A 115,343-nucleotide genomic window follows, 5' to 3' on the forward strand; every position below is an offset into this window, starting at 1 on the left:
TGCTCGCATTCGGCCAGCTGTTCGGCTTTTTCGGCGTGTTGCTCGCGTTGCCGGTCAGCGCGATCCTGTCGGTAGCGATCCGCGAGTTGCGGCAAAGCTATCTGACGAGCACGCTTTACAACAATTGACCGCTTACTGACGTATTAAGGCCCGAGGTCCGGGCCACTGCGGCCTTAGCCTCATTTTCGGCATTAACCTACTGTGCTTCGTCAACTGACGCTCGATCTCGGCACCCCGCCGCCATCGACATTCGACAATTTCTTCGCCGGCGCGAACGCGGAACTGGTCACGCGGCTGCGTGAGCTCGACAACGCGCTCGCCGCCGGGCCGGTCGCCGATCGCACCTTCTACATCTGGGGCGAGTCCGGCAGCGGCCGCACGCATCTGTTGCAGGCGCTCGTGCACGAAGCGCCGCCGGGGCATGCGCGCTTCGCCGGTCCGCAGGGCAGCCTCGCCGCGTTCAGCTTCGACCCGCGCGTCGCGCTATACGCGATCGACGATTGCGACGCGCTGTCGGCCGCGCAGCAGATCGCCGTGTTCAACCTGTTCAACGAAGTGCGCGCGCATCCCACCAGCGCGCTGGTCGCCGCGGGCAACGCGCCGCCGATCGGCATGACGGTGCGCGAGGATTTGCGCACCCGCCTCGGCTGGGGCCTCGTGTTCCATCTCGCGCCGCTGCCGGACGAAGGCAAGGCGGCGGTGCTGAAGCTCGCGGCGCGCGAGCGCGGCATCATGCTCGCCGACGACGTGCCCGCCTACCTGCTCACGCACTTTCGCCGCGACATGCCGAGCCTGATGGCGCTGCTCGACGCGCTCGACCGCTTCTCGCTCGAGCAGAAACGCGCGGTCACGCTGCCGCTGTTGCGCACCATGCTGGCGTCGCCCGACGCCGACGAACGGCGCGCCGCGCCCGGCTCATCGGGCTCACAGGCTGGTTCACAAGCGGGCTCCCCGCCGGTTCGCACGCCGCTTCACCCGCTTCAAGTAAAATAGGCCCCCATGACTAACCTCGCACTCTTCGATCTCGACCACACGCTCATTCCCACCGACAGCGACCACGAATGGGGCCGCTTCATGGTGAAACAAGGCATGGTCGACGCCGAAAATTTCGCCCGCGAAAACGACCGCTTTTTCGCCGACTACAAAGCCGGCAAGCTCGACATTCACGCCTATCTGATCGCCATGCTCACGCCGCTCGCGAAGTACACGCGCGCGCAACTCGCCGAGCTTCACGCGCAGTACATGCACGAAGTCATCACGCCGGCGATCTTCCCGGTCGCGCTGGAGCTGGTGAAGCAGCACCGCGAAGCCGGCGACCTCTGCTGCGTGGTCACCGCCACCAACGAATTCATCACGCGCCCGATCGCGCAAGCCTTTGGCGTCGATGCGCTGATCGCCTGCGAAGTGGAAACCGTCGACGGCGATCCGCACGGCGCCTACACCGGCCGCCCGACCGGCACGCCGAGCTACAAGGAAGGCAAGATCGTCCGCACCGAAGCGTGGCTCGCCTCGCTCGGCAAGACCTGGGCCGACTTCGAGCACAGCTATTTCTATAGCGATTCGCACAACGACATTCCGCTGCTCGAAAAAGTCACCGATCCCATCGCGACCAATCCGGACGACACATTGCGCGCCCATGCGCAAGCCAAAGGCTGGCGCATCCTCGAACTCTTTCAACCCTCGTGATCAAAAAACTTATCCGCAAGCTATTCGGCCAGGACGCGGCGCCCGCTGACGACACGCTGCCCGCCGAAGCCGAAGCAGACGTAACCGGCCGCGCACCCGCGCGCGCGAAGTCCGCCGCGGCGGGCGCCAGCAAGGCGCGCCGCAAACCCGCCGGCGCCGGCGCGGCCGCCAGGACCGTGCGCGACCCGGACGTGCCGGTCATCATCCCGCACGACGTGCACGGCATCGATCCCACCTTGATCTCGAGGAACGCGATTCGCGTGACCGAAGGTCTGCAGCAGGCAGGCCACCGTGCGTTTATCGTCGGCGGTGCGGTGCGTGACCTGCTGCTCGGCGTCAAACCGAAAGACTTCGACGTCGCTACCGACGCCACCCCTGAACAGGTGCAGAAGCTGTTCCGCCGCGCGCGCATCATCGGCCGGCGGTTTCAGATCGTGCACGTGCAGTTCGGCCAGGAAATCATCGAAACCTCGACGTTCCGTGCGCTGGTCGATCCGCCCGCGGCGGACGCGGCGGACGCGGCGCCGCCGCGGCGCCTCAAGCGCGACGAGCTCGACCGCCGCACCCACGCGGTGGACGCGAGCGGCCGCGTGCTGCGCGACAACGTGTGGGGCGAGCAGCACGAGGACGCCACGCGCCGCGACTTCACGATCAACGCGATGTACTACGATCCGGCCACGGAAACCGTGCTGGACTATCACAACGGCATGGCCGACATGCGCGCGCGTCTGCTGCGCATGATCGGCGACCCGGCCACGCGGTATCGCGAAGATCCGGTGCGCATGCTGCGGGTGGTGCGTTTCGCCGCGAAGCTCGAGTTCGAAATCGAAGACAGCACGCGCGCGCCGATCGGCAAGATGGCCGATCTGATCAACAACGTGCCCGCCGCGCGTCTGTTCGACGAGATGCTCAAGCTGATGCTGTCGGGTCACGCGCTCGCCTGCCTGAAGCGCTTGCGCCAGGAAGGCCTGCATCACGGCCTGCTGCCGCTGCTCGACGTGGTGCTGGAGCAGCCGATCGGCGAAAAATTCATCACACTGGCGCTGACCAACACGGATAAGCGCGTGCTCGCCGGCAAACCGGTGTCGCCGGGCTTCCTGTTCGCCACGCTGCTGTGGCACGACGTGCAACAGCGCTGGCAGAAATTTGAAGCGGACGGCGAATATCCGGTACCCGCCCTGCATCGCGCGATGGACGAAGTCCTCGACATGCAAACAGGGAAACTCGCGATCCACAAGCGCTTCTCGTCGGATATGCGCGAAATCTGGGGCCTGCAGTTGCGTCTCGAAAAACGCTCGGGAAGAAGTGCGCTGAAGCTGCTGGAACACCAAAGATTTAGAGCGGGGTATGATTTCCTCCTGTTGCGCTGCGAATCGGGCGAACTCGATGAGTCGGCCGGTGCGTGGTGGACGGAGTTCATTGAAGGAGACGTCGCCGCGCGCGAGGCATTGCTCACGCAAGGCGGGAAGGACCGGAGTCCCAGAAAACGACGGCGGCGCAGCAGTGGCGCCAGAAACCGCAAACCGGGCGACGGAATGGAGGGCGGCACGCCAGCCGAACGCACAGACAACGACGCGGGCCACGACGGCTCGCACGACGACTGACACAGCGTTCGCTGGAGCCGTCGAACGATAGTTGCAGAAAGGTATGCCATGACGGTTGCTTATCTTGGCCTCGGCGCGAATCTCGGGGACGCGCGCCAGACCCTGAAAGACGCAGTGGTGTGTCTCGCACAGCAGCACACCATCTCCGTGCTCGCCAAGTCGAGCCTGTATCGCACTGCCCCGATCGACGCGGGCGGTGACGATTATTTCAACTGCGTCGTGAAGGTCGATACGACGCTCCCCGTGCGGCATCTGCTGGCGCTGTGCCACAAGATCGAGCATCAGTTCGGTCGCGAGCGGCCGTTTCGCAACGCACCGCGCACGCTCGACCTGGACATCCTGCTGTACGGCGATCAATCGATCGACGAGGCCGATCTGATCGTGCCGCATCCGCGTCTGGTCGAACGCGCCTTTGCCCTGGTGCCGCTGGTCGAAATCGATGCGGCGCTGGTCATCCCGCAACACGGCCGCGCTGATGCGCTGCTCGGCGCAGTGAGGGATCAACGCATCGAGAAGGTGAAGGGCTCCTGTCAGTGTCCAATGCTTAATGCATTAACCGCCGACGGCGGCGCTGCCGCCAAAGGCCGCTGCGAATGAGTTCGCCGCCACTCACGGTCACCGCGCCGCACTTGCGGCCTCCGTTCGGGTATCTCGCGATCGAAGGGCCGATCGGCGTCGGCAAGACTTCGCTCGCACGGCGGCTCGCGCAGCGCTGGTCGATGCACGAATTATTCGAGCGGCCGCAGGCCAATCCCTTTCTCGAACGTTTTTATCGCGACACCGCGCGTTACGCGTTGCCCGCGCAACTGCACTTCGCGTTGCAGCGCGCGCAGCAGGCGCAGGAAGTGAACGTGTTGCATGGCTCGGGCACGCCGCTGATCGCCGATTTCATGACGCAGAAGAACGACATCTTCGCGCGTCTAACCTTGCAGGAAGACGAGTGGCAGTTGTATCGCGCGCTCGCCGCGCGGCTTGACGTCAGCGCGCCCGCGCCGGATTTCGTGGTCTATCTGCAGGCCAGTCCCGAGGTGCTGTTCGCGCGCATCCAGAAGCGCGCCGTGCCGATGGAGCTGCAGATTTCCGACGCGTATCTGCGCGCCCTGTGCGACGCGTACAACGACTTCTTCTATCACTACGACGGCACGCCCGTGCTGACGATCAACGCCGAACACCTGAATCCGCTCGATTCCGACGCGGACCTTGCGCTACTCGCCGAACGCATCGAAACCATGCGCGGCCGCAAGGAATTCTTTGTCAAAGGCACGTCGCTCTGAGCGGCGCGGCCACCTCTTTTCCAATGGATTGACCCATGACCTATTTGCAGGAAGCGAGCCGGAACGCGATCACCGTGCCGAAACTGCAGGCAATGCGCGACGCCGGCGAGAGAATCGCAATGCTCACCTGTTACGACGCGAGCTTCGCCGCGCTGCTGGATCGGGCGGGCGTCGACGTGCTGTTGATCGGCGACTCGCTCGGCAATGTGCTGCAAGGCCACACGACCACGCTGCCGGTGTCGCTTGCCGACATCGCTTATCACACGGCTAGCGTGGCACGCGCGCGGCCGTCGGCGCTGGTAGTGGCCGATTTGCCGTTCGGCACTTATGGCACGCCGGAAGAAGCGTTCAGAAGCTCGGTGGAATTGATGCGCGCCGGCGCGCAGATGGTGAAGCTCGAGGGTGGCGTATGGCTCGCGGACACGGTGCGTTTTCTGGTCGAGCGCTCGATTCCCGTGTGCGCGCACGTCGGCCTCACGCCGCAGTCCGTGCATGCGTTCGGCGGCTTCAAAGTGCAAGGCAAGACCGAGGCGGGTGCGAGCCAGTTGCTGCGCGACTCGCTCGCGATGCAGGCGGCCGGCGCGCAATTGATCGTGATGGAGGCGATTCCGACGCAGCTCGCGAGCGAAGTCACAAAGCAGCTGCGCATTCCGACGATCGGGATTGGCGCGGGTCTGGATTGCTCGGGTCAAGTGCTGGTGCTGCATGACATGCTAGGGATTTTCCCCGGCAAGCGCCCGCGCTTTGTGAAGGATTTCATGCAGGGGCAGCCGAGCATTCTGGCCGCTGTGCAAGCGTATGTTCGCGCGGTGAAGGACGCTTCGTTCCCTGGCCCGGAGCACACGTTCTGACGTTCTGATGGATTGCAGCGCCTTGGTGGTTGGCGGGGCGCTGGTTTGTTTTTGCGCACGCGGACGGCTTTTACGTACCCGTGCAGCTCTTGCGTGCGACTCCGTCCGTGTTCTGACGGACGATCCGCGCCGGCAGCGCGCCGCGCAATGCGTTGCAGATCAGCAGCGCTTCGGCGTTCAGCACGTCCGCCTGCGTCAGGATTTTTTCGGCCGCTTGCAGACCCGACGCGCCTTCAAGCAACACGCTTCGCATCACACCGGGCAGCACGCCCGACGCGAGCGGCGGCGTCCACCATTGCCCTGCCAGTTTCACAAACACATTCGACCGGCCGCCTTCGGTCAACTCACCTCGTTCGTTGAAAAACAGGGTATCGAATGCGCCTTTCGCCTCGGCTTCGCGCCAGCCGCGGTCGTAGTCGGCGCGGCGAGTGGTTTTGTGGTGTAGCAGTGGGTCGTTGGCTTCGGTCGCGGGGAAGGCCTCGTCAGGACCGAGCAGGACGCCGACGATGGCGTCGGCTAGCGGCGTCAATACCGCGGCGGTGATTTGCATCGTGCCGCGCTTGCTCAGCGCGAGCCGCATGCGGTGCGGGCTTTGCGTCGGCAGCGACGCGCACTTCGCGGCGATTTGCGCACGAACTGCATTGATGTCGTCGAGTTTGAAGCCAAGCACCGCTGCGCTGGACGCGAGCCGTTCGAGATGACGCGATAGATGCCGCACGCCCTCTTCCCGCGTCGCGTACATCGTTTCGAAGAGTTCGAAGCCCGGGTCGGCGCCGGTAAGAAAGCTGGCTTTCAATTGGCACTCCACATATTCGTCGGCGGCCACGCTGTCGAGGACGATGCCCGCGCCGACGCCCATCTTGCCTCGCAGGCCGCCAGTTTGCGCGGACCGGTTCAACGTCAAGGTGCGGATTGCGACGCAGAGGCAGAAGTCGCCGCAGAGGGATTCGTTTGCGGTGGGTGTGGCGGCAATCTTTGCCGCCGCGCCAGTGGCATCTGCCTGCATGCCTTCAGCGCCAGCATGATCAGCATCCGAAGGTGCATCGAGCCACCCGATCGCCCCGGTATAAAGACCGCGCGGCGTACTCTCAAGTTCGTCGATCAACTGCATCGTGCGATGCTTGGGCGCGCCGGTGATCGAGCCGCACGGAAACAGCGCGCGCAGGATTCCGGCGAACGGCGTACCGGTCCGCAACGTCGCCTCCACCGTCGACGTCATCTGCCAGACCGACGCATACGGTTCGACCGAGAACAGCGCCGGCACCTTGACCGAGCCCGTCTGCGCAACCCGCGACAGATCGTTGCGCAGCAGATCGACGATCATCACGTTTTCGGCGCGGTTTTTCGGATCGTTGCCAAGGAACTCGGCTGCGCGCCGATCGGCGACCGGATCGTCCGAGCGCGGCGCCGTGCCTTTCATCGGCCGCGCGCGCAACTTTGCGCCCTGCTTCTCAATGAAAAGCTCCGGCGAGCACGACAACACCCAGCTATCACCCGGCAACGCGATGAGCGCGCCGAACGGAACCGGCTGACGCGCCCTCAAGCGCCGATAGAACGCGGTGGGCGTACCGAACACGTCGAAGCCGAGCCGATACGTGTAGTTGACCTGATACGAATCGCCCACGCACAGAGCGGCATGAATCGCATCGATCGCGGCGTTGAATTGCGCGGGATCGACGCTCGCGCGCACATTAGCCGTGCCTGCCACCGACGGCTCGAGCGCACCGCCGTCGCGCTCGGTGAGCCACGCGTCGACCTCTTCGCGCGACCGCTTGTCGCAACGCTCGAACAATAAAAAACGCAGCGTGGCATCGCCACGCTGCGTTTTCAGAAACCGGTGCGCACCTCCATCGAGGAGCGTCCGGCCAAACTCATAGTCGGCGAGCACGACGGCATGCAAACCATCCCGCGTATCGGCAACGACGCTCTCACACACGGCTTCGAGTTGCGCGGCGTCCGCGCAAACCCGTTCATGCACAAAACCCGTGTACAGACGACTCGAACGGCGCGCCGCCGTCGCGTCGCAATCGTCGAGCAACGCGAAAACCGCGCCGCGCTCATCTGCCGTCATGTTTGCCGCCAACTTCAAACTGCCATTAATCGAAGAAGCTCTTCACCCGATCGAACCAGCTCTTGCTTTGCGGGCTGTGCCGGGAGCCGCCTTCAACCAGCGCCTTTTCGAATTGCTGCAGCAACTCGCGCTGCGACTCGGTGAGCTTGACCGGCGTTTCGACTTGCACGTGCACGTACAGATCGCCGGCAATACTCGAACGCAGCCCCTTGATGCCCTTGCCACGCAGACGGAACGTCTTGCCCGACTGCGTGCCTTCCGGCACGGTGAAGCTGGCGCGGCCCGCGAGTGTCGGCACTTCGATTTCGCCGCCGAGGGCCGCCTTGGTGAACGGAATCGGCATCTGACAGTGCAGGTCGTCACCGTCGCGCTCGAATACCGAGTGCTGCTTGATGTGAATTTCGACGTACAGATCGCCAGACGGACCGCCGTTGATACCCGGTTCACCGTTGCCGGCCGAGCGGATGCGCATGCCGTCGTCGATACCTGCGGGGATCTTCACTTCCAGCGTCTTGGTTTCCTTCACCTTGCCCGCGCCGTGGCAATGGCCGCACGGCTCCGGAATATAGGTGCCGGTGCCGTGGCACTTCGGGCAGGTTTGCTGAATGCTGAAAAAGCCTTGCGACATCCGCACCGAACCCGAGCCGCTACAGGTCGGGCAGGTTTCCGGCTTGGTGCCGGGCTTCGCCCCCGAGCCGTGACAGACATCGCACGAGACCCAGCTCGGCACGCGAATCTGCGTGTCGTAGCCGTGTGCGGCCTGTTCCAGGGTGATTTCCATGCTGTAGCGCAGATCGGCGCCGCGATACACCTGCGGGCCGGCACGTCCGCCGCCACCACGTGCGGCGCCACCGGCCGCCTGGCCGAAGATGTCGCCGAAAATATCGCCGAACGCATCGGCAAAGCCGCCGAAGCCTTGCGCACCGCCTGCGCCCATGTTCGGATCGACACCCGCGTGGCCGTACTGATCGTACGCGGCACGCTTTTGCGAGTCCGACAGCATTTCATAGGCTTCCTTCACCTCTTTGAAATGCTCTTCCGCATCCTTGTTGCCCGGATTGCGGTCGGGGTGGTGCTTCATCGCGAGCTTGCGATAAGCCTTCTTGATTTCGTCGTCGCTCGCGTTCTTTGCGACGCCCAGAACCTCGTAGTAATCCCGTTTCGCCATATCGGTTCAACGCCACTCGCGCAATGCGACGCGGTGGCTCCTCTTGAATGCTGGAGTCTCACGACTCGTCCGGCCGCTGTTTCCACCCGCTTTGACACGGTTCAAAACAACGCCCTCCATAAAACAAATGTGCCCGGAGAGCCCCAAAAGGCTCGCCAGGCGTAATAACCGCTCTTGCACGTTGCTGTTGCCCGAGGGGCGCAGTTCCTTGTGCAGCCGGGCCGCGCACATCGCTGTGCACGGCTTTACGGTCGAAATACGACCTGGCTTTAGTCCTTCTTCACTTCCTTGAACTCGGCGTCGACCACATCGTCCTGCGGCTGGCTCGCGCCCGCCGCCGATGCGCCCGCACCCGCCGCGCCTGCCGCTGCTTCGGCACCTTGCGCAGCCTGCATGTCGGCGTACATCTTCTCGCCCATCTTCTGCGAGGCGGTCGCCACCACTTCGATCTTGGCTTCGATCGCCGCCTTGTCGCTCGAACCGCTCTTCAGCGTTTCTTCGAGGTCCTTCAGCGCGGCTTCGATCTTTTCCTTCTCGCCGGCTTCCAGCTTGTCGCCGTATTCGGTGAGCGCCTTCTTCGTGCTGTGGACCAGCGCGTCGCCCTGGTTGCGGGCATCGGCCAGTTCACGCAGCTTGTGATCTTCTTCCGCGTTCGCTTCCGCGTCCTTCACCATCTTTTCGATTTCGGCTTCGGACAGACCCGAGTTCGCCTTGATCGTGATGCGGTTTTCCTTGCCGGTCGCCTTGTCTTTCGCGCCGACGTGCAGAATGCCGTTCGCGTCGATGTCGAAGCTCACTTCGATCTGCGGCGTGCCGCGCGGTGCCGGCGGAATGCCTTCAAGGTTGAATTCGCCCAGCAGCTTGTTGCCCGCTGCCATTTCGCGTTCGCCCTGATACACCTTGATCGTCACGGCGTTCTGATTGTCGTCAGCCGTCGAGTAGACCTGTGCGTGCTTGGTCGGGATCGTGGTGTTCTTGTTGATCATCTTCGTCATGACGCCGCCGAGCGTTTCGATGCCGAGCGACAGCGGGGTCACGTCGAGCAGCAGAACGTCCTTGCGGTCGCCCGACAGAACCTGGCCTTGAATCGCGGCGCCAACGGCCACGGCTTCGTCCGGGTTCACGTCGCGGCGCGGATCCTTGCCGAAGAATTCCTTAACCTTTTCCTGCACCTTCGGCATGCGGGTCATACCGCCGACCAGAATCACGTCGTCGATTTCGCCGACCTTCACGCCTGCGTCCTTGATGGCCACGCGGCACGGCTCGATCGTGCGTTCGATCAGTTCTTCAACCAGCGCTTCCAGCTTCGCACGCGTAATTTTCAGGTTCAAGTGCTTCGGACCCGACGCGTCGGCCGTGATGTACGGCAGGTTGATTTCGGTTTGCTGGCTGGACGACAGTTCGATCTTCGCCTTTTCAGCCGATTCCTTCAGGCGTTGCAGCGCGAGCACGTCTTTCGACAGATCGACGCCCTGTTCCTTCTTGAACTCGCCAATGATGTAATCGATGATGCGCTGATCGAAGTCTTCACCGCCGAGGAACGTGTCGCCGTTGGTCGACAGCACCTCGAACTGCATCTCGCCGTCGACGTCGGCGATTTCGATGATGGAGATGTCGAAGGTGCCGCCGCCGAGGTCAAACACGGCGATCTTGCGGTCGCCCTTTTCAGCCTTGTCCAGGCCGAATGCCAGAGCCGCTGCGGTCGGTTCGTTGATGATCCGCTTCACTTCCAGACCGGCGATGCGGCCTGCATCTTTGGTCGCCTGACGCTGGCTGTCGTTGAAGTACGCGGGAACCGTAATCACAGCTTCCGTGACCGACTCGCCAAGGTAGTCTTCAGCGGTCTTCTTCATCTTGCGCAGCACTTCCGCGGAGATTTGCGGCGGAGCCAGCTTCTGATCGCGCACCTCGACCCATGCGTCGCCGTTATCGGCCTTCATGATCTTGTACGGCATCAGGCCGATGTCTTTCTGCACTTCTTTTTCTTCGAAGCGGCGGCCGATCAGGCGCTTGACCGCGTACAGCGTGTTCCTCGGGTTCGTGACCGACTGACGCTTCGCAGGCGCGCCGACGAGAATCTCGCCGTCTTCCATGTAAGCGATGATCGACGGCGTGGTGCGCGCACCTTCCGAGTTCTCGATCACCTTGACCGAATTGCCTTCCATGATCGCCACGCACGAGTTGGTCGTGCCGAGGTCGATACCGATAATCTTGCCCATTTTTACTAATCTCCTAACTTTGATCGCTGAGGGAATCGCCCCGTTTGCCCATCCGGCGGTCAGGCGATCCGCCCTAAATTCATACCTGCACTCAACATAAGTGCGCCCGCATCGTTTTCAAGACCTCTTTTGCGATGCGGTCTTTAATTTTTTTCAATCGGCCGAACTTTTGCCCGAATTCGCACCAGCAACTTGCGCACCGCCCGCGGCATTGGCGGCCCGGATCTTTTCCCGCGCCGCCTCGACCGCCGCCTCGAACTGCCCGAGGCCGTGCCAGCCGGTTGCCCGGCCAAGCCGCTTGCTGTGATAAAAGAAGAACCACGTGGGCACGCCGTGAAGCACGAAGCGCCGGCCCAGTTCGCGATGCTCGTAGACGTTGCTGTGAAACCATTTGAGGCCGAGCGCACGGATCGCGTCCGGCTGCGCCAGCATCGCCTTCCTGGCGATCTCGCAATTGAAGCAGTCGAGACCCCAGAAAAACACCACGGCCAGATCATCCCCGGCTTCGGCGAGCCCGGCGTCGAACGTGTCGGCGCTGAGCTCCTGCATGTCGAAAACGGCGAACGCGGTAGCGTCGACGGGAATGTTGGCCATGGCCGTGCCTGCCAGATGAAATGGCTTACACAAGCTTTGTGCCGCTTACTTCGGCGCCGCGACGGTCACGAGTGCGGGACGCAGCACGCGATCGGCGATGACAAAGCCTTTTTGCAGCACGGCGACGACGGTGTTCGGCTCCTGATCGGCCGGCACCATCGAGATGGCCTGGTGGCGGTGCGGGTCGAACTTCTCGCCAACCGGGTTCAGGGCGACGACGCGGCCCTTCTCCAGCGCGCCGGTCAACTGGCGCAGCGTCAATTCGACACCTTCGCGGACCTTCTGCAGGTCGTCGGACGAGTGGGCGACGGCGGCTTCGAGGCTGTCGACCACCGGCAGCAGATGTTCCGCGAAACTTTCGATCGCAAACTTATGCGCCTTGGCAACGTCGTCATGGGCGCGGCGGCGCACGTTTTCGGTCTCGGCTTTCGCGCGCAGGAAGCTTTCCTGCAACTCGGCAATCTTCGCCTGAGCTTCGGCCAGCGCGACTTGCTCGGCGGTTGCCGGCGTGTCCGCAGCGGCGCTCGGAGCCGCTTCCTGGGATGCTGCGGCCTCGGCGGCCTGGCGCTCGGTTTCGTCGGCGGGCGTGGGATTCTGGCTCGTCGGGTTATCTTGCGTGTTTTCCATGTCGCTGAAAGTCGTTAAAAGTAAAAACCAACGGTGGCGCAAGCGCGCAAAAACGTGGCGCGGTTTGTGCGTTGCAAAATCGCGACACATCACCCGGCGCGCAACCGCATATTGAAACGGCAGATGGGGCCGGAAAGACCCGTTTCAAGCGGATCTCGATGTTCTTTTCGCACCATCGGCGTACGGTCGAAACGCGCCGTTACAACCATTAATGCGGCGCAATCAGATTGAGATTGAGTGCGGCCGACAAGTGGCCTATCCTCCAATAAAGCATCGGAAAAGACACGTTAACCCTAATCTGACGTAAGCCTTACCGACATTTTGCAATTTCACCTGATTCGCCCGTTTTAAGATCGAATCGTCCCAAGGGGAGTACCGTGAAACTGACCTTTGCAATCGGGGTGGTCGCATTGGTACTGGTTGCGGGCACCACGACCATCTGCATGTCCGGAGCGGTCAACGACCACACGACCGAGTACGGCGGTGTGCACGCAACCATGGAACAGCTGTTCAATCCCCACCTGAAAATCTGTCGATAGTGCGCCGGTCGCGCTTGGTCGGCCGGCCGTGCAAAGCGGCGGCCGGTTCGCGATACGTCTTGCGCCGCTCCTGCTCGATCTGCCGCTTCACCCTGCTCTCCCCGGTTTCAGCATAGAGCGTCTGCGCGACGCTCGCCGGGCCGCGCACGTCGCACACGCCCAGCACCTCCACCTGCCACACGATCCGCTCGATCTCGATCTCGACCAGGTCGCCGATCCGCACGTCTTTGGCCGGCTTGACGCTGGCCCCGCCGATGCGCACATGCCCTTTGTCGACGGCATCCGCCGCCAGCGAGCGCGTCTTGAAAAAGCGCGCCGCCCACAGCCATTTGTCGATCCGCAGCTTCGCGCCCGCTTCGGTTGAAATCCTGTAGTTCATGAGCCCGTTCAACCTCCTGTGGTGTGAGGCACCGGCGCCGCCTGCACCGGCCAGCCCTGGAGATTCTGCGCGACGATTTCGCCGAGCGCGTCAATCCACGGCGGCGACGCGTTCATGCAGGCGATCCGGTGAAACTCCTTGCCGCCCGCATGCAGGAACTCGTCACGCACTTCCATGCCGATTTCTTCAATCGTTTCAAGGCAGTCGGCGGTAAAGCCCGGACAGAACACGTCGGTGCGCCGCACGCCCGCCGCGCCCAGTTCCTTGAGCGTGGGCGCCGTGTACGGCTGCAGCCATTCAGCCTTGCCGAAGCGCGACTGGAAAGTGATGCGGCATTCCACCGGCGTCAGTTCCAGCGCCTGCATCAAAAGCGCGCCGGTCTGCTGGCATTGCTCGTGGTACGGGTCGCCCAGGTCCAGCGTGCGCTTGGGCACACCGTGAAAACTCAGCACCAGCTTGTCGCCCGCCGCGAAGTCGGGCCGGCCGTGCTGATGCCAATAGTGATGCACCTGGGCCGCAAGCGCGGCAATGTACGCCGGATGGTCCGCGTACTGGCGCACTGTGCGGATCTCCGGCTGATTGCGCATGCGCTTGAGCGCCGAAAAGGCGTCGTCGAAAGCCGTGGCCGTGGTCGACGAAGAGTATTGCGGATACATCGGCATCAGCAGCACGCGCTCGGCGCCCGCCAGCTTCAACTGGTTCAGCATGGCCGGAATGCCCGGCGTGCCGTAGCGCATCGCGTAGTCGACCAGCACCGTGTAGTCGTTCAACTGCAACAGGTGGCGCAAGCCTTCCACCTGCTTTTCCGTAAAGACGCGCAGCGGCGAGCCCTCGGGCATCCAGACCGCCGCGTACTTCTTCGCGGAGCTGCGGCCGCGGGACGGCAAAATCAGCAGACGCAGAATGATCTGCCACAGCAGCGCCGGAATTTCGACCACCCGCGGATCGGACAGGAACTGCGCGAGATAGCGGCGGACCGCGCGCGGCGTCGGCGCGTCAGGCGTGCCGAGATTGATCAGCAGCACGGCGACACGATGTGACGTGGCGTTCTGTGAAGGCCGCTCGAGGTCGAAGCGCATAGGCAGCAGAAGTCACCGCTTTACGCGGAGAGTCGATTCAGTGGAGATTCATTATAGCGGCGCGGTCCATGGCCCGGTCCGCCAGATACCCCTGGCCGTTCGGCCGATTGGCAAGCCGCGCGCGCTCGCGCATCATTCGCAGCACGGCCTGCCGCAGCGGGAGTAACGGGTCGTTACTGCTGGCTCAGAGTCAGCGAAAGCAGACGCGCGGTGATATCGACAATCGGAATCACGCGGCTGTAGGCCATGCGGGTCGGCCCGATCACGCCGAGCGTGCCGACGATCTTGCCGTTCACCTCGTACGGCGCGGTGACGACGCTCATCTCCTCGATCGGCACGAGATTCGACTCGCCGCCGATGAAAATCTGCACGCCCGCCGCGTGACTCGACACGTCGAGCAACTGAAGGAGGCTGGTCTTTTGGTCGAACACATCGAACAGCTTGCGCAGGCGCGCCATGTCCGACGACAGATCGGCGACTTCGAGCAGGTTGCGCTCGCCGGATATCAGCACGGTCTCGCCGGTGTCGGATTCGTCCGTGCTGGCCGTGACGGCGGCGTGCATCAGCGTGGTCATGTCGCCACGCAACGCGTCGATTTCTTCGCGCAGGCGGCGGCGCACGTCGTCGAACGAGAGGCCCGCGAAGTGCGCGTTGATGTAATTGGAGGCTTCGACCAGTTGCGATGGCGAGAAGTCGCGCTGGGTCGCCATGATGCGGTTCTGCACGTCGCCTTCAGGCGTCACGATGATCAGCAGAATGCGTTTGTCGGACAAACGCATGAACTCGATCTGCTTGAACACGTGGCTGCGCCGCGGCGTGAGCACCACGCCGGCGAACTGCGACAGGTTGGACAGCACACTGGCCGCCGCCGCAACGACTTTCTGCGGCTCGCCCGGCTGCAGCGTAGTCTTGACGGTGCGCATCACCGCCTCTTCGTCGGCGGCGGACTCCACCGTCAGCATCGTGTCGACGAACAGCCGGTAGCCACGCGGTGTGGGAATGCGGCCCGCCGAAGTATGCGGACTGATCACGAGCCCCAGGTCCTCAAGATCGGACATCACGTTGCGGATCGTTGCCGGGCTCAGTTCGAGGCCCGAATAACGTGACAGCGTGCGCGAGCCGACCGGCTGACCTTCGGCGATGTAGCGCTCAATCAGCGTTTTGAGGAGGGTTTGTGCGCGAGGATCTAGCATGACGGAAAATTCTAGCCTAATGATGCGACTACCGCGAGCGCTAACGGCGCCTCCCCCTGACGATTGGGCCGCTGCTTGCCGGGACGCTCCCTCGCCCATGGTCCGGCGCGGTGCCCGGCAACCGGTTGGGGGCCTCGCCAGCCACCTTTTGCGCGACCGCCGGGGCCACCAGCCTTCAGACCACCACCTGGGCGCGCTATCCGGCAATGTGCCGCCGCATCTTATCCGGCGCGCATGTCATCAAGGCTTCACCATTTTAACGATAATCGCCGCGTACGCTGACGACCCGTGTGCGCCGCCCCGCTACCGGGTCTGTCTGCGGTTCTTTTCAGGCCCTACCTATGGTGTAATGCCGGCATGCAAGTGACCAGCCAGTTCAAGACCGTCGCGCTCGTCGGGCGCAACAATACGCCAGGCATCGGCGAGCCGTTGACCGCGCTCGCCTCGTGCATCGCCAGGCGCGGCTTCGAGGTCGTGTTCGAAGCCGACACCGCCACCGAAATCGGCATCACCGACTATCCGGCGCTCCGTCCCGCCGAGATCGGCGCGCGCGCCGACGTCGCCGTGGTGCTGGGCGGCGACGGCACGATGCTCGGCATCGGCCGCCAACTCGCGCCCTACCGCACGCCGCTCATCGGCATCAACCACGGGCGGCTCGGCTTCATTACCGACATCCCGATCTCCGACATGAGCGAGATCGTGCCGCAAATGCTGTCCGGCAATTTCGAGCGCGAAGAGCGCATGCTGCTCGAAGCGCGCATCATGCGCGGCGGCAATCCGATCTACCACGCGCTGGCCTTCAACGACGTGGTGGTCAACCGCAGCGGCTTCTCCGGCATGGCGGAACTGCACGTTTCGGTGGACGGGCGCTTCATGTACAACCAGCGTTCGGACGGCCTGATCGTCGCCACGCCGACCGGCTCGACCGCGTACGCGCTGTCGTCGCAAGGGCCGATTCTGCATCCGCAATTGCAAGGCATCGTGCTGGTGCCGATCGCGCCGCATGCGCTGTCGAACCGGCCGATCGTGCTGCCGGACGACTCGAAGGTGAGCATCCAGATCGTTTCCGGCCGCGAAGTGAACGTCAATTTCGACATGCAGTCGTTCACCTCGCTGGAGTTGAGCGACACGATCGAAGTGCGCCGCTCGCGTCATACGGTGCCGCTGCTGCATCCGGTCGGCTACAGCTATTACGCCACGCTGCGCAAGAAGCTGCACTGGAACGAATACCCGTCGCACGAAGAAGACCTCTAGCCCTGAGTGGCGAAGCAATGCTGGAACGCGACCGCCGCCGCTGCCGAAACCTGAATTTCAAGCTCATCAGACAACCTCCATGCTGCGCCACCTCTCGATACGCGACTTCGTCATCGTCGCCGCGCTCGACCTCGAATTCGACAGCGGCTTTACTGTTTTCTCAGGCGAAACCGGCGCCGGCAAGTCGATCCTGATCGACGCGCTGGCACTCGCGCTTGGCGCACGCGCCGATACGAATGTCGTGCGCAGCGGTGAGAGCCGCGCCGACATCACCGCGGAGTTCGAGACCCATGCGCAGGTCGAGCAATGGCTCGACGAGCAGGCGCTCGGCGCGACCGCCGACGACGGCCATCATGGCGGCACCGTGATGCTGCGGCGCGTGGTGGACGCCAACGGCCGCTCACGGGCTTTCATCAACGGCACCGCGGCAACGCTCGCGCAATTGCGCGAGGTCGGCGAGATGCTGGTGGATATTCACGGCCAGCACGCTCACCAGTTGCTGATGCGCCCGGACGCGCAACGCGAACTGTTCGATACCCACGCGGGTCTCTCCGACACCGCGGCCACCGTCACGCGCGCATGGCGCGCGTGGCGCGAGAAAGTGCAGGCAGTCGAGCACGCACAGACGCGCGACCGCGAGTTGCAGCTCGAACGCGAGCGCCTCGCCTGGCAGCTCACCGAACTGGACAAGCTCGCGCCGCAGCCGGGTGAATGGGAAGAGGTCAACGCCGAGCATCGGCGGCTGTCGCATTCGGCCAATCTGATCGACGGCGTGCAAGGCGCGCTCGGCGCGCTGTCCGAATCGGACGAGGCGATGATCACGCACCTTGCTTCGATCGTGTCGAAGGTGCGCGATCTCGCGGAGATCGATCCGGCGTTGAACGACGTGCTGGCCGCGCTCGAGCCGGCCGAAATCCAGTTGCAGGAAGCGGCGTATTCGCTGAGTCATTACGCGCAAAAGCTCGAACTCGATCCGGAGCGGCTCGCGCAAGTCGAAAAGCGCCTGGACGCCTTGCACTCGGCCGCGCGCAAATTCCGCCTGCAACCGGAAACGCTGCCTGACGAACATCAGGCGCGGCGCGCGCAACTGGCCGCGCTCGACGCCGCCGCCGATCTCGACAGCCTGCACGCCGCCGAAGCCAAGGCCAGGGAAGACTGCCTGAGCGAGGCGAAAAAACTGTCGAAGGCGCGCGCGAAGGCCGGCAAGGCGCTGGGCGCGGCGGTCACCACCGGGATGCAGGAACTGTCGATGAAAGGCGGCAGCTTCGAAGTCGCGCTGGTGCCGCTGCCCGAAGGTGGCGCGCACGGGCTCGAGCAGATCGAGTTCCGCGTAGCCGGTCATGCCGGCGTGCCGCTGCGTCCGCTCGCCAAGGTCGCGTCAGGCGGCGAACTCGCGCGGATCAGCCTGGCGCTCGCGGTCATCGCCAGCGCCGCCAGCCCGACCCCCACGTTGATCTTCGACGAAGTGGATACGGGCATCGGCGGCGGCGTCGCCGAGGTAGTCGGACGGCTGCTGCATCAGCTCGGACAAGCACGCCAGGTGCTGTGCGTGACCCACTTGCCGCAAGTCGCCGCACGCGGCGACCACCATTTCCAGGTGGCGAAGGCCGGCAACGGCAAGGGCGGCACGGTGAGCAGCGTGACCTCGCTCGACAAGGCGAGCCGTGTCGAGGAAGTCGCGCGGATGCTCGGCGGATTGGAAATCACCGCGACCACCCGCAAGCACGCGAAGGAAATGCTGGCCGCTTGAAACGACGTGGCCGGGAGATCGATCATCCCGGCCACGTTGCAATACTTCAGCCCGGCGCGGGCAAGGCTGGCAAGGCTGGCATCGCGCTCACCATCCCACCGCCCTCACCGCCGTCACCGCCCTCACTCTCGCCTCACGCACCGTCGCGTCAACCGAACACCCGCGTCCACAGCGCCAGCACCGCGTCACGCTCGGTGCTCACCAGCGCCGGATCGACCCGCGCCTTCTCCATTCCGTCCAGCCGCAGCTTGTGTTGCAACTTGCGGTACACGCGATACGCCGCGCCGACCGTCTCCGCTTCCGCCTCGCTCATCAGACCGATGCGCGACACTTCCCGCAGCAACGCGATGTTGCCGGTATTGCGGATCAGCTCGGGATCGCTTGCCGCATGCAGCAGCACCCAGTACTGCACGGTGAATTCGATATCGACCATGCCGCCGCGGTCGTGCTTCAGGTCGAACAGCGTCGGAGTATGGTTCGGATGCCCCGCCTCGACGCGCTCGCGCATCTCGACGATCTCCTTCGCGAGCAGCGCCGCTTCGCGCGGCGTGGTCAGCACCTGTTCGCGGATCGCCTCGAACTTCGCGCCGATCCCGGCGTCGCCCGCGCAGTAACGCGCGCGGCTCAACGCCTGGTGCTCCCAGACCCACGCGGTATTGGCCGCGTCGCCTTCGCGCAACTGGTAGCGGCGGAACGCATCCAGATCGGTCACGAGGAGGCCCGACTCGCCGTTCGGCCGCAAGCGCAGGTCGACATCGAACAAGGTGCCGGCGCCGGTCGCGGTCGTGAGCCAGGTGATCAGGCGGCGGGTGTAGGTCGCATAGACGTCGGCCGCGGCGTCGTCGGGATCGTCGTACAGGAAGATCACGTCGAGGTCGGACGCGTAGCCCAGTTCCTTGCCGCCCAGCTTGCCGTACGCGATCACCGCGAAACGCGGCACCTCACGGTGGCGTTTCGACAACTGTTTCCAGACCGCTTCGAGCGTGACGTCGAGCACAGCGTCGGCGAGTTCGGACAGCCGGTCGCTCACATGCTCGACGCTCAGCTTGCCGGCGAGATCGATCAGCAGAATGCGGAACACCTCGGCCTGATGCGCGTGGCGCAGCAGATCCATCTGCTGCTCGACGCCGTCGGCGGCGTCCAGCCGCAGGCGCAGCGTGCGCTTGAACTCGGGCCAGTCGAACGGACTGTTGATCGCTTCGGCGTCCAGCAATTCGTCGAGCAGTTGCGGATGACGAATCAGATAGCCGGCCGCCCAGCGCGAGCCGCCCAGCACCGACAGCACCTGATGCAGCGCCTGCGGATATTCGGTCAGCAGCGCAAGGTAGGCGCCGCGCCGGCTCACCGCTTCGAGCAGATCGAAAAACCGCGCGACCGTATCGCCGCGCCGCTCAGGCGGCTCGAGCGTACGCGCCGCTTCCAGCGCGCGCTGCGCGACGATGTCGAAACGTTGCCGGCTGCGCTCGGCCAGCCCCGCGTAGCGCGACGACTGCCACACCGCGCGCAAGCGCGCGAGCAGGTCGCCCGGCGCGGCCACGCCGAGTTCGATCAGGCGCGCGCGCAACGCTTCGTCGGCGCTGTCGTCGGCGAGCGCGCTGCTCCAGACCCACGCGGCGGCGCCGTCTTCCGGCGCGCCACAGCCGTCGCGGCCGCTCACCTTGTCGGCGAAAATCTGGTCGAACTGCTGTTCGACGAATTCTCGATGCACATCGAGCTTCGCCATCAACGCCGCGTAGTCGTCGCAACCCATCGCGTGAGCGAGCGCCGCGCGCTCTTCCGGGTCGACCGGCATTGCGTGCGTTTGCGCATCGTTGCGGTATTGCAGACGGTGCTCGAGCTCGCGCAGGAAACGATAGGCCTGCGAGAGCTTCACGCACACCGACGTATCCAGCAGCCCATGCGTGGCCGCGTGCCGCAACACGGCCAGCGTCGGCCGCACGCGAAAGCCCGCGTCCTGGCCGCCGCGAATCAGCTGGAACACCTGCGCGCTGAATTCGATTTCGCGGATGCCGCCTCGCCCCAGCTTGATATCGTCGGCCTTGTCGGGCCGCATCGACGCCCGGCGCTGCGCCTCCTGGCGAATCTGCAAATGCAGCGCGCGAATCGCGCTGATCACGCCGAAGTCGAGATAGCGGCGGTAGACGAAGGGCGTGACGATCGCGTCGAGCTGCTTCTGCAGCCGCTGCGCCGCGTCGCTCGCGCCTTCGGACACGAGCCGGCCCTTGATCCACGCATAACGCTCCCACTCGCGGCCCTGCACGTAGAAATACTCTTCGAGCATGCCGATGCTGCACACGAGCGGCCCCGAATCGCCGTTCGGCCGCAAGCGCATGTCGACCCGGAACACGTAGCCATCGGCGGTCACTTCGGCGAGCGCGCCGATCAGGCGCTTGCCGAGGCGCGTAAAGAAGTCCTGCGTCGCGATCGGCGAACGTTGGCCGCCTGCCGTCTCGCCGTCCTCTTCATAGACGAAGATCAGGTCGATGTCCGACGACACGTTCAGTTCGCGCCCACCCAGCTTGCCCATCCCCACCACGCCGAGCGCGAGGCGCTCGCCCTGCGGGCCGCGCGGCTCGCCATAAAGCGTTTCGAGTTCGGCGGACAGAACCGCGAGCGCGCGCTGGATCGTCGTTTCCGCCAGATCGGTCATCGCACCGGTGACTTCGGCGATGTCCGCCTCGCCCGCCAGATCGCGCTCCATCGCCGCGCAGAACACCTCGGTACGTAGTTGGCGCAGGGCCCGTTTGAGCGCATCCTCGCTCAATGGGGCACCGGCCGTGCCGGCCGCTTCGCCGCACAACGCGTCGAAGCGCGCGTCGATGCGCTCGCGGCTGAGCGGCGCGGACGCCAGCGCCGCCACGTGCGCCACGAGTTGCGGACGGGCCGCCGCGGCACGCGCGGCGTAATGTGAATAGCTGGAACTCAGGAGAGTGGCGTCAGTCATCAAGGGTCTGGCTCGCTCGTTGCTTGATTGGCGTGGTTCAGTTCGCTGCAACACCGGGGTCCGGCGCGCCGATGCGGGCCGTGAGGCGGCATGCAGACAGGGTTTGCCGGAAGTCCGCCGACGCTATCCCGTGTGTTACATTTCGTCGTTAATTCGCAAAACTACCATACGCCCACCCGCCGCAGCATGTCCGAGCGAAACGAATCCGCCGACCAGCACGAAACCGGGCAGGTCGGGCCTGTGAGCGGAAACGACCACATCGTGCTGCGTCGGACTTTGCGCGTGGTCCTCGCGCTCGCGCTCGTCCTCTACTTCATCGCGACGGGTCTGTTCCTTGGCTTGCGCTACGTGGTGCTGCCGCGCATCGACTCATTCCGCCCGCGCATCGAGGCCGCCGTCTCCGAAAAGCTGCGCACGCAGTTCACCATCGGCAAGCTGGCGCCGCATTGGAGCGGCTTTCAGCCGGGCGTCGACGTCACGAACCTGGTCATCCGCGATCACGACGGCAAAGCCGCGCTGACGATTCCGCACGCCACCGCCACGGTGTCGTGGCGATCGCTGTGGCAGTTTCATCCGGCGCTCTCCAGCCTGATCGTCGATCAACCCGACGTGCTGGTCTCGCGCAATAACGACGGCGAGCTGTCGGTGGCGGGGCTGCCGGTGCCGACCCGCCACAGCGGCAACGACACGCTGTCCACCTGGCTATTGCGCCAGCAGGCGATCGTGTTGCGCGGCGGCGTGCTGCGCTGGCGCGATGCGACACACAATGCGCCGGAGCTCGCGCTGCGCGACATCCGGATCGCGATTCTCAATGACGGCTACGACCACCGGCTTGCGCTGCAAGCGCCCGCCGACGGCCAGGTGCTGCACGGCCCGATCGATTTCCGCACGAATTTCAGACACGCGCCGCTCTCCGCGATCGGCAAGCCGATCAACTGGACCGGTCAGGTGTACATATCGACGGGCCCGGTCGATCTGCCGACGCTCGCGCGCTACATCAATTTCCCGATCGAGACATTTGCCGGCCGCGTCGACAACGCGATCTGGGTCGACTTCGCCGAGGGCCGCATGAGGACGGCAAGCGGGCAACTGACCGGCACGGACGTCGCCTTGCGGGTGCGGCCGACGCAGCCGAAGCTGCTGCTGCCGGTCGCCCATTTCTCGTGGCACCTCGACGTCGAACAGCAGGGCGACTACCGGCTACAACTGACCGACCTGCGCGCCGAGCTCGGCCAGCCGCCGCTCGACGACGGCACGCCGCTCACCCGCACGCTCACGTTCACGACGCTGAACAGCCGCTACCGGACGGCGTCGCAGCAGCATGGGCAGCTCGTCAGTGTCAGCGGCGATCGCGTCGATCTGGGCATCCTCGCGGAATTCAGCCGTGCGCTGCCGTTGCCGCGGCGTCTGCTGAACAATCTCGTGCGCTTCAATCCGCGCGGCCTGATGGCCAACTACGTGATCGAGGTCGAGCGCGGCAAACCGGAATCCGGCGAAGCGGGCAGCGACCGTCGCTCGAGCGGCGCGGAGCCGATCGAGCGCTATCGCTTCAAGGGCGATCTGCAAGGCATCAGCGTGGCCGCCCAGGAGCCGCCGCCGGGGCTCACCCCACGGAATCACCCGCGCGCGGGCATACCCGGCATCGAAAATCTGTGGGGCAGCGTCGATGCCGACGAAAACCACGGCACCGCGCTCCTCGACACGTCCAATGTGGCCATCACGCTGCCGGGCGTGTTCGACGATCCGCGTTTGAAGCTCGATCGTCTGCATGGCCGGGCCGACTGGACCATCACGCCGAAGGCGCCGGGCGAGAATCGCCCGGCCTTCGCCGTGAAGGTAGCCGAGCTCGCGGTCTCGAATGCGGACGTCGCGGCCAGCGCCAACGCCAACTACAGCAACCCCGGCCACGGCCGCGGCTCGCTCGACCTGAAAGCCGACTTCCAGCGCGCGCAGGTGACGCGCATCGTCCGCTATCTGCCGACCAGCATCAGCGAAAAGCTGCGCATCTATCTGGGTCATGGGCTGCAGGCCGGCATGTCGCACGGCGCGATGATCGAAGTGCACGGCGATCTGACCAAATTCCCCTACTCGCGCGATCCCGACGCCGGGATCTTCCATATCGTCGCGCCGTTCAAGGGCGGAAAGTTCGATCCTTCGCCCTTCCCGCCGCGCAAGATGAGGAACGGCACGCCGAACGTGTGGCCGCCGCTCGACGGCATCGACGGCGTGTTCGAACTCAAGCAGAACGTGCTGCGCTTCGATATCGACCGCGCGCGTTACAAGCGGGTCGCGCTGCTCGGCGTCAACGGCAAGATCGACGATCTCGGCACCAGGGCGTCGAACCTCGTCATCCAGGGCAACGGCCGCGGGCCGCTCGCCGACATGCTCGACTATGTGAACGAGAGCTCGCTCGGCATCATGGCCAGACACCAGACCGAGAAGATTCGCGCCGAAGGGCCCGCGTCGCTCGCGCTCAAGCTGACGGTGCCGCGCACGCCGAAACCGCATATCGGCGTGGAAGGCGCGGTCGGCTTCCAGAACAACCGCCTAAGCGTCGCCCACGTGCCGCCACTGTCGCAACTGAACGGCAGGGTGCGTTTCACCGAGCGGACGGCCCAGGTCGACCGGCTCTCCGGGCAGTTTCTCGGCGGCGACCTGCATGCGAATGGCGGGCTGAGGCAGGACGGCACGTATGCGCTCGCGCTTGGCGGCCATATCGCCGTCGAGGCGGCGCGCGGCCTCGATCTGCATGGCCCGTCCGCGCAGGTGCTCACGCATATGAGCGGCAGCGCGCCATATGCGCTGAACGTGCGCGGCGCGCGGGGACGCTTGCCGGAAGTGACCGCGAACTCCGATCTGACCGGCCTCGCGCTCGACTTCCCCGCGCCGTTCAACAAGCCGGTCGGCGCGCCGATGCCGCTGCACTTCGCCGTCAGACCGTCCGCGACGCCGGGTGAAGCCGGTCTGGAACGCGCCGACCTGACCTTCGGCCCGATCGCCGCCGCCTATCTGTTGCGCTACCAGCCGAAAGCGGCGCCGACGGTCGTGCGCGGCGCAATCGGCGTGAACAAGCCCGCCGACCTGCCGTCCGAAGGCGTGGTCGCCGCCGTCGACTTGCCGGCGTTCGACGCCGACGCGTGGCGCGCGCTCGTCGCGCAGCTGCGCAGCCAGGGCGCGCCCACGGCGCCGGCCGCGCCGAATCCGGCCTTCACGCAATTCCTGCCGAACCGCTTCGCGCTGCACATCGAGACGCTGACGCTGCTCAAGCGTCACTGGGACAGCGTGGTCGTGGGCGCGTCGCAGGCGGACCGCAAATGGCAGGCGAACATCGCGTCGAACCAGGTGTCCGGTCACGTTTCGTGGCTGCCGGGCGCCACCCGGGAGTCGCCTGGCGAACTGCAGGCGCGTTTTGCGCGCGTCGTGATTCCGTCGGTCGCGGACAAGGACCTGCTCAGCCCGGCGATGTCGGCGCCCGCGCAAAACATGCCGTCGATCGATCTGGTGGTCAACGAGCTGATCGTGCGCGATCGCAACATCGGCCGCCTCGAAGTCGATGCGCACAACTTCGAGGAAGACGGCGTGCCGGTCTGGCAGCTCGACAAGCTCGACATCACGAATCCGGCCGCCTCGCTGAGCGCCACCGCGAACTGGCGCACCTCGACGGAACTGGGCAGTACCGCCGACGAAACCACGCCGCGCCGCACGGTGTTTGATTTCAAGCTCGACGTCAAGGATGCCGGCGCGCTGATCGAACGGTTCGGCCAGCCGCGCACGCTCAAAGGTGGCAGCGGGTTGCTATCGGGCAATATGGTGTGGCGCGGCGGCCCGACCACGATCGACTTTCCGACGCTCAATGGCAATCTGGCTCTCGACCTGCATCACGGCCAGATTCTCAAGGTCGATCCGGGTGTCGCGACGCTGCTGGGCGTGCTCAGCCTGCAAAGCCTTGCGCGCATCGCCACGCTGGATTTCCGCGACGTGATCGGTGAAGGTCTGCCGTTCTCGAGCGTCACCGGCACCGCGCAGATCCACAACGGCATCGCCCGCGTGGACGATTTCAAGATGGTCACCGCGCCGGCGCGCGCAGACATGGCGGGCTCGGTCGACCTCACGCAGAAGACCCAGGACCTGCGCCTCCATGTCGTGCCGACCCTCAGCGTGGGCGCCGGGGTGATCGCCGCGGCGATCATCAATCCGCTGTTCGGGCTGGGCGCGCTGGTGGCCGATGTGGCGCTCAGCCAGTCGGTTTCGCACGTGTTCGCGCGCGAGTATGCGATCACCGGTTCGTGGTCGAAACCGCACGTCGAGCGGGTCACGGGCGATCGCGGTAAGATGGACGCTCCGGCTTCGACCGTGGAAGCGCACTGAGTTTTTACCCGGCCCTGCGTGCGGCCGGGCAAGCCCAGTGCCGCGACGGCGGCCCCAGCCTGCCCTGAACGACGTTATCGACGTAAGTGGCGCCAGCGGTTCGCGCCGCCGCCTTGCCGGGAGTTTTTCGAAACGCTCATGAGCGAAACACACGTCTCTTCATCTCCATCCGCCGCGGCGTCCAGCGGTTCTATGGCAAGCACCTTCCGGATCGCCGCGCTGCAGATGGTGAGCACGCCGGATCGCGAACGCAATCTGGCCGAAGCGCAACGCCTGATTGCCGAAGCCGCCGCCGACGGCGCGCAACTCGTGCTGCTGCCCGAATACTTCTGCTTCATGGGCTTCAAGGACACGGACAAGCTGGCCGTGCGCGAGCCCTATCAGGACGGCCCGATCCAGCGTTTTCTCGCCGATGCCGCCCGCCGCCACCAGATCTGGGTGATCGGCGGCACGCTGCCGATCACCGCGCCGGAGGCGTCGCGCGTGCTGAACACCACGCTGGTGTTCGACCCACAGGGCCACGAAGCCGCGCGCTACGACAAGATTCACCTGTTCAACTTCGAGAAGGGCGAAGAGTCGTTCGACGAGGCCCGCACCATCCGCCCCGGCGACGAGGTCCGCAGCTTCGAGGCGCCGTTCGGCCGCGTCGGCCTGTCGGTCTGCTACGATCTGCGCTTTCCGGAGTTGTACCGGCGCATGGGCGACTGCGCGCTGATCGTGGTGCCGTCCGCCTTCACTTACACCACCGGCCGCGCGCATTGGGAAATGCTGTTGCGCGCCCGGGCGGTCGAAAACCAGTGTTACGTGCTGGCCGCGGCGCAAGGCGGCAAACATGAAAATGGCCGCCGCACCTGGGGCCACAGCATGCTGATCGACCCGTGGGGCGAAGTCGTCGCGGTGCGCGATGAAGGCGCCGGCGTGGTTGCCGGCAATCTCGAGCGTGCGCGCATCGACGAAGTGCGACAGAGTCTGCCCGCCTGGCGTCATCGTGTGCTCAGCTGACTCATTTGCCAACCGCGCGACATTGAAACCGCGGCGCCCCTCACTCATCGAGTGACTCGGGCGCTAACCGAATCCTCCGTATCGAGCAGAACATACTTCGCATGAACATCATCGAACCCGGTATCCGTAATCTCGCCGCCGCCAAGGACATCCTCCTGACGCCCTACGGTCTCGACGAATCCCTGCTCACTCGCACGCTCGCCGAAATCTTCACGCATCGCATCGACTACGCGGACCTGTACTTCCAGGCAACCCGCAGCGAAGCGTGGAGTCTGGAAGAAGGCATCGTGAAGTCGGGCAGCTTCAGCATCGACCAGGGCGTCGGCGTGCGCGCCGTGTCGGGCGACCGCACCGCTTTCGCGTACTCGGACGACCTGTCGCCCGAAGCGATCCGCCAGGCGGCCATCGCCACCCGCGCGATCGCCAGGGCGGGCGGCGGCAAGCAGAAAATCAAGGTGGCGTCGTCGCTGACCGGCATTGCCGGGCGCGATCTGTACCTGCCGTCCGACCCGCTCCATTCGCTCGACGCCACCGCCAAGGTCAAGCTGCTCGAGCGTATCGAACAGATGGCGCGCGGCCGCGACCCGCGCATCCAGCAGGTGATGGCGGGCCTCGCCGGCGAATACGACGTGGTGCTGGTGGCGCGCAGCGACGGCGGCTTCGCGGCCGACATCCGGCCTCTGGTGCGCGTCTCGGTCACGGTGATCGCCGAGCAGAACGGCCGCCGCGAAATCGGCAGCGGCGGCGGCGGCGGGCGCTTCGACTACGGCTACTTCACCGACGAAGTGCTGTCGCGCTACGTCGACGACGCCGTGCATGCGGCGCTGGTGAACCTCGACGCGCGTCCGGCGCCGGCCGGCGCGATGACCGTCGTGCTCGGACCGGGCTGGCCCGGCGTGCTGCTGCACGAAGCGATCGGCCACGGCCTCGAAGGCGACTTCAACCGCAAGGGTTCGTCGGCCTTCGCGGGCCGGATCGGCGAGCAGGTTGCGGCCAAGGGCGTGACGGTGGTCGACGACGGCACGCTGCCGAACCGCCGCGGCTCGCTCAATATCGACGACGAAGGCAATCCGACCCAGTGCACGACGCTGATCGAGGACGGCATCCTGAAGGGCTACATCCAGGACACGCTGAACGCCCGTCTGATGAAGATGCCGGTCACCGGCAACGCGCGCCGCGAGTCGTACGCGGCGCTGCCGATGCCGCGCATGACCAACACGTACATGCTCAACGGCGACAAGGATCCGCAGGAAATCCTCGCGTCCGTGAAGCACGGCTTGTATGCGGTGAACTTCGGCGGCGGCCAGGTCGACATCACCAACGGCAAGTTCGTGTTCTCGGCCTCCGAGGCGTACATGATCGAAAACGGCAAGATCACGTACCCGGTCAAGGGCGCGACGCTGATCGGCAGCGGCCCGGAATCGCTCAAGTACGTCAGCATGATCGGCAACGACATGAAGCTCGATTCGGGCGTCGGCGTGTGCGGCAAGGAAGGTCAGAGCGTGCCGGTGGGCGTCGGTCAGCCGACGCTGCGGATCGACCGGATGACGGTCGGCGGCACTGCTTGAATTTGAAGAAAACGCATACTTCGTGCGCGCAACGCGCGAAGTATGCGGATTTTCCGCATTTTTGCACCCTGTGGCTTGTCAACCGAGCCTGTGCGGGTTATAAAGTCACTCACCCTTTTTGACCAGCGACCTCATTTCGCCATGTCCGCCAAGTTTTATTTTTACTTTTTTTGGTATCTCAGACCGCTGGCGGATCGAGAGGGGTGTTAGTGCACGCAGGACACCAAGAATTCCCGAAAAACCGCCAGCCAGCCTGGCGGTTTTTTTTCGCCCCACGCTTTTGAAACCACATTTGAAACTTTTGTCGTTGAAAACTTTTTGATTGTCGTCCGCTCTGGCATCGCTGCCTCATTACAGCCTTCGTTGCCCGCGCGAACACGCTACGAACCGATTCAGGAGAACATCATGCCCCCGCACAATACCGACGATGTCCGCATTCGCGAATTGAAAGAACTCACGCCGCCCGCTCACCTGATCCGCGAATTCGCCTGCGACGAGACGGTGTCCGATGTGATCTACAACTCGCGCACCGCGATGCATCGCATTCTGCACGGCATGGAAGACCGCCTGATCGTCATCATCGGGCCGTGCTCGATTCACGACACGAAGGCGGCGATGGAATACGCCGGACGCCTGATCGAGCAGCGCAAGCGCTTCGCCGGCGAGCTCGAAATCGTGATGCGCGTGTACTTCGAAAAGCCGCGCACGACGGTGGGCTGGAAGGGTCTCATCAACGATCCGCACATGGACAACAGCTTCAAGATCAACGAAGGCCTGCGCACCGCGCGCGAGCTGCTATTGCGCATCAACGAACTCGGCCTGCCAGCCGGCACCGAATACCTCGACATGATCAGCCCGCAATACATCGCCGACCTGATCTCGTGGGGCGCGATCGGCGCGCGCACCACCGAGTCGCAGGTGCACCGCGAACTCGCTTCGGGGCTGTCGTGCCCGGTCGGCTTCAAGAACGGCACGGACGGCAACGTCAAGATCGCCGTCGATGCGATCAAGGCCGCCTCGCAGCCGCACCATTTCCTGTCGGTCACCAAGGGCGGTCACTCGGCGATTGTGTCGACCGCCGGCAATGAGGACTGCCACATCATCCTGCGTGGCGGCAAGACGCCGAACTACGACGCGGACAGCGTCAACGCCGCCTGCGCGGATATCGGCAAGGCCGGTCTCGCGGCGCGTCTGATGATCGACGCGAGCCACGCGAACAGCTCGAAGAAGCACGAAAACCAGATTCCGGTGTGCGCGGACATCGGCCGCCAGATTGCTTCGGGCGACGAACGGATTGTCGGCGTGATGGTGGAATCGCACCTGGTGGCGGGCCGCCAGGATCTGCAGGAAGGCTGCACGCTGACCTACGGCCAGAGCATCACCGACGCATGTATCGGCTGGGACGAAAGCGTCGCCGTGCTGGAAGGCCTCGCCGAAGCCGTCAAGCAACGCCGCGTCGCGCGCGGCAGCGGCAACTAGAACGCTGCCTCGACTGCTCTGGCAGGTTCGTGGAAAGCCCGGCTCGTCGAGTCGGGCTTTTTGTTAGCCGAACGGACGAATGGTGCTTCATGAGCCGTCTCTGTACCGTAACAGCTCATCGCCAGGTCGCGTACGACTTGACCGGGTGGAACGTTACGTATAAGATTTTGTACATGGAAGGCGTCTATGGAGCAGGAAAAAGAAATTCGCTGGTTGGGGTCCAGCTATCGCGATTTACTCGCCTTTCCCGAAGAACCACGTCGTTGCGCAGGGTTTCAGCTCGGCAAGATCCAGGCAGGACTCGACCCTGACGACTGGAAACCGTTTGACTCGATTGGCGCTGGAACGCGCGAGATTCGCATCAGAGACGCTGACGGCACTTTTCGCGTGATGTATGTGACCAAATATGTTGAAGCGCTGTATGTGCTGCATTGCTTCCAGAAGAAAACGCAAAAGCTGGGGCCACACGACAGAAAGATTGCCGAGACGCGATACCGCGCCATCATTAATGATAGGAAAACTTAACAAATGACGATCGACACCAAAATTCGTCACGTGACAAAGCCCGGGGCAAATCTGTTCCTCGAACTGGGCTTTTCCGCCGACGAGGCGAAGCGCCTGCACGCCGCATCGCAAAAGCAGATCAACGACACGCGGCTGCTCAAGGAGCAGCTGATGACCGAACTCTCCAGCTGGATCGAACAACACCACCTGAAGCAGACCGAGGCCGCCGAAATTCTGATGGTGTCGCGCCCGCGCGTGTCCGACGTGGTCAACAAGAAAACCACCAAGTTCACCATCGACACACTGGTCGAAATGATGAGCCGGATCGGCAAGCCGGTCACGCTGGCCGTCGGCTAACGCGCGCGGCCATGTTGGCGCGTATGGCAAGCATGGCGCTGGCGCGCGCGATCCGCTTCGCGTTCTAGCCGGCGTTGCGATCGCGCTGCCACAGCACGTCGGTGCCACCGTCAGCGCGATTGAGCACGCGCGCGAGCACGAACAGCAGGTCGGATAGCCGGTTCACGTATTGACGCGGCGCCGCGTTGACCGGCTCATGTTCTCCCAACGCAACGATCGCCCGTTCGGCACGGCGGCAGACCGTGCGGCACACGTGCGCGAGCGCCGCCGAGCGCGAGCCGGCCGGCAGAATGAATTCCTTCAGCGGCGGCAATGCCGCGTTGTAATCGGCGAGCCAGTCGTCGAGCTGGGCGAGATGCCGGTCGGTAATCAGCGTGTGGCCGGGAATGCAGAGCTCACCGCCAAGATCGAACAGGTCATGCTGGATCGCGACCAGCGCGGCGCGCACCTCGTCTGGCAGCGTTTCGCACAACAGCACGCCGAGGTTCGAGTTGAGTTCGTCGACGTCGCCGATCGCGGCAATGCGCGCGCTGTCCTTGCGCACGCGACGGCCGTCGCCGAGGCCGGTGGTGCCGTCGTCACCCGTACGGGTGGCGATCTTGCTCAAGCGGTAGCCCATCATGTTTCCCTTGCATGCAGTGACGATGCAGCCACGCAACACGGCGTGGAACAACGCAAAATGGCCGCCGGTTGGCCACCGCGTTTATCCATATTGCGCGCATCGTGAAGTCGCCGCCATTATAGGAGCGGTAGCCGGCCTGGCGCCGGCCCACGGGCGATCGGCGTAAAATGAAACACATGCTGCAAACCAGCCCTGCCTAAAATATTGGCCACCAGCTTGCATGGGACCAGAGTAGGCGCTAAAGCGCCAACTCTAGCAACCATTTATATGGACCAGAGTAGGCGCTAAAGCGCCAACTCTAGCAACCATTTGTATGGGACCAGAGTAGGCGCTAAAGCGCCAACTTTAACAACCATTTGTATGGGACCAGAGTAGGCGCTAAAGCGCCAACTTTAACAACCATTTGTATGGGACCAGAGTAGGCGCTAAAGCGCCAACTCTGGTCGACACAGGAGACATGCGTGAACCATCCCGTGCCGCCGGCGCCGCTGCGCCGGCCGTTTCCCGCCGAACTGCTCGACGCGCTCAAAGCCGCATTCGGCGAGCGCGCCTCGGTTGCCGAAGCCGTACGCGCCCACCATGGCCGCGACGAATCGCCGTTCGATCCCCAACTGCCCGACGCCGTCGTGTTCGCGCGCACGACCGAAGATGTGCAAACCATCGTCAAACTCTGCGGCCAGTACGACGTGCCGATCATTCCGTACGGCAACGGTTCGTCGCTCGAAGGACATCTGCTGGCCGTGCAAGGCGGCGTGTCGATCGATCTGTCGGAAATGAACCGGGTGCTGTCGATCAACGCCGAAGACCTCACCGTCACCGTCGAGCCCGGCATCTCGCGCAAACAGCTGAACGAAGCGCTGCGCGACACCGGGCTGTTCTTCCCGATCGACCCCGGCGCGGACGCGAGCATCGGCGGCATGTCGGCCACGCGCGCGTCGGGCACCAACGCCGTGCGCTACGGCACGATGCGCGAGAACGTGCTCGGCTTGACTGTCGTTCTGGCCGACGGCCGCGTCATCAAAACCGGCACACGGGCACGCAAGTCGTCGGCGGGTTATGACTTGACGCGTCTGTTCGTCGGCTCGGAAGGCACGCTCGGCGTGATCACCGAAATCACCGTACGCCTTTACCCGCAACCGGAAGCGGTATCCGCCGCGGTATGCGCATTCCCGTCGATGGGCGATGCGGTGCGCGCGGTCATCGAAACGATCCAGATCGGCGTGCCGATCGCGCGCGTCGAATTCGTCGACTCGCTCGCGATCCGCTCGATCAACCGCCATTCGAATCTGACGCTGCGCGAAGCGCCCACGCTGTTCTTCGAATTCCACGGCACCGAGGCCGGTGTGAAAGAGCAGGCCGAACTGGTCCAGCAGATCGCCGCGCAGAATGCCGGCGAAGACTTCGAATGGGCAACCCGCCCGGAAGACCGCAGCCGTTTGTGGAACGCGCGTCACAACGCTTACTTCGCGATGCTGCAACTGAAGCCCGGCAGCCGCGCCGTCACGACCGACGTCTGCGTGCCGATCTCGCGCCTCGCCGAATGCGTGGTGGAAACGGAGCAGGATCTGCAAGCGTCGCCGCTGCCCTGCCCGATTGTCGGCCACGTCGGCGACGGCAACTTCCACGTTGCGATCCTCATCGACCCGGACAAGCCGGAAGAACTCGTCGAAGCCGAGCGTCTGAACCATCGCATCGTGCAACGCGCGCTGCGCATGGACGGCACCTGCACCGGCGAGCATGGCGTCGGCCTGCACAAGATCGGCTTCCTGCTCGAAGAACACGGCGACGTCGCCGTCGATACGATGCGCTCGATCAAGCACGCACTCGATCCGCGCAATCTGATGAACCCGGGCAAGATTTTCGCTTGGGCGACTTAAGGCGTTGTCCGGCGCGGCCGCGTTGCAACGGCAGCCGCGCCGGCTTCGAAACAAGAGCATGGGCGAAAAGCACGAGGAGACAAGTCACATGAACGCACCTGCTGAACTGACGGCTGAAGTACTCGCCCAGCGCCAGCGCGAAGTCGTGCAGGCGCTGATGGCGGTGTTGCCGACCCACTGTCTGTTGTATCGCGAGGAAGACACCGTCGCCTATGAATGCGACGGCCTCGCAGCCTACCGGCGTCTGCCGCTCGCGGTCGCGCTGCCGGAGACGGAATCGCAGGTGCAACGCATCGTGCAGATCTGTCATCGTCTCAATGTGCCGATCGTGCCGCGCGGCGCGGGCACCGGCCTATCCGGCGGCGCGATGCCGATCCGTCACGGCGTGGTGGTGTCGCTCGCGCGCTTCAGGAAGATCATCGAAGTCGACCCGTATGCGCGAACCGCCACGGTGCAACCGGGCGTGCGCAACCTGTCGATTTCCGACGCGGCGGCGCCGTATGGCCTGTACTACGCGCCGGACCCGTCGTCGCAGATTGCCTGCACGATCGGCGGCAACGTCTCCGAGAATTCCGGCGGCGTGCATTGCCTCAAGTACGGCCTCACCGTGCACAACGTGCTGCGCGTTCGCGCCGTGACGATGGAAGGCGAGGTCGTCGAATTCGGCTCGCTCGCGCCGGACGCGCCCGGCCTCGATCTGCTCGCGGTGCTGATCGGCAGCGAAGGCATGTTCGCCATCGTCACCGAAGTCACCGTCAAGCTGATCCCGAAGCCGCAAACGGCGCAGGTCATCATGGCCAGTTTCGACGACGTCGTGAAAGGCGGCGAAGCGGTCGCCGGCATCATCGCCGCGGGCATCATTCCGGCGGGCCTGGAGATGATGGACAAACCCGCCACGCGCGCGGTCGAGGAATTCGTCAACGCGGGCTACGACCTCGACGCGGCGGCGATCCTGCTGTGCGAATCGGACGGCACGCCCGAAGAAGTCGCCGACGAAATCGTGCGCATGACTGCGGTGCTGCGCGAACAGGGCGCCACACGCATCCAGATTTCCCGCTCGGAGGCCGAACGGCTGCGCTTCTGGTCCGGCCGCAAGAATGCGTTTCCGGCCGCCGGGCGCATTTCACCGGACTACTACTGCATGGACGGCACCGTGCCGCGCCGCAGTATCGGTCCGCTGCTCGCGCGCATCGAGACGATGGAAAAAACCTACGGCCTGCGCTGCATCAACGTCTTCCATGCCGGCGACGGCAACATGCACCCGCTGATCCTCTTCAACGGCAATGACCAGGACGAGTGGCACCGTGCCGAGGCGTTCGGCAGCGACATCCTCGAAACGTGCGTCGAACTCGGCGGCACGGTGACGGGCGAGCATGGCGTCGGCATCGAGAAGATCAATTCAATGTGCGTGCAGTTTTCACCCGAAGAGCGCGACACGTTCCACGCGGTCAAGCGAGCGTTCGACGCGCCCGGCCTGCTGAATCCCGACAAGGGCATTCCCACCCGAGCGCGCTGCGCCGAATACGGCAAGATGCACGTGCGCGGAGGCTTGCTGCCCCACCCCGAGCTACCGCGTTTCTAGCGTACGCACAGCGCATAGCCAGGCCGCTCCGGCGGCGTTTCCCGGTGCCCTACCCTGATTACCCGATGCGGGTCCGCTCCTGGTTGCCAGCGAGCCCCCGCCCGGTACAATCAAACGAAACACAACGAAGCAGGACACCATGGAAGAGGACGACATCGTCGCCGTATGGTCGGAACGCGTGCGTTCGGCCAGCGCCGAGGGACGCGCGTTGCGCATCCGTGGCGGCGGCACCAAAGACTGGTATGGTCAGACGCTGGAAGGTGAGATCCTCGACACGCGCGCTTATCGCGGCATCATTGCGTACGATCCGGCCGAGCTGGTGATCACCGCGCGGGCGGGCACGCCCCTGCTGGAAATCGAAGCCGCACTCGCCGATCACGATCAGATGCTCGCCTTCGAGCCGCCGCACTTCGGGCCGCAGGCGACCTTCGGCGGCTGCATCGCCGCCGGCATCGCCGGTCCGCGCCGCCCCGCCGCCGGCGCGGCACGCGACTTCGTGCTCGGCGCGGTCATCATGAACGGCCAGGGCCAGACGCTGCGTTTCGGCGGCCAGGTGGTGAAAAACGTCGCCGGTTACGACGTCTCGCGTTTGATGGCCGGCTCGCTCGGCACGCTCGGACTGATCCTCGAATTGTCGATCAAGGTGCTGCCGCTGCCGCAGGCCGAAGCCACCCTCAAGTTCGACATGAACGGCACCGACGCGGTCCGTAAGCTCAACGAATGGGGCGGCCGGCCGCTGCCGATTACCGCGAGCGCGTGGCGTCATGGCACGCTCGCGGTGCGCCTCGGTGGTGCCGAAGCCGCGGTCAAGGCGGCGCGTACGTCGCTCGGCGGCGAAGTCGTCGATGCGGTCGAAGCGGAACGTTTCTGGGCCGGCCTGCGCGAGCAGACCGATTCGTTCTTCGCGGCCATCCCGCCGAAAGCCGCACTCTGGCGTCTCGCGCTGCCGTCGATCACGGAGCCGCTGCAACTGCCCGGCGCGCAGCTGATGGAATGGGGCGGCGGCCAGCGCTGGTGGATCACCGACACCGACGCGCAAACCGTGCGCATCAGCGCGAAGCAGGCCGGCGGTCATGCGACGATCTTCCGCACCGGCCTCGGCTACGACCGCAGCGCCGGCGTGTTCACCCCGCTACCCGCACCGCTGATGAAAATCCACCGCGGCCTGAAAAGCGCCTTCGACCCGGCCCGCATCTTCAATCGCGGCCGTCTCTACTTCGACTTCTGAGTGACGCGATGCAAACCAACCTCGCGGACTTCATTCGCAATACGCCCGATGGCGACGAAGCCGACGCCATTCTGCGCAATTGCGTGCATTGCGGTTTCTGCACGGCCACCTGCCCGACCTACCAGTTGCTCGGCGACGAACTCGACGGCCCACGCGGGCGCATCTATCTGATCAAGCAGATGGTCGAAGGCGCGCCGGTCACGCGCAGCACCCAGGTTCACCTCGACCGCTGCCTGACCTGCCGCAACTGCGAAACGACCTGTCCGTCCGGCGTGCAATATGGCCGGCTGGTCGAAATCGGCCGCAAGCTCACCGAAGAAAAAGTCACGCGTCCGCTCAGTCAGCGGCTGCTGCGCCGGTTGCTCGCGAGCGCCGTGCCGAACAGCGCGATCTTCACGCCGGCCATGCGTATCGGCCAGCACTTCCGCCGGGTTCTGCCGAAGAAACTGCGCGACAAGGTGCCTGCGCGGCAACGTCCGCTCGAATGGCCGACCGCGAAACATCCGCGCAAGATGCTGATGCTGGCGGGTTGCGTGCAGCCGTCGATGATGCCGAACGTCAACATCGCGACCGCGCGGGTGCTCGATGCGCTCGGCGTCGAAACCTTGATCGCGCCCGACGCCGGCTGCTGCGGCGCGATCCGTCTGCATCTGGGCTACCACGACGAAGCGCTCGACGACCTGCGCGCCAACATCGACGCATGGTGGCCGTATGTCGAACAGGGCGCCGAGGCGATCGTGATGAACGCGTCCGGCTGCGGCGCGACGGTCAAGGAATACGCGCACCTGTTGCGCCACGATCCCGCGTATGCGGAGAAGGCGCGCCGCATCGTCGAATTGACGCGCGACATCGCGGAGATCCTGCCGGAGTTCGAGGAAGCGCTGACCACGGTCACGCGCCGCCGCTCGGTGCACACGGTCGCGTTTCATCCGCCCTGCACGCTGCAGCACGGTCAGCAGATACGCGGCAAGGTCGAACATCTGCTGAGCGCGCTCGGCGTCGAAGTGCGTCTGCCCGCCGACAGTCATCTTTGCTGCGGCTCGGCCGGCACTTACTCGCTGACGCAGCCCAAGCTCTCGTACGCGCTGCGCGATCAGAAACTCGAACGGCTGCAGGCGCAGGAGCCGCAGGTGATCGTGTCGGCGAACGTCGGCTGCATTGCGCATCTGCAAAGCGGCACGTCGACGCCGGTCGCGCATTGGATCGAATTGGTCGAGCACATGCTGTCCGTATAATCCGGTCATTGCCTCTAGCTGAATTGCCGGTTCCGATCCATGCCCGATCTGATTCACAACCTCGAAGCGGTGCGGCAGCGCATCGCCGCGGCCGCGCACGCGGCCGGACGCGACGCGCGTTCGGTCATGCTGCTCGCGGTCTCGAAGACCTTCCCCGCCGCCGACGTGCGCGCCGCGCACGCCGCCGGCCAGCGCGCGTTCGGCGAGAACTACGTGCAGGAAGCCATCAGCAAGATCGAGACGCTCGCCGATCTACGCGCATCGCTCGACTGGCATTTCATCGGCCCGTTGCAATCGAACAAGACGCGGCCGGTCGCCGAGCATTTCGACTGGGTGCATTCGGTCGATCGCCTGAAGATCGCGCAGCGGCTGTCGGAGCAGCGCCCTGAAAACCTGCCGCCGCTGAACGTGTGTCTGCAGGTCAACGTTAGCGGCGAGGCATCGAAAAGCGGCGTGAGCGTTGCCGAGGCGGTCGAAGTCGCGCGGGCAATCGCCGCGCTGCCGAAACTGAATCTGCGCGGGCTGATGTCGATTCCGGAACCGGCCGGCGACGTCGACGCGCAACGTGCGCCGCATCGCCAATTGCGCGAGTTGTTCGAGCGTTTGCGTGACGACGGGCTGGAACTCGATACGCTGTCGATGGGCATGTCGAGCGATCTCGAAGCGGCCGTGCTCGAAGGCGCGACAATCGTGCGAGTCGGCACCGCGATCTTCGGCGCGCGCGATTATTCCAACTGACCTTTCCGGGCCTCCGCGGGCTCTTCACCGAACCTCATTCGGAACATCATGAAAATTGCTTTTATCGGCGGCGGCAACATGGCCGCTGCGTTGATCGGCGGCCTCATCAAGCGTGGCGTGGCCCCTACTGACCTCTACGCGATCGATCCCAACGAAGAGGCGCGCAAGCGCAATGAGCAGCAATTCGGCATCCGCACCGGCGCGGCCGCGGACGGCGCGCTCGCCGCGTACGACGCCGTCGTGCTGGCGGTGAAACCGCAGATCCTGAAGAGCGTCGCCGAAGCGCTGGCGCCGCATCTGCAGGCGTCGCAACTGGCGATCAGCATCGTCGCCGGCATTCGCATGGGCGACATGTCGCGCTGGCTGAACGGCCACGGCCGCATCGTGCGCGTGATGCCGAATACGCCGGCGCTGATCGGCATGGGGGTGACGGGTCTTGTCGCGACCGGCAGCGTCGACGAAGCGGGCCGCGCGCTCGCGTCGCAGGTGCTCGGCGCGGTCGGCGCAACGGTCTGGTTCGACGACGAAGCGAAGATCGACGCCGTCACCGCGATCTCGGGCAGCGGACCGGCCTACGTGTTCTATTTCATCGAAGCGTTGCAGGAAGCCGCGCGCCAGCTCGGCATGGATGAAGCGCAAGGCCGCGCGCTGGCTGTCGCGACCTTCACCGGCGCGGCCCAGCTGGCGGCGAATTCCGACGAACCGCCGAGCGTGCTGCGCGAACGTGTGACGTCGAAGGGCGGCACGACCGCCGCGGCGCTGGCGTCGTTCGACGCAAGCGGCGTCAAGGACGCGATCGTGCGCGGTGCGCTCGCCGCCGATGCACGCGCGAAGGAAATGGGCGACGAGTTCGGCGAGCAGTAGACGCGTTTGCGCAGCGCGGGGCGGCGCCTACGGCAGAGAAAACGCCAAAGCAGCGCAAGCGCCGCGCGCAAGCATTAAAACGAAGCCACCGCGTAATGCGCGGCAATCCCGGCAAACAACGCGCCGCCCAGCCAGTTGTTATGCCGGAACGCGGCGAAGCACGCCATCCGCTCGCGGTTGCGGATCAGCGTGTAGTGATAGATCGCGCAGCCCACTGCCACCGCCCAACCCAGCCAGTACAGCACGCCGAAACCGAGCATCACGCCGATGCCGACATAAATCCCCAGCGTCACCGCATAGCACAGCATGATCGCGGCCACGTCGAAGCGGCCGAACGTCAACGCCGACGTGCGGATACCGATCTTGATGTCGTCGTCGCGATCGACCATCGCATATTCGGTGTCGTACGCAACCGACCAGAACACGTTAGCCAGCAGCATCACCCACGCGAGCATCGGCACGTGGTCCTGAATCGCGGCGAACGCCATCGGAATGCCGAAGCCGAACGCAATGCCGAGATAAGCCTGCGGGATCGCGAAGAAACGCTTGGTGAACGGATACGAACCGGCGACGAACAGCGCCGCCACCGAGAGTTCCTTGGTCAGCGTATTCAGCGGCAGGATCAGCAGAAATGCCAGCAGCGACAAACCGGCGGCCAGCACAACCGCCTCCCATGCCTTGATCTTGCCCGACGTGATCGGACGATTTTCGGTGCGCTTCACGTAGCGGTCGAAATCGCGGTCCGCATAGTCGTTGATCGCGCAGCCCGCCGAGCGCATCAGCACCGTGCCCACGGTGAAGATCACCAGCAAAGGCCAGGACGGATGACCGTCGGACGCGATCCACAGTGCGTTGAGCGTCGGCCACAGCAGCAGCAGGCTGCCGATCGGCTTGTCCATGCGGACGAGGCGCAGATACAGGGGAAGTCGGGCGAGCATGGGCGGATTCGGTGAAGTGCGAAGACGGTGCGGCTATTTTACGGGATGTGCGCGGCACGCAGTTTCCGCACGCGGACACGGCCCGAAAAGGTCGGCCTTCGGTGCGGCTCGCTCACCGTCACCGCAAAAAACAAAGCCTCCCGCACAGGGAGGCTTTGTTCTGATTCAGTGCAACGTCAGCGCCTGAACGAAGCGAGCCGCTCGACCAGCGGCAACCAATGCTTAAGCCAGCATCGAGCGCAGCATCCACGCGGTCTTTTCGTGCGTTTGAATGCGTTGCGTCAGCAGGTCGGCGGTCGGCTCGTCGTTCGCGGCTTCCGTCGACGGGAAAATCGCGCGTGCGGTACGCACCACGGCTTCCTGGCCTTCCACCAGCTGGCGGATCATTTCTTCCGCGGCCGGCACGCCGTCCGCTTCCGGAATCGACGACAGCTTCGCGAAATCCTTGTAGCTGCCCGGCGCATGCACGCCCAGCGCGCGAATCCGTTCAGCGATCGAATCGACCGCCAGCGCCAGTTCGTTGTATTGCGTTTCGAACATCAGGTGCAGCGTGTTGAACATCGGACCCGTGACGTTCCAGTGGAAGTTGTGGGTCTTCAGGTACAGCGTGTAGGTGTCGGCGAGCAAACGCGACAGACCTTCTGCGATCTTCTTGCGATCCTTGTCGCTGATTCCGATATTGACGTGCTGTACGGCTGCGGCTTCTTTCTTGGCCATGATGACTCCTTTGAAGAGTGATACGAACCGGTCGGCAAAGTGACGGCTTGCGGACGGCAAACTCGAAACATCGAACGCTCGACAGTTTAGCCTGGAAACCCGCTGCGTTCGCGTGACGCGGGGTCACTTGCCGCGTTGAAAGCCTGGCTGCAATCAGCGGCCCAGCGTGTGTTGCAACGCCTGCACGACGATCACCGCCAAGCCGCTCGTGACGATCGCGAAGCCGACTGCCTTGCGCAGCAAGAATGCCTGCTGCCGTTGCGCGCCGCGTGCGGCCGGCGAGCCGCCTATCGTGGCCATCATCATCTGGATCATGATCGTACTCCCGCGATTCGTATCGGTATCAGCGGGACGCAGATGCGCCCCGCTTTGCTGCATTGCTTCAACTGCTTGTTGCTTACTTCTTGCCGCCTTCAGCCAGTTCGGCCAGCGCGGCGATCACGCCTTGCGCATACGCCGGATCGGCGCGGCGGAAATGCTCGATCTGCCGTGCGACGATGTCCTGCGGCACACCGTTGATATGGCGCGCGATATTGCCGAACAGACGCTGACGCTGTGCCGTGTCGAACAGCGCGAACAGCATGCCCGGCTGCGTGTAGTAGTCCTCGTCCACGCGATGATCGTAGCGATCCACCGCACCCGCTGCGAGCGGCGGCTCCGACGCGTTCGGATCCTGCGCGAACTCGCCGAAACGGTTCGGCTCGTAGTTCACGTTGCCGCCGAGATTGCCATCCGTGCGCATCGCGCCGTCACGATGGAACGAATGCGGGTTCGGCACGCGCGACGCATTCACCGGAATCTGATGGTGATTGATGCCGAGGCGATAGCGCTGCGTGTCGCCGTACGAGAACAGCCGGCCTTGCAACAGACGGTCCGGCGAAAAGCCGATACCCGGCACCACGTTGGCCGGCGTGAACGCCGCCTGCTCCACATCCGCGAAATAGTTCGCCGCATTGCGGTTCAACTCGATCGTGCCGACGTCGATCAACGGATAGTCCTTCTGCGACCACACCTTCGTGATGTCGAAAGGATTGAAGCGATAGGTCGCCGCGTCCGCTTCCGGCATCACCTGAATCGCGAAGCGCCATTTCGGGAAGTTGCCCGCGTCGATGTTGCCGAGCAGATCGCGTTGCGCGCTTTCACGGTCCTGCGCGACCACTTGCGCGGCTTCGGCATCGGTGAAGTTTTCGATCCCCTGCATCGACTTGAAGTGGAACTTCACCCAGAAGCGCTCGTGGTTCGCGTTGATGAACGAGTACGTGTGCGAACCGAAGCCGTGCATCTGGCGGAAATTCTGCGGGATGCCGCGGTCGCTCATCAGAATCGTCACCTGATGCAGCGACTCCGGGTGACGCGACCAGAAATCCCACGCGGCAACGTTGCTGCGCATATTGGTGTACGGATCACGCTTTTGCGTGTGGATGAAGTCGGGAAACTTCAGCGGATCGCGGATGAAGAACACCGGCGTGTTGTTGCCGACCACGTCCCAGTTGCCCTCTTCCGTGTAGAACTTGATCGAGAAGCCGCGCACGTCGCGTTCCGCGTCGGCCGCGCCGCGCTCGCCGGCCACCGTCGAAAAGCGCATGAAGAGCGGCGTTTCCTTGCCGACTTCCGCGAATACCTTGGCCAACGTGTAGCGCGAGATGTCGTGCGTGACCTTCAGCGTGCCGAAGGCGCCCGAGCCTTTGGCGTGAACGCGGCGTTCGGGAATCACTTCGCGATCGAAGTGAGCGAGCTTTTCGAGCAGCCAGACGTCTTGCAGGACGACCGGGCCGCGCGTGCCGGCGGTCATCGAATTCTGGTTGTCGGCGACGGGTGCGCCGGCGGCATTGGTGAGCTTACGTTCGGACATGCGTAACTCCTGCGTGGTTTTTATCGAAATGGATGGAGAGAGAGGCGCGGCACACTGCTGCCGGAGATTGATGCGTTATGCGGACAAGGCCCGATCGACCAGCAAGGACAACGCGACGGTACGCATGCCCGGCGCCGGGGCGGTCGCGCGGCCAGCGGCGGCGCCGGCCAGTTGAGCGACGAGAGCCTGGATTTGCTGCGAGTTCGGTTGCGTCATGATGTCCTCCTGGTCTTATCGAATAAGAGATCGGGTGATCCATGGAGGAAACTATAACAACCCTATCAAACAAGCGTATTTGATTAATTCTATCTATTCAATAGGGCTTGCGACTTTCCCGCGCGGCGAGCGAGCGCCGGGGCGGCTGCCGACGGCGTACCGGTGTACGCCGAGCCGGCACGGATACAGAAGAGGTGGAGCGTTAGTTGACGGCGACCGGCAAATCGAGCTTCTTCACGCCCGGCAGATCGCAGGCGCTGATCGCCTCGCAAATGGCGTCGATCGCGGGCATCCGGGTGAAGCTCTTGCGCCACGCGAGCACGACGCGGCGATCCGGCACGGGTTCGTCGAACGCGACGTAGCTGAGCAGGCCCGCGTCGATGCCACCCGCGTTCGGCTTGACCTCATGCACGGACATGCGCGGCAGCACCGTAATCCCGACGCCGCTCGCGACCATATGGCGGATGGTCTCCAGCGACGATCCTTCAAAGGTCTTCTGGATGCCGTCCGCGTTCTGCGAGAAACGCATCAGTTCCGGGCACACGCCCAGCACATGGTCGCGGAAGCAGTGGCCGCTGCCGAGCAGCAGCATGGTTTCCTGCTTCAGATCGTCGGCATCGATTTTCGGGCGATTTTCCCACGCGTGGCCGGACGGCAGCGCGACGACGAACGGCTCGTCGTACATCGGACGCAGCATCAGACCCGTTTCGGGAAACGGCAGCGCCATGATGGCGACGTCGATTTCGCCCTGCTTGAGCAGTTCGATCAGCTTGAGCGTGTAGTTTTCCTGCAGCATCAACGGCATCTGCGGGACGCGCTTGATCATCTGTTTGACGAGCGTGGGCAGCAGATACGGCCCGATCGTATAGATCACGCCGAGGCGCAGCGGCCCGACCAGCGGGTCTTTGCCCTGTTTGGCGATTTCCTTGATCGCGAGCGTCTGTTCGAGCACGCGCTGCGCCTGCGTGACGATCTGTTCGCCGATCGGCGTGACGCTGACTTCGCTGGTGCCGCGCTCGAAAATCTGCACGTTCAGCTCGTCTTCGAGCTTCTTGATCGCCACCGACAGAGTCGGCTGGCTAACGAAACACGCTTCGGCGGCCCGGCCGAAGTGCCGCTCGCGGGCAACCGCAACGATGTATTTCAATTCGGTGAGCGTCATTCGGGGATCAATCAGTGCGGTGAATTCGATAGGCTCTAGTTATACACCTATAGGGTCGGTTCGCCAACCTCTGGTTGTCCGGCAGATCGCGCCGACCGGCGTCAAACCGCACTCACGCCTTCAGATACTGCTCACGCGCCCCGAGCCAGCGCGCCAGATGCTGCAGCACCACCTCGGGATATTGCTCCAGCAAAGCCGCGGCCGCCTCGCGCGCGGGCTCGATCAGCCACTGATCGTTCTGCAGATCGGCGAATCGCAGCATCGCCGCCCCCGATTGGCGGGCGCCCAAAAACTCCCCCGGTCCGCGAATCTCGAGGTCGCGCCGGGCGATCTCGAAGCCGTCGGTCGTTTCCCGCATGGTCTGCAGGCGCGCGCGCGCGGTCATCGACAACGGTCCCGTGTAGAGCAGCACGCACACCGACGCCGCGCTGCCGCGCCCCACCCGTCCGCGCAACTGGTGCAGCTGCGCGAGGCCGAAGCGCTCCGCATGCTCGATCACCATCAGCGACGCATTCGGCACGTCAACTCCCACTTCGATCACCGTCGTCGCGACCAGCAATTGCACCTCGTTGCGGGTGAACGCGTCCATCACCGCCGCCTTCTCGGCCGGCGCGAGTCGTCCGTGCACGAGGCCGACGTTCAGTTCGGGCAGCGCGGCCACCAGTGTCTCGTAGGTCTCGACCGCGGTCTGCAGCTGCAAGGTCTCGCTTTCCTCGATCAGCGGACACACCCAGTACACCTGACGCCCTGTCAGCGCCGCCTCGCGCACGCGGCCGATCACCTCGTCGCGCCGCGCGTCGGAGACGAGCTTGGTGAGGATCGGCGTGCGCCCGGGCGGCAATTCGTCGATGGTCGAGACGTCGAGGTCGGCGTAATAGGTCATCGCGAGCGTGCGCGGAATCGGCGTCGCGGACATCATCAGCTGATGCGGCTGGAAATCGGGCGCACCGTCGGCGGCGTTGCGCGCCTTGGCGCGCAGCGCAAGCCGTTGCGCGACGCCGAAGCGGTGCTGTTCGTCGACGATCACGAGCCCGAGGCGCGCGAATTCCACCGCGTCCTGAATGATCGCGTGCGTGCCGATCACGAGCTGCGCGGTGCCGAGCGCGGCGGCTTCGAGCGCGGCGCGCTTTTCGCGGGTCTTCAGACTGCCGGCCAGCCACGCGACGCTCACGCCGAGCGGCTCCAGCCAGCCGCGCAGTTTGCGCGCGTGCTGTTCGGCGAGGATTTCGGTCGGCGCCATCAGCGCGGCCTGGTGGCCAGCGTCGATCGCCTGCGCGGCGGCCAGCGCGGCGACGATCGTCTTGCCGCTGCCGACGTCGCCTTGCAGCAGCCGCTGCATCGGATGCGGCTGCGTCAGATCCAGCGCGATCTCGCCGCCGACGCGCTCCTGCGCTTTCGTCAGCGAAAACGGCAGCGCCTTCAGCAAGCGCGCCACCAGCGCCGACTCGTCGCCGAGCTTGCGGCGCGGCATGGCCGGCGCGGCGCGCGTGCGGCGCTCTTCGTGCGCGCGCTTGAGCGACATCTGCTGCGCGAGCAGTTCCTCGAACTTGATGCGCACCCACGCCGGATGCGTGCCGTCGATCAACGCGGTCTCATCGGACTGCACGCCCGGATGATGCAGCGTGCGCACGGCGTCCATCAACGACGGCACGCCGAGTGGTTGCAGATACGTTCGCGCGATCGGCTCGGGCAACAACTCCGGCAGCGACGTGCGCGACAACGCGTTATCGATCGATTTGCGCAGATACGCCTGCGTCACGCCCGCGGTGCTCGGGTACACCGGCGTCAGCGCCTGCGGCAACGGCGTATCTTCGTCGACGACGCGCACCGCCGGGTGCACCATCTCCATCCCGAAGAAACCGCCGCGCACGTCGCCGCGCACCCGCAGCCGCGCGCCGATCGCCATCTGCCTGACCTGTGAGCCGTAGAAATTCAGAAAGCGCAGCACGAGCTCGTCGCCAGCGTCGTCGTGCAGCTTCACCAGCAACTGACGGCGCGGGCGATAGGCAATCTCGTTGTCGAACACCACGCCTTCGGTTTGCGCGATGCCGCCCGGTAGCAGATGGCCGATCGGCGTCAACGAGGTTTCGTCCTCGTAGCGCATCGGCAGATGCAGCACCAGGTCGATATCGCGCGTGAGACCAAGTTTGGCGAGCTTGTCGGCGGTTTTCACGGGGGGCTTGGCAGCCGGCTTCGCGGCGGCTTTGCCAGCGGACTTGCCGGCGGGTTTGTCACCGAAAGGGTCAGCGGGTTTTGCGTCGGCGTTTTCAGCGGATTTGTCACCGGATTTGCCACCTTCCGGCGCGGCCTTTTCGCTCTCCAGCGCCACACCCGCGCCGGCCTCGCTCACCTGCGCGGCCGCGTTGCCTCGCGCGACGCGGCGCTTCGGTTCGGCGCTCGCTTCATCGGTAGCGGAGGGCAATCGGCGGTCGGACAAAGGCATAGGCTGCTTCGCAAGTACAATATCGGCTGTCAAAGGGTGCGCCGCCATACAGCGCGCGGGCTCGCGGGCCGCTCAGGCGTCCCGCAATCATAGCCGCCCGGCTCCGGCTTCGGCTCAATTCAGTCTCAATTCGCTTCCAGTCGTTCGCATGTTTACGCTTTCCGATTTCGATTTCGATCTGCCGCCCGAGTTGATCGCGCAAGTCGCGCTGCCCGAGCGCAGCGCCAGCCGTCTGCTCGAAGTGGACAACACAGGCGCCGCCGATGCCGCGCGTCTGATCGACCGCCGCTTCGCCGAACTGCCCGAGTGCATCGCGCCAGGCGATCTGCTGGTCTTCAACGATACCAAAGTCCTGAAAGCGCGCTTCCTCGGCCAGAAGGCCAGTGGCGGCAAGATCGAAGTGCTGGTGGAGCGCCTGACCGGCGCGCGCACGGCGCTCGCGCAGATCCGCGCGAGCAAGACCCCGCAGCCGGGCACCACGATCCGGCTCGCGGATGCGTTCGACGTCACGGTCGGCGAGCGGGTCGAGCCGTTCTACACGCTGCACTTCCCCGCCGACTGCCTGACGCTGATCGAGCAATTCGGCCGCCTGCCGCTGCCGCCGTACATCGAGCACGATCCCGACTCGACCGACGAGACCCGCTATCAAACCGTGTTCGCACAGAACCCCGGCGCGGTGGCGGCGCCCACCGCCGGCCTGCATTTCGACGACGCGCTGCTCGCGCAACTCGATGCGCGCGGCGTGGAGCGTGCGACGCTGACGCTGCACGTCGGCGCGGGCACGTTCCAGCCGGTGCGGGTCGAGAATCTCGCCGAGCACAAGATGCACAGCGAGTGGTATCACCTGCCGCAGTCGCTCGCCGACAAGATTGCCGCGACGCGTGCGCGCGGCAACCGCGTGATCGCGGTGGGCACGACCTCGATGCGCGCGCTCGAAGCCGCCGCGCGCGACGCCGAAGCCGCCGGCCGCCCGCTAGCCGCGGCCAGCACGGAAACCGACATTTTCATCACGCCAGGCTATAAATTCCGCGTGGTCGACCGGCTGGTGACGAATTTCCATTTGCCGAAGTCGACGTTGCTGATGCTGGTGTCGGCGTTCGCCGGCGTCGAGACGATTCGCGACGCGTATCGCCACGCGATCGAGCAGCGGTACCGGTTCTTCAGCTACGGCGATGCGATGCTGCTGACGCGCCGCGACGGCTGAGCCGCCTGACAAGCCGTTTCAACGTTTTTGCAGTTCCCTGAGCTGCCGCGAATACTTGCGGCGGCGCTTCAGCGCTTACTCCTGTCCCGTGCAAAGCGGGTCGATCCGGAGTTAGTTTCAACATTTGCGCCGGACTGTATTCCGGTAGCACAGGAGTTATCCAATGACCGACGGTCATCAATCGCAACAGACCACCACCGAACGCCCCGCCAACGGCCTCAAATTCGAACTGCTCGGCACCGACGGCCAGGCCCGCCGCGGCCGCGTCACGCTGAATCACGGCGTGGTCGAAACGCCGATCTTCATGCCGGTCGGCACCTACGGCACGGTGAAGGCCATCCAGCCGCGCGAACTCGAGGAAATGCACGCGCAGATCATCCTCGGCAACACCTTCCACCTGTGGCTGCGCCCGGGTCTGGAAACCATCGAAGCGCACGGCGGCCTGCACGGCTTCATGGGCTGGAAGAAGCCGATCCTGACGGACTCCGGCGGTTTTCAGGTGTTCTCGCTCGGCGACCTGCGCAAGATCACCGAAGACGGCGTCACGTTCGCGTCGCCGATCAACGGTGACAAGCTGTTCCTGTCGCCGGAAGTGTCGATGCAGATCCAGAAGGTGCTGAACTCGGACATCGTCATGCAGTTCGACGAATGCACGCCGTACGCGACCAATAACGTGCCGACCTCGCACAAGGAAGCGGCCGATTCGATGCGCATGTCGATGCGCTGGGCGCAGCGCTCGATCGACGAATTCAGGAAGCTGGGCAATCCGAATGCGCTGTTCGGCATCGTCCAGGGCGGCATGTTCGAGGACCTGCGCGACGAGTCGCTGGCGGGCCTCGCGGAAATGGACTTCCACGGCCTCGCGATCGGCGGGCTGTCGGTCGGCGAGCCGAAGGAAGACATGATGCGCGTGCTGAACCACATCGGCCCGAAACTGCCGGCCCACAAGCCGCACTACCTGATGGGCGTCGGCACGCCGGAAGACCTGGTGGCGGGCGTCGCGGCCGGCGTCGACATGTTCGACTGCGTGATGCCGACCCGCAACGCGCGCAACGGCTGGCTGTTCACGCGTTTCGGCGACATCAAGATCCGCAACGCCACGCACAAGAATTCGCTGCGCCCGCTCGACGAGCAATGCGGCTGCTACACCTGCCGCAATTTCACGCGTGGCTACCTGCATCACCTGCACCGCGTCGGCGAAATCCTCGGCGCGCAGCTGAACACGATCCACAATCTGCACTACTACCTCGAACTGATGCAGGAAATGCGCGACGCGATCGACGCGAAGATGTTCGAACCGTTCCGCAAACGCTTCCACGAGAACCGCGCGCGCGGTGTCGAACAGGCGCCATGACGGCATCCGGCAGCGGATTCAACAGAAGAATCCGTCCGCATCGCGAGGAAAACCTTACAATCCACTTTCGCGGACGGTGTAAAAAGGCTTTAAACGGTTGATCGGAAAGCCGATTCGCCGCGCCGACGCGCGTCAGGCCGGTGGTAGAATAATCGGCTGATTTTTTGATCGTTTGACTGATAACGGAGAGACCAACGTGTCGTTCATTTCCAATGCCTTCGCCCAAGGCACAGCAACTGGTGGCATTGAATCGAACCTGATGAGCTTCCTGCCGCTGATCCTGATGTTCGGCGTGCTGTACTTCATCATGATTCGCCCGCAAATGAAGCGCCAGAAGGAGCATCGCAACATGCTCGCCGCGATGGCCAAAGGCGACGAAGTGGTGACGAACGGCGGCATCGTCGGCAAGGTCACCAAGGTGGGTGAAGCTTACGTCGGCGTCGAAATCTCGGAAGGCACGGAAATCACCGTGCAAAAAGCGTCGGTCACGACGATTCTCCCGAAGGGCACGATCAAGTCGCTGTAAGGCCTGCTCTCTCGCGTCCGGCGCGGCCTCGCCGGCGCTTCACGCCATTGCGCGCTGAATCGCCCGCGCTCATCGCCGGACGCATCGCTTCCAAGCCAACCTTCCCGTTGGACCACTCATGAATCGCTACCCCCTCTGGAAATACGCCGTGATGCTGGTGGCTCTGGTCATCGGCCTCGTGTACACGCTGCCCAACCTGTTCGGCGAAGCGCCGGCGGTGCAGGTGTCGAGCGGCAAGGCAACGGTCAGGCTCGACTCGACCACGCTGGCCGCAGTCGAAGCCGCGCTTGCCGCCAATCAGATCAAGCCGGACGCCGTCACGTTCGACAACTCGTCGACCAACGCGAACATCCGCGTGCGGCTGCCGGACACCGACACGCAATTGCGCGTGAAGGACCTGCTGCAGAAGTCGCTGAACAGCGATCCGACCGATCCGCAGTTCATCGTCGCACTGAACCTGCAAAGCGCGTCGCCGACCTGGCTGTCCGCGTTGCGCGCACTGCCGATGTACCTCGGTCTCGATCTGCGCGGCGGGGTGCACTTCCTGCTGCAGGTGGACATGGCCGGCGCGCTCAACAAGAAGCTCGACTCGGACGCATCGGACGTGCGCACGCTGCTGCGTGACAACAACGTGCGCGACGGCGGCGTGAATCGCGTGGGCCAGTCAGTGGTGATCAATCTGGCCGATCAGGCCACGGCGGACGCGGCGCTCAAGCTGCTCGGCCGCAGCATCAGCGAACTCCAGTGGGCCTCGCAGGCGGGAGCGGACGGCAGTGTGCAACTGGTCGGCACGTTCACGCCGGCGGTGCAGCGCGCGGTGCAGGACGCCGCGCTCAAGCAGAACATCACCACGCTGCATAACCGCGTGAACGAACTCGGCGTGGCCGAGCCAGTCATCCAGCAGCAAGGCGCGGACCGCATCGTGGTCGAGCTGCCGGGCGTGCAGGACACCGCGAAGGCGAAGGACATCATCGGCCGCACGGCGACGCTCGAAGCGCGCCTCGCCGATCCGGTCAACACGCATCCGAATCCGGCCGACCCGGTGCCGCCGGGCGACGAACTGTTCACGCAAGGCAACCAGACGCCGGTGCTGCTGCGCAAGCAAGTCATCTTCACGGGCGACCGGATCATCGACGCGTCGGCGGGCTTCGACGAACATCAGCGTCCTTCGGTCAGCCTGCGCCTCGACTCGGCCGGCGGCCGCGCGCTGCGCAGCGTGTCGCGCGACAACATCGGCAAGCCGATGGCGATGGTGCTGTTCGAACGCGGCAAGGGCGAAGTGCTGACGGTGGCGACCATCCAGTCGGAACTGGGCGACCGCTTCCAGATCACCGGCCAGCCCACGCCGCAAGCCGCCGCCGACCTCGCGCTGCTGCTGCGCGCCGGTTCGCTCGCCGCGCCGATGGAAATCATCGAAGAACGCACGATCGGCCCGAGCCTCGGCGCCGACAACATCAAGAAGGGCTTCCACTCGGTGGTGTGGGGCTTCGCGGCGATCGCCGTGTTCATGATCGCGTACTACATGCTGTTCGGCGTGATCTCGATGATCGGCCTGTCCGTGAACCTGCTGCTGCTGATCGCCATCCTGTCGATGCTGCAGGCCACGCTCACCTTGCCGGGCATCGCCGCTATCGCGCTCGCGCTCGGTATGGCGATCGACGCGAACGTGCTGATCAACGAACGGGTGCGTGAAGAACTGCGCAACGGCGCGCCGCCGCAACTGGCGATCCAGAACGGCTACGCGCACGCATGGGCGACGATTCTCGACTCGAACGTCACCACGCTGATCGCCGGCCTCGCGCTGCTCGCCTTCGGCTCCGGCCCGGTGCGCGGCTTCGCGATGGTCCACTGTATCGGCATCTTGACGTCGATGTTCTCGGCGGTGTTCTTCTCGCGCGGTATTGTCAACCTCTGGTACGGCGGCAAGAAAAAGCTGAAGTCGCTGGCGATCGGCCAGGTGTGGCGTCCGGAAACGGCGCCCGCGGGCTCGAGCGCTTACCTCGGCAATAACGACGCAGCAACCGACACCGCGCAAGCTATCGCCGCGGCCAAGGGCAAGCCGAAGGCCCCGGCTGGCGCGCAGGCGCGCACCGGCAAGCCGACGGTGCGCCGCCGCGATGCGTCGAATCCGCCGCAGAAACCGGGTTCATCCCGCTGAGTCCCGGAGAACAAGACCATGGAATTTTTCCGTTTTCGCAAAGACATTCCGTTCATGCAGCGTGCGTTGATCTTCAACGCAATCTCGCTGCTGACGTTCCTCGCCGCTGTGTTTTTCCTGGTGCACCGTGGGCTGCATCTGTCGGTGGAGTTCACCGGCGGTACCGTCATCGAAGTGCAGTACCCGGGCGCCGCGCCGCTGGATCCGGTGCGCGGCACGCTGGCCAAACTCGGCTATGCCGACGCTCAGGTGCAGAATTTCGGCACCTCGCGCGACGTGCTGATCCGTCTGCCGCTCAAGCAGGGCTTCACGTCGGCGCAACAGAGCGACCAGGTGATGAGCGCGCTGAAGGCCGACACCCCGCAGGTGCAGTTGCAGCGCGTCGAGTTCGTCGGCCCGCAGGTCGGCAAGGAGCTCGCCACCGACGGCCTGCTCGCGCTCGCCTGCGTGGTGATCGGCATCGTGATCTACCTGTCGTTCCGTTTCGAATGGAAGTACGCGGTGGCCGGCGTGATCGCGAACTTGCACGACGTGGTGATCATTCTCGGCTTCTTCGCGTTCTTCCAGTGGGAGTTCTCGCTGTCGGTGCTGGCCGCGGTACTCGCGGTGCTCGGCTATTCGGTGAACGAGTCGGTCGTGATCTTCGACCGGATTCGCGAGACCTTCCGCCGCGAACGCAAGATGACCGTGATCGAAGTGATCAACCACGCAATCACCAGCACGATGTCGCGAACCATCATCACGCACGGCTGTACGCAGATGATGGTGCTGTCGATGTTCCTGTTCGGCGGCCCGACGCTGCACTACTTCGCTCTGGCGCTGACGGTCGGTATTCTGTTCGGTATCTATTCGTCGGTGTTCGTCGCCGCAGCGCTCGCGATGTGGCTCGGCGTGAAGCGCGAAGATCTGGTGAAGGACAAGAAGGAACGCAGCGATCCGAACGACCCGAACGCAGGCGCGCAAGTCTGATCCGGCAGTAGAGGCGGACTTCGCAAATGGCAAAAGGCCGGTTCATTCTGAACCGGCCTTTTGCGTTTACCGCTGCGCTGCATTGCTGCCCTGCCGCCCTAACGCACAAACGGACTAGCGCACCAACACGCTCACCCACTAACGCTCCGCTCAAGCGCGCAGCAACAAGTCACCTCGCCTCAGCGAAAACCGAGCTTGCGACGCGCCGCCATCAGCGCCATCAGGCTCACCGCCGCGGCAAAAATCATGTAGTAGCTCGGCGCGGCCTTCGACCCCGTGACGCTGATCAGCCACGCGATGATGAACGGCCCGAAGCCGCCGAAGATTGTCACGGCGATGTTATACGCGAGCGACATGCCGGTCGTACGCGTCTGCACCGGAAACATCTCCGACAGCAAACCCGGCAGCGCGCCGAAGTATCCGGTCATCAGAAAGCCGAACACGATCTGCAACGCGATCAGCGTGCCGAAGCTCGGATGCGCGACCAGGTACACGAAAGCCGGATAGATCAGCACGAGCAGCAGCAGCGCCGAGATCAGCATGGTCGTGGTGCGCCCATGCCGGTCCGACAGATGACCGATCACCGGCGAGAACACCATCTGGATCACGCCGGTCAGCGCAATCGCCGCGAACGCGACCGACGGCGCTAGTCCCAACTGCTTCACGCCGTAGGTCGGCATGAACAGCACCAGATACGTCGACACGGTGCCGAGCACTACCACGCCGATGGCGATCAGAAGCCGCAGCTTCTGGCTCGTGAAGGTGTCGCGCAGCGGTGTCGAGGTCGTTTCCGCCGCGAGGAATTCAGGTGTCTCGTCGAGCCTGGTGCGGATGTACCAGGCGACCGGCCCGATCAGCAGACCGAAGACGAACGGCACGCGCCAGCCCCAGGACGCCATCTGCTCCGGCGTCAGCCGGCCGGTGAGGAGCACGCCGAAGCCGGCCGCCAGCAGCGTCGTAAGACCTTGGCTCGCCACCTGCCAGCTCGCGAAGAAGCCGCGCCGCCCCGGCACGTGTTCCGCGAGAAAAGCGGTCGCGCTGCCGAACTCGCCGCCCGCCGAGAAGCCCTGCATCAAACGGGCGATCACGAGAACCAGCGGCGCGGCAAGGCCGATGCTCTGGTAGGTCGGCAAGATCGCAATGATCAGCGTGCCGCTCATCATCAGCAGGATCGACAGCGTAAGCGCCGCCTTGCGCCCGGCGCGGTCCGCGTAGGCGCCGATCACGATCGCCCCGAGCGGCCGCATGAAGAACGACACGCCGAAGGTGCCGAGCGTCAACAGCAGCGAGACCGTATCGTTGCCGGCCGGAAAGAACAGCTTCGCAATGGTCACCGCGAAAAAGCCGTACACCACCAGATCGAACCATTCCAGCGCATTGCCGATCGAGGCGGCGATCACCGCGCGCCACGAACTCTGCCGACTCCCCGCGATGCTTGCTGCTGTCGTTGCATTCATCCAGATCTCCAGTTCGCGCGAAATATTATTGGTGCGGGCTCGACGGGCCCGATAGCGCCGGACCGGCTATGCGCATAACCGGTCCGATGCCAGCGCTCTATTTAACTGCAAAAAAATCTGACGCGAGCGGTAGATTGGATGCAGCGCCGCATAAGGCATCCGGTCTATTGGCCAAACAATAAAAAACCGCTTCGTCGCAAACCGAACGAGGCGGTTTTTTGCGTTGCGGCGCGACGCTATTCGATACCCGTACTCAAGGGCGCGTTAAAGCACTTACTGCTTGATGCCTTCGGACTGGATGTGCAGCTTCGTCTCCATGCTGAAGCCGTATTTCGTGCCGAAATCCATGCCGAAATCGGCGCGGTTGAATTGAGCGCTCGCTTCGACACCGCACACTTCGCGCTTGAGCACCGGGTGCGGCATGCACTTGAACGACTCGACCTTCAGATTCAGCGGCTTGGTCACGCCGCGAATCGTCAGGTTGCCGATCACTTCGGCCGGTTTGTCGCCGTCGAACTTGATATCGGTGCCTTTGTAGGTCACCGCGGAATACTTGGCGACGTCGAAGAACGCATCCGATCTCAGATGTTCGTCGAGCTTGCCGTTGCCGGTGCTGACCGAAGCGGGATCGACCGTCACGTCCACCGTGCCGGTCTTCGCCGTGCGGTCGAGCGTCACCGTGCCGGAGCTCTTCGTGAACTTGCCGCGCCATACCGACAGGCCGCCCAAGTGATCCGCCTCGAAGCTCGGAAACGTGTGAGCCGGGTCGAGCTGATAGGTGTCGGCGGCGGCAAACGCGCCGAGCGAGAAAGTAGAAGCCAGTGCGCCAACCGCGATCAACATGGATGTTTTCAATTCATGCTCCCAGGTTCCGGTGAAAAAACAGCCGCGCCCGAACAGCGCAGCGGACATCACGAACATCGCACGCATCACTTCTGCGCCGCGACGATATGAAACTTGATCACCACCTCATCGGCGACCACCGACGTATCTTTCCATTCGCCGGTACCGACGTCGAATTGCGAGCGCTTGATCGGCAGCGAGCCGTCGAAGGTTTGCGTCGCGCCCTGCTGGCCCACCGTGACCGGCACCACCACCGTCTGCGATTTGCCCTTGATGGTCAGCTTGCCGGTCACCTTGAACTGATTGCTGCCGGCCGGCGCGATCGCGCTCGAAACGAACGTGGCGCTCGGATAGGTCTTCGCGTCGAACCAGTCCTTGCCACGCACCTGTTCGTTGTAGCTCTCGTCGCCGAGATCGTAGCTCGCCACATCCATACTGATCTGCGCGCTGCCGTCGGCCGGTTTCGCCGGATCGAACTTGACCTGCGCGGTGAACTTGCCGAACTTGCCTTCCACCGGCACGTTCATCTGCTTCGAGGTGGCCGTCACGGAGCTCTTCGCGACGTCGACCTGCGCGAGCGCGCAGCCCGCCGCGGTCAGCGAAGCCGCGGCGAACGCGGCGAGCATGTAGCGATAAAACGAGACCTTCATGGTTGTCCTTATTTGAGGAAAGGGAGCATGCGCGAAAGCAGGCCGTCGCGATCCAGCCATTGATGCTTGAGCACGGCCGCGATGTGTACCGCGACCAGCACCAGCAACGTGTAATTCAGCACGATATGCACGTTCTTCAGCAGTTCCTTCAGGTGCGGGTCCGGCGCGATCAGACGCGGCAGCGGGATCAGCCCGAGGTACACCACGGGCACATTCGCCGCCGAGCTGTACAGGTAACCGGAGGCGGGAATCGCGATCATCAGGACGTACAGCAACAGGTGCACGAGATGCGCGGCGCCACGCTGCCAGGCCGGCATACGGCGCGGCATCGCCGGCTCTGCGTGAGTCACGCGCCACAGGATGCGCAGGATCGCGAGCGCGAACACCGTCACGCCGATCCATTTGTGCCAGGAGAAGTAGCGCAGCTTGGTAGGCGTGAAGCCCGGAATGTCGGTCATCACCCAGCCGAGCGCGAAGCCGCATACGATCAGCAGCGCGATCAGCCAGTGAAAGGCGATGGCAGTCCGCGTGTATGACTCCCGGCTGCCGAATGAAGGATTGAGTGCCATGACAGATCAACGCAAGCCAAGAAAAGTTAACGGCGCAGCTTGCCCTGCTATTCCCCGCATCGATGCGCACCGCATCGATGCCTACGGCCAGGGACATACGCGCTGCGGTACACGCCACGGCCGCCATGCTACCCCATGCACAAAAAGCTGGCTGCAGTGGTTTGAGCTGGGCTGGTCCGAATTTTGCCGCCCTGCGAACCGTAATCGAACAATTAGGGACCGAGAATGTCAGAACTATGCCAAAACGTGTAAGACTTCGGAATGCCGCCGCTGTCCAGCGCGCGGTTCGCACCCGGTGCACGGGCCGACGCGGCAGCGAAGCCGCGTTTGGTACTATTGCTCCACACTCTCACCCTGCCTGCCATAAGAACTGGCCTTGCACGCTGCCCCTCATGTCGTTAGCCCTTCTGCCGTATGGAACATGACAACCTGATCGCGTGCCATGAATGCGATACGCTGTTCCGCAAGCCACGGCTTGTCGGGCGCACGGCCGCGCGCTGTCCGCGCTGCGGCGCGACGCTCTATCGCGGCGTCTCGCGCAAGCTCGACAGCATCTGCGCGATGACGCTGGCCGCGCTGATCACCTTTGTGATTGCGCAGGGCTTTCCGATCGTCGAACTCGAGACCAACGGCATCACCTCGCAGACCACGCTGTTCGGCGCACTCGTCGCGCTGTGGGACGAGGACATGCAGATCGTCGCGGTGATGGTGTTCTGCTCGACCATCCTGTTCCCGCTCACTGAACTGGTCGCGCTGCTCTACGTGCTGGTGCCGCTGCGCTCCGGCCACGTGCCGAGCGCGTTCAACCGCGTGCTGCGCGCGATCCAGTTCGTGCGCCCGTGGGGGATGATCGAAGTGTTCATGCTCGGCGTGCTGATCACGATCGTGAAGATGGTCAGTCTCGCGCGCGTGATCCCCGAGGCCGCGCTGTTCGCGTTCGGCACGCTGACGCTGATGTTCGCGGTGGTCGTCACGTTCGATCCGCGCGTGCTGTGGGATCTCGCCGACGAACTCGGCGAGCGCAGCCAGCGGCCGCTGCCACGCACCTCCGCCGACAGCGCGGCGGCCGCCGTCAGTTCGCAGGCCGGCCCGCCCGCGCCGGCTGACGTCCACCCGGCGGTGCAAACCGCGCCGCCAACTGACGTGCAAGCCACGGCGCAACCCGCGTTGCCGCCCGGCGTGCCACCCGAGCCGCGTCGGGGATGAACACACGATGAAATATGTCACCGCGAAACGCGCGGGCCTCGTGTCCTGCCATGCGTGCGGACGCGTCGAACCGCGCATCCGCTCGATCACGCCGCAGCACTGCGGGCGCTGCGGCGCGCACCTTCATTCACGCACCCCCGACAGCCTGATGCGCACGTGGGCGCTGCTGATCGCCGCCGCGCTGCTGTATATTCCCGCGAACCTGCTGCCGGTGATGCACACTTCGTCGCTGCTCGGCTCCGAAGACGACACCATCATGAGCGGCGTCGTCTATTTCTGGACCTCGGGCGACTGGCCGCTCGCGGTGATCGTGTTCATCGCCAGCATCATGGTGCCGATGCTCAAGCTGAGCGTGCTCGTGCTGCTCACCGTCACCGCGCAGCGCCGCTCGCGCTGGCGGCCCGGGCAGCGCACCACGCTGTACCGGATGGTCGAACGGATCGGCCGCTGGTCGATGCTCGACGTGTTCGTCGTCACGCTGACCGTTGCGCTGGTGCGCTTCAAATCGCTTGCCGTGATCACGGCCGGACCGGGCGCGATCGCGTTCGGCTCGGTGGTGATCCTGACCATGATGGCGTCCATGCAGTTCGATCCACGGCTCATCTGGGACCCCGTGGACGGCAATACTCAAAAACCTCAGGATCTTGACCATGACTAGCCCGCAAGGACCGACGCCCGCCTCCGATGATGCGCCGCGCAACGATTCGAACGGACCCAAACTGCCGCCGCAACTTCCAGACCCCGAAATCGAGCCGCGCAGCCGCTGGTTGCCTTCGCTAGTCTGGGTGATTCCGCTGATCGCCGCGCTGATCGGCCTCGCGCTCGTGATCAAGTCGGTGACCGAGAGAGGCCCGATCATCACCATCAGCTTCATCAGCGCCGAAGGGCTCGAGCCGGGCAAGACCCAGGTCAAGTACAAGGACGTCACCGTCGGTTCGGTGAAGACCATCACGCTATCGGAGGATCTGTCGCACGTTCTGGTGCAGGTGCAGTTGACCAAGGAAGGCGGAAAGTTCGCGGTCAAGGATTCGCGCTTCTGGGTGGTGCGCCCGCGCGTCGGCGCGAGCGGCGTGTCGGGTCTCACCACGCTGCTGTCGGGCGCGTACATCGGCACGGACGCCGGCCGTTCGCCGGACAGCGAGAGAAACTTCGTCGGCCTCGAAACGCCGCCGCCGATTACCGGCGACCAGAAGGGCCACCAGTTCGTCCTGCACGGCGACTCGCTCGGCTCGATCGACATCGGCTCGCCGATCTTCTACCGGCGCGTGCAGGTCGGCCAGGTGGTCGGCTTCTCGCTCGACAAGGACGGCACCGGCGTGACCATGCAGGTGTTCGTGTCCGCGCCGTTCGACCAGTACGTCGGCACCAACTCGCGCTGGTGGCATGCGAGCGGCGTCGATCTGCGGCTCGACTCGAGCGGCTTCAAGCTCAATACCCAATCGCTCGCGACGGTGATCGTCGGCGGCCTGTCGTTCCAGTCGCCGCCCGGCCAGGGCGTGGGCGCGCAGGCGCCGAACAATATGACGTTCCGCCTCGGCTCGGATGAAGCGGATGCCATGCGCGAACCGGACGGCGTGCCGCTGCGCGTGGTGATGAACTTCAATCAGTCGCTGCGCGGTCTGTCGATCGGCGCGCCGGTCGATTTCCGCGGCATCGTGCTCGGCCAGGTGACCAACATCGGCATCGACTACGACCCGAAGACACGCAGCTTCACGATGCCGGTGACGATGAACATCTACCCCGACCGCCTCGGCAAGCGCTTCCGCGAAACCGCGCCGCAACCGGGCAGTCTCGCCGGTCAGAGCCTGTTGCAACAGCTCGTCAAGCATGGACTGCGCGGCCAGTTGCGCACCGGCAATCTGATCACGAGCCAGTTGTACGTCGCGCTGGATATCTTTCCGAAGGCGCCGCCGGCCAGCGTCGATGTCGCGAGCGATCCGCTCGAACTGCCGACGATCCCGAACTCGCTCGACGAGTTGCAGGTGCAGGTCGCCGACATCGCGAAGAAGCTCGACAAGGTGCCGTTCGACCAGATCGGCACCAATCTGAACAGCGCGCTGAAGAACGCCGATCAGCTGTTCACGCGGCTCGACAAGGAAGTCGTGCCGCAGGCCCGCGATACGCTCGCGGCGGCGAAGCAGACCTTCGGCTCGGCCGAGGCGACCTTGCAGCAGGACTCGCCGTTGCAGTCGGATGTTCATCAGGCGTTGCAGGAACTGACGCGCACGTTGCAGTCGCTGAACGCGCTGTCGGATTATCTGGAGCGTCATCCCGAATCGCTGTTGCGCGGTAAATCAGGAGATAAACCATGATGTTTGCCCGGCTCCCCCGTCCGCCGCGTTCTCTCGTGCGCGGCGCCGTGTATGCCGGCGCGCTGGCCGCGGCGGTGGCCATGGCCGCGTGTTCGTCGCCGCCGAGCCGCTTTTATACGCTGGGCGCCGAGGGTGCGGCCGGATCCGCCGCGCCTGTCAGCGCGAGGACATCGGCTGCGCCGGCCTGGATGATCGAGGTCGCGCCGATCGACGTGCCGCCGCAGGTGACGAAGAATCAGCTGGTCGTGCAGACCGGCCCGACCCAGGTCAAGGTGCTCGAAGAGGAGCGCTGGGCGTCGCTGCCCGGCGACGAGATCCGGCGCGCTCTGTCGACGAGCCTCACGCAGCAGCTCGGCACCATCGATGTGTATGGCACCGCGCATTCGGATGCGACGCCGGTGTATCGCGTCAGCATGAATGTGCAGCGCTTCGAGTCGTGGCCTGGATCGCATGCGTTGATCGATGCGGTGTGGAGCGTGCGGGCCGTGCGCAGCAATACGGTGATGACGTGCCGCAGCGTGGTGAGCGAGCCGGTCGGCGGCGGCGCGTATGACACGCTGGTCGATGGACATCGGCAGGCGTTGGCGCAGATTTCCGCGCAGATTGGGGCGGCGGTGCAGGCCATGGCTGCGGCTGTTGCGCGCGGGACAACGGGTGGGGCGGCGGGTAAGGGGGCTGCGGTGGTCGTGCCGGCGTGTCCGTCCGCGGGTGCGACTACGGCGGCTGGCGGCTGAAGGGGGTTGGCTGGCGTCAGCGTTTGAGGGTTTGAGGGTTTGAAGTTTGTCCGCCAGCTGCGGCTGCTGCTGTTTCACGCACATCATTGCGCCAGAAAAGGCGCACGCCACGCTGCGCGCGTTCTCGCTGCTGGGACCGACGCCGTGCTACGCCGCGTTGACCGGCCGGCGAAAACCGCGCGCGAAGCGAGGAAGCGAGAGACGTAGCAAGCGCTCGCCGCGCCGGCCCGCAGGCCGGCGCGGCCGGCGCCGTCATGCAGTCGCGCATGGCGGCCCATCCCGACCGCGTACAATGGCGCCTTATCCAACGCCTTCCGGCAACTCAATGTCCTTCGATTTCTTCCTCCCTTGCCCACGCGGCCTTGAAGCCTCGCTCGCGGCCGAACTTGCCGAAATTGCCGCCAAACACCTGAACGGCGCGCCGTTCACGGCCGGCGCACAAGTGCCGGGCGGCGTGCATTTTCGCGGAGGCTGGGCCGCCGGCATGGCCGCCAACCTGCATTCGCGCCTCGCGAGTCGCGTGCTGCTGAAGATCGCGCATCGACCGTATCGCAGCGAGCAGGACATTTACGCGCTCGCGGTCGAACAGCGTTGGGAACAATGGTTCTCGGCGAACGAAACGCTGCGGGTGGACGTCACCGCGATCAAGTCGCCGCTGCGCAGCCTGGAGTTCACGACGCTGCGTGTGAAGGACGCGATCTGCGACCGTCTGCGCGAAGTCAGCGGCGCACGGCCGAGCATCGACACCGGCATGCCTGACGTGCGCGTGTTCGCGTTCCTCACCGCCACCGATTGCACGCTCTACCTCGACACCTCCGGCGACCCGCTGTTCAAGCGCGGCTGGCGCCTCGACAAGGGCGCGGCGCCACTGCGCGAGAATCTGGCGGCGGGCATTCTGCGTCTGACCGGCTGGAACGCGGGCACGCCGCTGTATGACCCGATGTGCGGCAGCGGCACGTTCCTCGCGGAAGCCGCGCAAGTGGCGCTGAATATCGCGCCGGGTGCGGAACGCCGCTTCGGCTTCGAGAAGCTCAAGCAATTCGACGCCAAGACCTGGCAGACGCTGAAGGCGGCCGCGCTCGACACGAAGCACGCCGCGCGCAGCTCGCGCGCCGATCTGCAGATCTTCGGCAGCGATATTTCCGGCGACATGCTCGACAAGGCACGGGCGAACTTCCAGCGCGCCGGCTTGCCATCGATCCCGCTCAAGCAGGTCGACGCACGCGGCATGACACCACCGACGTCCGCAGCGGGCATCCTCGTCGCCAATCCGCCGTACGGCGAGCGGATCGAAGTGCGCGGGCGCAACGCGCGCGGCGAGCTTCGCGAAGGCCGCGGCAATCGTGACAGCCGCGAAGACGACGGCTTCCGCCGCGTCCAGGAAGAAGCACCGGACAGCGAGTTTTTCCAGTCGCTCGGCGACGCGTTGAAGCAGCGCTTCACCGGCTGGCATGCGTTCATCCTGACGTCGGATCGCAAGCTGCCGGGGCAGTTGCGTTTGCGTGAGTCGACCAAGACGCCGCTCTTCAACGGCGCGCTCGAGTGCCGGCTGTTCCGCTTCGATCTGATTGCGGGCAGCGTGCGTCAGCGGCCGCAGAGCGATACGCCGGCGGCTTGAGGCGAACGCGCTTAACGCAAAGCCGCTTGAGGCGCGCTGTAGCACGGCAATGAAAACCGCGGACCTTTTGTCTCCGCGGTTTTTTTCGCCGGCGCGCGCCAGGCTGGGAATTTTTCTGGCGCAGCGCCCCATCCCTCGCTCTACCAACGACCTACCTCCTGCCACACCCTACTGACACCACGCTGTCAGCAGCACCCTCGCACACTCCTTCTCACGCCATCCGGCGCTTTGCACGGCTTACCCGCCATCCACAGGAGAGTGTCATGTCCACGTCATCCAAAGTTGTTGCATGGTTCGAGATTCCGTCCGTCGATTTCGATCGCGCCGTCCGCTTCTACGAAGCCGCGCTCGACGTCAAACTGAATCGCCAGGAAGTCGGCGGCCAGCCGATCGCCGTGTTCGGTTACGAAGAGCCGGCCACCGGCGGAGCGATCGTCCACAGCCCGTCGATGACGCCGACCGGGGACGGCGTGCTCGTCTATCTGAACGCGCAACCGACCGTCGACGCCACGCTCGCCCGCGTCGAACAGGCCGGCGGCAAGACCGATGGCCCGGTGATCAAGCTGCCGCAGGACATCGGCTACATCGCGTTCTTCACCGATACGGAAGGCAACCGCCTCGGCCTGCACTCGCGCACCAACGGCTGAACCGCAACGCAACGCGGCGCGCACGCGAGTCGGCAGCGCGCGCGCCGTAGCGAAGCCTGAGCGGAGGGCGGCATGCGGCGCTATCATCGCGGGACCGTTCCCGTCCTCTTCTACAAGACGCCCACGATGACGCGCCGCGCCGACCGCCTGTTCCAGATCGCCGAACTGCTGCGCGGACGGCGTCTGACCACCGCGCAACAACTCGCCGACTGGCTGAGCATCTCGCTGCGCACGGTCTATCGCGACGTCCGCGATCTGCAATTGTCAGGGGTGCCGATCGAAGGCGAGGCCGGCATCGGCTACCGGCTGAGCCGCACGGCGAGCCTGCCGCCGCTCACCTTCACCGCGGACGAACTGGCCGCGCTCGCCGCCGGTGCGCGCATGCTCGAATCGTGGGGCGGCGCGGATTTCGCGAGCGGCGCGCGCGGGGCGCTCGCCAAGATCGCATCGGCGATGCCCGCCGACAAGCGCGCGACGCTCGAAAGGCTGGCGATCTTCGCGCCGTCGTTTCATATCAAAGGGGATTTTTCGGCGCAACTGGACGCGCTGCATCGCGCGATCGACGCACGGCAGGTGGTGCGCTTTGCCTACACCGACGTGAACGGCGCGCAGACCGAGCGCCGGGTCTGGCCGCTCGCGCTCGCCTATTGGGGCGCGCGCTGGACGCTCGGCGCGTGGTGCGAAATGCGCAGCGACTTCCGCAATTTCGGACTGGAGAAGATCCGCGATCTTCAGGTGCTCGAACAATACCCGGATCAGGAAGGCAAACGGCTCGCGGATCTGTTGCGGCACGTGAATGCGAAGCCGAAGTGAGGATCGCGAGCCTTAGTCAGGCAACCCGCGATCCCCACGCACACTCATTCCACCGACTTCACCATATCCTCGATCACCTTCTTCGCATCGCCGAACACCATCATCGTCTTGTCCATGTAGAACAGATCGTTGTCGAGCCCGGCGTAACCTGCCGCCATCGACCGCTTGTTGACGATCACCGTCCTCGCCTTATACGCCTCGATGATCGGCATGCCCGCGATCGGCGACTTCGGATCGTTCTTCGCGGCCGGGTTCACCACGTCGTTTGCGCCGAGCACCAGCACCACGTCGATCTGGCCGAACTCGCCGTTGATGTCGTCCATTTCGAACACCATGTCGTACGGCACTTCGGCTTCGGCCAGCAGCACGTTCATGTGCCCCGGCATCCGTCCGGCCACCGGGTGAATCGCGTACTTCACCTCGATGCCCTTCTCGACCAGCTTGTCGGTCAGCTCCTTCAGCGCATGCTGCGCGCGCGCCACCGCCAGTCCGTAACCCGGCACGATCACCACGGTTTCGGCATTGCCGAGCATGAACGACGCGTCGTCGGCCGAACCCGATTTCACCGGACGCTGCTCCGCCGCGCCGCCCGCTGCCGCCGCGCCCGGCTCATTGCCGAAGCCGCCGAGAAGCACGTTGAAGAACGAACGGTTCATCGCGCGGCACATGATGTACGACAGAATCGCACCCGACGAACCCACCAGCGAGCCCGCGATGATCAGCATCGGATTGTTCAGCGAGAAGCCGATGCCCGCCGCCGCCCAGCCCGAGTACGAGTTCAGCATCGACACCACCACCGGCATGTCCGCGCCGCCGATCGGGATGATGATCAGCACCCCGAGCACGAACGCGATCACCGTCATGATGATGAACGGCAGCCACGACTGCGTGAGGAAGAAGAGGATGCCGAAGCCGAGCATCGCGATCGCCAGCATCAGGTTGATCAGATGCTGGCCGCCGTACACGACCGGCGCGCCCTGGAAGAGCCGGAACTTGTACTTGCCCGACAGCTTGCCGAACGCGATCACCGAACCGGAGAAGGTAATCGCGCCGACGAACGTGCCGATGAACAACTCGATGCGATTGCCATAAGGCAGAAAGCCCGGAACCGGATTCTCCGGATCGACGAGACCGAACGCGGACGGCTCCGACACCACCGCATACGCGATGCAGACCGCGGCAAGACCGATCAGCGAGTGCATCGCCGCGACCAGTTCGGGCATCTTGGTCATCTCGACGCGCGCCGCGACGAACGCGCCGACCGCGCCGCCGATCACCAGCGCGAACAGCAGCAGGCCGAGCCCCAGACCGAGATTCGAGCCGAGTTGGCCCGCCTGTTTGGCGATCAGCGCGAGGGTCGTGAGAATGGCAATCGCCATCCCGACCATGCCGAAGGTATTGCCAACACGTGCCGTCTTCGGATTCGACAGCCCCTTGAGCGCCTGAATGAAGCAGACCGACGCGACCAGATAAAGCAGCGTGACGACGTTCAGACTCATTACGCGTTCTCCTTGGCAGCGGCGGGAAGCTTCTTCGGTTCTTTCTTGCGGAACATCTCCAGCATTCGCCGTGTGACGAGAAAGCCGCCGAACACGTTGACCGCCGCAAGCGCGACGGCGAGCGTGCCGAAGAGCTTGCCGGGGCCGCCGAGCGTCAGCCCGGTCGCGAGCATCGCGCCGACGATCACGATCGCCGAGATCGCATTGGTCACGGCCATCAGCGGCGTGTGCAGCGCGGGCGTGACGTTCCAGACCACGTGGTAGCCGACGTAGATCGCCAGCACGAAGATGATGAGGTTGATGACGGTGTGGTTGAGGACTTCCATCGCCGCTCTCCTGGTTAAAGTTCGTTGGCGCTTCAGGCGTTGCGCACGACTGCGCCGTCGCGGGCCAGCAGCGTGGCCGCGACGATGTCGTCCGCGAGATCGATGTTCAACGTGCCTTCCTTCGTGACGATCAGCTTGAGGAAGTCGAGCAGGTTGCGCGCATAGAGCGACGACGCGTCGGCGGGCACCATCGAGGCCAGGTTCGTATAGCCGACGATCTGCACGCCATGCCTGACCACCACCTGATCCGCCTCGGTGAGCGGACAGTTGCCGCCGCGCTGCCCCCCGCTGCCGTCAACCCCCGCGCCGCGTCCGGCGGCGAGGTCGACCAGCACCGAGCCCGGCTTCATCGCCTGCACGGTTTCGACCGAGATCAGCGTCGGCGCGGCGCGGCCCGGAATCAACGCGGTGGAGATCACCACGTCCGCCTGCTTCGCCCGCTCGTGGACCAGCGCCGACTGGCGCGCGAGCCACGACGGCGGCATCGGCCGCGCATAGCCGCCGACGCCTTGCGCGGCTTCGCGCTCCTCGTCGGTTTCGTAGGGCACGTCGAGGAATTTGGCGCCGAGCGATTCGATCTGCTCTTTCACCGCTGGCCGCACGTCGGACGCCTCGATTACCGCGCCGAGGCGCTTGGCGGTCGCGATCGCCTGCAAACCGGCCACGCCCGCGCCGAGAATCAGCACGCGGGCCGCTTTCACGGTGCCGGCCGCGGTCATCAGCATCGGCATGAAGCGCGGATAGAGCGTCGCCGCCAGCAGCACCGCCTTGTAGCCGGCGATGTTCGCCTGCGACGACAGCACGTCGAGGCTCTGCGCGCGGGTGGTGCGCGGCGCGGCTTCGAGCGCGAACGCGGTGACGCCGGCGAGAGCCAGCTTCTGCGCGTTGTCGGCGTTGAACGGATCGAGCATGCCGACCAGCGTCGCGCCGCGTTTGAGCAGCGGCAACTCGGTATCGGTCGGGGACTGGACTTTAAGGACGAGATCGGCGCCGAAGGCGGTGGCCGCATCGACGATTTCCGCGCCGGCGGCTGTAAACGCTTCGTCAGGAAAGCTCGCGCCGGTGCCGGCGCCGCTCTGGATCGTGACCCGGTGGCCCTGGGTCACGTACTTCTTGACCGTTTCGGGCGTCGCGGCGACGCGGGTTTCGTGCGCGCGCGTCTCGGCTGGCACTCCGATGTGCATCGTGGTTCCTCCTCGACTTCCTGTTTGACGACAGACTGGCCGACGAGGCACGCCGGCTTGCATGTGCAACGGCTAACGCCTCACTTTAACCGAAACAAGGGGGTGCGCAGAAATCGGGGACAATCCGGGGTTGCCCGCTCGGCCCGCTTCCCGGCAGCCCAGGCCCATAAACGGTAAAATGCGCACCCATGAAACCGGAAACCTGGCTGCCGCACGTCACCGTCGCGGCGATCGTCGAGCGTGACGGGCGCTTTCTCGTGGTCGAGGAACATACCGCCGACGGCTTGCGCCTGAACCAGCCCGCCGGCCACCTGGAGGCGGGCGAAACGCTGCAGCAGGCGGTGATCCGCGAAACGCTGGAGGAAACCGCCCATCCGTTCGCGCCCGAGGCGCTGGTCGGCATGTACATGACCCACTTCGAGCGGCCCGGCCGTGAAGGCATCACGTACCTGCGCTTCACCTATTGCGGCGCCAGCGGCGAACCGGATGCGGCGCGCGCGCTCGACCGCGAGATCGTCCGCACGTTGTGGATGAGCGCCGACGAATTGCGCGCCTGTCCGGAACGGCATCGCACGCCGCTCGTCATGCAGTGTCTCGACGACTATCTGGCCGGCCGGCGTTTCCCGCTCGACTTCGTGCATACGCATTCAGTCGGGCAAAAAAGGTAGCAGTCACGAGCGGCCATCCCACGATCCATGCAGTCATGCAGCACCCAGTGAGCATCTTATGAGCAAGCAGAAAGTCGTAGTAGGCATGTCGGGCGGCGTCGATTCGTCGGTCACCGCGTGGCTGCTGAAGGAACAGGGCTACGACGTGGTCGGCCTGTTCATGAAAAACTGGGAAGACGACGATGACAGCGAATACTGCTCGACGCGGCAGGACTGGATCGACGTGGTGTCGGTGGCGGACCTGATCGGCATCGACGTCGAAGCGGTCAACTTCGCGTCGGAATACAAGGACCGCGTGTTCGCCGAATTCCTGCGCGAATATTCGGCCGGCCGCACGCCGAACCCGGACGTGCTGTGCAACGCCGAAATCAAGTTCAAGGCCTTCCTCGACCACGCGATGTCGCTCGGCGCGGAGACCATCGCGACCGGCCACTATGCGCGCGTGCGCGAGAACAACGGCCGCTTCGAACTGCTGAAGGCCTTCGACCATACGAAGGACCAGTCGTACTTCCTGCATCGCCTGAATCAGGCGCAGTTGTCGAAGACGCTGTTCCCGCTGGGCGAGATTCCGAAAACCAGGGTGCGCGAGATCGCCGAGCAGATTGCGCTGCCGAACGCGAAGAAGAAAGATTCGACCGGCATCTGCTTTATCGGCGAACGGCCGTTCCGCGACTTCCTGAACCGCTATCTGCCGACCAGACCGGGCCCGATGAAAACCACCGACGGCAAGGTGATCGGCGAACACATCGGCCTCGCGTTCTACACGTTCGGCCAGCGCAAGGGCATCGGCCTCGGCGGCAGCAAGGACGGCAGCGGCGAACCGTGGTTCGTGGCCGGCAAGGATATTGCGTCGAACACGCTGTACGTGGCGCAAGGCCACGATCATCCGTGGCTGCTCAGCCATAGGCTGAGCGCGGGCAATACGAGCTGGGTCGCGGGCGAGCCGCCGGCGGAAGGCTTCGCGTGCGGCGCGAAAACGCGTTACCGGCAAGCGGATGCGGCATGCACCTTCAATGCGGCGGGCATTCGTGCGGCGGGCATTCGTGCGGCTGATATCAACGCGAACGGTGGCGCAGACCTCTTCGAGCTGACTTTCGACGCGGCACAATGGGCTGTCACACCAGGGCAATCAGCGGTGCTCTACGATGGCGACGTGTGCCTCGGCGGCGGCATCATCGAACATGCGGTGACCGGGCAACCGGCCGCGCGCCAGCCGCAAAAGGCGGCACTGCTGAGCGCGCGCTAAGCGATGCGCGCCGGTGAGCCCAGCCGACGCCAGCTTCACGCTAACAAGCATTCGTCAGTTTTCCTTCGCGGTGGATTCCGTCTGCGCCGACCGCGGCGGCGATCCCTCCGTGACGATCTTCACTGCCCTGGAGTCCCCATGTTTTCTCGACGTTATCTGGCCATGTGGTGCGCAGTCGCGCTGCTCGCCGTCTGCGCGGCGCTCGCCGTCACGCATCACCTATCGTGGTTCTGGATCATCGTGCCGCTCGCGCTCGTCGCGCTCGGCCTGTTCGACCTGACGCAGCAGCGTCACGCGATTCTGCGCAACTATCCGCTGTGGGGCCACTTCCGCTTTCTGTTCGAGTTCATCCGTCCGGAAATCCGCCAGTATTTCGTTGAAAACGATACCGACGAGAAACCGTTCTCGCGCGCGCAGCGCAGCATCGTCTATCAACGCGCGAAGAACGACGTCGACAGCCGCCCGTATGGGACCGAGCTCGATGTCAAAGCGGTCGCGCACGAGTGGATCAGCCACTCGCTCGCGCCGACCACGCTCGACAATCACGACTTCCGCATCGTCGTCGGACCCGATCGCGCGCAGCCTTATTCGATGTCGATCTTCAACGTCTCCGCGATGAGCTTCGGCTCGCTGTCGGCGAACGCGATCATGGCGCTGAACCTCGGCGCGAAGAAAGGCAACTTTGCGCACGACACGGGCGAAGGCTCGATGTCGAAGTATCACCGCGAGCATGGCGGCGACATCATCTGGGAAATCGCCTCGGGCTACTTCGGCTGCCGTAACGACGACGGCACCTTCAGCGCCGAGAAGTTCGCGAAGCAGGCCGCCGAGCCGCAAGTGAAGATGATCGAGGTGAAGCTGTCGCAAGGCGCGAAGCCGGGTCACGGCGGCGTGCTGCCGGCGGCCAAGATCACGCCGGAAATCGCCGAGACGCGCGGCGTGCCGATGGGCCGCGACTGCATCTCGCCGGCCACCCACTCCGAGTTCTCGACGCCGCGCGGCCTGCTCGAATTCGTCGACCGTCTGCGCACGCTGTCGGGCGGCAAGCCGACCGGCTTCAAGCTGTGCATCGGGCATCCGTGGGAGTTCTTCGGCATTGCGAAGGCGATGCTGGAAACGGGGATTCTGCCGGACTTCATCGTCGTGGATGGCGCGGAAGGCGGCACCGGCGCGGCGCCGCTGGAATTCACCGATCACGTCGGCGTACCGTTGCAGGAAGGATTGCTGCTGGTCCACAACACGCTGGTCGGCCTCGGCTTGCGGCAGCGCATTCGCATCGGCGCGAGCGGCAAGATGATCACCGCGTTCGATATCACGAAGACGCTGGCGATCGGCGCGGACTGGGTCAACGCGGCACGCGGCTTCATGTTCGCGGTGGGCTGCATCCAGGCGCAGACCTGCCACACCGGACGCTGCCCGACCGGCGTCGCGACCCAGGACCCGGTGCGCCAGCGCGCGCTGGTGGTGCCGGACAAGGCCGACCGCGTGTTCAACTTCCACCACAACACGCTGCATGCGCTGAAGGAAATCATCCAGGCCGCGGGGTTGAAGCATCCGGCGGAACTGCGTGCGCATCACATCGTGCGGCGCGTGTCGTCGCATGAGGTGCGCTTGATGTCGGATCTGCTGAAGTATCTCGAACCGAACGATCTGCTCAACGGCAAGTATCGCTACTCGCTGTTCGAGAAGTGGTGGCCGGTCGCGCAAAGCGATTCGTTCTCACCGAGGGTGGAGCTCACGGCAACGTAATCGGCTAGCCGGCAAGCAACGCATAGCCAACCACCCATGACCGACGACAAAGGGCCGCAAGCAGCGGCCCTTTGTCGTTCAAAAACCGCATTCGCTCGCGTCCGACCCCGCAAAACGGACACCCCCCTGCCTTTCCGTTAAAATCCAGGGTTTAGCACTTCGCTCCACGGCCACCTCGCGCGCTTCGGCGCTTCGCGGATCGGCCCCATGCCCGAAAGGCACTTCATGCTCACGTTTCAGCAAATCATCCTGACACTGCAGTCCTATTGGGACAAGCAGGGTTGCGCGTTGCTCCAGCCGATCGACATGGAAGTCGGCGCGGGCACGTCCCACGTCCACACGTTCCTGCGCGCAATCGGCCCCGAACCGTGGCGCGCCGCCTATGTGCAGCCGTCGCGCCGTCCGAAAGACGGCCGCTATGGCGAGAACCCGAACCGTCTGCAGCACTACTACCAGTACCAGGTGGTGCTCAAGCCGGCGCCGGAAAACATCCTCGACCTGTACCTCGGTTCGCTCGAAGCCCTCGGCTTCGACCTCAAGCAGAACGACGTGCGTTTCGTTGAAGACGACTGGGAAAACCCCACGCTCGGCGCCTGGGGTCTCGGCTGGGAAGTGTGGCTGAACGGCATGGAAGTGACCCAGTTCACCTACTTCCAGCAAGTCGGCGGGCTGGACTGCAAGCCGGTGCTCGGCGAAATCACGTACGGCCTCGAACGCCTCGCGATGTATTTGCAGAAGGTCGAAAACGTCTACGACCTGGTGTGGACCGAGTGGGAAGAGCAAGGCCCGAACGGCCCGGAACTCCGTCGCCTGACGTACGGCGACGTGTATCACCAGAACGAAGTCGAACAGTCCACGTATAACTTCGAGCAAGCGAACGTCGATCTGCTGTTTACGTTCTTCAACAGCTACGAAGCGGACGCGAAGCGCATGATCGAAGCGCAGCTCGCACTGCCCGCGTACGAGCTGGTGCTGAAGGCCGGCCACACGTTCAATCTGCTCGACGCACGCGGCGCCATTTCGGTCACGGAACGCGCGGCTTATATCGGCCGGATTCGCGCGCTGTCGCGTCTGGTTGCGCAGGCCTACTACGATGCGCGCGAGAAGCTCGGCTTCCCGATGCTCGGCAATCCGGTGCACGGCGTGCCCGGCCTCACCACCGACGCGCAAGATGCCGCGATGCCCGCGTGGGCGCCGCCGCTGAAAGTCGAACGCAAGATCGACCAGGACTGACGAGAACATCACCACATGACGCAACCCCATCAAGCTACCCTGCTCGTCGAGCTGCTCACTGAAGAACTGCCGCCGAAAGCGCTCGCACGTCTGGGCGACGCGTTCGCTGAAGGCATTGCGCAGCGCCTCGCGGCGCGCGATCTGATCGAAGGCGAACTGTCGTTCGAACGTTACGCCACACCGCGCCGCCTCGCTGTCACGATCAAGAATGTGCGCGCGGTCGCGCCGGAAAAACACGTGCGCGAAAAAGTGCTGCCGGTTTCCGTCGCACTGGACAAAGACGGTCAACCCACCGCACCGCTCGCGAAGAAACTCGCTGCGCTCGGCTTCCCCGATTTTTCGGTGAACGACCTGGAGCGCGCGCAGGACGGCAAGGCCGACGCGTTCTTCCTGCGCTATGCCGCGCCCGGCGCGACGCTCGCCGAAGGCCTGCAAAGCGCGCTCGACGAAACGCTCGACAAACTGCCGATCCCGAAGGTCATGACGTATCAGCGCCCGGACGGCACCAATGTGCAGTTCGTGCGTCCGGTGCATCGTCTGACCGTGCTGCATAACGACCAGATCGTGCCGGTCACCGCGTTCGGCATCGATGCCGACGACACCACGCTCGGCCACCGCTTCCTGTCCGAAGGTCTCGTGGCAATCCAGCACGCGGATGCCTACGCCGAAACGCTGCTGCACAAGGGCCGCGTGGTGGCGAATTTCGCCGATCGCAAGGAAACCATTCGCACCCATCTGCTCGCGCACGCCAACGGCGACCAGGTCGTGATGCCCGAAGCGCTGCTGGATGAAGTGACGTCGCTGGTCGAATGGCCGGTGGTCTACTCATGCCGTTTCGAGGACGAGTTCCTGCAAGTGCCGCAGGAATGCCTGATCCTCACGATGCAGACGAACCAGAAATACTTCGCGCTAACCGATGCGAACGGCAAGCTGCGCTCGCGCTTCCTGATCGTGTCGAACATCGAAACGGCGACGCCGGGCGATATCGTCGAAGGCAATGAACGCGTGGTGCGCCCGCGTCTGGCCGACGCGAAGTTCTTCTTCGAGCAGGACAAGAAGAAGCCGCTCGCGGATCGTGTGCCGCTGCTCGCGAACGTCGTCTATCACAACAAGCTGGGTTCGGCGCTGCAACGCGTCGAGCGCGTCGAAGCGCTGGCCGGCGCGATCGCCGGCCTGACCGGCGCCGACGCAGCGCTCGCGAAGCGCGGCGCGCGTCTGGCCAAGGCCGACCTGATCACCGACATGGTCGGCGAATTCCCCGAGCTGCAAGGCACGATGGGCACGTACTACGCGCGCCACGACGGCGAGCCGGAAGAAGTCGCACTCGCGTGCTCGGAACACTATCAGCCGCGCTTTTCCGGCGATGCGTTGCCCGCCACCGCAACCGGCACCGTCGTCGCGCTGGCCGACAAGCTCGAAACGCTGGTCGGCATCTGGGGCATCGGCCTGCAACCCACCGGCGAGAAAGACCCGTTCGCGCTGCGCCGTCATGCGCTCGGCGTGCTGCGCATTCTGGTCGAGAAGCAACTGCCGATCGACTTCGTCGAACTGCTGCGCACCGCTTACGCGCAATTCGCCGCAATGCCGAACGTCGCCGAATCGACCCAGGCGATCTACGAATTCAGCATGGACCGCCTGCGCGGTCTGCTGCGTGAGCGCGGCTATGCAGCCGGCGAAATCGACGCGGTGCTGGCGCTGAACCCCACGCGTCTCGACGACATCGTCGCGCGCCTGGATGCAGTGCGCGAATTCGCGACGCTGGCCGAAGCGGCTTCGCTTGCAGCGGCCAACAAGCGCATCTCGAACATCCTGAAGAAGTCGGAAGGCGCGACGAGCAACGGCGTGCAGGGCGCGCTGCTCGTCGAAGCGGCGGAAAAAGCGCTGCATGCGCAGCTCGAACAGGTCGCGCCACGCGTGCAGACGCAACTGGGCGCACGCGACTACACGGGTGCGCTGACCGCGCTGGCCGCGCTGCGCGAACCGGTCGACACGTTCTTCAACGACGTGATGGTCAACGCCGAAGATCCCGCTTTGCGCGCCAACCGTCTGGCCTTGCTCGGCGCACTGCATCAGCAGATGAACTGCGTCGCCGACATCTCCCGACTCGCCGCCTGAGCCCCGCGCCATGCAGAACAGAAAAGTGGTGATCCTCGACCGCGACGGCGTGATCAACGTCGACTCCGACGCGTTCATCAAGTCGCCGGACGAATGGGTCGCACTGCCCGGTGCGCTCGAAGCGATCGCGCGGCTGAACCAGGCCGGTTATCGCGTGGCGATCGCGACCAACCAGTCGGGCATCGGCCGCGGTCTGTTCGACATGAACGCGCTCAATGCGATGCATCTGAAGATGCACCGGATGGCGGCGGCGGTCGGCGGGCGCATCGATGCGGTGTTCTTCTGCCCACACACGGCGGAAGATCATTGCGAATGCCGCAAGCCCAAGCCCGGCATGCTGAAGATGATCGCCGAGCGCTTCGAGGTCGATCCGGCGCACACGCCCGTCGTCGGCGACGCGATGCGCGATCTGCAAGCGGGCGCGGCGCTCGGTCATCCGCTTCATCTGGTGCTAACCGGCAAGGGCCGCAAAACGCTCGCAGCCGGCGGCTTGCCCGACGGCACGATCGTGCACGACGACCTGCGCGCATTCGCGCTCGACTTCCTCGCCGACGCCCAGGAGTGACGCGCGCCATGCGCGTCCCCAACCCTCACTGACCACGCCGATGCGCTTCATACGTTCTTTGCTGCTGCTGATCTACTTCGTGCTGTTCACGGTGCCGTACGCGACCGCGTGCTTCATCGCGTTCCCGTTCTTGCGCGCCGACCATCGCTACTGGATGGCGGCCGGCTGGTGCCGCGCAACGCTCAACACGGTACGCTGGCTCAACGGCATCCGCTACAGAATCGAAGGTTACGAGAACCTGCCCGACGGTCCGGCGGTGCTGTTGTCCAAGCATCAATCGGCGTGGGAAACGCTGGCGTTTCCGGCACTGATGCCGCGGCCGCTGTGCTACGTGTTCAAGCGCGAGCTGCTGTATGTGCCGTTCTTCGGTTGGGCGCTCGGCATGCTGAAGATGGTTCATATCGATCGCAAGGAAGGCAAAAACGCGTTCGAATCGGTCATCAGGCAAGGCAAAGCACGCATGGCGGAAGGCGCCTGGGTCATCATGTTTCCGGAAGGCACGCGCACGCCGACCGGCAAGCAAGGCAAGTACAAGACCGGCGGCGCGCGCTTCGCGATCGCCAGCGGCGCGCCAGTCGTGCCGATCGCACACAACGCCGGACGTGTGTGGCCGCGCAACTCGTTCCTTAAATATGCGGGTATAGTCACAGTGTCGATCGGCAAGCCAATCGATACAACGGGGCTCACGCCCGACGAAGTGAACACGCGCGTCGAACAGTGGATCGAAACTGAAATGCGCCGCATCGATCCTACCGCGTATCGCGCGGCGGAAGGCAGTTCCGCCGCCGCACCAATCTGACGCGCCCACGCCCTCGAAGGCGTATTGCGCGAAGCTAATCCGATGCAGAAGTCTCCCACATCGCAGCCCGCTGCGGCGCTCGATAACCGGCAGCTCGATCTCCCGCTCTTCGCCGAGCCGGGGTCGACGTCGTCGTCCCCTTCACCGTCCGCGCCCTCAGCGGGGTCGCCCGCCGCGCAACCGCCGACCGTGCCGCTTGCGCCGGACGGCAGCAAGCTGCGCAGCCTGACCGTCGGCGCGCGCACGCTGCATTACGTGCTCAAACGTTCGGCGCGCCGTTCGATCGGCTTTGCGATCGACAGCACCGGTCTGACGATCACCGCACCGCGCTGGGTCACGCTCGCCGATATCGAAACCGCGATCACCGAAAAGCAGCGCTGGATTTTCACGAAGCTGATCGAGTGGCAAACGCGTGTCGAACAGCGCGCGCTGCCCAAGGTCGACTGGAAAGATGGCGCCGAAGTGCCGTACCTCGGCCAGCCGGTGCGCGTGAAGCTCGGTTCGCCGCAAGGCACACTGGCGTTCAGCGCGGGCGATGCGGCGCTGCAAGTGCCGTTGCCATTGCAGGCCGATCCGCAGCAGATCAAGGACCGCGTGCAAGGCTGGTTGCAGGGCGAAGCGAAGCGTCTGTTCGGCGAGCGCCTCGCCATCTACTCGGAGAAGCTGGGCGTCAACTATCGCGCGTATGCGCTCTCTTCAGCGGCCACACGCTGGGGCAGTTGTTCGAGTGACGGCAAGATTCGCCTGAACTGGCGGCTGATTCATTTCCCGCTGTCCATCATCGATTACGTCGTTGCGCACGAGCTCGCGCATCTGCGTGAAATGAATCACAGCCCGCGCTTCTGGCAAACGGTCGAATCGATTTTTCCGGAATTCCGCGAAGCGCGGCAGACGCTGAAGTCGCATCCACCGGAATTGCTGCCGACGCTTTGAGGTCTGCACAGCCTGGCGCCGGCGCTTCACGCTGAAGCGCCGGGCCGCATTGCAAGCGGCAAACAGCAGCGGCCAACCCGCGACCGCTAACCGTCAGCCGCGACGATCCGCCGCTCACTCCGTGCAGCAGGTTTCGTGCAGATGACGCCACGTCACCTTGCCTTGCGCATCGAAGTCCAGCACCGCCGTCGAGCGCCGCACGTTCGCATTACCCGCGTTGTCGCGCTGATACGCGCGATACTTCACCACCGCGCCCGACGCATACTCGGCGACGATCTCCATATCGCGAATCGTGATTTGCTAGCCCGGACGCGCGCCGCGCAGCTTCGCGAAAATCTCGCGCACGCCGGCGTGGTCCAGTGCGACGCCGGACGGCATGATCATCGTGAATTGCGGCGCGAAGCGCGCCACGATTCGTTGCAGCGCGCCGCCATCCGCTCAGCCGTCGAACCACGCCTGGATTTCGGCATGAATCTCGACGAGTTCTTTGAAGCAGGGATTATTTTCATCGTTTGACTGCGCCGCGCCGTCTGGATCACTTTTTCTTCTGGATGAACTCGATCTTGTAGCCGTCCGGATCCGTGACGAAAGCGATCACCGTGGTGCCGTGTTTCATCGGGCCGGCTTCTCGCACGACCGTGCCGCCTTGAGCCTTGATCTTGTCGCATGCGGCGTACGCGTCGTCGACTTCGACCGCGAGGTGCCCGAAGCCAGTGCCGAGATCGTACGACGGCGTATCCCAATTGTGCGTCAGTTCGATGACAGTGCCGTCGCGTTCGTCCGTATAGCCGACGAACGCCAGCGTGAATTTACCGTCCGGATAGTCTTCGCGGCGCAGCAGTTTCATGCCGAGCAGCTCGGTGTAGAAGGCAATCGAACGATCCAGGTCGCCGACCCGGAGCATGGTGTGAAGCAGGCGCATTGTGCACTCCCTGTTGCATGATAGCGAGACCGTAAATGTACCCGGAATCACGCAGCGCTGCTGAGCGTGGCACACGCAGCCCGTCAATCAGAACTGATGCCGCAGTCCCGCCATCAAGCCGAGTTGTGTGCTCTTCTGCCCGAGTGCGACGCCGTTGACGCCTTGCAGTTGCGCGCCGATCAGACCGCCCCGGTACTGCGCGTAATCGCCTTCCAGATAGACGTCGGTGTGGCTCGACAGGTTGTAGTCGGCGACCAGTTGATACTGCCACGCCGAACCGTCCTGCTTCGCGGTCTTGCCGTCCTGCAACGTGCGCCAGATGTTCGCAGCGAAGTGCCATACATTGCCGACCTGTTGCGTGATGCCGCCCATGATCATGCGACGCCGCGAGAAGTCCGTGTACTTGAGCGCGGCCAGCGCGGCTGCGCTGAACGGCCCGTTGGCGAAATTCGAAAAGCCGGCGTCGTTCTGATTGACGATGTACCCTGCCGAAAAACGCGTGAGGTTCCACGTGTACGAACCGCCGAAGGTCCACGCTTTCGCTGCCGCGCCGTTGACCGAATCCTTCGACTCCTGGTACGCGCCGCCGACGCTGAACGGACCGCCCGCCGGTCGATAAGCAGCAGCCGCGCCGATCTGGCTGCCGTACGAATTGCCCGCGTTGCCGCCGAACGCGTAACCGGCCGCGAAGGTAAAGCCGTTGTATCTCGCCTGATACTGCACCTGGTTGCTGGTCCAGATGCCGCCGGTCATCGTCACTTCCGGCTGGAAACTGAAATCGTATGGAATCCACCAGTTACTGCCATAACCGCCCACCGTGACGCCTTCGATCATCACGTTGTACTGACGACCCAGAATCACCTGGCCATATGCGTTCGAACGCACACCCACTTGCGCTTCGTTGAAGAACGGCAACGTGGGATCACTCTGGCCACTGTTGATGTTGAAACGATTTTCGAGTTTGAAGAAGGTGGACCAGCCGCCGCCAAGATCCTCGACGCCTTTCAGACCCCAGCGGCTCTGGGCCAAGCCGCCGGGACCGAGCCCGATCGACGAGTCGCCGGCCTTGTTCACGTTGGTCAGATAACGCACGCTCTCGTCGGCCACGCCGTAGAGCGTCACGCTGGATTGCGCGTGCGCCAGCTGGCATCCCAACGACGCCATCGCGGCGGGCATCACCGCCGCCGCCCACCTGGTTACGTGCTTCATGACGTCTCCTCGTACCGGCTCCGCATTGCGCGGATAGAGTTTGTCGGCGTGGGCGGCGCACATTGATCCGGCGCACTGTCAACGCGTTCTTGATGGCGACGCGCTGCACTGCTGCTGTCAAAGTCTGTATAAGAATCCTGACAAAACGCTGGTGTTGAACCTTAGCGCGAAACAGTGACGCCAAGAAATCAGTCTGATCAAGGTGTTGTTTAGTGAGCAAAAAACTTGCGGCCCGTGAGAAGCACGCGTAGGAGGCAGGGGCTTCGGTTGGCGGGCGGGTCGGGTTTGCTATCGTATGGCCTATTGCGGCTACCGCACGCTCGAAGCCGGGGTTCCATCCGGCCGATTACCGATTACCCGCCCCGCGGCGGCAGCCGATACTGAGCGCCGCCCTTCACCGCTGCCCCCACCTCGCCAACACTCATGAGCACCACCGCCCTGCCCACACGCCGCGCCCCGGATAACTTCGCGATCCTGTTGATGATCGGCTTGTGCGCGATCTGGGGACTCCAGCAAGTCGCGATCAAAAGCACCAACTCGGCGCTGCCGCCGGTCTTTCAGGCGGGCTTGCGTTCGGCGATCGCGGCGGTGCTGGTGTGGGGTTGGGCGCGCACCCGCGGCACCCCGCTGTTTCGCGACGACGGCACGCTGGGTGCGGGCCTGCTGGCGGGCGTGCTGTTCGCGGCCGAGTTCGTCTGCATCTTTCTCGGCCTGACGCTGACCAGCGCGTCGCGCATGGCGGTGTTTCTGTACACGGCGCCGTGCTTCACGGCGCTCGGCCTGCACTGGTTCGTCGACGGCGAACGGATGCGGCGGATTCAGTGGCTCGGCATCTTCGTGGCGTTTGCGGGGATCGCGCTGGCGTTCGCGGACGGCTTCCTGCACGGGCCCGCCGCGCGCGGTTCGGCGTTCGAGGGTGTGGCCGGCGACGTGCTCGGCGTGCTGGCCGGCATCGCGTGGGCCGCGACGACCGTGGTGGTGCGGGCGACGCGCCTCGCGCACTCGAGCGCCAGCAAGACGCTGTTCTATCAACTGACGGTGTCGGCGGTGGTGCTGCTGGCACTCGCACTCGGGCTCGGTCAGGCCCGTGTGGAAACCATCACGCCGCTGGCGTTGGCGAGCCTCGCGTATCAGGCGGTGGTCGTCGCGTTCGTCAGCTATCTGGTGTGGTTCTGGTTGCTGACGCGCTATGTCGCGTCGCGCCTGTCGGTGTTCTCGTTTCTCACGCCGCTGTTCGGCGTGACCTTCGGCGTGCTGCTGCTCGGCGAGTCGTTCAGCCTGCGCTTTCTGATGGCCGCGGTGCTGGTGCTGACCGGCATTGCGCTGGTCAATGCACCGGTGAAGCGGCTTGCGGCTTAGGCATTAAATCGACGACATGCCGCTCAAGGCGTGGGCTTGAGTTAAGCCTTGCCCGCCACGATCTGCGCCACGCGCACGTATTCGGCCACCGGCACGTCTTCGGCGCGGCGTTGCAGATCGAAGCCGAGCGCGTCGAAATCCACCGAATCGCGAAACGCGGCCAGCGTGTTGCGCAACATCTTGCGACGCTGCGAGAACGCCGCCGTCACCACTTCGCCGAGCACCCGCTCGTCGACGGGCGGCAGTTCATGCAGCTCGTACGGGATCATCCGCACGATCGCCGAATCGACCTTCGGCGGCGGCTGGAATGCTTCGGGCGGCACGTCGAGCTGCTTGTCGATCACGTAGCGGTATTGCAGCATCACCGACAGACGGCTGAACGCCTTGGTGCCCGGCTCCGCCACCATCCGCTCGACCACTTCGTTCTGCAGCATGAAGTGCTGATCGATCACGCGATGCGCGAACGACGTCAGATGAAACAGCAGCGGGCTCGAAATGTTGTACGGCAGATTGCCGACGATCCGCAGCGACGCCTTGTCGCCCGGCGCGGCCAGCGAGCCGAAGTCGAACGCGAGCGCGTCGCCCGCATGCAGTTCGAGCAGATCGCCGAATTTCGTCTTCAGACGGCCGATCAGATCGCGATCGAGTTCGACCGCGTGCAACGGCGCTTCCGGCGTCGCGAGCCGTTCGATCAGCGGTTCGGTGAGCGCGCCGAGACCCGGTCCGATTTCGACCATGCGCTCGCCGCGCTGCGGCCGGATCACGTCGACGATCGAATCTATCACGCCCATATCGACCAGAAAGTTCTGCCCGAAACGCTTGCGCGCGATATGACCTTGGTGCCGGCCCTGTTGCTGTCTGCTGGTGGACATCGAAGAAACGCTAAGAAAGAGAACTGCTTAAGAAAAGGAACACGCGCAACGTGCGTGGAAACTGCTTATAGGCCGCGCATCAGCCGCATGAAAGCCACGTCTGGGCCACCTGCGCGCCACGCGCTGCTCACTGCCGAACCCACTGGCAGCAAGACGCGAGCAGCGGCGCTGACTCAGCCCGGGCGGCGGTGCTGCGCCATCGACACGGCCGTGTCGATCGCGGCAATCAGGCTGCCCGCATCGGCGCGGCCGGTGCCGGCCAGATCGAGCGCGGTGCCGTGATCGACCGAGGTACGGATGATCGGCAAGCCGAGCGTGACATTGATGCCTTCGCCGAACGTCGCGTACTTCAACACCGGCAGGCCCTGATCGTGGAACATCGCCAGCACGCAGTCGGCCTCTTCCAGATAGCGCGGCTGAAACAGCGTGTCGGCCGGATAGGGACCGCGCGCGTCGATGCCTTGATTGTTCGCGAGTGTGAGCGCCGGCGTAATGACCTCGATTTCCTCGCGGCCCAGATAACCGTTTTCGCCGGCGTGCGGGTTCAACCCCGTCACGAGGATGCGCGGCGCGGGCAAACCGAAGTGATGCCGCAGATCGTGATCGATGATGCGCAGCGTCTCGACGATGCTCTCGACCGACAGCGCGGCGGCGACGTCCTTGAGCGGCAGATGCGTGGTCGCGAGCGCGACGCGCAGCGGACGCTTGCCGGTGCCGGCCAGCATCATCACCACGCGCGGCGTGTGGGTGCGCTCGGCCAGATATTCGGTGTGGCCGGTGAACGGCACGCCGGCGTCGTTGATGGTGCTTTTCTGCAGCGGCGCGGTGACGATCGCGTCGAACGTGCCGGCCATTGCGCCGTCGATCGCGCTGTCGAGCAGATCGAGCACGTAGCGGCCGTTGGCGGCGTCCAGCTTGCCCGCGAGCGACGGCGCGCCGAGCGCCGTGTGCTGCACGCGCACGCGCTGGCCGTGCGCCAGCAGCGCGGCCCAATCGACACCCACGGCGCGCGCGCGTTCGGCGAGCAGATCCGCGTCGCCCAGCACGGTGAACTGCGCGGCGGGCCAGTGCGCCGCCGCGCCGGCCAACGCCTGCGCCGTCAGTTCGGGGCCGACGCCGGCGGGCTCGCCGGTCGTGATCGCGATCTGCAACGGCTGGCTGGCGGACTGGGCGGCGCTTGTCATGATGGTTATTGCACGCTCGGCAGCGTGGGTTTCACTTCCACGTACGCGGTATCGCGCAACTCGCGCAGCCAGTCGGCGTAAGCCTGCTCCGCCTTGCGCTGACCGATTGCCTGGCGCGCCAGATCCATCTGCTGCGAAACCGAGCCTTCCGCATCGCGGCGGCCCAGCACCTGAATCAGGTGGTAGCCGTATTCGCTGCGGACCGGGTCGCTGATCTGGCCGTCCTGCAGCGAGTTCATCGCGCGTTCGAATTCCGGCACCGTCTCGCCCGGGCTGATCCAGCCGAGGTCGCCGCCTTGCGACGCCGAACCGTCCTGCGAGTAGCTGTGCGCGAATTTCGCGAAGTCACCGCCCGCGGCGGCGATCTGGTTCTTGATGTCGAGCAGCTTCTGACGCGCTTGCGGCTCCGACATGCCGTCGCCGACGCGCAGCAGGATGTGGCGCACGTGCGTCTGCACGAGCTTCGGCGCATCCGAGCTGGTGCCCTGACCGGCGCGGCGGTCGACCAGCCGCACAATCTCGAAACCGTCGTTGGTGCGGATCAGATCCGGGTTGACCTGACCGGGGCGCATCGTCGATGCGGCCTTGACGAATTCAGGCGGCAGCTTGGCCGGCGCGACGAAACCCAGGTCGCCGCCGTTCTTCGCCGCGTCCGGCGCCTGCGAGTTCGACTTCGCGAGCTTTTCGAAATTGGCGCCGCCCTTGGCTTCGGTCAGCAGCGCCTGAGCTTTCTGCTGCGCCGCCTCGATTTCGGTCTCCGGCGCGTTCAGCGGCGCCTTCACGAAAATGTGCTGGATGTGCAGATCGCTCGTCTGGCCGGCGTTCGGGCCACGCTGACTGGCGATGTAGTTCGCGACCTCGGCGTCCGACACCGTGATCTTGCTGTCCACTTCCTTCTCGCGCAGACGCGACAGCGTGAGTTCGGTACGCGCGTCGCCAGCGAACGTGGTCCAGGGCACACCTTGCGCCTCGATACGCGCGCGGTACATCTCGAGCGACATGTTGTTCGCCTGTGCGAGCCGTTCGAGCGTTTTTTGCACGGCGGCGTCGTCGATGTTGATGCCGTCTTCTTTCGCCTTCTGCAACTGGATGCGCTCCAGCACCATCTGGTTGAGCACCTGCTGACTCAACTGGTCCATCGGCGGGATCGGCGCGTTCTGCTGGTTCAGCCGGCGCGTGATCAGGCTAATGCGCTCGTCGAGTTCGCGCCGTGTAATGACACCGTTGTTGACCACTGCGGCGATGGTGTCGACCGTCTGGCCGCCACCGCCGCCCAGCGCTTGCGCCTGAGCCGGCGCAACCGACAGGAAAGACGCCCCGGCGACGAGACCGGCCGCAAGCGTTGCCAAGCGAAGCTTTTTCATGATTGCCACAGATACTCCAATGATGTCGGGCGCGCCTGGCCCGTCTTTTCGCATTCTATAAATGTTCGGGCGAGCGTCATTCGTAATTGCTGAAACGCGACTCCGGCGGCGGCGGCGGCGGCAACGGCGTATAGCCCGCCACGCTGCTGCGGAACGCGGTCATCAGCCCGTTGTCGACGCTCGACAAGCCCTTGAACGTCAGCTGCGCAAGAAAACGCGTGCTCGACTGATTCTGCCCCGAGGTGTTCAACCCGTTCGCATAGCGCTGGATCCCGGCGCCGAGCGTCCAGCAGTCGGCGTCGTACTGCATGCCGATCAGACCGTCGACGACCCGATGCCCGCCCAGGTCGTAATTGAACCGGGCGACCCCGAACACCCGATGGGTCAGCGGCCATTGGCCCGAAATCACCACCTGGTTGATCGGCTGGTTGTCCAGCGTGGTGTTTGCGCGCGTGTAGCGGTAGCCGACATTGATCACCTTGCCGGTGGCCGGACTGAACCCGAAGCCGACGCTCGTCTTCACCAGCTGGTTGTTGTCGGCATTATATTGGAACGCCGTTTCCGAAGCGAAACCGGCGCCGAGCTTGAACGACGCACCCGCGATCAGGTCCGAGTGCGTGGCCTGCGTGCTGGTCTGGTTCGGCTGCAGCGTGACGCGCTGGTCCTGGAAAAAGTACTGCTGCGCGAGCACGAAGCGCGCCCGTTCGTCGCCCGTGGCCGGGTTGATGAAGCGCGTGGTGATTGCCGCGGTCAGACGGTTCGCGTCGGCGATCCGGTCGTTACCGACAAAGGTGTTCGGCTGGAAAATCTCCGCCAGACCGAAGTCGGACTCGGCGGTGTCGAACAGCGGCGCGTGGTCCTGATTGCGAAACGGCGTGTACACGTAGTACAGGCGCGGCTCCAGCGTCTGGATGTAATCCGCGCCGAACACCCGCACCGAACGCTCGAAAATCAGCCCCGTGTCGAAGCTCAGCGTCGGGATCGACTCGGTGAAGTTTTTCGGCGTGCCGGCCGCGACGTCGGCGGTGCTGAGGTTGTTCAGGTTGTACGACGCGAAGTGCCACTGCACCTTCGGCGTGACGAAGTAGCCCGGCCCGACCAGCGAATACGACACATACGGGTTGAACAGCACCCGCTGACCCTGGGTCATGTCCGCGGTGGTGATGCGGAAATTCGTATAGTCGGCTTCCGTGCCGAAGTCGAAGCCGCCGACGTTGTACTTCGCGTACTTCACGTTCAACTGCGGCTCGCGGCCGTACGGCGCGACCGAAGGCTCCAGCGTCTGCCAGTGCTGTTCACGCGCGAGCACCGACCACGGTCCGTTGTTGTAGGTCAACCCGGCTTCCTGCTGATACAGGAGCTGGGTGCCGTTCATGAACTGATTGACCGACGACGACAAATCTTCCGGATACGTGTTGTCCGAAACCTTGTTGTAGTAGATGTAGCCGCCGAACCCGTTGCCGAAGTTCTGGTTGTGCTGGATGTACAGCGCGTAGCGGTTGGTCTTGGTCAGGCGATCGTCCGGCAGGAATTCGCCGGTGATCGAGCCGGAATACGTCGGCGACAGATAGCGGAACGTGCTCTGCAACTGCACACCGCGCTTCGAGATCAGACGCGGCGTGACCGTCAGATCGCGATTCGGCGCGATGTTGAAGTAATACGGCACCGACAGTTCGAAGCCGTTCGACGAACTGACCGAGAACGTGGGCGGCAAGAGGCCGCTGCGCCGGTCGCCCGACAGCGGGAACGACAGCCACGGCGACGCGAACACCGGCACGCCCTGGAAGAACAGCACGCTGTTGTACGCGACACCTTCGTCCGCGCCGGTGTCGAAGTCGAACTCGCTGCCCTTGATGTACCAGGCCGGGTTGTCCGCGCACGCGCACGCCGTGTAGGTGCCCCTCGTGAACACCGAGCGCTCGTAGTCGAGCAGGTCGACGCGCTCCGCGCTGCCCGAGCCGCCGGTCAGGTTGAAGTGGTACTTCGGCGAGGTCATGAAGCCCTCGGTCGAATCCACCCGCAGATGCGCTTCCGGACCGATGAACGTATTGCCGCTGTTGATCACGTGGACCTGGCCGTACGCGTCGGCCATGTCCGTGTCCTGATCGTAGTGCAGCGCATCGGCCTTGATCACGGCCGTATTGCGGCGCACCTCGGCCGAACCCTTGGCCACCAGGTCCTGGTCGATGGTGCCGCTGGCGCTGTCGCCGAGCACGAACGTGGCCGGCCTCTGGCCGGTTTGCAGCGGATGTTCTTCGAGCTGTGGCGCGAGCCGCATGCCCCACGGCGCGTCGATAGGTTGCGGCTGCGCGGCTTCCCCCACCAACTGGGCGTGCGCAAGCGCGGGCATCAGGCCCGGAGCGGCGATCAACGCCGCGACGAGCCGCCTTTTGCGCGGCACTACGGCACAAGAGGGAGTCGTTTGGGAAAGCTGTCTAGGCGGCATGTATCGTTTGGCGAATCGGCCCGTCCGTCAGCTTCTGCAGTCACGATCCACCGCCTGCACACCCCGACCGTGACAGTCGGCTGTACATCAATATTTACAATCTGTCGAACGATGAGGCGGGCGGTAAAGCGGAACACGCGAAAAGCTGGCGTGAGTCGCGTCAAAAAAGTCGTGGGGTATTATATGGCAAGACGTTGCCCCCAAGAATTTGCCGCCGGTTTACATGACGCTGCCCTCTTCCCGACACACGCCCCAAGATTCCACCGACAGTCGCCTCGAACTGCTCAAAACCTGGCTGCAAGGCCACGCGGCGCGCTATGCGCTCGAGCTCGACACGCTTGTCCCGGCTTCGTCCGACGCCAGTTTTCGCCGCTATTTCCGCCTCGCCGGTAAGGCGGCGGAAGGCGAAAGCGCCGGCACCCTGATCGCCGTCGACGCCCCGCCGCCCGAAAAGTGCCGCGAATTTGTGCGGATCGCCGGATTGCTCGACGCAGCCGGCGTGCACGTGCCGCGCGTGCTGGAGACCGATTTCGACGCAGGGCTCATGCTGGTCACCGATCTGGGCACCGCGTCGTACCTCGGCGCGCTGACGGATGCACAAAGCGCCAACGACCCGCGCCGGGCCCGCACGCTGATGCGCGACGCGCTCGACGCACTGATCCGCTGGCAACTGAGCTCGCGCGAAAACGTGCTGCCGCCGTTCGACGAAGCGTTCCTGCGCCGCGAGATGGAGTTGATGCCGGAGTGGTTCATCGGCCGGCACCTGGGCCGCGAGGTCGACGAAAAGGCGCGTGGGCTGCTCGATCGCACCTTCGCGCTGCTGATCGCGAGCGCCCGCTCGCAGCCGCAAGTGTTCATGCTGCGCGATTTCATGCCGCGCAATCTGATGCTCGCCGCCGCGCCGAATCCGGTGAACCCCGGCGTGCTGGACTTCCAGGACGCGGTATACGGCCCGATCACGTACGACGTCGCGTCGCTGCTGCGCGACGCGTTCCTCGGCTGGGACGAGGAGTTCGAGCTGGATTGCTTCGTCTATTACTGGGAGCGCGCGAAGAAGGCCGGCCTGCCGGTCGATGTGGACTTCGGCGAGTTCTACCGGCAGATCGAATGGATGGGACTGCAACGGCACATCAAGGTGCTGGGTCTGTTCTGCCGGATCAACTACCGGGACAACAAGCCACATTACATGAAGGATCTGCCGCGTTTCATCGGCTATGCGCGCAAAGTGGCTGAACGCTATGCGCCGCTGCGTCCGTTCGCGAAGCTGCTCGACGATCTCGAAGGCCGCGCGAATGAAGTCGGCTACACGTTCTGACCGATGACGATGTCCCTGAAGAAAGCGATGATTTTCGCCGCGGGCCGCGGCGAACGCATGCGTCCGTTGACCGACGCCTGCCCCAAGCCTTTGCTCGAAGTGGGTGGCAAGCCGCTGATCGTCTGGCAGATCGAACGGCTCGCGCGAGCCGGTTTTCAAACCATTGTGATCAACCATGCGTGGCTTGGCGCGCAGATCGAAGCCGCGCTCGGCGACGGCTCACGCTGGCAAGTCGAACTGCGCTACTCGCCGGAACCTGAGGCATTGGAAACGGCGGGCGGCATCGTGCAGGCGTTGCCGCTGCTCGAAGATAACGGCGCGAACGAAGTGTTTGTCGCGGTCGCCGGCGACGTGTACGCCGATTTCGATTACGCCGCGCTGAATGCTCGTGCTGAGAAGCTGCGAGTGTCGCCCGAGCCCGGCATGCATCTGGTGATGGTGCCGAACCCGGCGTTTCATCCGAACGGCGACTTTGGTTTAGCCGACGGCGTGCTGTCGCTCGACGCGCAGCCACGCTTGACGTTTGGCAGCATCGGGCTCTATGACACGCGGATGTTCCGCGATCTGCCTCGCGGCACAAGGCGCGCGCTCACGCCTTACTACCGCGAGACGATTGCGCGCGGTCTCGCGAGCGGCGAGCTGTATGAAGGCTTGTGGGAAAACGTCGGTACGGTGGCTCAATTGCACCATCTGGATCAGCGTTTGAGGGTCCGCTGAGTGCACAGGGCCAGCGCACGAAGTCACCAAGCATCGAGCGAAGCGGCGACGTAACGGTCCGCTCGTTCCTGTTTGCGCCGTCGCCCCCGCTTGCCTAGCGCCCGCCATCCCCCGCGCCAATCGTTTCCATCGACTCCGGCGCCTCTGCCGCACGCTGCTGCTGCAACGCCCACATCTGCGCAAACAGGCCGTTCGCGCGCAGCAATTCCGCGTGCGTGCCGCGCTCGACGACACGCCCCTTGTCCATCACGATGATCTGCTGCGCGTGCACCACGGTCGACAGCCGGTGCGCGATGATCAACGTCGTGCGCTCGCGGGCGATCTGATCGAGCTCGTGCTGAATCGCGCGCTCGGAGCGCGAGTCGAGCGCGGAGGTCGCTTCGTCGAACAGCAGGATCGGCGGATTCTTCAGGATGGTCCGCGCAATCGCCACGCGTTGCTTTTCGCCGCCGGACAATTTCAGACCACGCTCGCCGACCGGCGTCTCATAGCCCTTCGGCAACCCTTCGATGAAGTCGTGAATATGCGCCGCGCGCGCCGCCGCGATCACTTCTTCACGCGTCGCCGACGGCCGGCCGTAAGCGATGTTGTAGTAGATCGAATCGTTGAACAGCACCGTATCCTGCGGCACGATGCCGATCGACGCGCGCAGCGAATCCTGCGTGACGTCGCGAACATCCTGACCGTCGATGACGATCGCACCGCCCGTCGCGCGGTCCAGATCGTAGAAGCGGAAGATCAGGCGCGCGAGCGTCGATTTGCCCGAGCCGCTATGGCCGACCACCGCCGTCGTGGTGCCCGCCGCGATCGTGAAGCTCACGTCGTGCAGAATCTGGCGCGCCGGCTCATACGAGAAGTTCACCTGCTCGAAACGCACCTGCGCCCCGCTCACCCGCAACGCCGGCGCACCGGCCAGGTCGGGCACTTCCTGGGTCGCGCCGAGCAGCGTGAACATGCGGTCCATGTCGGTGAGACTCTGCTTCAGTTCGCGATACACGACGCCGAGAAAATTCAGCGGAATATACAGCTGCAGCATGAAGGTGTTGATCAGCACGAGGTCGCCGAGCGTAAGGCGCCCGGCCATCACGCCTTGCGTCGCGCGCCACAGAATGAACACCAGCCCCGTGCCGATGATCGCCTGCTGCCCGAAGTTCAGCGCCGACAGCGAACGCTGCGATTTGATCGCCGCCGCGCGATAGCGCTTGAGGTTCTCGTCGTAGCGGCGCGCTTCCCACTCTTCGTTGCCGAAGTACTTGACGGTCTCGTAGTTGAGCAGCGAATCGATCGCGCGTGAATTCGCCTTCGAATCGAGCTCGTTCATCGTGCGGCGAAAATGCGTGCGCCACTCGGTGACCTTCACCGTGAAGACGATGTACACCGCGAGCGCGATGAACGTGACGATCGCGTAATACGCCTCGTATTTGACGACGAAAAAGCCGAGCACGAGGCCGACTTCGACCAGCGTCGGCAGAATGCTGTACAGCGAATAGGAGATCAGCTGCGTGATGCCGCGGGTGCCTCGTTCGATGTCGCGCGACATGCCGCCCGTTTGCCGTTCCAGATGAAACCGCAACGACAGCGCATGCAGATGGCGAAACACCTTCAGCGCCAGTTGCCGCACCGCGCTTTCGGTCACCTTCGAAAACAGGATCTCGCGCAGTTCGGTGAAGAGCGACGTGGAGAGCCGCACCACCGCATACGCGACCACCAGCAAACCGACCCCGCCCAGCAGCACGATACCCGGCGCATCGTGCGCGCGGCCGAGCGCGGTGAGATGCTGGACCGACGCGAGGCTGTCGACGATGCGCTTCATCACGATCGGCACGCCGAGGTTGGCGACCTTCGCGCCGATCAGGCAGCTCAGCGCGAAGCCGACGCGCCATTTATAGGTGGCGAGGTACGGCAGCAGCGACAGGATCGTCTGCCAGTCGTTGCGGGGCTGGGTGGAAATCGGCGGGGGTTCGGACGAGGGCGTGCGGCGCATGGGGATCGGCTGGGGAGGGTATGGAATGCCGGAGTTCACAGCGGCGCGCCGACCGCGGCATGCCGACCCGGCACACAGCTTACTGTCGCGCGACCCGGCTGGGCGCTTTCCCGTACAATTCGTGATCTTTGTATTGTCGCAGAAGCCGGCTGGCGCCGCTTTTCATCGGCTGTCCGGCCACCGGTGCAGGTTGGCCGCGCGGCCGTGCCGTGCGGCCGCGCTGTATTGTCGGACCGTTCCGGCGATCGGTGCAGTTGTCGTGAAATCCCCGCCTGCCGGTCGAGCCGACCGAGCCAATACGTTTCCCAAGGGTGTCCCCGATGACCGAACTTCTTCAACTCCCGCAAAAGCCTTGCGCACTGCGCGTCATGCCGCAACCGTCGGACGCGAATGTCCACGGCGACGTGTTCGGCGGCTGGATCATGGCGCAGGTGGACATTGCCGGCTCGATTCCGGCAAGCCGGCGCGCCAACGGGCGGGTGGCGACCATCGCGGTCAATTCGTTCGTGTTCAAGCAGCCGGTCTTCGTCGGCGATCTGCTGAGCTTTTATGCGGATATCGTCAAGACGGGCAATACGTCGGTGACGGTGTCGGTCGAGGTCTACGCGCAGCGCATGAGCCTGACCGAAGACCTCGTGAAGGTCACCGAGGCGACCCTGACCTATGTCGCCACCGATAGCGACCGTCGCCCGCGCGCACTGCCGGTACTCGATTGAGCGGCCCACACGGACGACCCGCACGACACGCACACGCACACGCAATGAAAACGAGGCGCCGCGGCGCCTCGTTCAGCCTCATACCCAGGATTTCCCGCGTGGATCATCGCGCGCGAAGCGCAGCGGCTTACTGGCTCGCTGCCGCGCCGATGCCCGCCTTCTTCTGCGCGTTCTGAATGTCGGTCGGATAGTTCGGATCGTTGCGCGACGGTTGATAGCCGTGCGCCTCCAGTTCCTTCAGCTCGGCGTTTTTCTTCGCCCGCGCCTCTTTGCGCGCGGCCTTGCGCTCGGCTTTCGTGGTGGCGGCCGGTTTCGATGCGGCGGTCGGTTTCGCCGCATCCGAATTGGGCCCCGCCGCTCCTCCGCCGCCGCCTTGCGCGAACGCCGGCGCGACAGACGCCACGCTCAGTACAACCGATGCCAGCAGCACAGCCAATTTCTTTGCAGATGAAGACGTCATGGTTCTCTCCAGTCGGATTGGCGGATATTCGATGGCACAACGCCCAAGACCACGTGCGAGCAGCGAGCGGGCGTAGCGTCGCGTGAATCGATGCTTCATGGCTCCCAGCAAAGCCTGAGATGGGAATCACGAATATAGCCGACTGAAATCCGTCCGCAAGTCGCTTTTACCCGCCTGCGCACGAACTAGCCCACGCGCCGCGACGCCGTACACGAGCCGCTACCGCGCAAATAGGCGTCGACCTGGCCTTCGATCCACTGCGCAAAATGCGCCTGGCCCGCGTTGAGAATGTCGCGCTGCTGCCACACGAGCCAGTACGGATAGCGGTATGGCACGCGAATATCGGTGATCTGCACCAACTGGCGTTGCGCCAGCGCATGCGCGACCAGACTGCGCGGTTCGAGCGCAATGCCCTGGCCCAGCAGGACCGCGCCGATCACGATGTTCGAATCGTTGGCCGACAGCACCACGGCTTCGGCGGGCGGCTGCGCCACCCGCGCCGCCTGGCACCAGCCGGTCCACGGCGTGTCGGGGCTGGAGATCAGCGGACAGGCGACCACGTCCTCGGCGGTAACCGGAAAGCGGCCATTCGGCGCGAGCGCGAAATGCGGCGCGGCGACCACCACCATCTCGTCGTCGAACAGTTTCTGTTGCGCGACGCCCGGCTGACAAGCAGCATGAGCCGTGGGTCGAGCGCGTGCGCACGCAACTGCTTGCCGCCTACGCCGAACTCGAACGCGATCTCGCGACGGCCGCGCTGCCGACCGGGCAGCAACGGTTCGACGCGGCGGACGTCACCGTGGCGGTCGGTTGGCACTTCACGCAGATGATGTTGCCGGAAATCGTCGACAAGGCGGCGTATCCGCACTTGCAGGCGTTTTCCGCGTTGGCGGAGGCCTTGCCGGTTTTCGTGGATACGCCGGTTGGGGCGCGGCGCGGATTCCGCCGCCGAACCGTGAAGCCGCCGGAGCGCAACGAGCCGCAACGCCAGCCAGGCGTCGCATCACGCTGCGTGTGAAGCTGCGTGCGGAGTTGCGTGTGACATCGCGCCCGCTCACACCGTCGCCACCTCCCGCCCCACGCCCCCGTGCAGCAACTCGGAAATCGCCTCCGTCGACAACGGCTTCGCGAAGTAGAAGCCCTGCATCTCGTCGCACGCGCGCTCTTTCAGGAAGTCGAGTTGCGCCGACGTTTCCACGCCTTCGGCGATCACCTGCAACTTCAGCGAATGTGCGAGCGCGATGATCGCCGACGTGATCGTCTCGTCGTCGCCCGACACGCCGATGTCGGAGACGAACGAGCGGTCGATCTTCAGCCGGTCCACCGGGAAGCGTTTCAGATAACTGAGGCTTGAATAGCCGGTGCCGAAGTCGTCGATTGCGAGGCCGATGCCGAGCGCGTGCAGTTCGTTGAGCATCGACACCGCTTCTTCGGCGTTGCGCATGATCGCGCTTTCGGTCAGCTCCAGTTCGAGGTATTTCGGCTCGAGACCGGTCTCGGCGAGCACCTGCATCACGAGCTTCGCAATATCGCGCTGTTGGAACACGCGCGCCGACAGGTTCACCGACACCCGCGCCGGCGGCAAACCCGCATCCTGCCAGGCCTTGTTCTGGCGGCACGCTTCACGCAACACCCACTCGGACAGCGGCCCGATCAAACCGCTCTCTTCCGCGACCGCAATGAACGACGACGGCTGCACCAGCCCGACTTCCGGATCGCGCCAGCGCACCAGCGCCTCGGTGCCGACGATCTGACCGCTGACGATATCCACCTGCGGCTGGTAGTGCAGCAGGAATTCGTTGTCGCGCAACGCGCGGCGCAAGCGCCGTTCGAGATTCAGCCGCGCGCCCGCGCTCGCGTTCATCTCGGGCTGATAGAACTGGAACGTGTTGCGGCCCATGTCCTTCGCGCGATACATCGCGAGGTCGGCCTTTTTCATCAGCGTTTCGGCGTCGTCGCCGTCTTGCGGGAAGAGGCTCGCGCCCATGCTGCAACCCACATACAGCTCGGTGCCGTCGAGCCACACCGGCTCGGAAATCGCCGTGCGCGCCCGCTCCATCCACGCGATCAATGACTGTTCGTCGACGGTATCGGTCATCACGATCACGAACTCGTCGCCGCCGTGCCGCGCCACCGTATCGCTCGTGCGCGAGCAGCGCGAAAGCCGCTCGGCGACCACGCGCAGCAGACGGTCGCCGACGCTATGGCCGAGGCTGTCGTTGACGTTCTTGAAGCCGTCGAGATCGAGGAACACGACCGCGACGCCGTTGTGATGCCGTCGCGCGACGATCAGCGCATGCTCCAGACGGTCGCGCAGCAGATTGCGGTTCGGCAGGCGCGTGAGGTTGTCGTAGTTGGCCTGGTATTCGAGCTGCTCCTGATAACGGATCAGATCGGTCACGTCGTTGATCACGCCGATGTGATGCGTGATCACGCCTTCCGCGTTCGGCACCGGCGCGATGAACAGCTGATTCCAGAACAGCGCGCCGTCCTTGCGATAGTTGCGCAGCACCGCGCTGACTTCGCGGTTCGCCGCCAGCGCCTGGCGGATCAGCGCGACGCCTTCCTGTTCGCGGTCGTCGCGTTGCAGCACGCGGCAATCGTGGCCGATCACCTCGGCGGGATCGTAACCGGTGATGCGCATGAACGCCGGGTTCACGTATTCGATCAGATTGCCGGCCGGCGACGGCGCGGTGATCAGAATCGCGTTGACGCTCGCATCGAGCGCGCGGCTTTGCAGACGTAGCGCGAGATCGGCGCGCTTGCGCTCGGTGATATCCGTGTACGAGCCGAGCACGCCGATCACGCGGCCCTCGCCGTCGGTGAACGGCAGCTTGCTAGTGACCGTGGTGCGGTGCACGCCGTCGATCACCACGTCGACTTCGAAGTTCATCTTCGGCACGCCGGTGCTCACCACTTCCCTGTCGTGGTCGTTCAGCAGTTCGGCGAATGCGCGCCACGGCATGTCGGTGTCGCGCTTGCCCACCACCTGCTCCGGATACGCGAGTCCCGCATCGCGCGCGAACGCCATGTTGCAGCCGAGATAGCGCGAATTCAGATCCTTCCAGAAAATGCGCTGCGGAATATTGTCGATCACCGCTTCGAGCATCTGGTTCGAACGCTGTGCTTCGGCTTCGGCGTTGATCTGGTCGGTGACGTCGTCGGCCAGTACGAACAGCGCGGAGCGGCCCATGAAGTTCAGCGCGTGATACGAAATGTCGACGCTGATGATCGAGCCGTCCTTGCGCTGGTGATGCCAAATACCCGCCATCGTGCGGCCATGCGGGATCGCGTCGCTGCGTTGCAGATGCGATTCGAGACGCCCGATCTCGGCATGCGTGCGGATCGCGCGAATCGTCATGCCGAGAAATTCGTTTTCCGAGTAGCCGTATTGCTGGATCGCGGCCGCGTTGACGGCGAGAAAACGCATCGTCTCGCGATCGAAGATATACATCGGCACCGGATGGTCGTCGAACAGGCCGCGAAAGCGTTCGTCGTTGCGGCCGGGCGCGCGCACGCTGCGCAGTTTTTCACGGGCGCTGCTCTCGCGGGCGCTGAACGTAAAGATCAGGATCGTGCTGCCGGCCAGCATCGTCATGATCAACAGGAACATGGCGCGCTGGGTTTCACTTGCCGAGGCCGCGAGCGCCTTCTGCAACGTGTGGTTTTCCTCGCCGCGCAGCGCGGCCAGCGCGGCTTCCACGCGATCGAGTCCGAGCCCGAGACGCGTATAGGTCGCCGCCGCCCACGCGCGCGACGCATCCGGCTCGCCGCTGGCGCTCTTCAACAGCGCGTCGTTGATGTCATGTTGCAGCGCGTGACTGTCCGCGCTCAGCCTCGCCAGCGCGTCGAGCATGGGCGGCTCGCCGGCCAACTCCTGGCGCAGGTCGCGCTCCAGACCGACGAGCGTCGTGGTCATCGCGGCGGCCGAGCCGACCGGCGCCGGCTCGCCCGATGCCTCGAAGCGCCCGAGCGCAGCCAGTGCGCCGTCGAGCGCCGTGTGATACGCGTCGAGGTTCTGGCGCACGCTCGTCGAACGCAGCATGCGCGCATCGGCATCGCGTTGACCACAAATCTGCGTGTAGGCGACGAACGCGTTCGCGCCGATCGCAGCGACGACGACCGCTATATTGATCAGCAGCCGCTTCGATAAAAAAGAAGTCATGGATTCCGAACGTCAATCGTTCCGAGTGCGGGAGCGCGTGGTCGCTTTCGGTGCGTCGGGCCGCATCGATGCGAGTCTTTTTACGCGCCAACCCATGGATAACGGCAGGGTTCGGGAGCGGGTTGAGGGTGGTGAGCGAAAAAAATCGTGAGGGGCGGGGCGGGATGGTGGGTTGCTTGGGGTGGATCACGCTTGTTGGGGCATGCGTGGGCGGCCGCGGCTCGCTGGTCGCGCGTCGTCACCGTACTTGATGCGCCGCATCTAGCTGACTGCGTTTGGCCATTCACGCCTGGCTGGCCAGCCGCAGCTAGCTGGCCGCACCTGGCCACTCGCACCTGGCCGGGCGCACCTGGCCACTCGCACCTGGCCACTCGCACCTGGCCGGTCGCGCCTGGCCGGCCGCACCTGGCCGGCCGCACCTGGCCGGCCGCACCTAGCCGGCCGCACCAAATTCCTTCATCGCCGGCACGAAGTCGTGATTGGCCTCCGGCTTGCGCGACAGCTTGGCGAGCACATAGCGCTTGAAGGGGTCAAGCTCGGCCCAGCGGGCGACGCTCGGCGTGACGAGACCTGCCAGCCCAGCCTGAAGCGCGACGCCGTCCGGCACGCTTTCCGTGCAGCGCCAGGCGGGCATCTCCTCGGGCGTGAACCACTCCGGCTCGACATTCGCGTGGGTGCGCAGCATCTCGAACAGCGCGTGATCGAAATTCGGTTCGATTTCCGCGTCTTCCTCGACCGGGAAACGCGCCAGCAGCTTGCGGTCTTCGAGCGGCAGCAACTGCCATTGCGCGAGCGTGATGCGCAACCCGAATCGGTCGAGATTGAAGCGCACCGACATCGGGATGAAGGTGAAATTCTCCGAAGACGCGACTTCGAAGTTGAACAGAAGCGGTGCTTCGTTGAGTCCCATGACAGTGCTCCTCCTGAATGGCGGACAGCGTGCGAGCGCAGCTTGAGGTATTTTAGAACCTTATTCGCGCGACGTCGGCCCGGTCGGGAGCCGCGTTGCGGCACAGGACAAGGCTGGCAGCCGCTCACGCGCGCGCAGCATGGCACAGGAGTGAAGCAGCTTGAACGAACAGCAAACAGGACAGCCGGGCGCGGTGGAGCGCGAGGTGCGCCGGCATCGCGGCGCGGCGGTCGAAACCGTCACGGATCACGTCGGCCAGGAGTGGCCGGTCGCGCTCGTCTTCAACGGCATTTCGCATGCGGTGATGATGTGCACTCCGCGCGATCTCGAAGCGTTCGCGGTCGGATTCGCGATTTCGGAAGGGATCGTCGAGCGCGGCAGCGACATTCAGGACATCGAGGTCGAACTGCATGACGACGATGAATTGCCGCATGCCGAAGTGCAGTTGCAGGTGGTGCAGCAGGCGTTCGTCGCGCTGAAGGAGAAGCGCCGCGCGCTCGCCGGGCGCACCGGCTGCGGCGTCTGCGGGATCGAAAGCATCGATCTGCTGGATCTGCAACCGGAGCGGGTGCCCGACACCGGCTTTCTGCAACGGCTCGCGCCGGACGCGATCGCGCGCGCCGCCCGTGAGTTGCCCGGCCACCAGGCGTTGACGCGGCTGACCGGCGGCCTGCACGCGGCCGCATGGTGCGATGCGGCGGGCGCGATCCGCTACGCGTTCGAGGACGTCGGCCGTCACAACGCGCTCGACAAGCTGATCGGCCAGCTCGTGCTCGATCGCGCGGACACCCGCGACGGTTTCGTGTTTCTGTCGAGCCGCGCGAGCTACGAACTGGTGCGCAAGGCCGCGCGCGTCGACGTGCCGATGGTCGCGACGATCTCCGCGCCGTCGTCGCTGGCGATTGCGATTGCCCGCAAGGCGGGCGTGCGGCTGGTCAGCTTCTGCCGCGAAGCCAGCTACGTCGATTACGACACGTTGCAGCCGACGCAGCCTTGAGCGGCTGAAGCGCGCGAGTGACCAGCCGCCCAGCCATCCAGGCGCTCGGTCGTGGCGGATCAATCAAATTGCCGGAAGTCCGGCTTGCGCTTTTCGAAGAACGCCTTGAACGCCTCGCGCGCTTCCGGCGCGAGCAGCATCTTGCCGAAGTGCACGGCTTCTTCCGACATCTGCGTTTGCAGTTGCTGGTGGCTGGCGCGCTTCATCAAGTTCTTCGTCACGCGCAACGACGACGCCGGCAACGCAACCAGCTTCGCCGCCTGCGCTGCGGCGAACGCGTCGACCTCGGCGGCCGGCAGCACGCGATTCACGAAGCCCATACGCTGCGCTTCGGCCGCGTCGAACGCTTCGCCGAGCAGCAGCTTTTCCGCCGCCGCCTGATAGCCGCCCACCCGCTGCAACAGCAGACTCGACGCCGCTTCCGGGCAAAGCCCGAGTTGCGTGAACGGCAGCGAGAAGCTCGCCGTGTCGGCTGCGTAGACCAGATCGCAATGCAGCAGCAAGGTCGTGCCGATGCCCACCGCCGGCCCCGCCACCGACGCCACCACCGGCTTCTCCGCCGAACTGATCGCGCGCAGGAACTGGAACACCGGCGCGTTTTCGCCCATCGGCGGCGTCTTCATGAAATCTTCGAGATCGTTGCCGGCGCTGAAAATGCCGGCGCTGCCGCGAATCAGGATCGCACGCACCGACGCGTCGCCGTTCGCTTCGACCATCGCGTCGGCCATCGTCTGATACATCGCGGCCGTAATTGCGTTCTTCTTGCCGGGCCGATTGAAGGCAATCGTCAGCACGCCGTCTGCGCGCTCGATCAGAATATCCATCGTCATCTCCGTCTCCTCGTACTCTTGCTGGGAATGAAAAAACGGTTCGCAAGCCAGGCGGCCTGCGAACCGTTCTGCGGTCCTCAAGGGATCACTGCGCGGACAACCGCGAGGACCGGGGCGTCCATGCTTACAGGCGCTCGATAATGCCCGCCGCGCCCATGCCGGTACCGGCGCACATCGTCACCATGCCGTACTTGTAGTTGCGGCGGCGCAGGCCATGCACCACCGTCGACGCACGAATCGCGCCCGTCGCGCCGAGCGGGTGGCCGAGTGCGATCGCGCCGCCCAGCGGGTTGATCTTCGACGGATCGAGACCCAGGTCCTGAATCACCGCCAACGATTGCGCGGCGAACGCTTCGTTCAGTTCGATCCAGTCGAGGTCGTCCTGCTTCAGGCCAGCGGCCTTCAGCGCAGCCGGAATCGCTTCCTTCGGGCCGATGCCCATGATTTCCGGCGGCACGCCGCGCACCGCGAAGCTGACGAAACGCGCGAGCGGCGTCAGGTTGAACTCTTTGAGGATCTTTTCCGACACGACGATCAACGCGCCCGCGCCGTCCGACGTTTGCGAGCTGTTGCCCGCCGTAACCGAACCCTTGTTCGCGAACACCGCGCGCAGCTTGGCGAGACCTTCGAGCGAGGTCTCCGCGCGCGGACCTTCGTCGAGCAACACTTCGCGCGTCTTCACGCGCACTTCGCCGGTCGCGAGATCGGGGAAGCGCTCGGTGATCGTGTACGCGGCGATCTCGTCGTTGAATTCGCCGGCCTGCTGCGCGGCGATCGCGCGACGGTGCGATTCGACCGAGAACGCATCTTGCGCTTCGCGGCTGATCTTCCAGCGCTCGGCGACCTTCTCCGCGGTCAGGCCCATGCCGTAGGCGATGCCGATGTCTTCGTTGCGATCGAAGATATGCGGCGACAGCGACGGCTTGTTGCCCATCATCGGCACCATGCTCATCGACTCGCAGCCGCCTGCGATCATCGCCTCCGACTCGCCGACGCGGATGCGGTCAGCGGCCATCGCCAGCGCGGTCAGGCCCGACGCGCAGAAGCGGTTCACCGTGACGCCGCCGACCGTGTTCGGCAAGCCGGCCAGCAACGCGCCGATCCGCGCGACGTTCAACCCCTGTTCGGCTTCGGGAATCGCGCAGCCGACGATCGCGTCTTCGATCACCTTGGTGTCGAGGCCAGGCACTTGCGCCACGGCCGATTTGATCGCGTGCACCAGCAGCTCGTCCGGGCGGGTGTTCTTGAACATCCCGCGCGGCGCCTTGCCGATCGGCGTACGGCTCGCGGCGACGATGTATGCGTCTTGCAATTGCTTTGCCATTTAAAGCTCCTTTGTCGGCTGGAGTTAGCGCTTTAGCGCTTACTCCAGCCCCATGCAATTCATTGCGGTCGATCAGAGTTACCGCTTTAGCGGTTACTCTGATCCCATGCAACTTGTTTGCGGTCGGCTGGAGTTAGCGCTTTAGCGCTTACTCCAGCCCCATGCATGTGTTTGCGGTCGTCGCTCAGTTACGTACCGGCTTGCCAGTCTGCAGCATGCCCATGATCCGTTCCTGCGTCTTTTGCGTGCCGAGCAAATCGACGAACGCACGACGCTCGAGTTGCAGCAACCATTCTTCGTCGACCAGGCTGCCCGCTTCCACATCACCGCCGCACACCGCTTCTGCAATACGGCTGGCGATCAGGAAATCATGCTCGCTGATGAAGCGGCCGTCGCGCATGTTGACGAGCGATGCCTTGATGGTCGAGATCGCCGAGCGGCCCGCGACCGGCACTTGCGTGACACGCAGCGGCGGACGATAACCCGCCGCGGCCAGCGCGCGCGTTTCCTTCTTCGCGACGTCGAGCAGTTCGAACACGTTGAAGACGATCGTATCGGACGGCTTCAGGTAGCACATTGCGCGGGCCTCGAGCGCAGAGGCCGAGACCTTCGCCAGCGCGGCGTTTTCGAACGACTTCTGCACGAACTTCAGCAGGTCGCTGGTCGCGCCGACTTGCGTGGCGGCTTCCGCCGCGCGCAACGCCGCTTCCTTCAGGCCGCCGCCCGCGGGCACGAGACCCACGCCGACTTCCACCAGCCCCATATAGCTTTCGATGTGCGCGACGCGCTTTGCGCTATGCAGCGCCAGTTCACAGCCGCCGCCGAGCGCGATGCCCGACACCGCCGAGATCACCGGCACGCTCGCGTACTTCACGCGCAGCATGCCTTGCTGGAATTTCTTCACAAACGGCTCGATGCCTTTCGCGCCGCCCATCATGAACGCCGGCATCGCTTCTTCGAGGTTGGCGCCCGCGGAGAACGGACCGCCCGGCGTGCCGAGCTTCAGCGAGGTCGGCTGCCACACCACCAGACCTTTGTAGTCCTTTTCGGCCAGCTCGATCGCCTGCGTCAGACCGTCGATCACCGACGGTCCGATCGTGTTCATCTTGCTTTTGAACGACACGATCAACACGTCGTTCTCGCCCGCGCGATCGTCGACCCATGCGCGCACGGCGTCGGTTTCGAACAGCGTCTTGCCGTAGGTCTTCGGATCAGCCGATGTTTCGCCGGCGAGCGGCGCACGGAACACCTGCTTGTCGTACACGGACAGCGACGAGCGCGGCACGAACGTCTGCGAAGCCGGCGACCACGAACCTTCGTTCGTATGCACGCCGCCCTTCTCCGCGACCACGCCTTCCAGCACCCACGCCGGCAGCGGCGCGTTCGACAGCGACTTGCCCGCCGCGATGTCTTCCTGCACCCACTGGGCGATCTGCTTCCAGCCGGCCGTCTGCCAGCCTTCGAACGGACCTTCGTTCCAGCCGAAGCCCCAGCGGATCGCCAGATCGACGTCGCGCGCGTTGTCGGCGATCGACTCCAGATGCACGCCGATGTAGTGATACACGTCGCGGAAGATCGACCACAGGAACTGCGCCTGCGGGTGCTCCGATTCGCGCAACAGCTTCAGGCGCTCCGCCGGCGGGCGCTTCAGAATGCGGCCGATCAGCTCGTCCGCCTTTGCGCCGCCATCGACGTACTCGCCGGTCTTCGGGTCGAGCACCTTGATCGCCTTGCCTTCCTTCTTGTAGAAACCGCCGCCGGTCTTCTGACCCAGCGCGCCCTTCTTCACCAGTTCGGCCAGCACGGCCGGCGTTTCGTAGACCGGGAAGAACGGGTCGTCCTTCAGCGTGTCCTGCATCGTCTTGATGACGTGCGCCATCGTGTCGAGACCGACCACGTCGGCGGTACGGAACGTGGCCGACTTCGCGCGGCCCAGCCGCGAGCCGGTCAGGTCGTCCACTTCGTCGAAACGCAGGCCGAACTTCGCGGCTTCCGCAATAACGGCGAGGATCGAGAAAACGCCGACGCGGTTGGCGATGAAGTTCGGCGTGTCTTTCGCGCGCACGACGCCCTTGCCGACCACGCTCGTCAGGAACGTTTCGAGTTGATCGAGGATTTCCGGACGCGTCGTCGCGGTCGGAATCAGTTCGACCAGGTGCATGTAGCGCGGCGGATTGAAGAAGTGCACGCCGCAGAAGCGCGCCTTCAGTTCATCCGGGAAACCATCGGAGAGCGCCGTGATCGACAGGCCCGACGTGTTGGTTGCGAAAATCGCGCTCGGCGCGATGTGCGGCGCGACCTTCTTGTACAGGTCGTGCTTCCAGTCCATCCGTTCGGCGATCGCTTCGATCACGAGGTCGCATTCGGCGAGCTTCGCGATGTCGTCGTCGTAATTGGCCGGCCGGATGTATTGCGCGTCGTCCTTCACGCCGAACGGCGCCGGCGACAGCTTCTTCAGGTTCTCGATCGCCTTCAGCGCGATCGCGTTCTTCGGGCCTTCTTTTGCAGGCAGGTCGAACAGCAGCACGGGCACCTTGGCGTTGATCAGGTGCGCGGCGATCTGCGCGCCCATCACGCCGGCGCCTAGCACGGCGACCTTGCGAATGATCAGATTGCTCACGTCGTTCCTCCGGGGAGTTATGCGGGTGTCGCGAAGGTTCATGGACTCTTCACGATGTGTGGCTGGGGCCAGGCTGAAATCAGGCGTCACGGATTCGACACGCGCGGCGCCTGCGTTGATGTGCTTGCCCTGGACTTAGAACAGCGCTTCTTCGACTTCCATCATCGACTTCGAACCAGCGCGCGCCTGACGGATCGTCATCGCCGTTTCCGGCAGCAGCTTCGCGAAGTAGAAGCGTGCGGTGGCGAGCTTCGCCTTGTAGAACGGATCGCCCGACGCTTCCTTGTCGAGCGCGATACGCGCCATGCGCGCCCAGAAGTACGAGAACACCAGATGGCCGACGGTGCGCAGATACGGCACGGCCGCGGCGCCGACTTCGTCGGGGTTCTGCATCGCCTTCATGCCGATTTCCATGGTGAGCTTCTGCACCTTGTCGCCAAGGTCGGCGAGCGGGTTGATGAACTCCTGCATCTCCGGCTTGATGCCTTCGGCTTCGACGAAGTCCGTCACCAGCTTGCCGAACTTCTTCATCTTCGCGCCCATGTCGCCGAGGATCTTGCGGCCCAGCAGATCAAGCGCCTGAATCGCGTTGGTGCCTTCGTAGATCATGTTGATACGCGCGTCGCGCACGTACTGCTCCATGCCCCACTCGGCGATGAAGCCATGGCCGCCGTAGATCTGCATCGCGTGATTGGTGCCTTCGAACGCGTTGTCCGACAGGAACGCTTTCAGGATCGGCGTGAGCAGCGCGACGAGGTCGGCCGCTTCCTTGCGCACCGCTTCGTCGGCGTGCGACAGTTCCTTGTCGATCTGCAGCGCGGACCAGTACGTGAACGCGCGCGCGCCTTCGGCGTAGGCCTTCTGCGTGAGCAGCATGCGGCGCACGTCGGGGTGCACGATGATCGGGTCGGCGGCCTTTTCGGGCGCCTTCGGGCCGGTCAGCGAACGCATCTGCAGACGCTCTTTCGCGTACGCCAGCGAGTTCTGATACGCGACTTCGGTCAAACCGAGGCTCTGCATGCCGACGCCCAGGCGCGCGGCGTTCATCATCACGAACATCGCGTTCAGGCCTTTGTTCGGCTCGCCGACCAGCCAGCCCTTCGCGTTGTCGAGATTGATCACGCAGGTCGCGTTGCCGTGAATGCCCATCTTGTGTTCGATGGAACCGCACTTCACGCCGTTGCGCTCGCCCGGCTCGCCCGCTTCGTTCGGCACGAACTTCGGCACGATGAACAGCGAAATGCCCTTGGTGCCCTTGGGCGCCTCCGGCAGACGCGCGAGCACCAGGTGAACGATGTTCTCCGCGAGATCGTGTTCGCCGCTGGAGATGAAAATCTTCGTGCCGCTGATCGCATACGAGCCGTCGCTGTTCGGCTCGGCCTTGGTGCGCAGAATGCCGAGGTCGGTGCCGCAATGCGGCTCGGTCAGGCACATCGTGCCGGTGCAGACGCCCGTGACCAGCTTCGGCAGATAGCGCTGCTGCAACTCAGGTGTGCCGTGCGCGTGCAGACATTCGTAGGCGCCGTGCGAAAGGCCCGGGTACATCGTCCACGCCTGATTTGCCGAGTTCAGCATTTCGTAGAGCGCATTGTTGACGAATGCGGGCAGCCCCTGGCCGCCGTACTCCGGATCGCAGCCCAGTGCCGGCCAGCCGGCTTCGACGTACTGTTGATAGGCTTGCTTGAAGCCCTTCGGCGTGGTCACGACGCCGTCGCCGGTGTACGTGCAGCCTTCCTGGTCGCCACTGTGATTGAGCGGGAACAACACTTCGGAGCAGAACTTGCCAGCCTCTTCAAGCACCGCGTTGATCGTGTCGGCGTCGAGATCCGCGTGCTTCGGCATCTGCTTGATTTCGGCTTCCACGTTAAGCAATTCGTGCAACACGAATTGCATGTCGCGCAACGGCGCGGCGTACTGTCCCATGACTCTCTCCAAAGTTTGACAAGAAGCCAGGCTGTCAGCTGAGTCCGTGGATCGGGACTTTCTGCGCCGCTGAATCCGGTTGGTATCCGGCGACGCTGCTAACGGCTTTCGCTTTGATACGAAACAATCAATTTTTCCAGCGCGGCCCACGTGAGACGCACCGCATCCGGCAAGTGCAGGAAGCGCGCGTCGTGATGCAGGCCGAGCGTGACGCTGTACAGTTCGAAAAGCATCAGTTGCGGATCGGTATCGGCGCGCAGATGCCCCTCTTCCATTGCCTGCGAAATCGCGCGCGTGAGCGCCGTACGCCAGATCGTCACGCTCGACACCAGTTGCTCGCGCACCGGGTTATCCCCGCGGTCGTCGTATTCGACGGCGCCGCTGATGTAAATGCAGCCGGTGGTGACTTCCTGAATGCGCTTTTCGATCCAGCGGGAAATCATCGCGCGCAAGCGCGGCAAGCCACGAGGCTCGCGCAAGCTCGGAAAAAACACCTCGTCTTCAAAACGACGGTGATATTCGCGCACGACTTCAACCTGCAGATCCTCGCGCGATCCGAAATGCGCGAACACCCCACTTTTGCTCATCTGCATGCGCTCGGCCAGCAGTCCAATCGTCAGACCTTCCAGTCCGTCGCGGCTTGCCAGATCGAGTGCTGCGTCGAGAATCGCGGCTCGCGTTTGTTCGCCTTTTCGCATAGCTATTTTTACCGTTCTAATGTGACCGAAAGAAAATCGAACGGACGTACTATTATTGAGTGCTGCCGTCCGCGAAACAAGGACTTTATTAGAAACCGGTTTCTAACCCGGTTTCAATTCTGCGGCATCCGTCAATCAGAGGAATCAGATTTTTTAGAGGCGTTTGCCTTGAGACTGGGATTGCCATCCAGCGCGCTTGCTTTTCTGATTGTCGCAGCCGGCCGACATGATGCAGCAAGTCGGCGGGAATCAAGAAGAGTTTGATGTGTTGCGGGGGTGAGAGGCGGTTGTTGGGGGTGGGATCGGGACAGCGGCCGGGGTGAATGGTGGCTGCGGCGGCGCTAGCGCGGCAAGGGGATGCGGTCGTTGCGGGGCCGTTGCGGGGGCGTTGCCAGCCCCGATCAGGACGGCTCGACGGCTAGCTGGCGTCGGAAGCGGTGGCTCGCTCCAGCCGCAGGTGTCATTCGGCCGCTGGGAAATTCTGCTGCAGGGCAGCGGCGACCCGCATCAGCACATCGTCCCAGTCGCCTCGCTGCGTCTGGGTGAATAGCCGCAAGCCCGGATACCAGGGACTGTCGTCTCGTCCACGCAGCCAGCGCCAGCAGCCCGCGAAGCGGTTGAGCAGCCAGACCGGCTTGCCCAGCGCGGCGGCAAGATGCGCCACCGAGGTATCGACGGAAATCACCAGATCGAGGGTCTCGATCAGTGCCGCGGTATCCGCGAAGTCCGTCAGTTCATCGGTCCAGTCCGTTAGACGCGCCTTGCTGGCGGCGTCGGCACGCTTCGCGGGATCGTCGGTCTTTTGCAGACTGACCCAGTGCACTTGCCGCAGCGCGAGCAGCGGCGCGATCTGCTCGACCGCGAGACTGCGCCGCTGGTCCACCGCAATGCCCGAATGGCCGCCCGCCCACACCACGCCGACGCGCGGTAAATGCGCGGTCGGCAGCGCTGCGAAGCGTGCGCGCCAGGTGGCGGCGCGCGCGGCGTCGGCGTGCAGATAAGGAAGCGCGGCCGGGATCGTGGCGACTCGTGTATCGAACGCCATCGGCAGGGACATCAGTGGACAGTAGCGGTCCCAGTTGTGCAGTTCGGCCGGCACCGCGTCGAGCAGCACGAGACCCGGCCAGCGTGCGCACAACGACTGCTCGTACAGGCGGCGCAATGGCGGCGGGCAGACATAGCCCACTTGGGAAAAGCGCTCGAGCGCCAACGGCAGGTAGCGCACGAACTGCAGACTGTCGCCATAGCCTTGCTCGTCGAGCACGAGCAGACGTTCGTCGGGTGCACGCCCCGTTCGCGTGCCGCAGGTGCCGTGGGTGCCGCAGGTGCCGCAGGTGCCGCAGGTGCCGCAGGTGCCGAGCGTAGCGGACGCCCCCTCGCCCGACCAGCGCAGCAGCAGCGCCACTTGCACAGGCGCCGGCGCGGGCCGTCCATCAGCCAGCTTGAAGCTGACCCAGCGGTCTTCGAAATACGGCCACGCCTCTTCGTAGCGGCCGCAGGCGAGCAAAACCATTGCCAGGTTGTTGCGCGCGACGAGGTTCGCGGGCGCCAGTTCGATAGCGCGCCGGTAGTGCCGCTCGGCCTCTTCCAATGCGCCGAGATCCGCGTAGATGCGCCCCAGATTGTTGTGTGCCGCCGAGTGGTCCGGGTCGATTTCGAGCGTTCGACGGTAGCTGAGCGCGGCGTCCTCGATACGGTCGAGATGTTGCAGCGTCAGTGCGAGGTTGTAGTGGAGCGCCACGAAGTCCGGCTGCAGCGCGAGCCCTCGCCGCAGACTGTCGACGGCGCTCGCAAAGTCGGCGAGTTTGAGTTGAATCGCGTAAAGCGTGTTGTACAGGATCGGCTCGGGACGAATCTGGATCGCGCGTTCGAGCCAGTGCCGTGCGCTTTGCGTGTGGCCGGAAGCAAGCGCAAGCAGGCCTTGCAGATGGAGCGCGCCGACATGCTCGCTGTCCTGCCCGAGGATCCGATCGACGAGCGTCTGCACCACGTCGAAGCGACGGGCTTGATAGGCCGCCACGGCCTCATCGTGAAGGGACGATGTGTGGTCGGATTGGGCTGGCGAGGGGACGGGCATGGTTGACGAACGAGGAGCGTCCATGACGCGCCGGGCCGGTCGCTGTGAGCGGCACAGGCGGACCGGCAAACACGGCTTGATGAAGGAGAGGGTTTTTCAGCAGCGCGTGCAATGCACCGTGCCGCTCGATTTCTATCGAGCGGAAATTATGTTTGAGCTGCTGTCGGGAGTCTTTAAGAGCGTTCTGAAACGCGTTGCGCTTTGCGTTGATGCGAGGTACGGTACAACGTACTCGCGCCCGCCATCTCCCGCCACGCCCGGCTCGCGTCGCCATGGGCACATTGCCACCGCCTAATCGTACCCACCCACCGTCAACAGCTTCATCGCCACCCGATAGCTCGTATAAGCAAGCCAATTGAGCGCCCGTTCGCCGGCCGGACGCGATTCGTAGTGCGCCTCGTCGATACGGCGCGCATCCTTGAACGCGTCGAGGATCGCCTCGCGCAGCGTTTCGATCGACGGGTCATTCACCAGCACCACATTCGCCTCGTTGTTGAGCATCAAACTCAGCGCATCCAGGTTCGACGAGCCCACGGTCCCCCAGTTCGAATCCACCACCGCGACCTTGCCATGCAGCAGCGTCTTTTCATACTCGGCGATCTGCACGCCGGCCCTGAGCAACGCGTGATAAAGGAACGGCACCGCGTAGTCGAGCGCCTTGAACTCCTTGCGCCCGATGATGAGCTTCACCACCACGCCGCGCCGCGCCGCGAACACCAGCGAGCGCCGCAGCTTGCGCCCCGGCATGAAGTACGGATTGGCGAGCAGTATCTCGTGACGCGCCTGGCCGATCGCGGCCAGATACGCCTTTTCGATCGCGCGGCGGTTGATCAGGTTGTCGCGCGCGACGAATGCCACGCACGGTTGCCCCCCTGCCCACAATTCCTCGTTACGGCGGCGGCGCCGCCGTCGCAAACTGCCGAGCGACGTCGAGGTCTTCTGCCCGAGGTCCGGCTCCATCGCCTCGAACGGCCGATGGCCGAGTTGAATCCGGCGCCACTGCACCTCGAACGCCTGGCGGACATCGGCGATCACCGGTCCGTGCAACTCGACCGCGAAGTCCCAGCGCCGATAAGGCAGCGTCTCGCCGTTGTTCTCGTAGTCGTCGACGATGTTGATTCCGCCGCAATACGCAAATTGATCGTCGATCACCGCCAGTTTGCGGTGCGTGCGCGAAAAGCCGAAGCGGCCGAATAGATGCGGGTTGTAGACGCGATGATCGATGCCGCCAAGCAGCCACTCGTTGAACATCGGCAGACGCGCGGTGCCGATGCCGTCGGTGATCACGCGCACCTTCACGCCGCGCGAGGCTGCGCGCAGCAACGCCCCGCTGACCGCCTGGCCGGCGTTGTCGTCGCAGAAGATATAGGTTTCGAGAACCACGTCATGCTGCGCGGCATCGACACGCTCGACCAGCGTGCTGAAATATTCATCGCCTGAGCGCAGCAGTTTGACGTCGTTGTCGCTGGTGAAACGATAACGCTGCCAATAGCGTCGGCCAAGCAGCGTGTGCCGCAGTCGGGTGAAACGGCTCGCGCCGCCCGAGCTCACCGGCCACGCTCCCCGGAGAGCCGGTCTGCCGCGCTCCGCCCAAGCCGCCTCGGCAACTGCAGGATCGCATCGGCATTCGACGACGAGAAGCAGCGCGACGCCGCCTCTTCATACGGCAACCAGAGAAACGCGGTGTGCTCGCGCGGCGCGAGCGTCACCTCGATCTGCTCGGGCACCTGTACGCTGAACCAGTGCTCGGTGTTGTGGATCACGCCTTCGGCATAACGATGGCGGAACTCCGGGTAGATCTCATATTCGATCGAATAGTGCCAGTCGAACAACGCGCTTTGCGGCACCCACGCTCCGCCGATCACGATGCCGGTCTCCTCGGCGACTTCGCGCACGGCCGTTTCGATGAGCGGTTCGTCGAGCTGATCTTTGGAGCCCGTCACCGACTGCCAGAATCCTGCATGATCGGCGCGCTCGATCAGCAGCACGCCGAGCGCGGGCGTATGAATGATGACGAGTACGGATTGCGGAATCTTCGGCGGTTTCGGCATGGTGTAAAAACTGGGCGCAACGCTTGCGCGGTACATGTCGGCGAGTGGTCGAATGAGCGATCGAAAGCAGTTGCTTCGACTGTAACGTAAAAAACGAAAAAGGCGCCGGGAGTTTCCTCCCGCGCCTTTTTCGTGTGCTCTTGCTGTCGTTTTCAGACAGCACCCATTTGACTCAAGCTCGCTGCTTCAAGCCTTGCTTCAAGCCATTACGCCTTCGGTTCCGGTGTACGCAAACGGATGTGCAGTTCGCGCAACTGGCGCTCATCCACTTCGCTCGGCGCCTGCGTGAGCAGACACTGCGCGCGTTGCGTCTTCGGGAACGCGATCACGTCGCGAATCGAATCGGCGCCGGCCATCATCGTGACGATGCGGTCCAGACCGAACGCGATACCGCCGTGCGGCGGCGCCCCGTATTGCAGCGCGTCGAGCAGGAAGCCGAACTTGGCTTGCGCTTCTTCCGCGTTGATCTTCAGCGCGCGGAACACCTTGCTCTGCACTTCCTCACGGTGGATACGCACCGAACCGCCGCCGATTTCCCAGCCGTTCAGCACCATGTCGTAGGCCTTCGCGAGACAGCGCGCCGGGTCCGTTTCGAGGTACTCGAGGTGCTCGTCCTTCGGGCTCGTGAACGGGTGATGCGCGGCGACGTAGCGGTTGTCTTCCTCGTCGTACTCGAACATCGGGAAGTCGACCACCCACAGCGGCTTCCAGCCGGACTCGACCAGACCATTGGCCTTGCCGAATTCCGAATGACCGATCTTCAGACGCAGTGCGCCCAGGCTGTCGTTCACCACCTTCGCGCGATCCGCCGCGAAGAAAATGATGTCGCCGTCTTGCGCGCCGGTGCGCTCGATGATCGCCTTGACCGCTTCGTCGTGCAGGTTCTTGACGATCGGGCTTTGCAGACCGTCACGGCCCTTCGCGACTTCGTTGACCTTGATCCACGCCAGACCCTTCGCGCCGTAGATGCGCACGAATTCCGTGTAGCTGTCGATATCGCCACGCGAAAGTTCGCCGCCCTTCGGCACGCGGATCGCCGCGACGCGGCCGTCCTTCGTGTTGGCCGGCGTGCTGAACACCTTGAAGTCGACGTCCTTGACCGCATCCGTGAGGTCCGTGAATTCGAGCTTCACACGCAGGTCCGGCTTGTCCGAACCGAAGCGGCGCATTGCTTCCGAATACAGCATGACCGGGAATTTCTCGTCCAGCGTGATGCCGATCGTTTCCTTGAACACGTGACGGATCATCGCTTCGAACAGATCGCGGATTTCCTGTTCCGACAGGAACGAGGTTTCACAGTCGATCTGCGTGAATTCCGGTTGACGGTCGGCGCGCAGGTCTTCGTCGCGGAAGCACTTGACGATCTGGTAGTAGCGATCGAAGTTCGCCACCATCAGCAGCTGCTTGAACAGCTGCGGCGACTGCGGCAGCGCGAAGAACTGACCCGGGTTGGTACGCGACGGCACCAGGTAGTCGCGCGCGCCTTCCGGCGTGCTCTTCGTGAGCATCGGCGTTTCGATGTCGATGAAGCCTTGCGCGTCGAGGTACTTGCGCACTTCGATTGCGACGCGGTAACGCAGACGCAGGTTGTGCTGCATCTGCGGACGGCGCAGGTCGAGCACACGGTGCGTCAGACGCGTGGTTTCCGACAGGTTGTCGTCGTCGAGCTGGAACGGCGGCGTGATCGACGCGTTCAGCACGATCAGCTCGTGGCACAGCACTTCGATCTTGCCGCTCTTCAGCGCGGCGTTGGTCGTGCCTTCCGGACGGCTGCGCACGACACCCTTGATCTGCAGGCAGAACTCGTTGCGCACGCCTTCGGCGGCCTTGAACATCTCCGCGCGGTCCGGGTCGCAGACGACCTGAACGAGCCCTTCGCGATCGCGCAGGTCGATGAAGATGACGCCGCCATGGTCGCGGCGGCGGCTCACCCAGCCGCACAGCGAGACGGATTGGCCCAGCAGTTCTTCGGTCACCAGACCGCAGTATTCAGATCTCATCGACATGATGTTTGTCTTTCGTTTTGCATTGGTTGAACGGCGCGCCGCAGTTGAACACTGCGTGAAACACTGCGCACCGGCATTACAGCGGAGGCTCGACTGTCGTGCGGCGCACCGGCGCCGACGGCGCCGGCGGCGCGGACGGTGCCACGACGCCCATCGAGACGATGTACTTGAGCGCAGCGTCGACCGTCATGTCGAGCTCGATCACTTCGCTCTTGGGCACCATCAGGAAGAAGCCGGAGGTTGGGTTCGGCGTAGTCGGCACATACACGCTGACGTAATCTTCTTTCAGGTGGTTGACCACGTCGCCGCCGGGAACGCCGGTCAGAAACGCGATCGTATAGGAGCCGCGGCGCGGGTACTCGATCAGGAGCGCCTTGCGGAACGCATTGCCGCTGCTCGACAGCAGGGTGTCGGACACCTGCTTGACGCTGGTGTAGAGCGGGCCGACCACCGGTATGTGGGCGACCAGCAGTTCCCACCACTTCACGAGCTTCTGCCCGATGAAGTTCTGCGTCAACAGCCCGACAACAAAGATGAACGCGAGCGTGAGCACCGCGCCGAGGCCGGGCAGTCGATAGCCGATCGCGCGTTCCGGCTGCCAGGAAGTTGGCAGCAGCAGCAGCGTCTGGTCCATCGTGCCGATGATCAGACCGAGCACCCACAATGTGATAGCCAGAGGCACCAGCACCAGCAGGCCAGTCAGGAACACCGATTTGAGCGTCGTTTTTTTCGTCGTCATGTGTACCGCCAGAAAGCCGCGCGAGCCGAAGCCCTACGCGCGGCGTGTGCGCCGCCCCTGTGGGCGGCAGTCCCACTAGGCGTTGCCGGCACCGCTCGAGCTCGCCGAAGCGGCCGGTGCGGCAGCAGGCGCGGCCGGCATAGCGGCTGCGCTCGATGAACCGGCTGCGGCCGGGGCCGTGTCGGATTTGGCGGCGCCGTTATTGGCGGGCGCCGCATTCTCGCTCGCGCCATTCGACGCGCCGTTCGCGTCGGGCTTGGCCGGCGCGCTGGTGCCGCCATTGCCGCCGCGGAAATCGGTCACATACCAGCCGGAGCCCTTCAACTGGAAACCGGCAGCAGTGACCTGCTTGCGAAAGGTGTCTTTCCCGCATTCGGGACACTGCGTCAACTGCGGGTCGCTGATCTTCTGAAGCACGTCCTTCCCGAAGCCGCATGACTCGCAACGATAAGCGTAGATCGGCATGAACTTTTCCCTACTGAAATCTTGTAAACGCTTGCAAAGCCTTGAATTATAGCCGCAAACGATATCCGTCCCGTGGATTTCGGGAACCGATGCTCGACGCGACCGCCGTTGCGGTAAGTTGGGGCGGCCGCGGTCGAATCAAGTGCGGCCCGGGCGGTGCCTGAGCGCGGCGGCGTGCGCCCTCATGCGCGGCGGCGCCAGCTGAGCCAGCGCTCACGTCCGGCAAAAACGGCGATCGAATCGGTCACGGCTTCGTCTTCGATCAGCTCGAAGTATGGCGTGAGCAGCGCATCGAGTTCGGCGCGCTCGATACCGAACGGCGGCCCTTTGGGCGTCGCACCGATGAAATAGAAACCCGCGAGCAGCCCGCCGCCGGGCAGTAGCGCGGCCATCCGGCGGACGTAGTCCGTGCGGCGTGCCGGCGGCAACGCGCAGAGGAACGCGCGCTCGTAGATCCACCCGGGCGTGAAAGGCGGCTCATAGGTGAAGAAATCCGCCTGTTCCACCAGTTGCGCGTGCTGCGCGCCCAGTTGCTCGTGCGCTGCCGCGACGGCCGCCGGCGAGAAGTCGATCGCGCGAACCAGGTTGCCCTGTCGGGCGAGCCAGACTGCTTCGTACGCGCTGCCGCAGCCTGGAATCAGCACGGCGGCGTCGCTGTGACGCCCGGCGAATGAACGGAACGCCGACGGCACGCCCGCCTGGTCCCACGGCATGAAGCCGCGCTCGAAGCGCTCGTCCCAGAACGCCGGCGAGTTGGGGTCGCGGGTCTCGAAGTCGGGCGAAGAAGATTGGGTCGGGTCGCTCATCGGATGCCTCGCAGGGTATGCAATCAACCGCCGTAAGCCAGCGCGAGAAACGCCCGCGCCAGCACCGCACCGACCCCGACCGCCACGCCGAACAGCAGCAAACCTTGCAGCAGGCGGTTGGTGCGCTTCTGCTCGAGCAGAATCTGGCGAATTATGTCGTCGTTCACGCCGCGCGTATTGTCGTGCCGCTCGGCGAGCACGTGATGGATCAGGCGCGGCAACTGCGGCAGCGTCTTGCTCCACTGCGGCGCTTCGATCTTCAGACGCTCGTACCAGCCGCGCACGCCGATCTGCTCGTTCATCCAGCGTTCGAGATAGGGCTTCGCCGTCTTCCACAGATCCAGCTCCGGATCAAGCGAGCGGCCGAGCCCTTCCACGTTCAGCATGGTTTTTTGCAGCAACACCAGTTGCGGCTGAATTTCGACGTTGAAACGGCGCGAGGTTGAGAACAGTCGCATCAGCACCTGGCCGAGCGAAATATCTTTCAGCGCGCGGTCGAAATACGGCTCGCAGACCGCACGGATCGCGCTTTCGAGTTCTTCGACGCGGGTCGTCGGCGGCACCCAGCCAGACTCCAGATGCAGCGTCGCGACGCGGTGGTAGTCGCGTTTGAAGAACGCGAGGAAATTCTGTGCGAGATAGTTCTTGTCGAAATCCGACAGCGCGCCGATGATGCCGAAGTCCAGCGCGATATAGCGGCCGAAGTGCTCTTGATCGAGGCTCACCTGAATGTTGCCCGGGTGCATGTCGGCGTGGAAGAACCCGTCGCGGAACACCTGGGTAAAGAAAATCTCGACGCCTTCGCGCGCCAGCTTCGGAATGTCGACGCCCGCCGCGCGCAGCGTCTCGACCTGGCTGATCGGCACGCCGACCATGCGCTCCATCACCAGCACCGTGGGCGTGCAAAACTCCCAGTACATCTCCGGCACCAGCAGCAGATCGAGCCCGACGAAATTACGCCGCAACTGGCTGCCGTTGGCCGCCTCGCGCATCAGATCGAGTTCGTCGTGCAGGTATTTGTCGAATTCGGCGACCACCTCGCGCGGCTTCAGGCGCTTGCCGTCGGCCCACAGGCGCTCGGCCCACACGGCAATGTCGCGCAGCAACGCGAGGTCGGAGTCGATCACCGGCAGCATGTTCGGGCGCAGCACCTTCACCGCGACCGCCTTGCCCGCATGCTGGCCGGCCTTCACCTTCGCGAAGTGCACCTGCGCGATCGACGCGCTCGCCACCGGCACTCGCTCGAAATCGTCGAACATCACGTCGACCGGTGCGCCGAGCGACTTCTCGACCAGCCCGATCGCAACCGCCGAATCGAACGGCGGCACCTGATCCTGGAGCTTCGCCAGTTCGTTGGCGATGTCCACCGGCAACAGGTCGCGCCGCGTGGACAGCACCTGGCCGAACTTCACGAAGATCGGCCCGAGGCTTTCGAGCGCAAGCCGCAAACGCACGCCCGGCGGCGCGTCGAACTTGCGCCCGAGCGTGGTGATACGCAGCAGCAAACGCACGCGCCGGTCGTTGATGCGGCCCAGCATCATTTCATCGAGGCCGAAACGGATGACGGTGAAAAAAATCTTGAGGAAACGCAGAAAACGCATGGTTGTGCCCGGTGACTAGCGCGTGCCGCGCAACGTGGCGGCGCCGCCCGGCGCATCGGCGCCGCGGGCTTCGACCTTCTGTTCAAGACGCTCGATGTGTTTTTCCACGCGGGCCAAGGCGTCGCGCGCGCGGGCCAGTTCGACGTTGAAATCGTCAAGCGCGGCGCGGCGCACCAGTTGCGGATTCTCGTCGAGCAGATATTCGGCGGCCGTGTCGAGCAGGTTGCGGCCGGTGCGTTGCACATGCTCGCCGACCGTACGCACGACCGACGCAACCCGCCAGGCCGGACCGTCGCCGATCAGCTTCGCCAGGTCTTCTTCCGGCTCCCAGCGCAGATGCTCGGCGAGCTTGGCGAGCACGGTGGCGAACTCGGCGTCGCCCTCGATCTTCACGTGCTTCATCACGGCGGCCTGGCCGCCTTGCACGAAAGCCGGCAGCGCGTCGGACGGCACCGAGATGGTCACGTCGAACTGGTGCGCGTCGGCTTCGCCGATCGCGGCCAGATAGCCGTCCGGTTGCACCAGCAATGTCAGGACGACCGGTGGACATGACAGTCGAGCGGTCTTGCCGGCGTAGGGGGCGAGGCGCTCGCGAGCCCACGATTCGCGGGCGAGCAGATGATTGACAGCAGCAGCGAAGGGCTTGGCGGCGAGGGTCATCGAAAGTGGCAAGAAAAAACCCGCGCGAACGAGGTGCTCGCGCGGGTTCCTATTGTAACGTCCGTTCGCTTCGCGGCCTGCTATGCCGAACGGCCAACGCAATGCGCAAAATCAGGAAGAGCCGCACCGCCCCGGCTCTCTCCCACTCATGGTTCAGTGCTGCGCCACTTGCTGGATACCGGCGAGCAGCCAGCCTTCGCCTTCGCGGTTCGCCTTCGACAGGTTCCAGACTTCGACGAACGGCTCGGCTGCCGCGCCCGGCGCTTCGCGGATCAGGCCGGAGAAGCGCACGCTGGCGAAGTATTCGTTCGCGCGCTCTTCGACGCCCAGCAACTCGGCGTTCAGTTGCACCACGTCCGTCTGATTGGACTGCGTACCGCGCGAAGCAAGATCGACCCGCACTTCGGCGAACATTTCCGGCGTGGTGAATTCGCGGATGTCTTCGACGTTGCCGACGTCCCATGCGGCCTGCAGGCGCACGAAGTACACCTTCGCGTTACGCAGGAACGCTTCCGAATCGAAGCCGGCGGGCACTACGGGCATCGGGTTGATGGACGGCGTGGTCAGCGGGTTGCCTTGCGGTTCGAGGTACGAGCCGGTGGGCGGCGCACTGTAGCGCGGTTCCTGGACGTAGCCGGTGTTGCCCGCGTTCAGCGACGGCGAAGTGCCGGCATACGCAGGTTGCGCCGTATCGCGCTTGCGGCCCGTGAAGCGGCGGATCAGCCAGATGACGACCATCGCGATCAACGCAATCACGATGACGTTGGCCATCATGCCGGCGAACGCCTCGCCCAGACCGAAGTGCGACAGCAGCGCGGCGATACCGAGACCGGCGGCCAGACCCGCGATCGGCCCAAGCCAGCGGTTGCGGTTAGGCGCGGCGGGAGGCGTCGGCGTCGGTTGCGCCGGTTGCGCGCGCTGCTGCATGGCCTGATTGCTTTGGGAAGGTTGCGACGGCGTCGCCTGTTGTTGCTGAACGGTGTTCGACTGACGGCCGATACTACGGCCACCGCCCATGCGGCGAGCTTCCGCATCGAGCGAGGCGATCGAGCCGGCCATGATCAGACCGACCATCGCGATCAGTCCGATTCTTCTCACCAGCGACCGCTTAACCTTACGGGGAGATAACACATCTGAATCGGACATTTTCGTACTTTCCTTTAAAAATCGATGGGTTAGGAACCCTAGTATTTGGTCCCCACGTGTAAAGCTACCACGCCAGCTGACAAATTGTAATATTTAACGCCATCCAGGCCCGCTTGTTCCATCATTGTTTTTAAAGTTTCCTGGTCCGGATGCATCCGGATCGACTCCGCCAGGTACTGATAGCTCTCGGCATCTTTCGCAAAGCGTTCGCCAAGCCACGGCAACACCTTAAAAGAATAGACGTCGTAGACCTTCTTGAGCGGATCCCACACCTTCGAAAATTCCAGCACCAGCAGACGCCCTGCCGGCTTGAGCACGCGGCGCATTTCCGCCAGCGCGACGTCCTTGTGCGTCATGTTGCGCAAGCCGAACGCCACGGTGACCACGTCGAAGTAATTGTCCGGAAAGGGAATTTT

General features: G+C 64.4%; 100 protein-coding genes and 1 pseudogene (2 of these 101 cut by a window edge). 49 read left to right on the forward strand and 52 right to left on the reverse strand.

Annotated features, from left to right (window positions below; genetic code table 11):
• The 7 genes from HV744_RS06065 to panB all read left to right on the forward strand — a co-directional run.
• Nucleotides 1-128: the 3' end of an AI-2E family transporter gene (locus HV744_RS06065; RefSeq protein ID WP_175148628.1), read on the forward strand. The gene continues 949 nt to the left of window position 1, outside the view; the window shows 128 of its 1,077 coding nt (coding positions 950-1,077); the start codon falls outside the window, past its left edge; it ends in the stop codon at nucleotides 126-128.
• A gap of 73 nt (nucleotides 129-201) precedes the next feature.
• Entirely contained in the window at nucleotides 202-993 is a 792-nt protein-coding gene (hda, locus tag HV744_RS06070) for a DnaA regulatory inactivator Hda (RefSeq protein WP_246278958.1), read from the forward strand.
• A 6-nt stretch (nucleotides 994-999) separates the two neighbouring features.
• Nucleotides 1,000-1,686 carry a histidinol-phosphatase gene (locus tag HV744_RS06075; RefSeq protein WP_175148629.1) on the forward strand — a complete coding sequence of 229 codons (687 nt, stop codon included), beginning with the start codon at nucleotides 1,000-1,002 and terminating at the stop codon, nucleotides 1,684-1,686.
• Nucleotides 1,683-3,290, forward strand: a complete 1,608-nt coding sequence (gene pcnB / locus HV744_RS06080) for a polynucleotide adenylyltransferase PcnB (protein WP_175148630.1) — start codon at nucleotides 1,683-1,685, stop codon at nucleotides 3,288-3,290. Before HV744_RS06075 ends, pcnB begins: the two co-directional genes overlap by 4 nt.
• 48 nt (nucleotides 3,291-3,338) lie before the next feature.
• Complete coding sequence (gene folK, locus HV744_RS06085) at nucleotides 3,339-3,887, forward strand: 2-amino-4-hydroxy-6-hydroxymethyldihydropteridine diphosphokinase (RefSeq protein ID WP_175148631.1); 549 nt, start codon at nucleotides 3,339-3,341, stop codon at nucleotides 3,885-3,887.
• Nucleotides 3,884-4,564 carry a deoxynucleoside kinase gene (locus tag HV744_RS06090; RefSeq protein ID WP_175148632.1) on the forward strand — a complete coding sequence of 227 codons (681 nt, stop codon included), beginning with the start codon at nucleotides 3,884-3,886 and terminating at the stop codon, nucleotides 4,562-4,564. The genes folK and HV744_RS06090 overlap by 4 nt, the downstream gene beginning before the upstream one ends.
• Before the next feature lie 35 nt (nucleotides 4,565-4,599).
• Nucleotides 4,600-5,415 carry a 3-methyl-2-oxobutanoate hydroxymethyltransferase gene (panB, locus tag HV744_RS06095; RefSeq protein ID WP_175148633.1) on the forward strand — a complete coding sequence of 272 codons (816 nt, stop codon included), beginning with the start codon at nucleotides 4,600-4,602 and terminating at the stop codon, nucleotides 5,413-5,415.
• Between the two features lie 70 nt (nucleotides 5,416-5,485).
• Here the strand turns inward: panB and HV744_RS06100 are convergent, their stop codons facing one another.
• From HV744_RS06100 to grpE, 5 genes are all read right to left on the reverse strand, one after another.
• Nucleotides 5,486-7,486: a chorismate-binding protein gene (locus HV744_RS06100; RefSeq protein WP_175148634.1), complete on the reverse strand. Its 2,001-nt coding sequence runs from the start codon at nucleotides 7,484-7,486 to the stop codon at nucleotides 5,486-5,488.
• Nucleotides 7,487-7,511: 25 nt separating this feature from the next.
• Entirely contained in the window at nucleotides 7,512-8,654 is a 1,143-nt protein-coding gene (dnaJ, locus tag HV744_RS06105) for a molecular chaperone DnaJ (protein WP_175148635.1), read from the reverse strand.
• A 269-nt stretch (nucleotides 8,655-8,923) separates the two neighbouring features.
• Nucleotides 8,924-10,873, reverse strand: coding sequence for a molecular chaperone DnaK (dnaK, locus tag HV744_RS06110; RefSeq protein ID WP_175148636.1), 1,950 nt, complete (start codon nucleotides 10,871-10,873; stop codon nucleotides 8,924-8,926).
• Nucleotides 10,874-11,026: 153 nt separating this feature from the next.
• Nucleotides 11,027-11,467, reverse strand: coding sequence for a YbbN family protein (locus tag HV744_RS06115; RefSeq protein ID WP_175148637.1), 441 nt, complete (start codon nucleotides 11,465-11,467; stop codon nucleotides 11,027-11,029).
• 45 nt (nucleotides 11,468-11,512) lie between these two features.
• Nucleotides 11,513-12,094 (reverse strand): nucleotide exchange factor GrpE, encoded by a 582-nt coding sequence (grpE, locus tag HV744_RS06120; protein ID WP_175148638.1) that lies wholly within the window; start codon nucleotides 12,092-12,094, stop codon nucleotides 11,513-11,515.
• 377 nt (nucleotides 12,095-12,471) lie between these two features.
• On the opposite strand from grpE, the gene HV744_RS06125 reads away from it, so the two are divergent.
• Nucleotides 12,472-12,633: a hypothetical protein gene (locus HV744_RS06125; protein WP_175148639.1), complete on the forward strand. Its 162-nt coding sequence runs from the start codon at nucleotides 12,472-12,474 to the stop codon at nucleotides 12,631-12,633.
• On the opposite strand, the gene HV744_RS06130 is transcribed toward HV744_RS06125, so the two are convergent.
• The 3 genes from HV744_RS06130 to hrcA all read right to left on the reverse strand — a co-directional run bounded on the left by HV744_RS06130 (nucleotide 12,605) and on the right by hrcA (nucleotide 15,284).
• Entirely contained in the window at nucleotides 12,605-13,012 is a 408-nt protein-coding gene (locus HV744_RS06130) for an RNA-binding S4 domain-containing protein (protein ID WP_175148640.1), read from the reverse strand. The two genes, HV744_RS06125 and HV744_RS06130, sit on opposite strands and share 29 nt — an antisense overlap.
• A gap of 8 nt (nucleotides 13,013-13,020) precedes the next feature.
• Nucleotides 13,021-14,091: a ferrochelatase gene (gene hemH / locus HV744_RS06135; protein WP_175148641.1), complete on the reverse strand. Its 1,071-nt coding sequence runs from the start codon at nucleotides 14,089-14,091 to the stop codon at nucleotides 13,021-13,023.
• A gap of 173 nt (nucleotides 14,092-14,264) precedes the next feature.
• Entirely contained in the window at nucleotides 14,265-15,284 is a 1,020-nt protein-coding gene (gene hrcA, locus HV744_RS06140; protein ID WP_175148642.1) for a heat-inducible transcriptional repressor HrcA, read from the reverse strand.
• Nucleotides 15,285-15,641: 357 nt separating this feature from the next.
• Here hrcA and HV744_RS06145 point away from each other — a divergent pair, with 357 nt between their 5' ends.
• The gene (locus HV744_RS06145) at nucleotides 15,642-16,538 is read left to right on the forward strand and encodes an NAD kinase (protein ID WP_175148643.1); all 897 of its coding nucleotides are present in this window, start codon (nucleotides 15,642-15,644) and stop codon (nucleotides 16,536-16,538) included.
• Nucleotides 16,539-16,617: 79 nt separating this feature from the next.
• Nucleotides 16,618-18,288 carry a DNA repair protein RecN gene (gene recN, locus HV744_RS06150; protein ID WP_175148644.1) on the forward strand — a complete coding sequence of 557 codons (1,671 nt, stop codon included), beginning with the start codon at nucleotides 16,618-16,620 and terminating at the stop codon, nucleotides 18,286-18,288.
• A 148-nt stretch (nucleotides 18,289-18,436) separates the two neighbouring features.
• Here recN and glnE read toward each other — a convergent pair whose 3' ends face one another.
• Nucleotides 18,437-21,286, reverse strand: a complete 2,850-nt coding sequence (gene glnE, locus HV744_RS06155) for a bifunctional [glutamate--ammonia ligase]-adenylyl-L-tyrosine phosphorylase/[glutamate--ammonia-ligase] adenylyltransferase (RefSeq protein WP_175148645.1) — start codon at nucleotides 21,284-21,286, stop codon at nucleotides 18,437-18,439.
• Nucleotides 21,287-21,418: 132 nt separating this feature from the next.
• Between glnE and HV744_RS06160 the strand changes: the two genes are divergently transcribed.
• From HV744_RS06160 to HV744_RS06185, 6 genes are all read left to right on the forward strand, one after another.
• Nucleotides 21,419-25,600 carry a YhdP family protein gene (locus HV744_RS06160; protein WP_175148646.1) on the forward strand — a complete coding sequence of 1,394 codons (4,182 nt, stop codon included), beginning with the start codon at nucleotides 21,419-21,421 and terminating at the stop codon, nucleotides 25,598-25,600.
• Between the two features lie 138 nt (nucleotides 25,601-25,738).
• Nucleotides 25,739-26,602 carry a carbon-nitrogen hydrolase family protein gene (locus tag HV744_RS06165; protein ID WP_425497678.1) on the forward strand — a complete coding sequence of 288 codons (864 nt, stop codon included), beginning with the start codon at nucleotides 25,739-25,741 and terminating at the stop codon, nucleotides 26,600-26,602.
• A 101-nt stretch (nucleotides 26,603-26,703) separates the two neighbouring features.
• Entirely contained in the window at nucleotides 26,704-28,170 is a 1,467-nt protein-coding gene (gene tldD, locus HV744_RS06170; RefSeq protein WP_175148648.1) for a metalloprotease TldD, read from the forward strand.
• A gap of 405 nt (nucleotides 28,171-28,575) precedes the next feature.
• A complete protein-coding gene (aroG, locus tag HV744_RS06175) occupies nucleotides 28,576-29,649 on the forward strand; it encodes a 3-deoxy-7-phosphoheptulonate synthase AroG (protein ID WP_175148649.1) in 1,074 nt (357 codons plus the stop codon).
• 186 nt (nucleotides 29,650-29,835) lie between these two features.
• Entirely contained in the window at nucleotides 29,836-30,174 is a 339-nt protein-coding gene (locus HV744_RS06180; RefSeq protein ID WP_175148650.1) for a type II toxin-antitoxin system RelE/ParE family toxin, read from the forward strand.
• Between the two features lie 3 nt (nucleotides 30,175-30,177).
• Complete coding sequence (locus HV744_RS06185) at nucleotides 30,178-30,510, forward strand: helix-turn-helix domain-containing protein (protein ID WP_175148651.1); 333 nt, start codon at nucleotides 30,178-30,180, stop codon at nucleotides 30,508-30,510.
• A 64-nt stretch (nucleotides 30,511-30,574) separates the two neighbouring features.
• Here HV744_RS06185 and HV744_RS06190 read toward each other — a convergent pair whose 3' ends face one another.
• Nucleotides 30,575-31,129, reverse strand: coding sequence for a cob(I)yrinic acid a,c-diamide adenosyltransferase (locus HV744_RS06190; RefSeq protein WP_175148733.1), 555 nt, complete (start codon nucleotides 31,127-31,129; stop codon nucleotides 30,575-30,577).
• Nucleotides 31,130-31,593: 464 nt separating this feature from the next.
• On the opposite strand from HV744_RS06190, the gene HV744_RS06195 reads away from it, so the two are divergent.
• The 6 genes from HV744_RS06195 to proC all read left to right on the forward strand — a co-directional run bounded on the left by HV744_RS06195 (nucleotide 31,594) and on the right by proC (nucleotide 38,656).
• Nucleotides 31,594-33,009, forward strand: coding sequence for an FAD-linked oxidase C-terminal domain-containing protein (locus HV744_RS06195; RefSeq protein WP_175148652.1), 1,416 nt, complete (start codon nucleotides 31,594-31,596; stop codon nucleotides 33,007-33,009).
• Between the two features lie 88 nt (nucleotides 33,010-33,097).
• A complete protein-coding gene (locus tag HV744_RS06200) occupies nucleotides 33,098-34,591 on the forward strand; it encodes an FAD-linked oxidase C-terminal domain-containing protein (protein ID WP_175148653.1) in 1,494 nt (497 codons plus the stop codon).
• A 139-nt stretch (nucleotides 34,592-34,730) separates the two neighbouring features.
• The gene (gene glcE, locus HV744_RS06205; RefSeq protein ID WP_175148654.1) at nucleotides 34,731-35,819 is read left to right on the forward strand and encodes a glycolate oxidase subunit GlcE; all 1,089 of its coding nucleotides are present in this window, start codon (nucleotides 34,731-34,733) and stop codon (nucleotides 35,817-35,819) included.
• A gap of 8 nt (nucleotides 35,820-35,827) precedes the next feature.
• Nucleotides 35,828-37,054, forward strand: coding sequence for a glycolate oxidase subunit GlcF (gene glcF / locus HV744_RS06210; protein ID WP_175148655.1), 1,227 nt, complete (start codon nucleotides 35,828-35,830; stop codon nucleotides 37,052-37,054).
• Nucleotides 37,055-37,093: 39 nt separating this feature from the next.
• Complete coding sequence (locus HV744_RS06215) at nucleotides 37,094-37,792, forward strand: YggS family pyridoxal phosphate-dependent enzyme (protein ID WP_175148656.1); 699 nt, start codon at nucleotides 37,094-37,096, stop codon at nucleotides 37,790-37,792.
• Between the two features lie 48 nt (nucleotides 37,793-37,840).
• A complete protein-coding gene (gene proC, locus HV744_RS06220; protein WP_175148657.1) occupies nucleotides 37,841-38,656 on the forward strand; it encodes a pyrroline-5-carboxylate reductase in 816 nt (271 codons plus the stop codon).
• 74 nt (nucleotides 38,657-38,730) lie between these two features.
• Here the strand turns inward: proC and ubiA are convergent, their stop codons facing one another.
• The 7 genes from ubiA to recG form a co-directional block, all read right to left on the reverse strand.
• A complete protein-coding gene (gene ubiA, locus HV744_RS06225; RefSeq protein WP_175148658.1) occupies nucleotides 38,731-39,594 on the reverse strand; it encodes a 4-hydroxybenzoate octaprenyltransferase in 864 nt (287 codons plus the stop codon).
• Nucleotides 39,595-39,816: 222 nt separating this feature from the next.
• Nucleotides 39,817-40,311, reverse strand: a complete 495-nt coding sequence (locus tag HV744_RS06230) for a Dps family protein (protein WP_175148659.1) — start codon at nucleotides 40,309-40,311, stop codon at nucleotides 39,817-39,819.
• Nucleotides 40,312-40,464: 153 nt separating this feature from the next.
• The gene (locus tag HV744_RS06235) at nucleotides 40,465-40,626 is read right to left on the reverse strand and encodes a hypothetical protein (protein WP_175148660.1); all 162 of its coding nucleotides are present in this window, start codon (nucleotides 40,624-40,626) and stop codon (nucleotides 40,465-40,467) included.
• An 82-nt stretch (nucleotides 40,627-40,708) separates the two neighbouring features.
• On the reverse strand, nucleotides 40,709-42,163 hold the full coding sequence (locus HV744_RS06240; RefSeq protein ID WP_175148661.1) for a catalase: 1,455 nt from the start codon (nucleotides 42,161-42,163) through the stop codon (nucleotides 40,709-40,711).
• 75 nt (nucleotides 42,164-42,238) lie between these two features.
• On the reverse strand, nucleotides 42,239-42,379 hold the full coding sequence (locus HV744_RS06245; protein ID WP_175148662.1) for a hypothetical protein: 141 nt from the start codon (nucleotides 42,377-42,379) through the stop codon (nucleotides 42,239-42,241).
• Between the two features lie 202 nt (nucleotides 42,380-42,581).
• Complete coding sequence (locus HV744_RS06250) at nucleotides 42,582-43,541, reverse strand: LysR substrate-binding domain-containing protein (RefSeq protein ID WP_175148663.1); 960 nt, start codon at nucleotides 43,539-43,541, stop codon at nucleotides 42,582-42,584.
• Nucleotides 43,542-43,653: 112 nt separating this feature from the next.
• Complete coding sequence (gene recG, locus HV744_RS06255) at nucleotides 43,654-45,984, reverse strand: ATP-dependent DNA helicase RecG (protein WP_175148664.1); 2,331 nt, start codon at nucleotides 45,982-45,984, stop codon at nucleotides 43,654-43,656.
• Between the two features lie 148 nt (nucleotides 45,985-46,132).
• Between recG and queA the strand changes: the two genes are divergently transcribed.
• The 5 genes from queA to secF all read left to right on the forward strand — a co-directional run bounded on the left by queA (nucleotide 46,133) and on the right by secF (nucleotide 52,195).
• Nucleotides 46,133-47,188, forward strand: a complete 1,056-nt coding sequence (gene queA / locus HV744_RS06260) for a tRNA preQ1(34) S-adenosylmethionine ribosyltransferase-isomerase QueA (RefSeq protein ID WP_175148665.1) — start codon at nucleotides 46,133-46,135, stop codon at nucleotides 47,186-47,188.
• 163 nt (nucleotides 47,189-47,351) lie between these two features.
• Nucleotides 47,352-48,542, forward strand: a complete 1,191-nt coding sequence (tgt, locus tag HV744_RS06265; protein ID WP_175148666.1) for a tRNA guanosine(34) transglycosylase Tgt — start codon at nucleotides 47,352-47,354, stop codon at nucleotides 48,540-48,542.
• 196 nt (nucleotides 48,543-48,738) lie between these two features.
• On the forward strand, nucleotides 48,739-49,068 hold the full coding sequence (gene yajC, locus HV744_RS06270; protein WP_007179286.1) for a preprotein translocase subunit YajC: 330 nt from the start codon (nucleotides 48,739-48,741) through the stop codon (nucleotides 49,066-49,068).
• 118 nt (nucleotides 49,069-49,186) lie between these two features.
• Nucleotides 49,187-51,226, forward strand: coding sequence for a protein translocase subunit SecD (gene secD, locus HV744_RS06275; RefSeq protein ID WP_175148667.1), 2,040 nt, complete (start codon nucleotides 49,187-49,189; stop codon nucleotides 51,224-51,226).
• Nucleotides 51,227-51,244: 18 nt separating this feature from the next.
• Nucleotides 51,245-52,195: a protein translocase subunit SecF gene (secF, locus tag HV744_RS06280; protein ID WP_175148668.1), complete on the forward strand. Its 951-nt coding sequence runs from the start codon at nucleotides 51,245-51,247 to the stop codon at nucleotides 52,193-52,195.
• Between the two features lie 179 nt (nucleotides 52,196-52,374).
• Here the strand turns inward: secF and HV744_RS06285 are convergent, their stop codons facing one another.
• From HV744_RS06285 to HV744_RS06300, 4 genes are all read right to left on the reverse strand, one after another.
• Nucleotides 52,375-53,652, reverse strand: coding sequence for an MFS transporter (locus HV744_RS06285; RefSeq protein ID WP_175148669.1), 1,278 nt, complete (start codon nucleotides 53,650-53,652; stop codon nucleotides 52,375-52,377).
• 273 nt (nucleotides 53,653-53,925) lie between these two features.
• Entirely contained in the window at nucleotides 53,926-54,495 is a 570-nt protein-coding gene (locus HV744_RS06290; protein ID WP_175148670.1) for a YceI family protein, read from the reverse strand.
• 86 nt (nucleotides 54,496-54,581) lie between these two features.
• The gene (locus HV744_RS06295; RefSeq protein WP_175148671.1) at nucleotides 54,582-55,145 is read right to left on the reverse strand and encodes a YceI family protein; all 564 of its coding nucleotides are present in this window, start codon (nucleotides 55,143-55,145) and stop codon (nucleotides 54,582-54,584) included.
• Between the two features lie 8 nt (nucleotides 55,146-55,153).
• Nucleotides 55,154-55,714 (reverse strand): cytochrome b, encoded by a 561-nt coding sequence (locus tag HV744_RS06300; protein ID WP_175148672.1) that lies wholly within the window; start codon nucleotides 55,712-55,714, stop codon nucleotides 55,154-55,156.
• 414 nt (nucleotides 55,715-56,128) lie between these two features.
• On the opposite strand from HV744_RS06300, the gene HV744_RS06305 reads away from it, so the two are divergent.
• The 7 genes from HV744_RS06305 to HV744_RS06335 all read left to right on the forward strand — a co-directional run bounded on the left by HV744_RS06305 (nucleotide 56,129) and on the right by HV744_RS06335 (nucleotide 63,044).
• Nucleotides 56,129-56,920, forward strand: a complete 792-nt coding sequence (locus tag HV744_RS06305) for a paraquat-inducible protein A (RefSeq protein ID WP_175148673.1) — start codon at nucleotides 56,129-56,131, stop codon at nucleotides 56,918-56,920.
• A gap of 7 nt (nucleotides 56,921-56,927) precedes the next feature.
• A complete protein-coding gene (locus HV744_RS06310) occupies nucleotides 56,928-57,578 on the forward strand; it encodes a paraquat-inducible protein A (protein WP_175148674.1) in 651 nt (216 codons plus the stop codon).
• Nucleotides 57,571-59,232, forward strand: a complete 1,662-nt coding sequence (locus tag HV744_RS06315; RefSeq protein ID WP_175148675.1) for a PqiB family protein — start codon at nucleotides 57,571-57,573, stop codon at nucleotides 59,230-59,232. Before HV744_RS06310 ends, HV744_RS06315 begins: the two co-directional genes overlap by 8 nt.
• Complete coding sequence (locus HV744_RS06320) at nucleotides 59,229-59,966, forward strand: PqiC family protein (RefSeq protein WP_175148676.1); 738 nt, start codon at nucleotides 59,229-59,231, stop codon at nucleotides 59,964-59,966. The genes HV744_RS06315 and HV744_RS06320 overlap by 4 nt, the downstream gene beginning before the upstream one ends.
• A 325-nt stretch (nucleotides 59,967-60,291) precedes the next feature.
• On the forward strand, nucleotides 60,292-61,584 hold the full coding sequence (locus HV744_RS06325; protein ID WP_175148677.1) for a THUMP domain-containing class I SAM-dependent RNA methyltransferase: 1,293 nt from the start codon (nucleotides 60,292-60,294) through the stop codon (nucleotides 61,582-61,584).
• A gap of 263 nt (nucleotides 61,585-61,847) precedes the next feature.
• On the forward strand, nucleotides 61,848-62,231 hold the full coding sequence (locus HV744_RS06330) for a VOC family protein (RefSeq protein WP_175148678.1): 384 nt from the start codon (nucleotides 61,848-61,850) through the stop codon (nucleotides 62,229-62,231).
• Nucleotides 62,232-62,303: 72 nt separating this feature from the next.
• Complete coding sequence (locus HV744_RS06335) at nucleotides 62,304-63,044, forward strand: helix-turn-helix transcriptional regulator (RefSeq protein ID WP_175148679.1); 741 nt, start codon at nucleotides 62,304-62,306, stop codon at nucleotides 63,042-63,044.
• Nucleotides 63,045-63,088: 44 nt separating this feature from the next.
• On the opposite strand, the gene HV744_RS06340 is transcribed toward HV744_RS06335, so the two are convergent.
• From HV744_RS06340 to HV744_RS06350, 3 genes are read right to left on the reverse strand one after another with little or no spacing between them, the layout of a single operon-like run.
• Nucleotides 63,089-64,543 (reverse strand): NAD(P)(+) transhydrogenase (Re/Si-specific) subunit beta, encoded by a 1,455-nt coding sequence (locus HV744_RS06340; RefSeq protein WP_175148680.1) that lies wholly within the window; start codon nucleotides 64,541-64,543, stop codon nucleotides 63,089-63,091.
• The gene (locus HV744_RS06345) at nucleotides 64,543-64,869 is read right to left on the reverse strand and encodes an NAD(P) transhydrogenase subunit alpha part 2 (RefSeq protein ID WP_175148681.1); all 327 of its coding nucleotides are present in this window, start codon (nucleotides 64,867-64,869) and stop codon (nucleotides 64,543-64,545) included. Before HV744_RS06345 ends, HV744_RS06340 begins: the two co-directional genes overlap by 1 nt.
• 32 nt (nucleotides 64,870-64,901) lie before the next feature.
• The gene (locus HV744_RS06350; protein ID WP_175148682.1) at nucleotides 64,902-66,053 is read right to left on the reverse strand and encodes a Re/Si-specific NAD(P)(+) transhydrogenase subunit alpha; all 1,152 of its coding nucleotides are present in this window, start codon (nucleotides 66,051-66,053) and stop codon (nucleotides 64,902-64,904) included.
• A 188-nt stretch (nucleotides 66,054-66,241) separates the two neighbouring features.
• Here HV744_RS06350 and HV744_RS06355 point away from each other — a divergent pair, with 188 nt between their 5' ends.
• The 8 genes from HV744_RS06355 (at nucleotide 66,242) to HV744_RS06390 (ending at nucleotide 75,361) form a co-directional block, all read left to right on the forward strand.
• On the forward strand, nucleotides 66,242-66,721 hold the full coding sequence (locus HV744_RS06355; RefSeq protein WP_175148683.1) for an NUDIX hydrolase: 480 nt from the start codon (nucleotides 66,242-66,244) through the stop codon (nucleotides 66,719-66,721).
• 58 nt (nucleotides 66,722-66,779) lie between these two features.
• A complete protein-coding gene (mnmA, locus tag HV744_RS06360; RefSeq protein ID WP_175148684.1) occupies nucleotides 66,780-67,967 on the forward strand; it encodes a tRNA 2-thiouridine(34) synthase MnmA in 1,188 nt (395 codons plus the stop codon).
• A gap of 138 nt (nucleotides 67,968-68,105) precedes the next feature.
• Nucleotides 68,106-69,716 carry an FMN-binding glutamate synthase family protein gene (locus HV744_RS06365; protein ID WP_175148685.1) on the forward strand — a complete coding sequence of 537 codons (1,611 nt, stop codon included), beginning with the start codon at nucleotides 68,106-68,108 and terminating at the stop codon, nucleotides 69,714-69,716.
• Between the two features lie 225 nt (nucleotides 69,717-69,941).
• Entirely contained in the window at nucleotides 69,942-70,949 is a 1,008-nt protein-coding gene (glyQ, locus tag HV744_RS06370) for a glycine--tRNA ligase subunit alpha (protein ID WP_175148734.1), read from the forward strand.
• Nucleotides 70,950-70,964: 15 nt separating this feature from the next.
• Nucleotides 70,965-73,064 (forward strand): glycine--tRNA ligase subunit beta, encoded by a 2,100-nt coding sequence (gene glyS, locus HV744_RS06375; RefSeq protein ID WP_175148686.1) that lies wholly within the window; start codon nucleotides 70,965-70,967, stop codon nucleotides 73,062-73,064.
• 10 nt (nucleotides 73,065-73,074) lie between these two features.
• Nucleotides 73,075-73,629 (forward strand): D-glycero-beta-D-manno-heptose 1,7-bisphosphate 7-phosphatase, encoded by a 555-nt coding sequence (gene gmhB / locus HV744_RS06380; RefSeq protein WP_175148687.1) that lies wholly within the window; start codon nucleotides 73,075-73,077, stop codon nucleotides 73,627-73,629.
• Nucleotides 73,630-73,669: 40 nt separating this feature from the next.
• Nucleotides 73,670-74,428 (forward strand): lysophospholipid acyltransferase family protein, encoded by a 759-nt coding sequence (locus HV744_RS06385; RefSeq protein WP_175148688.1) that lies wholly within the window; start codon nucleotides 73,670-73,672, stop codon nucleotides 74,426-74,428.
• Nucleotides 74,429-74,470: 42 nt separating this feature from the next.
• Complete coding sequence (locus HV744_RS06390; RefSeq protein WP_175148689.1) at nucleotides 74,471-75,361, forward strand: M48 family metallopeptidase; 891 nt, start codon at nucleotides 74,471-74,473, stop codon at nucleotides 75,359-75,361.
• Between the two features lie 114 nt (nucleotides 75,362-75,475).
• On the opposite strand, the gene HV744_RS37155 is transcribed toward HV744_RS06390, so the two are convergent.
• Nucleotides 75,476-75,643, reverse strand: coding sequence for a hypothetical protein (locus tag HV744_RS37155; protein WP_246278961.1), 168 nt, complete (start codon nucleotides 75,641-75,643; stop codon nucleotides 75,476-75,478).
• 69 nt (nucleotides 75,644-75,712) lie between these two features.
• Here HV744_RS37155 and HV744_RS37160 point away from each other — a divergent pair, with 69 nt between their 5' ends.
• Nucleotides 75,713-75,877, forward strand: coding sequence for a hypothetical protein (locus tag HV744_RS37160; RefSeq protein ID WP_246278962.1), 165 nt, complete (start codon nucleotides 75,713-75,715; stop codon nucleotides 75,875-75,877).
• Nucleotides 75,878-75,896: 19 nt separating this feature from the next.
• On the opposite strand, the gene gloA is transcribed toward HV744_RS37160, so the two are convergent.
• Entirely contained in the window at nucleotides 75,897-76,283 is a 387-nt protein-coding gene (gene gloA / locus HV744_RS06400) for a lactoylglutathione lyase (protein ID WP_175148690.1), read from the reverse strand.
• Nucleotides 76,284-76,370: 87 nt separating this feature from the next.
• A complete protein-coding gene (locus HV744_RS06405) occupies nucleotides 76,371-77,492 on the reverse strand; it encodes a porin (RefSeq protein WP_175148691.1) in 1,122 nt (373 codons plus the stop codon).
• A 423-nt stretch (nucleotides 77,493-77,915) separates the two neighbouring features.
• Between HV744_RS06405 and HV744_RS06410 the strand changes: the two genes are divergently transcribed.
• A complete protein-coding gene (locus tag HV744_RS06410; RefSeq protein WP_175148692.1) occupies nucleotides 77,916-78,851 on the forward strand; it encodes a DMT family transporter in 936 nt (311 codons plus the stop codon).
• Nucleotides 78,852-78,892: 41 nt separating this feature from the next.
• On the opposite strand, the gene rsmA is transcribed toward HV744_RS06410, so the two are convergent.
• The 4 genes from rsmA to HV744_RS06430 form a co-directional block, all read right to left on the reverse strand.
• Nucleotides 78,893-79,723 carry a 16S rRNA (adenine(1518)-N(6)/adenine(1519)-N(6))-dimethyltransferase RsmA gene (gene rsmA / locus HV744_RS06415; protein WP_175148693.1) on the reverse strand — a complete coding sequence of 277 codons (831 nt, stop codon included), beginning with the start codon at nucleotides 79,721-79,723 and terminating at the stop codon, nucleotides 78,893-78,895.
• A 173-nt stretch (nucleotides 79,724-79,896) separates the two neighbouring features.
• Entirely contained in the window at nucleotides 79,897-80,907 is a 1,011-nt protein-coding gene (gene pdxA / locus HV744_RS06420) for a 4-hydroxythreonine-4-phosphate dehydrogenase PdxA (RefSeq protein WP_175148694.1), read from the reverse strand.
• Nucleotides 80,908-80,912: 5 nt separating this feature from the next.
• Nucleotides 80,913-82,280, reverse strand: a complete 1,368-nt coding sequence (locus HV744_RS06425) for a peptidylprolyl isomerase (protein WP_175148695.1) — start codon at nucleotides 82,278-82,280, stop codon at nucleotides 80,913-80,915.
• 67 nt (nucleotides 82,281-82,347) lie between these two features.
• Nucleotides 82,348-84,717 (reverse strand): LPS-assembly protein LptD, encoded by a 2,370-nt coding sequence (locus tag HV744_RS06430; protein ID WP_175148696.1) that lies wholly within the window; start codon nucleotides 84,715-84,717, stop codon nucleotides 82,348-82,350.
• Nucleotides 84,718-84,940: 223 nt separating this feature from the next.
• Here HV744_RS06430 and HV744_RS06435 point away from each other — a divergent pair, with 223 nt between their 5' ends.
• On the forward strand, nucleotides 84,941-86,032 hold the full coding sequence (locus HV744_RS06435) for an aminoglycoside phosphotransferase family protein (protein WP_175148697.1): 1,092 nt from the start codon (nucleotides 84,941-84,943) through the stop codon (nucleotides 86,030-86,032).
• A 3-nt stretch (nucleotides 86,033-86,035) separates the two neighbouring features.
• A complete protein-coding gene (gene murU, locus HV744_RS06440) occupies nucleotides 86,036-86,749 on the forward strand; it encodes an N-acetylmuramate alpha-1-phosphate uridylyltransferase MurU (protein ID WP_175148698.1) in 714 nt (237 codons plus the stop codon).
• A gap of 94 nt (nucleotides 86,750-86,843) precedes the next feature.
• Here the strand turns inward: murU and HV744_RS06445 are convergent, their stop codons facing one another.
• Nucleotides 86,844-88,733, reverse strand: a complete 1,890-nt coding sequence (locus HV744_RS06445) for an ABCB family ABC transporter ATP-binding protein/permease (protein WP_175148699.1) — start codon at nucleotides 88,731-88,733, stop codon at nucleotides 86,844-86,846.
• Between the two features lie 320 nt (nucleotides 88,734-89,053).
• Here HV744_RS06445 and HV744_RS06450 point away from each other — a divergent pair, with 320 nt between their 5' ends.
• Entirely contained in the window at nucleotides 89,054-89,449 is a 396-nt protein-coding gene (locus HV744_RS06450; protein WP_175148700.1) for an acyl-CoA thioesterase, read from the forward strand.
• A 127-nt stretch (nucleotides 89,450-89,576) separates the two neighbouring features.
• Here HV744_RS06450 and HV744_RS06455 read toward each other — a convergent pair whose 3' ends face one another.
• Both HV744_RS06455 and HV744_RS06460 read right to left on the reverse strand, forming a co-directional pair.
• Complete coding sequence (locus HV744_RS06455) at nucleotides 89,577-89,909, reverse strand: DUF4148 domain-containing protein (RefSeq protein WP_175148701.1); 333 nt, start codon at nucleotides 89,907-89,909, stop codon at nucleotides 89,577-89,579.
• Nucleotides 89,910-90,094: 185 nt separating this feature from the next.
• Nucleotides 90,095-90,538 (reverse strand): LysR substrate-binding domain-containing protein, encoded by a 444-nt coding sequence (locus HV744_RS06460; RefSeq protein WP_246278963.1) that lies wholly within the window; start codon nucleotides 90,536-90,538, stop codon nucleotides 90,095-90,097.
• Between the two features lie 62 nt (nucleotides 90,539-90,600).
• On the opposite strand from HV744_RS06460, the pseudogene HV744_RS06465 reads away from it, so the two are divergent.
• Nucleotides 90,601-90,927: pseudogene (locus tag HV744_RS06465) on the forward strand (glutathione S-transferase C-terminal domain-containing protein); the annotation flags it as partial.
• A gap of 36 nt (nucleotides 90,928-90,963) precedes the next feature.
• Here the strand turns inward: HV744_RS06465 and HV744_RS06470 are convergent.
• The gene (locus HV744_RS06470; RefSeq protein ID WP_175148703.1) at nucleotides 90,964-94,074 is read right to left on the reverse strand and encodes a sensor domain-containing protein; all 3,111 of its coding nucleotides are present in this window, start codon (nucleotides 94,072-94,074) and stop codon (nucleotides 90,964-90,966) included.
• A 433-nt stretch (nucleotides 94,075-94,507) separates the two neighbouring features.
• Nucleotides 94,508-94,984: a nitrate reductase associated protein gene (locus HV744_RS06475; protein WP_175148704.1), complete on the reverse strand. Its 477-nt coding sequence runs from the start codon at nucleotides 94,982-94,984 to the stop codon at nucleotides 94,508-94,510.
• Nucleotides 94,985-95,144: 160 nt separating this feature from the next.
• Here HV744_RS06475 and fdhD point away from each other — a divergent pair, with 160 nt between their 5' ends.
• The gene (gene fdhD, locus HV744_RS06480) at nucleotides 95,145-95,981 is read left to right on the forward strand and encodes a formate dehydrogenase accessory sulfurtransferase FdhD (RefSeq protein ID WP_175148705.1); all 837 of its coding nucleotides are present in this window, start codon (nucleotides 95,145-95,147) and stop codon (nucleotides 95,979-95,981) included.
• Between the two features lie 59 nt (nucleotides 95,982-96,040).
• Here the strand turns inward: fdhD and HV744_RS06485 are convergent, their stop codons facing one another.
• The 16 genes from HV744_RS06485 to ubiE form a co-directional block, all read right to left on the reverse strand.
• Nucleotides 96,041-96,811 carry an enoyl-CoA hydratase gene (locus HV744_RS06485; RefSeq protein ID WP_175148706.1) on the reverse strand — a complete coding sequence of 257 codons (771 nt, stop codon included), beginning with the start codon at nucleotides 96,809-96,811 and terminating at the stop codon, nucleotides 96,041-96,043.
• A gap of 124 nt (nucleotides 96,812-96,935) precedes the next feature.
• On the reverse strand, nucleotides 96,936-98,135 hold the full coding sequence (locus HV744_RS06490) for an acetyl-CoA C-acyltransferase (protein WP_175148707.1): 1,200 nt from the start codon (nucleotides 98,133-98,135) through the stop codon (nucleotides 96,936-96,938).
• A gap of 184 nt (nucleotides 98,136-98,319) precedes the next feature.
• Nucleotides 98,320-100,755, reverse strand: coding sequence for a 3-hydroxyacyl-CoA dehydrogenase/enoyl-CoA hydratase family protein (locus tag HV744_RS06495; RefSeq protein WP_175148708.1), 2,436 nt, complete (start codon nucleotides 100,753-100,755; stop codon nucleotides 98,320-98,322).
• Nucleotides 100,756-100,890: 135 nt separating this feature from the next.
• On the reverse strand, nucleotides 100,891-102,678 hold the full coding sequence (locus tag HV744_RS06500) for an acyl-CoA dehydrogenase C-terminal domain-containing protein (protein ID WP_175148709.1): 1,788 nt from the start codon (nucleotides 102,676-102,678) through the stop codon (nucleotides 100,891-100,893).
• Nucleotides 102,679-102,776: 98 nt separating this feature from the next.
• A complete protein-coding gene (locus tag HV744_RS06505; RefSeq protein ID WP_175148710.1) occupies nucleotides 102,777-103,376 on the reverse strand; it encodes a TetR/AcrR family transcriptional regulator in 600 nt (199 codons plus the stop codon).
• Nucleotides 103,377-103,836: 460 nt separating this feature from the next.
• A complete protein-coding gene (locus HV744_RS06510) occupies nucleotides 103,837-105,453 on the reverse strand; it encodes a tetratricopeptide repeat protein (RefSeq protein ID WP_175148711.1) in 1,617 nt (538 codons plus the stop codon).
• 291 nt (nucleotides 105,454-105,744) lie between these two features.
• Nucleotides 105,745-107,004 carry a cardiolipin synthase ClsB gene (gene clsB / locus HV744_RS06515; RefSeq protein WP_175148712.1) on the reverse strand — a complete coding sequence of 420 codons (1,260 nt, stop codon included), beginning with the start codon at nucleotides 107,002-107,004 and terminating at the stop codon, nucleotides 105,745-105,747.
• On the reverse strand, nucleotides 107,001-107,504 hold the full coding sequence (gene nudB / locus HV744_RS06520; RefSeq protein WP_175148713.1) for a dihydroneopterin triphosphate diphosphatase: 504 nt from the start codon (nucleotides 107,502-107,504) through the stop codon (nucleotides 107,001-107,003). Before nudB ends, clsB begins: the two co-directional genes overlap by 4 nt.
• A 206-nt stretch (nucleotides 107,505-107,710) precedes the next feature.
• Entirely contained in the window at nucleotides 107,711-109,510 is a 1,800-nt protein-coding gene (gene aspS / locus HV744_RS06525) for an aspartate--tRNA ligase (RefSeq protein WP_175148714.1), read from the reverse strand.
• A 76-nt stretch (nucleotides 109,511-109,586) separates the two neighbouring features.
• Complete coding sequence (locus tag HV744_RS06530) at nucleotides 109,587-110,249, reverse strand: DUF502 domain-containing protein (RefSeq protein ID WP_175148715.1); 663 nt, start codon at nucleotides 110,247-110,249, stop codon at nucleotides 109,587-109,589.
• 75 nt (nucleotides 110,250-110,324) lie between these two features.
• Nucleotides 110,325-110,714, reverse strand: a complete 390-nt coding sequence (locus HV744_RS06535; RefSeq protein WP_175148716.1) for an FmdB family zinc ribbon protein — start codon at nucleotides 110,712-110,714, stop codon at nucleotides 110,325-110,327.
• 182 nt (nucleotides 110,715-110,896) lie between these two features.
• A complete protein-coding gene (locus HV744_RS06540) occupies nucleotides 110,897-111,520 on the reverse strand; it encodes a methyltransferase domain-containing protein (protein WP_175148717.1) in 624 nt (207 codons plus the stop codon).
• A gap of 23 nt (nucleotides 111,521-111,543) precedes the next feature.
• The gene (gene ubiB / locus HV744_RS06545; RefSeq protein WP_175148718.1) at nucleotides 111,544-113,121 is read right to left on the reverse strand and encodes a ubiquinone biosynthesis regulatory protein kinase UbiB; all 1,578 of its coding nucleotides are present in this window, start codon (nucleotides 113,119-113,121) and stop codon (nucleotides 111,544-111,546) included.
• A gap of 15 nt (nucleotides 113,122-113,136) precedes the next feature.
• Entirely contained in the window at nucleotides 113,137-113,781 is a 645-nt protein-coding gene (locus tag HV744_RS06550; protein WP_175148719.1) for a ubiquinone biosynthesis accessory factor UbiJ, read from the reverse strand.
• A 153-nt stretch (nucleotides 113,782-113,934) separates the two neighbouring features.
• On the reverse strand, nucleotides 113,935-114,927 hold the full coding sequence (locus HV744_RS06555) for a Tim44 domain-containing protein (RefSeq protein ID WP_175148720.1): 993 nt from the start codon (nucleotides 114,925-114,927) through the stop codon (nucleotides 113,935-113,937).
• 38 nt (nucleotides 114,928-114,965) lie between these two features.
• Nucleotides 114,966-115,343, reverse strand: the 3' portion of a protein-coding gene (gene ubiE / locus HV744_RS06560; RefSeq protein WP_175148735.1) for a bifunctional demethylmenaquinone methyltransferase/2-methoxy-6-polyprenyl-1,4-benzoquinol methylase UbiE. The gene runs 354 nt beyond the window's last position; only the last 378 of its 732 coding nucleotides appear in the window; its start codon lies off the right edge, out of view; its stop codon occupies nucleotides 114,966-114,968.

It is taken from the genome of Paraburkholderia ultramafica (assembly GCF_902859915.1).
Lineage (GTDB): Bacteria > Pseudomonadota > Gammaproteobacteria > Burkholderiales > Burkholderiaceae > Paraburkholderia > Paraburkholderia ultramafica.

Bases quoted from the DNA above. Each gene is read 5' to 3' on its own strand.
- tgt (WP_175148666.1), top strand. From the start codon at position 47,352: ATGACCGACGGTCATCAATCGCAACAGACCACCACCGAACGCCCCGCC.
- HV744_RS06450 (WP_175148700.1), top strand. From the start codon at position 89,054: ATGACCGAACTTCTTCAACTCCCGCAAAAGCCTTGCGCACTGCGCGTC.
- HV744_RS06555 (WP_175148720.1), bottom strand. From the start codon at position 114,927: ATGTCCGATTCAGATGTGTTATCTCCCCGTAAGGTTAAGCGGTCGCTG.
- proC (WP_175148657.1), top strand. From the start codon at position 37,841: ATGAAAATTGCTTTTATCGGCGGCGGCAACATGGCCGCTGCGTTGATC.
- HV744_RS06385 (WP_175148688.1), top strand. From the start codon at position 73,670: ATGCGCTTCATACGTTCTTTGCTGCTGCTGATCTACTTCGTGCTGTTC.
- secF (WP_175148668.1), top strand. From the start codon at position 51,245: ATGGAATTTTTCCGTTTTCGCAAAGACATTCCGTTCATGCAGCGTGCG.
- panB (WP_175148633.1), top strand. From the start codon at position 4,600: ATGACCTATTTGCAGGAAGCGAGCCGGAACGCGATCACCGTGCCGAAA.
- gmhB (WP_175148687.1), top strand. From the start codon at position 73,075: ATGCAGAACAGAAAAGTGGTGATCCTCGACCGCGACGGCGTGATCAAC.
- hrcA (WP_175148642.1), bottom strand. From the start codon at position 15,284: ATGCTAGATCCTCGCGCACAAACCCTCCTCAAAACGCTGATTGAGCGC.
- dnaJ (WP_175148635.1), bottom strand. From the start codon at position 8,654: ATGGCGAAACGGGATTACTACGAGGTTCTGGGCGTCGCAAAGAACGCG.
- HV744_RS06330 (WP_175148678.1), top strand. From the start codon at position 61,848: ATGTCCACGTCATCCAAAGTTGTTGCATGGTTCGAGATTCCGTCCGTC.
- HV744_RS06160 (WP_175148646.1), top strand. From the start codon at position 21,419: ATGTCCGAGCGAAACGAATCCGCCGACCAGCACGAAACCGGGCAGGTC.
- HV744_RS06355 (WP_175148683.1), top strand. From the start codon at position 66,242: ATGAAACCGGAAACCTGGCTGCCGCACGTCACCGTCGCGGCGATCGTC.
- HV744_RS06335 (WP_175148679.1), top strand. From the start codon at position 62,304: ATGCGGCGCTATCATCGCGGGACCGTTCCCGTCCTCTTCTACAAGACG.
- hemH (WP_175148641.1), bottom strand. From the start codon at position 14,091: ATGCGCTTCGACCTCGAGCGGCCTTCACAGAACGCCACGTCACATCGT.
- HV744_RS06490 (WP_175148707.1), bottom strand. From the start codon at position 98,135: ATGGCAAAGCAATTGCAAGACGCATACATCGTCGCCGCGAGCCGTACG.
- HV744_RS06405 (WP_175148691.1), bottom strand. From the start codon at position 77,492: ATGAAGCACGTAACCAGGTGGGCGGCGGCGGTGATGCCCGCCGCGATG.
- HV744_RS06250 (WP_175148663.1), bottom strand. From the start codon at position 43,541: ATGACGCTCACCGAATTGAAATACATCGTTGCGGTTGCCCGCGAGCGG.
- dnaK (WP_175148636.1), bottom strand. From the start codon at position 10,873: ATGGGCAAGATTATCGGTATCGACCTCGGCACGACCAACTCGTGCGTG.
- HV744_RS06075 (WP_175148629.1), top strand. From the start codon at position 1,000: ATGACTAACCTCGCACTCTTCGATCTCGACCACACGCTCATTCCCACC.
- HV744_RS06190 (WP_175148733.1), bottom strand. From the start codon at position 31,129: ATGGGCTACCGCTTGAGCAAGATCGCCACCCGTACGGGTGACGACGGC.
- HV744_RS06325 (WP_175148677.1), top strand. From the start codon at position 60,292: ATGTCCTTCGATTTCTTCCTCCCTTGCCCACGCGGCCTTGAAGCCTCG.
- HV744_RS06185 (WP_175148651.1), top strand. From the start codon at position 30,178: ATGACGATCGACACCAAAATTCGTCACGTGACAAAGCCCGGGGCAAAT.
- glcF (WP_175148655.1), top strand. From the start codon at position 35,828: ATGCAAACCAACCTCGCGGACTTCATTCGCAATACGCCCGATGGCGAC.
- HV744_RS37155 (WP_246278961.1), bottom strand. From the start codon at position 75,643: ATGGAGATCGTCGCCGAGTATGCGTCGGGCGCGGTGGTGAAGTATCGC.
- HV744_RS06460 (WP_246278963.1), bottom strand. From the start codon at position 90,538: ATGGTGGTGGTCGCCGCGCCGCATTTCGCGCTCGCGCCGAATGGCCGC.
- HV744_RS06390 (WP_175148689.1), top strand. From the start codon at position 74,471: ATGCAGAAGTCTCCCACATCGCAGCCCGCTGCGGCGCTCGATAACCGG.
- HV744_RS06540 (WP_175148717.1), bottom strand. From the start codon at position 111,520: ATGAGCGACCCGACCCAATCTTCTTCGCCCGACTTCGAGACCCGCGAC.
- tldD (WP_175148648.1), top strand. From the start codon at position 26,704: ATGAACATCATCGAACCCGGTATCCGTAATCTCGCCGCCGCCAAGGAC.
- HV744_RS06145 (WP_175148643.1), top strand. From the start codon at position 15,642: ATGCAAGTGACCAGCCAGTTCAAGACCGTCGCGCTCGTCGGGCGCAAC.
- HV744_RS06445 (WP_175148699.1), bottom strand. From the start codon at position 88,733: ATGCGCCGCACGCCCTCGTCCGAACCCCCGCCGATTTCCACCCAGCCC.
- HV744_RS06500 (WP_175148709.1), bottom strand. From the start codon at position 102,678: ATGGGACAGTACGCCGCGCCGTTGCGCGACATGCAATTCGTGTTGCAC.
- HV744_RS06485 (WP_175148706.1), bottom strand. From the start codon at position 96,811: ATGACGATGGATATTCTGATCGAGCGCGCAGACGGCGTGCTGACGATT.
- HV744_RS06345 (WP_175148681.1), bottom strand. From the start codon at position 64,869: ATGGAAGTCCTCAACCACACCGTCATCAACCTCATCATCTTCGTGCTG.
- HV744_RS06435 (WP_175148697.1), top strand. From the start codon at position 84,941: ATGACGCTGCCCTCTTCCCGACACACGCCCCAAGATTCCACCGACAGT.
- HV744_RS06340 (WP_175148680.1), bottom strand. From the start codon at position 64,543: ATGAGTCTGAACGTCGTCACGCTGCTTTATCTGGTCGCGTCGGTCTGC.
- ubiA (WP_175148658.1), bottom strand. From the start codon at position 39,594: ATGCTCGCCCGACTTCCCCTGTATCTGCGCCTCGTCCGCATGGACAAG.
- HV744_RS06180 (WP_175148650.1), top strand. From the start codon at position 29,836: ATGGAGCAGGAAAAAGAAATTCGCTGGTTGGGGTCCAGCTATCGCGAT.
- HV744_RS06305 (WP_175148673.1), top strand. From the start codon at position 56,129: ATGGAACATGACAACCTGATCGCGTGCCATGAATGCGATACGCTGTTC.
- HV744_RS06130 (WP_175148640.1), bottom strand. From the start codon at position 13,012: ATGAACTACAGGATTTCAACCGAAGCGGGCGCGAAGCTGCGGATCGAC.
- HV744_RS06320 (WP_175148676.1), top strand. From the start codon at position 59,229: ATGATGTTTGCCCGGCTCCCCCGTCCGCCGCGTTCTCTCGTGCGCGGC.
- pdxA (WP_175148694.1), bottom strand. From the start codon at position 80,907: ATGACAAGCGCCGCCCAGTCCGCCAGCCAGCCGTTGCAGATCGCGATC.
- rsmA (WP_175148693.1), bottom strand. From the start codon at position 79,723: ATGTCCACCAGCAGACAGCAACAGGGCCGGCACCAAGGTCATATCGCG.
- nudB (WP_175148713.1), bottom strand. From the start codon at position 107,504: ATGCCGAAACCGCCGAAGATTCCGCAATCCGTACTCGTCATCATTCAT.
- recN (WP_175148644.1), top strand. From the start codon at position 16,618: ATGCTGCGCCACCTCTCGATACGCGACTTCGTCATCGTCGCCGCGCTC.
- HV744_RS06235 (WP_175148660.1), bottom strand. From the start codon at position 40,626: ATGATCCAGATGATGATGGCCACGATAGGCGGCTCGCCGGCCGCACGC.
- HV744_RS06100 (WP_175148634.1), bottom strand. From the start codon at position 7,486: ATGACGGCAGATGAGCGCGGCGCGGTTTTCGCGTTGCTCGACGATTGC.
- HV744_RS06245 (WP_175148662.1), bottom strand. From the start codon at position 42,379: ATGACGCAACCGAACTCGCAGCAAATCCAGGCTCTCGTCGCTCAACTG.
- HV744_RS06310 (WP_175148674.1), top strand. From the start codon at position 56,928: ATGAAATATGTCACCGCGAAACGCGCGGGCCTCGTGTCCTGCCATGCG.
- HV744_RS06230 (WP_175148659.1), bottom strand. From the start codon at position 40,311: ATGGCCAAGAAAGAAGCCGCAGCCGTACAGCACGTCAATATCGGAATC.
- aroG (WP_175148649.1), top strand. From the start codon at position 28,576: ATGCCCCCGCACAATACCGACGATGTCCGCATTCGCGAATTGAAAGAA.
- HV744_RS06315 (WP_175148675.1), top strand. From the start codon at position 57,571: ATGACTAGCCCGCAAGGACCGACGCCCGCCTCCGATGATGCGCCGCGC.
- mnmA (WP_175148684.1), top strand. From the start codon at position 66,780: ATGAGCAAGCAGAAAGTCGTAGTAGGCATGTCGGGCGGCGTCGATTCG.
- recG (WP_175148664.1), bottom strand. From the start codon at position 45,984: ATGCCTTTGTCCGACCGCCGATTGCCCTCCGCTACCGATGAAGCGAGC.
- HV744_RS06455 (WP_175148701.1), bottom strand. From the start codon at position 89,909: ATGACGTCTTCATCTGCAAAGAAATTGGCTGTGCTGCTGGCATCGGTT.
- HV744_RS06285 (WP_175148669.1), bottom strand. From the start codon at position 53,652: ATGAATGCAACGACAGCAGCAAGCATCGCGGGGAGTCGGCAGAGTTCG.
- HV744_RS06295 (WP_175148671.1), bottom strand. From the start codon at position 55,145: ATGAAGGTCTCGTTTTATCGCTACATGCTCGCCGCGTTCGCCGCGGCT.
- glyS (WP_175148686.1), top strand. From the start codon at position 70,965: ATGACGCAACCCCATCAAGCTACCCTGCTCGTCGAGCTGCTCACTGAA.
- HV744_RS06475 (WP_175148704.1), bottom strand. From the start codon at position 94,984: ATGGGACTCAACGAAGCACCGCTTCTGTTCAACTTCGAAGTCGCGTCT.
- HV744_RS06470 (WP_175148703.1), bottom strand. From the start codon at position 94,074: ATGACTTCTTTTTTATCGAAGCGGCTGCTGATCAATATAGCGGTCGTC.
- HV744_RS06290 (WP_175148670.1), bottom strand. From the start codon at position 54,495: ATGTTGATCGCGGTTGGCGCACTGGCTTCTACTTTCTCGCTCGGCGCG.
- HV744_RS06510 (WP_175148711.1), bottom strand. From the start codon at position 105,453: ATGCCCGTCCCCTCGCCAGCCCAATCCGACCACACATCGTCCCTTCAC.
- HV744_RS06200 (WP_175148653.1), top strand. From the start codon at position 33,098: ATGAACGCACCTGCTGAACTGACGGCTGAAGTACTCGCCCAGCGCCAG.
- HV744_RS06430 (WP_175148696.1), bottom strand. From the start codon at position 84,717: ATGCCGCCTAGACAGCTTTCCCAAACGACTCCCTCTTGTGCCGTAGTG.
- HV744_RS06165 (WP_425497678.1), top strand. From the start codon at position 25,739: ATGAGCGAAACACACGTCTCTTCATCTCCATCCGCCGCGGCGTCCAGC.
- HV744_RS06365 (WP_175148685.1), top strand. From the start codon at position 68,106: ATGTTTTCTCGACGTTATCTGGCCATGTGGTGCGCAGTCGCGCTGCTC.
- HV744_RS06115 (WP_175148637.1), bottom strand. From the start codon at position 11,467: ATGGCCAACATTCCCGTCGACGCTACCGCGTTCGCCGTTTTCGACATG.
- HV744_RS06240 (WP_175148661.1), bottom strand. From the start codon at position 42,163: ATGTCCGAACGTAAGCTCACCAATGCCGCCGGCGCACCCGTCGCCGAC.
- aspS (WP_175148714.1), bottom strand. From the start codon at position 109,510: ATGTCGATGAGATCTGAATACTGCGGTCTGGTGACCGAAGAACTGCTG.
- glcE (WP_175148654.1), top strand. From the start codon at position 34,731: ATGGAAGAGGACGACATCGTCGCCGTATGGTCGGAACGCGTGCGTTCG.
- murU (WP_175148698.1), top strand. From the start codon at position 86,036: ATGACGATGTCCCTGAAGAAAGCGATGATTTTCGCCGCGGGCCGCGGC.
- HV744_RS06090 (WP_175148632.1), top strand. From the start codon at position 3,884: ATGAGTTCGCCGCCACTCACGGTCACCGCGCCGCACTTGCGGCCTCCG.
- grpE (WP_175148638.1), bottom strand. From the start codon at position 12,094: ATGGAAAACACGCAAGATAACCCGACGAGCCAGAATCCCACGCCCGCC.
- HV744_RS06410 (WP_175148692.1), top strand. From the start codon at position 77,916: ATGAGCACCACCGCCCTGCCCACACGCCGCGCCCCGGATAACTTCGCG.
- HV744_RS06215 (WP_175148656.1), top strand. From the start codon at position 37,094: ATGCCCGATCTGATTCACAACCTCGAAGCGGTGCGGCAGCGCATCGCC.
- HV744_RS06350 (WP_175148682.1), bottom strand. From the start codon at position 66,053: ATGCACATCGGAGTGCCAGCCGAGACGCGCGCGCACGAAACCCGCGTC.
- gloA (WP_175148690.1), bottom strand. From the start codon at position 76,283: ATGCGCCTGCTTCACACCATGCTCCGGGTCGGCGACCTGGATCGTTCG.
- ubiB (WP_175148718.1), bottom strand. From the start codon at position 113,121: ATGCGTTTTCTGCGTTTCCTCAAGATTTTTTTCACCGTCATCCGTTTC.
- queA (WP_175148665.1), top strand. From the start codon at position 46,133: ATGTTTACGCTTTCCGATTTCGATTTCGATCTGCCGCCCGAGTTGATC.
- HV744_RS06300 (WP_175148672.1), bottom strand. From the start codon at position 55,714: ATGGCACTCAATCCTTCATTCGGCAGCCGGGAGTCATACACGCGGACT.
- secD (WP_175148667.1), top strand. From the start codon at position 49,187: ATGAATCGCTACCCCCTCTGGAAATACGCCGTGATGCTGGTGGCTCTG.
- glyQ (WP_175148734.1), top strand. From the start codon at position 69,942: ATGCTCACGTTTCAGCAAATCATCCTGACACTGCAGTCCTATTGGGAC.
- HV744_RS06505 (WP_175148710.1), bottom strand. From the start codon at position 103,376: ATGCGAAAAGGCGAACAAACGCGAGCCGCGATTCTCGACGCAGCACTC.
- folK (WP_175148631.1), top strand. From the start codon at position 3,339: ATGACGGTTGCTTATCTTGGCCTCGGCGCGAATCTCGGGGACGCGCGC.
- HV744_RS06550 (WP_175148719.1), bottom strand. From the start codon at position 113,781: ATGACCCTCGCCGCCAAGCCCTTCGCTGCTGCTGTCAATCATCTGCTC.
- HV744_RS06535 (WP_175148716.1), bottom strand. From the start codon at position 110,714: ATGCCGATCTACGCTTATCGTTGCGAGTCATGCGGCTTCGGGAAGGAC.
- HV744_RS06530 (WP_175148715.1), bottom strand. From the start codon at position 110,249: ATGACGACGAAAAAAACGACGCTCAAATCGGTGTTCCTGACTGGCCTG.